This is a genomic window from Chryseobacterium gregarium DSM 19109 (assembly GCF_000430845.1).
Taxonomy (GTDB): Bacteria; Bacteroidota; Bacteroidia; order Flavobacteriales; family Weeksellaceae; genus Chryseobacterium; species Chryseobacterium gregarium.
Window position 1 is genome coordinate 1 of the sequence record NZ_AUMU01000010.1, and the last position, 115,343, is coordinate 115,343.

The window sequence follows — 115,343 nt, forward strand, 5'->3', positions numbered from 1 at the left end:
AGCCTTTTAAAAAATTTCAGGGCTCTTAGCTCAGTTGGTTCAGAGCATCTGGTTTACACCCAGAGGGTCGGGGGTTCGAATCCCTCAGGGCCCACAAAACCTCTCAATTTATTGGGAGGTTTTTTATATTTATACTTAAAATCCATTATAACTTTATTAAACGGCTATTTTTATTTTTTTAAATTTGATGGACGAAGTATAATGTTGAAAGAAAAAAACAATTTGATGGACATAGTCATGTCGAAAAAGGAGATCCTCAGAAGACTCAACAGTCTCAGGATACAACCGGCTGGTTTATCACCACGGAAATACGGGGTTTCTGTAAAATATTTTTCAGGGGACGAACAAGTTCCATCCAAGAGAATTGATTATGATATTACGGCAGAACTTAATATTGAAGATTATAAGGGGATATTAAAAATAAATAAAGAAAATATTTATTATAATCAACAACAGCCGGATAGCATCAATGAGGTATTAGGAGATGCTTTATCCAAAGCTATATATCCTATCAGAACATCCATCAATGAAAAAGGATTATGCCGGGATGAGATTCTCAATCATGATGAGATTCTCTCCCGATGGGAACATCAAAAACAGAAAATACGCACAAAACACAGGAGCGATTCCCTGAACGATTTTTTTCTTACAGCGGATAAAAAAATTTCTGAAAAGATTTCTTTAGAAAGATCTCTGAAAAATGATTGGTTCTGGAATTTATTCTTTCATCCCAGATTTATCAATTATGGTGATAGCAGAAAAACTGAAACTTCATTATATTTATCCGTTATCCCTTATACGCCTCCTTTAAAATTCTCAGGAATACAGTCAATCAATAAAATTCCCACAAAATACCATTCTTTCGTCATAGAGTTCTCCAGCAACGAATTAATTGCACCTTCTTATTTTATTCCTAAAAATGCTGTTGAAACTTGCTTTATGTCTTTAAAAGTAATTTTTGACATGGATCTTTATCATCATTTCCCAATGCATATTCAAGCGTATTTTGAAGTTTATTCAAAGGATTGGGCAGGGGAAAAAAATCTTATCAAAAAAATAGAGTATACCCTATTTCAAGAGAATGCTGAGGAATATAAAAATAAAACAATGGACAGAGACAGCCCCTTTATTACGGGCGGGTTAGTGGTTACCGAAACAAATAAATGGGGGTTCTACAAAAACAGGTTTGAAAATGACTGGTAATTTCGATATCAATAAAAAACACTAATTTTACATACCACACAAATAATATTAATATGTCTTTAAAAGAAAAGGTAGTACAGGGTGCTCTGTGCCAATGTCAATTCGGGACCACACCAGATAAGCTTAAAGTACTTACCCAACAGAAATACTTCATTAATGATTTTAACGGCAGTTCAAAACTGGCTGCTACCCATAAGGATATTGGCGCCACTTTTGAGAAAAACACTTTTGGATCTTGTAAAAAGATGAACAACAGCCCCTGTACAGCGACCGTTACAGAATGGAGCAATTATTATGAAAAAGAAAAATATTCCCCGCCTGACGGATTCATCTTACTGGAAGACAGTAAAGCAACCTGCCCTGTCGGCGGCAGAGACTGTATAAGCATAATGAAAACCGGCCAGATAGGCGAGCCGACTGAAAGCAGTATCAAGAAAGGAGATGAAGAATTACAATCTCATATCAATCCTATTTTAGATATAAAAAATTACACGCTCACTTATCCTTACGACCACTTAAATGCAAGATAAATGGAAGATATATTAAAAGGGATAAAAGCTTGCTACCATGAAATAGACGGCAGAAAAGAGTTTACTGTTGTGCCTGATGTGGTTGTGTATCTTCTAAGCGGAAAGACCCATAGATTTGTTTTAGAAAACAACACCAATATCTTAGGTGAAAAAACAACCAACCCTCAAACTACCGTTGAAGGGGCAAAATGGGCTTTTATTTTATCTTATCTTTATGGGGAAGCCTTAAAAACCCCTGATGGTGAAAAACTTCCGCTCTGGGCAGACTTAGGAGGTGGCAACATATCCGTAAAATATCTGGGAATTGATGATCAGTATAAGCAAGGCTCTGCCATAGAAATTACGCCGAATTCCAATGATGTGTGGCTGGGAAACTATCACCGCATGGAGGTATTTAGCCTACTCCCCGGAAAAGGATTAAATTTTCACTTCCTTACGATTGATAAGCCAAAAATTTACCTGGCTTATTTTGATAAGCAGAATATTAATCCTGAGATTAAAGAATTTAAAGTCAATGACGGCTATTATTCTTATGGTGAAGTCATTAAATTTCATGTGGCAACACATATGCTGCCATTAAAGATCAACGATCAGTATAAACAGAAATACGGTAATATAGAAAATGAACCATCTTTTGAAAATCTGGAAGTTGAGATTCATCTGACCGACGAAGAGCATAAGGTTTTACTTGAAGAACCCATTATAAAAGGCAAGCTGGTAGATTATTCTCCGCTTGTAAAGAGTGCAGACAGCATTCATATCAATCTCGGAACGGCAAATATCAGTTATGAATTCCCTGTTTTTATCAATCCGGAATGGAAAGACACCATTCATACTAAAGATAAAAAAATTAAAGCATACTCTGTTACAATAAAAATCACCAATACCAAAACCAAAAAAGAATATACTTATCAGCCGGATCAGGGGCAGATCAGAAAAATTTCCGATTCCAAAAGAGATTTCGATAACATAGACGTTTCACCGGCCTTTTTTGTAAAATATGAAGCCATGGAAACGGTTCTCGCCAGACTGGAACAGAAAAAAGCCAACATGATCCAGTACATTGGTGATATAGACTATAATTTTAAAGAAAAAAACCCTTGTGCCTATTCAAAAATCGTTATTAATGATGGGGAAACAGATTATGAAATTTTTAATGAATACAGTGGCCAAAGTGTAAAAGACAGTACAAAAAGATGGGCGGATATTGTAGCCGGCGATAAAGATCCGAAAGATGTTAAGATTACAGCAAAATATCTTCAGGACAAAGATGCAACACCGGAAAATGTCCGGACGGAGAAAAACGGCTATATGTGCCAAAGGATTCTTAATGATGATAAGCCTCATGACGGGATTAAAGACGTTTTTAAAATGGACTGGATTGTCGGGCAATACAGACCTTCGCAAGACCCGCAGCTATTTCTCCAAAGAATTTTAAACTTCGCTAAATCGCCGGCACCGGGAACCCCGTTGGTTTTTCATCCCTCCAACAGCAATAAGGCGCCAAAGCTTGACCATACGAAAATACCGTCTGATCAGGAAATGAAGGGAATTCCGCAGCCAAAAGAGATTCAGGAAGCCTTCAAGGGAATATCTGTTTCAGGGATTCAGGGACTGCAGGAAGGAACAGACTTTATCATTGATGAATCCAATGATTCCATTACATTAAAACTTAAATATAAATATAACAAATCCTACGACGATACAATCAACAATTATCTTTACGGAAAACAGGAATATCTTTCCAAAGGCCTTTTGGCTGACAATTTCAAGAATGCCTGGGTCGTAAGATATCTTTTAAAATATATTTATAAAGAACAGATTCACCAGACTTATTTTGTTCCGGTTACTACTTGCAGGTATCCAAATCAGATTGCCGGAATAAGAGTGTTCCCGGATATGAAATGGGTAATTAATTTTAATTATAATATTGACACGCCTCTTTACTATAACACGACTACAGAACTTGATAATTATTACAGCGGATTCAGCGAAGGCAAAATAAACAGCCAGAATAACATTACACGAAAAGACATACTTGATAAAAAAATCGCCAATCATTTACAGCATTACGTGGGCAGAAAAACCTCTTTCGGCTTATATGTAGAATGTGAGGTAAGCGGTGAAGATGATGTTATAAAATTAGGAAAAGATTTTGCAGAGAAATACAGAAATATGCTGCAGCCTCTTTTTTGGATGGTAAATAAGTTAGATGGAGACTTAGGGGTTTCCGAGGCTCAGAATGAAAACAGAAGACTTCAGACCTCTCCGGCTACACAAAAAGGATTAATGGCAAGGCTTAATGCTTTACCGATGAGCTTTGAACTTAACCCACCGAGCATTGGCTTAGGTTTAGGCATAGGATATGCTGTCTCTAAAACCGGACATATTACCGCAGAGTTAGAAGGAAGGCTTATTGCAAATCCGATTATCGGGGCTAAGGTAAAATTGGATATCTTAGCGCTGGGAAGTAAATTTAAGCCTTGGGGAGCCATTATTGATGCACTGGATTTAGTTTCGTGGCTGGCTAACCTTTTCAGTGGTGGCCGTGTAGAAATTAACTATGAATTATATTTTGAGCTTTCGGCTGCTATAAAATTAGCAGGTGCCGATTCCAAAGATGGAGAAGCAACACCGGCTGCTATTAAATATAATTTTGCAGACAGTGCTTTTAGTGGAAGTATCGCTTTACAGGGAGAATTAAAAGGGGTTTTACATGCCAGTTTCTCATTGAAAGTCTATGTAAAGACAGAAAAGAACAAATCTTTTGATGCTAAAGAAAATAAAAAGAAATCTTTAGGGGCAGGTATCGGTGCTGAAGCAAATACAAGTATCACTCTTACATTAGGAGAAAACTTTGGAAAAAAAGACAATTGGGATGCAGACTTTTATTTCGCAGGTGTTACTTTAAAAGTATGGGCAGAAGCAGGCTATTCTGATAAGAGTGACGCCAAAACCGTACAGCTTATTCCCGACTATGAAGATAAAATTAATATTTTTAAAAATAAAGGAGAAATAAAATAATGAAACGTTTTATAGTAGCACTTACCTCTTGCAGTCTTTTGTTTGTATGCTGCAGCAATGAACAGAAAAATACTGTTGACAATAAAAGAACTGAACAAAATATAATAAAAACCGAAGTAATGAAATCATATCTTCTTAACCATGAAATAAGGAATGTAGACTATGAAATATATGTAAATGATTTTTTAGTGGGACAGTCGCATAATAACAATGGTATTCCCGGGCCCTACAAGCTCAACCAGTATATTTTCTCTACAGGTAAGCAGGAAGTAAAAATAAAAATCTCTGCCAATAAAAATTACCAGAAAGAGATTACCTCTGAAATCCTTACCGATATAAGTAAAAATACAGGAATTTATCTTCTTCAGAACAAAGATTACGGTAACATTCAGGAAATTAAAAAACTGGATTTTCCCAAATTGGAAAAGCCTGTTCAGTCTTATGAATTTAAATGGAATTTTGAGGCAGAAGCAACTCCCGGAATCACAAATTTAAATAATTCTCAGGATATTTCTAAAATGGATTCCAACAAATTACAGGAAGAGGTTTTCGCTAAATATGAAGAACTGAGGAATCTTTTGCATTCAGGAAATGGTAATCAGTTTATGAAAGAAATTTCCAAAGCTAAAAATGATCTTTTTATTGCCGACGGGCTTTCTGAAGAAGGACAAAAAAAATACAATGAGAATTTAAAGAATTACTTTGCTTCCCATAAAGATTTATTACCTGATTTCAAAGAATTTAAAATCAAAATCTTGGGACACGGAAGAGCGGTTGCATTTGAAAATATTTCCGAGAACAAAGGAACCGGTATTTTATCTGCTGAAGACAGGAAACAGAATTTATTCAATTCAAATTATATCGTACTTCATAAGCCAAAAGGCTCTGATACTTTTGAAGTTTTCAGATACAGCAGTTCCTTTGCAGAGTTAAAATAGGATATAAACAAATAATCAGATCAGGTTCCCAAATCCGGGAAGCTATTTTTTATCAACCTTCTCAACAATCTTCTGAATTTTAAGCTCTTCCAGGCAGGCCCAATCTCCCCTGAAACATTCCCGGTCTCCAAAAACAGAACAGGGTCTGCAGGTAAGATCGTTAACCTGCACCACATCATTTTCACTCTGCCCAAATCCTAAAAACCCGGCATACGGATCTGTCTGGCCCCAAACCGATACACATCTTGTCCCCATAAGGCTCGCCAGGTGCATGTTCGCAGAATCCATGGAGATCATCAATTCTAATTCAGATATTTTATTTAATTCTTCAATAAGGCTCAGCTTTCCTGAAAGACTGAACGTATTCGGGATTTCTTTTTCCCATCTTTGCAGCACTTCAGTTTCTTTTTCTCCGCCTCCGAAGAAATAAATGGTGTGTTTTTGAGATAGAATCCTTGCCAGCTCATAAGATTTTTCCAATGGGAGCATTTTCCCGCGGTGCTGTGCGAAAGGCGCAAAACCAATCCCGGACTTCTCTATAGCTGCCGGCCTTAACTGATGTGACAGCTCAACCTTAAAACCCATGTCACGGAAAACATCAGCATAACGTTCCACCGTTTTTTTTAATTGCTTTTTGTTAAGGTTCCAGACGTCAGTCAGCTGTTCTTTCTCTTCCTTTCCTTTATTGATTTTAAAAACCTTCAGCCCCCGCCGACGGTAAATCTTATCCAAGATTTTTGTACGGATCACATCATGAAGGTTCGCGATCAGATCGGGATGAAATTCATTAATCAATTCATCAGCAAGTTTTCTTAAACCGAAAAACCCTTTATAATCATCAAGGTTGATCCCTTTAAATATAACATTCGGAATCCCTGTAAATAAACTTTCAAAATTCTTTCGGGACACCATAATAATTTCCACGTCAGGATTCTGTTCCAGAAATTCCCGGAATACAGGCGCAGTCATGGCAACATCGCCGAAGGCAGAAAAACGATATGCTAAAACCCTGGTCACAACTATGATTTCAACTGATAGGCTACTGCATAAAACTTGATCTGTTTAGTCATTGCCATCAATCCGTTGGCTCTGGAAGGGGAAAGAAATTCCTGTAATCCGATCTGAGAGATAAAATCAAAATCCGAATCTAAAATTTCCTGGGTAGAATGACCACTGTAAATGCTCACCAGAAGAGAAACGATCCCTTTCGGTAAAATCCCGTCGGAATCTGCATTAAAAAGCAGTTTCCCGTCTTTGAATTCGGCATCAATCCATACTTTACTCTGACAGCCTTTAATCAGATTTTCATCCGCTTTCTTATCATCGGGAAGCCCTTTAAGCTCTTTCCCGAGATCAATAATATATTCATATTTCTGCTCCCAGTCTTCGAGAAACGCAAATTCGTCGATGATTTCCTGCTGTTTTTCTTTAATGGTCATTTTAATTAACTTCTTTCTGCAAAGATACTAAATTATGCTTTAGGCTTGAAACAGCAAGCAACAGACAACAGAACAATATGAAGATTCTGCATATTGTCTATTATTTTAATGCTGATCCCAAACCTGATGCTTTTTCAAAAACCTCTAAAAGTTTAATTTCTTCATTTTCCCAGCACAGGGCCTGCGCCGCTTTATCAAGTTCAGGCTGATAGCTTTTTCTTCCTTTACCGATAACTGCTTTAATGGCTTTTGCAATATGTTCAGGCTGATGATCCTGAATGATTTCTCCCGTATCAAACCGTTGCCTGATTTTCAGCAGCTCAGGAAGGTTGGAAAGTATTAACGGTACACGGGCCTGGATACAGTCCAACACTTTATTGGGTAAAGAATAATAATAGCTTTCTCCGCCGTTCTCCTCAATACTCATTCCGCAATCAGCTGTTAAAGTGACTTTTCTCAGATCTTTCGGCATTAGTTTTCCTAAGAACTGAACCTTATCCTGAAGGTTTTCATGAATCACCAGGTCTTCGTATTCTTTTTTCCTGGGCCCGTCACCGGCAATTTTAAAAACCACATTATCTACATGGTGCATGGCTAAAATAGCCCTATCGATACCGCGAAACGGATTAATGGCTCCCTGGTACAAAAGAATTTTCGGATGGTTTTCCGGAATATTCGGGATGTTATTTATTTTTTTGGGAGCATTCTGTACAACAGCCGCATCAATTCCGTAGTGTCTTTTAAACCATTCTGCATAGCTTCTGCTTGCCGTTATCATCAGTTTGATATCAGGAATGACAGCTTTTTCAAGATATCTCCACAATTTTTGTGACATTTTGCCCTGAAGTGCAGGCATTTCCGAAAATATCTCGTGACTGTCAAAAACAAGCGGTATGCTCAACTTTTTGGAGATGAGATAATTCGGAAGCAGAGCATCAAGATCATTCGCATGGAGAATGGTATTTTGATCTGCTTTTTTCTTTAATTGATAATATAGTTTCCAGTTGAATTCAAAGTAAGCGGTTTTTAAGCTTTTAGAAATTAAGGGTATTCTTGAAAAAGGATAAGGCCGTGACATGTCCTCTGCCCCGCCCCAGTTATTCCCAATAAGTTCAATGTTATAACCGTTTTCGTATAAAGTACGGCAGACCTTTTCTATACGCTGGTCCGTATATAAATTACTAAAGGCAGAAGTAATGATCTTTTTTCTCTGTATCATTTATTCCTGCCTGCTAAAAGATGATAAATCTGTACGAAACAGATCAGCGCGTTCGGGATGATAACCGGCCAGAGCATTCCGCTGAAAATACCGTAAATAACGAAGCATATACAGCCGATCATGTTGACAATTCTGATCTTTCTTATATCCTTCAGTATGAAACTCAGTACAATAAAAAGCGATGCGGAATATCCTATATAGGCAGCAGTTTCGGAATTCATGAGAAAAGTTTACAAGGTCACAAACTTAATCATTTTCAGTAAGATAATAAAATTTTTTCTGCCATAAAGTCATTTATTGGTTTTTGGTAAAATATTTGTAATTTAGATAGTGGATAAATGGCAATGTTGCTTTTATTCTAATGAGATACATTATGGATTATAAGTTTTCACAAGGTTTGAGCCAGGTGTTCAAACAAAGCAAAAGCGAAGCGAAGAGGCTGAATAGTGAATTTCTTAATACAGAACATCTACTTTTAGGTATTATAAAAACAGAAAACTCTGCAAAAGAAATCCTTCAAAACCTTAATGCGGATTTAACACAGATCAGAAGAAAAATTGAAACTCTAAATACATCAAGTCTTAATCCTATTTCTGAAGAAGTTACCAATATCTCTTTCACTAAAATGGCAGACCATGCCATTAAACGTGCAGAGCTGGAATGCAGACAATACAAAAGCAATGAGATCAATACCGTTCATTTGCTGTTAGGCATTCTATATAAATATGAAGATCCTACTTCAAATGTATTGGGAGCATACGACATTGATTATGAAGGCGTTTCAAAGGAGTATCAGACGATGCTGAAAAATTCCGGACAGGCACCTCAGATGAGTGCTTATGATGACGATGACGAGAGAGAGGAATTTGAGCAGATGAGGAAGCCTACAGGCAATTTAGGCGGTTCGAAAAGCAAAACCCCGACACTTGACAACTTCGGAAGGGACCTTACTTCTTTGGCAAGAGACGGAAAATTAGATCCGGTAATCGGCCGTGAAAAAGAAATTGAAAGGGTTTCCCAGATCCTTTCCCGAAGAAAGAAAAACAATCCGCTTCTTATTGGGGAGCCGGGAGTTGGTAAATCTGCAATAGCAGAGGGATTAGCTTTAAGAATTCAGCAGAAAAAAGTGTCCAGGGTCCTTTACGGGAAACGGGTTATCACTTTGGATCTAGCAAGTCTGGTAGCGGGAACCAAATACCGCGGACAGTTTGAGGAAAGAATGAAAGCTATTATGACGGAGCTGGAAAAAAACAGGGATGTCATTTTATTCATTGATGAGCTTCACACCATTGTCGGTGCTGGAAGTTCTACAGGAAGCTTAGATGCCTCGAATATGTTCAAACCGGCTTTGGCAAGAGGAGAAATTCAATGCATCGGAGCAACAACGCTGGATGAATACCGCCAGTATATCGAGAAAGACGGTGCTTTGGAAAGAAGATTCCAGAAAGTAATGGTGGAACCTACTTCTATTGATGAAACCATTCAGATCCTGAACCAGATTAAAGATAAGTATGAAGAGCATCATAATGTTATTTACACGCCTGAAGCAATCTTAGCGTGTGTGAATTTGACATCAAGATACATTACAGACCGTTTTTTACCCGATAAAGCGATTGATGCAATGGATGAAGCCGGTTCCCGTGTTTATATTAAAAATATGAAGGTTCCTACCGAAATCATCGATTTTGAAAAGAAAATTGAAGATATCAAGGAATTAAAGCAAAAGGCGGTAAAAGCACAGGATTACCTAGAGGCAAGAAAGCTGAAGGATGAAGAAGAAAGGCTTCAGATGGAACTGAATTCTGCTCAGGATAAGTGGGACAAGGATGTAAAAGATAAGAAAGAAACCGTATCTGAGGAAAGCGTTGCGGAAGTAGTTTCTATGATGAGCGGGGTGCCTGTAACAAAAGTAGGCAAAAATGAGCTTGATAAGCTGGCCGGAATGGATAATCATCTGAACGGAAAAGTAATCGGTCAGGAGGATGCTGTGAAAAAGGTAGTAAAAGCCATTCAAAGAAACAGAGCCGGGCTTAAAGATCCTAACCGCCCGATCGGTACATTCATTTTCCTTGGGACAACAGGGGTCGGTAAAACCGAGCTTGCCAAAGTGATGGCAAGGGAACTTTTCGAATCTGATGAATCGTTAATCAGGATCGACATGAGTGAATACATGGAGAAATTTGCCGTTTCGAGATTGGTCGGTGCGCCTCCGGGATATGTCGGATATGAAGAAGGCGGACAACTGACAGAAGCTGTAAGAAGAAAACCTTATGCGGTGGTCCTATTGGATGAGATTGAAAAGGCCCACCCTGATGTATTCAATATTCTATTGCAGATTCTGGATGAGGGTCACGTTACGGACAGCTTAGGAAGGAAAATAGACTTTAGAAATACCATTATTATCCTTACTTCAAACATCGGTACGAGAGACCTTAAAGATTTCGGAGACGGTGTAGGATTCGGGACTGCTGCCAAGAAAACAGGGACAGATTCCAGAGCCAGGAGTACCATTGAAAATGCGCTTAAAAAAGCATTCGCTCCTGAGTTCTTAAACAGAATAGATGATATTGTGATCTTTAATTCTCTTGAAAAAGAGGATATCAAGAAAATCATTGACTTGGAGCTGAACAAATTGTACAGCAGACTGGAGAAATTAAATTATAAAGTGGAACTGACTGACGAAGCAAGAGAATTTATTTCCGAAAAAGGATGGGACAAGGACTTCGGGGCAAGACCGCTGAAAAGAGCGATCCAGAAATATATCGAAGATCTGCTGGCTGAAATGCTGGTAAACAAACAGCTGAATGAAGGCGAGACCGTAATTCTCGATGTTAATGAAGCTAAAGATGCTTTGGCAGGAAAAGCTTCAAAACCGAAGAAATCTGCCGCTGAAAAGTCTTCTCAATCTTAATTAAATACTAAGTTAATTTAAATAGAAAGCACCGGAAATTTCCGGTGCTTTTGTATTTTTAGCAAAATAATATAATGGTTATATAGATCTTTTAAAATATTTGCATTCTTCAGATATATCTATTAAAGCCCCATCACAAATCCGATATTTGGGACCAAACCACTTGAAAATATACTCGAATTTTCTTTCCAGAGTACATTATACATCAAGCCGATCTGTATAAAGGAATTGTTACCGACTCTCTGCATATAGCCACCGCCGAGATATAAAGCATCTTCCTGGTTATTCATTTTATAGTCATAGAACTTATCTTTATAATTTATAAAATAATGCTGATAATTTGCACTCAGATAAAACATATCGGCGATATAATAATTGACAAAAGGACCGATTCCGAACATTGTGGAACGGTAAAAGTCTGAAGTCTGCCAGGAAACACTACCTGTCATTCCGCCTTCAAGATCATCCGCAAGCCTGTATCCTACCCTTGGCGAAGCTGATAAATAAAAAGTACTCTGGCTTCCGAAGCCCACGCCTATCCCACCGCCAAATGTCCAGCGGTTGCGGTTTCCAGATAATGAATCCGATGCCATCTGGGAAAATACAGACCCTGAAATAAGGAGAAATAAAGGAACAATTAATTTTTTCATAGCATTGTTTTTATCGATGCTTAAAATTATGTTTTTTTTACGAATATTTTTAGTCGTATTTTTGCAGCGTCAAACTAAGAACTCCCGTTAAGAGTTTCGTAAAATTGAAATACAATGAAAGTAGTAGTAGGATTATCCGGAGGTGTTGATTCCAGCGTAACAGCATATTTGCTGCAGCAGCAGGGTCATGAGGTTGTCGCGCTTTTTATGCGGAACTGGAACGATGCTTCGGTAACACTGGAAGATGAATGTCCGTGGATTGAGGACAGTAACGATGCATTAATGGTTGCGCAGAAATTAGGGATCCCTTTTCAGGTGATTGATATGAGCGAACTGTATAAGGAAAGGATCGTTGATTACATGTTCGATGAATACCAGAGAGGAAGAACTCCGAATCCTGATATTCTGTGTAACAGGGAAGTTAAATTCGATGTCTTTATGAAAACAGCGATGTCTTTGGGGGCGGATAAAGTTGCCACCGGCCATTATGCGAGAGTAGACTCAACAGTTGATGTAAACGGAAAGGAAATTTTCCATTTATTAGCCGGAAAAGACAACAATAAAGACCAGTCTTATTTTTTATGCCAGTTATCGCAGGATCAGTTATCCAAAGCGTTGTTTCCAATCGGGGAACTGACAAAACCTGAAGTAAGGCAAATTGCCAAAGAAATCGGCTTGGTAACCGCAGATAAAAAAGACTCACAGGGATTATGTTTTATCGGAAAAGTGAGCCTTCCGCAGTTTTTACAACAGCAATTGGTGCCGAAGGAAGGTGAGATTGTTGAAATTTTCAAAGATTCACCTTTATTTTCTCAGGCCATCCCAGAATTTTCTTCAAAACAGGAAGAACTGGAATTTTTAAGTCAGAAAATCAATTATAAAAAAACTGACGGAAAAGTGATCGGAAAGCATCAGGGTGCCCAGTTTTTCACGATCGGACAGAGCAAAGGGCTGGGAATCGGCGGACATAAGGAAAGCTGCTTCATCATTTCAAGAGACATGGAAAACAACATTCTTTTTGTTGGTGAAGGGCACCAGTTTCCCGGATTGCTGAAGAAAGCATTGAAAATAGATAATGCTGAACTCCATTGGGTCCGTGAGGATTTAAGATTAAAAAACGGCGAATCCCTGGAAGTAATGGCAAGATTCCGCTACAGGCAGTCGTTGCAGAAAGCGACGGTCTACCAGTTTGAAGATGCCGTTTATATTGAGTTTGAAGAAGTACAGTCTGCCATTGCAGAAGGGCAGTTTGCAGCATGGTATATTGATGAAGAACTTTTGGGAAGCGGTGTTATATCGTAAAAACAACTGAATTTTTTGTAACTTATTTTGAGTTGTTATACTTACTCTGTAAATAACAATAAAAATATCATTATGAAAAACATTTTAAAAAACCATTATTCATCATTCCATCAGGTTATCATCGCTGGTGTATCATCATTTTTAGGATATCACCTGTATCAGGAAATCGTACATCCGGAGAAGTCACAGCTTACCTTAAGCCTGATGCTGATTGTACTCACTTACGCCCTGATCAGCAAATACGGGATCAGACCCGAAAACAGAGATAAAATATAATTTGCCCTATACATAACCCGGAACATTCTGTTTCGGGTTTTTATTTGAATCACATTCATCATGCGGTTATCTTATTTAATCCTTTGACTGATGCATTTTAACATAGACCATAACAATGATTTCCACCATTAAAATCATCAGTAAATATCCCACAAGCTTTCCCAGGTATATTCCTCTGATCAATTTTACAATTCCCAAAATAAAAATGGCTGCTGCGAAATAAAGGGTGGTGTCGGAAACCGTTTCTTTAAATAATTTCAGAAGGAAAATTGAAACGTAAAATCCGGACAGCAGGATTAAATAAAACCTGAGAAAGTGAGGTCCCTTTAAAGAAACCGGGTTTAAAGGATAATTAACAAGGATGAGCCACAGAAAGCTTATCAGGACCGGAGCGGTATGGATGATTATTTTTTTCACAGTACCCGTTATATATTAATCCCCTCCACCACCACAGCCTCCGCAACCGCTGCCACAGCTGCTTCCGCATGAACTGCTGCAGCCTGATGAACCGGCATCTCCGCCATTTCCGCAGCTGCCTCCTCCACCGTTGTTGTTACGGTCTCTAGGATCATTATTTTTATTGAAAAAGTAAGCAATAATACCTATTAATGGGATTATGATAAATACCATTGACATATTGTACACCGAATCCGAACATGAACCTACCATAAAAATCACTGACAGTACCGAAAGGATTTTAAGGCTGTCTAACCATGATTTTTTATCATTTCCCGGCTTCCTGTTATGTGTCCATATATCTTCAGGAGCTATCTGATGAAAAACTTCCCCGTAGTTTTTTAATGTTTCCCGAAACCAGGCTTCATGTTTTGCTTTTTCATGACTGCCTCCGTTGGAAGGATGGTGATGCAGCTTCTGTCGCAGAATATCCGGGCAGAATTCTTCCCAGTAATTTTGGGTATAGATCAGGTGCATATGCCAGACCTTATCGATCACCCGGCTTGGAGAAGCACCTCCCGGCACAATACAGCAGAGATAAACGAACTTTTTATACTCTTCCACAGCCTTCTGCGTAAAGCTTTCTGTCCAGTTTTCCTCTGTCGCCAATTTTTTTGAAAAAGGGATTTCTGCACCGGGAGTATCTAATGAAAAACCCTGGATTCTGTTCCATAGGCTGCTGTCCTGTACAATGTTTGTTGTTTCCATCGTTTTAACTTTTAAGGTTTACTCAAATTTGGCCTGAAATAAAAATATAAGAGTCTTGCGACAGCCTTTTTTGGTTTTAAAAAAATCTTAAATTGGTCTTATAAAAATTAATAGAGTGATGATTAAAGAAGATATTCTGCATCTGGAAAAATTAATGAATTTTTTAAGCCGGCATTTTTTGAAGAAAAACCATTGGGAAAGCGTTTCAAAAACCGAATGGTCTTATATTGTTGCCGAACTTAACGAACTGATCATTCATGAAAATACGAAGAAAAACATCAAGAAAAAACCTGATCTGTTGGGGATGAACTATTTATATGAGCATCTGATCATCAATAAACTCAAGAAATACCATCAGAATAACCATGCAGTCCTAAGCAAACCGAACCTGGCCAAATTAAGTCTGATGGTTAAAGTATTGGGATATTCAAATTATATCGAATTTATCAATTCCAATACGGAAGCCTTTAATTTTAATGATCTGCGAATTGATATGGCTCATGTAAAGCAGAATACAGAATTGCTTGACAAACTTGTCGGCTGCTGGTATTCCTACAACCGGAACCTTCCGGAAAACCCCGTACAGGCCAAAGAAGACCGGATCTGGCGTTCGGCAACGGAAATCTACAAGTCTGAAACTTCCGGTGACTATTTTATTGAAAGAAGCGGCGGCGACCGCCATAAATATTTCGGGAAGGTAACTGCCTATTCAGATTATGTCTTCATTATCATGAACAGCAATACTTTCCTCCGTCAGCGCCATTTTATTTCAAGAATAAAAGACATCAAGGAAAAACTGAAAAATCCGGAATATAAGCTCCATGAACTGCATTTTATAAGTACGTGTATTAGTTTTAATCAGGAGCCGATTGCTCTTTTCGAGATCTTTCAGAAAGCCGACCGGAAAATATTTATCCCCGATTCCGTCAGCTACCCGATCGGCAGTGAAGAAATTCCGGAATCTATTGTACAGCAGCTTGAAGACACCGAATCTAACCGTATTGATTACAGATAGTTAATCTTTATACATTCAGATTAAAAGTCCGATGTTATCGTCTGCAATCAGCTGACCAGCCAATCTTTAAAAACCTTCACCCGGTCACGGCTTACCGTAATATCTTCCTGCGGCTGAAACTCCATCTCCACTTTATAATTGGGGGAAGTATGGATATTTTTAATGTATCCGGAATTGATGATAAACTGCCGGTTTACTCTGAAAAAATTCTTTGCATCCAGCACTTCTTCCAGCTCATCCAGAGTGAAATCCGACGGATAGGCCCTTTCCCGGGTCTGCAGGTAAACAATTTTATTTTCACTGAAAAAGCAGCTGATCTCATGGGTCTGGACTATTTTCAGATTATATCCTATTTTAACCAGAATCCTGGAAAGCGTGGTTTTTTCCGTTTTGATTAACTGCTTGATCTCCTGCGAACTGACAGAATGATCCGATGGGAGAAAGGATTTGAATTTTTCAATGGCTCCGGATAGGTCTTCATCCAGGATCGGTTTTAAAAGATAATCAATACTGTTTAATTTGAAGGCTTTCAGCGTATACTGGTCAAAGGCTGTAGTATAAATGATGAAGGCTTTTGTCGGGATCTTTTCAAAAATATCGAATGATAAACCGTCCCCTAAGACAATATCAGAAAAAATAAGCTGCGGATGTTCATGTTCAGCAAACCACTGAACGCCTTCCTCTACAGATTCTATTTTGGCAACCACTTCGATTTCAGGAAATTCATTAAACATTCTTTCCAATTTCCTTGAAGCCGGCTTTTCGTCTTCGATAATGACTGTTTTGATCATTGGGTTTTCTTTTTCCGATTTAAAATTCCGAATAAAAATACTCAAAATTGAGCAGACCTTAAAACTGAATCGGTTTCTTCGTTTTATTCATTTCTTTTTCCATTACTTCCCTTTCCCATTCACCATCCAGGACAAACAGCCTTACCGCTTTTGTTATCAGGATAATACCCCAGATCAGAAGGATGACAGAGCCGTTCCACACAGAGAAATTAAAAATCCCTTTTTCAATGATATCATCATACAGGATGATAAAAGAAATGATTCCGAACCATAAAAGGCTTTTATAGAATTTCTTCAATTCGCTGACTCTTTGTTGTGCCTGATTGTAGTTCATTTTTATTTTATTTTAAGATTAATAGTATGGTTAAATTGTTTTGATATTCTTTGTCTCCTCTTGCATAAGCTCTTTGATCTTTTTCTCTTCCCAGCTCTTCCCGATGCCGAACGTATTGATCGCATGGGCGGCAATACCTATTCCCCAGCCTAACATCGGCCAGAAAAACCAAAGATATTCCTTAGAGGTCATAAGATTCAGAACGATAAGAAATGGAATGACCATGCAGTAGGAAGTAAGATTCCCGTAAAACCCTTTTAATTCCTTTACTCTTCTTGCGGCTCTTTCATAAGCTGCATCCTCTTTGTTGAATTGTGTTTCCATATTTTTTATTTTAAGATGAATTGTTTGTTTTTGTTGAGACAAATATAGGTTAGTACAGTACTTCAAATCAATTTTATCTTACCGAACGGCAGGAAATGACACCCGAATGGTAAAAATCCCGACTCAACGAAGAATCGGGATTTTATCTGCTGTACCGTTTGCCGGTTTAGCTTAAGATATAAGGTTTAAATAACCTGAGCTCAGAATAAAGAATTTATTTTATCACAACCCCTGACAAAGAATATTTCCTGATCTCCTAATAAATAAACGGAATGAGTTTCTTGGTTTTCCGTCTGTATTCCAGATATTCTTCACCAAACTGCTCAATCAGGGCCTTTTCTTCAATCCTGATCCTGTAACTGAAAGCGATGAACGGAGGAACGATGGCAAAAATAAGTGACAGCCAGTTATTTAAATACAATCCGAGTCCCAGGGAAGTCAATAACGAAAATGCATAAGAGGGATGCCTTACGTACCGGTAAAATCCTTGCTTTTTAATTTTATGATCCTGCCGTATCGTCACATCTACGGTAAAATACTTACCGAGAGACCTGATGATGATAAACCGGACCATAATTCCGGCCAGAATAAAAACCATCCCCACATACAGGATCCAAACCTCATCTGAAATCGGGAATTCTGTATAGTCAGAAGATATAACCGCGCCTGCTATTGAAAAAGGAATGGCAATCCAGAGGAAATTCAGCGTTGAATGATCTTTGCCTTTCTTGTCTTTTTCACCGGACTTCAGCATATTTTTGTAAAGAAATTCACTTAAAAACCAGGCAAACATAGAACCGGCAAATATAATCTGTAATGTATTCATTATTTATTAAAAGCCTGAAGCTTTATTGTATTTGTCGTGATTCTCTTTTTCCATCAATTCTTTAATTTTCTTCTCTTCCCAATTGCTTCCGAAGATAAACGCGGGAACAAATACACGCAGCGCATAAACGGCGACACCAATTCCCCAGAATATCGGAAGGGTAAAATATTTCAGATGCCAGATGCTTTCATGGGGTTTTAATTCCCTGTAATTCATTAGTAAAATAAAAATATTTACGGCTACATAAATAAAGATAAAAACATAGAAGTTCTTAATTTTCTTTACTCTTCTTTCTGCTTCTTTGTACTTGATGTCGTCTTGGTCTATAGTGTTCATGAGATTATTTCTAGATTTTGTTTTGTTTTTCCATGATTTTTCTGATTTTCTTTTCTTCCCAGCTTTTACCGACGGCAAAGACATTCATCCCGTGTGCCGCAATTCCGATTCCCCACCCCAGCATAGGAAAATAAAACCAGATGTCATCAGGGCTGGTCATTAAATTGATGATAATTAAAACAGGAATCACGATGCAGTATGAAATAAGGTTTCCGTAAAAACTTTTGATCTCCTTCACCCGTTTCTGGGCTCTTTCGTAGGCTTTGCTTTTATCCTCAGATTTAATATTGACTTCATTGGGCTTAGAGACTAGTACCGGAAGTTTTACTTTAAAATAATCTCCGGACTTTTCAATAAAAACGTTGCGCTTCGTAAGCAGGGCATATCTTTGTACAATATTCGATAATCCGATTCCTGAACTCTCCTTGATCTGCTCCCTTACCTGCAGGTTGTTTTCAATACACAGCGTATCATTTTCTGAAAATATTTTAATAATCAGCGGTTTTGCGGAAGTGGCAAAATTATGTTTGATACAGTTTTCAAGAAGCAGCTGCAGAGACAGCGGAACCACAAACCTGCGGTAATCTTCTTTCCGGACGTTAAATTCAAAATCCACGCTGTCTTCAAACCTTGTTTTCAGTAAATTACAGTAGGTTTTTGCAAATTCCAGTTCATCTTCCACCGTTACCAGTTCTTTGTCTTTTTGCTCCAGGACATACCGGTAAATCTTTGACATAGAAGCGGTAAACTTCTGGGCCTGCCGTGGATTTTCATCTATTAATGAGCTTAATACATTTAAGGAATTAAACAGGAAATGAGGATCCAGCTGGTTTTTCAGGCTTTCAAACTGGGCGTTTGCCGATTTTGCAATCAGTTTCTGCTCCACCACTTCTTTTCTGGATGTTTTTTTCAGCTCTTCCATAAAGCCCCGGGCATGGAGAAAAGCGGAGATCAGGAGTGCCACATTGATGGTAAACCAATTGATGAAATTGTATTTTCCCGAGAAATATTCTTCGGTGGTTGCGGTTTTCTGAAAAATAACAAAGTTCACATAATTACAGAAATACACCAGGATGATATTGGCAATTAAGATCGAAACAATACTGATAACAGCTCTTTTGGTGGTTGCTTCGGACCAGGGGAACTTTTTATTCAGAAAATCATTGATCAGCCCGTTCCCCATCCCTAACACGAATGAGTACATCAGGCAGACGGCAACGGTGAGCACAAAGTTTTCCAGGTTCTTTTCATGGGTAAAGCCAAAGAAAAAAACCATGGAAGTGCCTAGTGATATCCAGCATAAAGTAATAAGGTTCTTACGTTTCATGATTGATTTTCTTGATTCAAAATTAACGGATATTACGGCTATGGCCAACTATTTTCTGCTGAAACGTTGTTTTCCGTCACTGAAGGGCATAAAAAAACCTTCCGCCGCCGGAAGGTTAGTATATATATTTCTACTGTTATTTTTTAGCTCCGTTAATGAAATATTCGGCTTCTGCCTTGCCCCAGTTCGGTTCTAATGCAGATTTCGGGGTATAGGAATTAAATTTTGCCAAAGCATCCTTAAACTGCTCCATTCCTTTGGTCTTGCTGCCTCCGTACTGTTCAGGCGTAAAGTAAGTATCCTCTGCCTTAATTAAAGCGATTCTCGGATTGGCAGGATCCAGTTTTTCAGCCTTTTTGAGTTCTTCGGTGGCTTTCATCCCGTCTGTCATATATCTTTCCTGAGGATTAACCATCATTTTTAAAGAATACATCATTTTGCTTAACAGATGGATTTCCGAATTATCAGTAGGTGCAACGTGAGAGGCAGCCTCAATGTATTTTCCGGCTACGCCTGCTATAAAATCAAGATCATCGGTTTTTCCCTGCTGCTGCTGCATTCGCCCTTTCTGGATGTTGGCTAAAGCAGCATAGTAAAACGGCAGCCAGTTGTTTTCATCCTTCCCTGCAATCCGGTGAAAATTATTGGATAGTGCCGTGAATTCTTCAGGGGTTTTTGACGTTTCAATTTTAGCAATGTTTTCTTTCATTGCTTTTTCATAATCAGATTGGGCGAAAGCTGTTAAACTTACAAAAGCTAAAGCAAAGCTTAATAGATATTTCTTCATTTTTCTTATTTTTTAAAGGTTGTATTTTATAAATTATTCAAAGATATGTATTAATTTAGATAGTTAAATGACCAAAATTGTCGTTTATCTGTATTTTTATAGGTTATTGTTAATGGCATCCTGTGTCTTATCCACTCCGAAGCTGATAAAAGCCCCTATAAAAACAAAGGTATTTACGGGCGGAACTACGGCTGATCTTCTTGCCCCGTCTCCTGAATTTGAAAAGTTATATCCGTATACATTTTTAGATCCTAATATATTGGAAACACTCAATACCAATATGGTAAAGGCCTTTGCATCTTTTTTACCCAGGTTCGGAAGGTAATTCAGGCTGAAGTTCAGGGCATTAAAACTCTTCAGGCGGCCTTCATGCCTGATATAATATTCAGGCTCTCCATTAAAATTTTTGGAAGCGATATCATAATAAGGACGCCCTTTTGCATAGGTATAAGAGAGATTAAAACCGGTTTTCCATTGGGTCACAAACTTTTTTGCCACTGCGGATATCGTATGTTCTGAAGCGAAATTAGGTTTCAGGCTAAAAGGATAATTCATAAAGTCTCTTTTGGAATCCAGAAAAGAATAGCTGATCCAGTAGTCGATATTGTTAAATGTTTTTTTATCCCTCCAGAAAAGTTCCAGCCCTTTGGCATAGCCATATCCATTATTATTATCGGCAGTCTGGACATATTGATTCTGACCGTCAACATACGGCAGGTTTTTAACTTTCAGCAAATCATCATATTTTTTGTAAAAAGCTTCAAACCTCAGGCTCCTTCTGTCTGTCGCCCTCTGGATCTGGAAAATATAATGCTGTGATTTCTGAAAGTCCAGGCTTATCGGCCTATTGATGTATTTACTTTCCGGGTTCTGGTAGAAAAGTCCGTATGCCAGAGAAGTAGTCCAGTCTTTGGCCAGACGGTAAGCTAAGGCTAAACGAGGTGCCATATTGCTTTTTCCAAGATAAGAGGAATGCTCTGCCCTCACTCCTATTTTTGCAGACAGGTGATTACTGAACCCCAGATCGGTCTCCACAAAGGTTGCTGAAATCAGATCTTTATAATTCTTCTCAGCAAAATCATTGAAGTTCATTTTTTCACTTGAGCTATTTAACTCAAATCCTCCCCGCAGTGCGCTGATTTTGTTGATCTTTCTTTCCAGGACTGCTTTAAAGTTAATGTAATTTCCATCTGTTAAGATATTTGTACTCCCTGTTTCTCTATTATTTTTTTCTGTTGAAAAATTAAGATCTGACCAGTTAAAGGAATAAGAAGTCCCTGCATTCAGCAGGTATTTCCCGAATTTTTGCCTGAATGAGAGATTATGATATGTATTTTTTCCTTTCAGATTAACCAACGAAAAATCATTTTCAGGTTCCAGGCTTGACGTTTTTACCCCCAGACTGTTGGCACTGTACATGCCATAGTATTTAAAAAACCCTCCTGATTTTGTTTTGATCCTGAAATTAAAGTCGCTATTGATACCATTCGGCGCATCCGTAAAGCTGGTGTTAAAATTAAAGATTTCCTGCATCAGTTTCAGGTTGGAATATCCTAAACTTGCCCCGTAAGAATAGTTCTTATTGTCACTCAATTTCTGAAAACTTCCGTTCAGAAAGATGGGTGAAACCCCGAAATCGTAAGAATTCTGGTCCGGAAGATCCACGCTTTCCAGCATCAGGGCACCGGATAAAGCCTGCCCGTACAAAGCAGAATACCCACCGCTTGAAAATATATTTCCTTTGAAAAGCGAAGTATTGAAACGGTCCCGGCCTGCGATTCCCGGCACTGAATTGGAGAAATAATTGTTGATCAGGCTTCCGTCCATAAAGATTTTTGACTCAGCCCCGGTTCCGCCTCTGATGAAAAGCCCTTCCGTTTCGCCTACTTTCTGTACCCCTGGAAGATAAGTCAGTGCTGAAGATATCTGCCCGTTTGCTCCTGCTGTAGTATAAATATCAATCGGGGTCAGAAGTGCCGTTGCCCTCTTTTTGTCGCTGGCTTCAATAGAGCCTGCGGACACCACCACCGCATCGATTTCATTAATCTGTTCTTTCAGCTCTGCATTGATGAAAAGCTCCTGGTTTTCAACAACAACAGATTTTTCTACGTCATCGTATTTCGGGTGGGTGAAGGTTAAAACCTGGGTTCCTTTTTCCGAAGTTTCAAAAGAGAAATTTCCGTCTGCATCAGTAGTTGCTCCGTCGTAGGTATTCTTTAAGGTAACATTCACCTCTCCTACTCCCTTGTTTTTATACGTTACTTTACCTGAAATCTTTACCTGGGCAAAGTTTAAGGTAAGGGATAAAAAAGAAATTAGAAATAGTATTTTTGTTTTCATAACTGATGATTTCGATTCAAAAGTATGACGAAATTCTGCTGCTGCTCAATTTTTGTTACCGAATGGTTGGTTTTGTATGCTGAGCCGTTGGTTTTGTTTTTTTGATGCAGGAATGGAAATATTTTTAAGAATATGCTGCCTGCTTCTATCGGCCAGACTTTATTTTTTAGTGCAGATAGATTGGCCACCCCGTCATCGGAGGGGAATTTTTATAACAGATGGGTATGTCAATAGCTATTAATTAATCGGAATACAGAAATCTACAATCATTTTTCCTTTGGGGTGTTCCCTGAAATTGGTGTGATACACTTCAAAAGGAAAGGCTTTCCGCATGGAATAGTGGTTTTCATTCATCCATAAAAACAGGGAAACCCAGCACTGCTCAAAATCTTCCAGCGTAAATTTACCGCTTCCGACGATAAATTTACCTGCTTCTACAGTTTCAGGAAAAACTTCAGCTTCCTGCCGCTTTAAGGGTTCATCCAGAAGCATACATGCATGAATCCTCACTTTATCCGGTGATGTTACCTTAAAGCTGTCATGATACACGGAAAGCATTTTTACATTTTCGCGTGGAAATAATTTCTTTGTTTCTGCCCAATCGATCAGGATATTAAAAGAAGCCTCTACGTGGGCAATCCCAAGACTCATTACTGCTGCCAGATTCATTTCCGGAAGATCCGTTACTTTAATGTTTAAATTCATTTTAGTCCAGTTTAAAAGATTTTCTATTTGGTAAATGTACTGACTGAAAACGGCATTGATTTGTCCGTTCCTGCTGTGTTCTGCAGAAATTCTGTGAAAACTTTCGGGTGCTGACTTTCTGAATGCGGAAGGAGATAACCCGTAATGCTTTTTAAAGGTTCTGTTAAAAGAAGAATGACTGGAAAATCCGAACTGAAGGTAAATATCCCTGACCTGTATATTCTTCCGTGAAGCCAGGTAGAACGCACATCTCTCAATTCTTCTCCGCATCATATAGCCCAGCACGGTTTCCCCTGTAATCAGCTTGAAAATCCTGTGAAAATGAAACGGTGAATAGGCAGCGGCTTCTGAAATGATTTCCAGCGTAAGCTCTGTATCTGAATGATCGTCAATATACCGGATGGCATTAACAATTCTTTTTTTATATTCTTCCACTTCAGTTTATTTGCTGCAAAAATACCAGGATCAAATGAAAACAACTTATCTTTTATTGCTAAACGGTTCCGGATAGATAATAAACACAATCCATTAAAAAGCCGTCAGCACTTTTACAGTAATGACGGCTAATTATTTAAATACACAATACGTATTTTATTCCCTGATTACATCTATTTTTACAGTGTCAGGGATCTGAGTTTTTTTATCTGCTGTTCCGCATTTTTGTTTTTAGGGCTAAGTTTAAAAGACTGTTCATAGTTTTTAACCGCTAATTCTTTTTCTTCTAGCTCTGCATAGATTTCCCCCAGGCTGTCGAATGCATTGGAGCTCGTGGGATACAGGTAAACATTCAGTTTAAAGAATTCCAGAGCATCTTTCATCCTTTTTTGGGAAATAAGTTTATAGCCCCAATTTAACTTCTTCTTCCGTCAGAATGAAATCCTTATTGCTTTTTTTGAGCCTTTTTACCGTTTCAGTTATATTTTTGTATCCGCTTTTGTCTAAATTGGCTTTTAACAATTTTGCCGATGAGGATAATCCGAAACCATTGGCTTCTTTCATATCAGGAATAAATAACCCGGCAAGTTCATCGATAAATACATCGGGTACTGCACCGGACAGGTTGGTCAGTATGATAACAGACAGATCATCCTTGGGATAGACAAATACGGCAGATCGTCCTCCGCCTACAGGAGCGAGAGCAGGATGATCTGCCCGGCTCACTACCGGCCATCCTGCAGCATAGCCGTTCAACAGACTGCTGAAACCTGCTGTTTTTCCATTATTCAGTAAAGCTGGCTTCCAAAGGGCTTCCAGACTGGAAGGTTTTTTAAGAAGTTTCATATTTTGCAGCGCGATGATCCAGTCAGCGATTTCCGTTGCAGTAGAACTCATCCCGGCTGCTGTCTGTAATCCTTCAGGAAATGAAAAGAACATATTATTCAGTCTGCCTTTTGAAAACTGGTAACTGTCGGCGGCATTCATCACCAGTTCTTTTGTGGCCCCGAAACCGGATCTGATGGTTTTTTCCATTCCTGCTTTTTGTAACTGCTCTTTGATAATAAATTCCTGAAAGGGCATTCCGCTCAACTTATCAATGATACGCCCAAGCAGAAAATAATTGGTCTGATTATAGCTGAATTTTTCGCCGGGCCTGAAATCATTAGGCATCGAAATGACCCTATTCCATGCTTTTTCAATAGTAGGAGCGATCATCACAGATTCTTCTTCGTCTACCATGTCCGGGATTCCGGATGTATGAGATAAAAGCTGCTGAACGGTAACGGATTTCCAGGTTTCAGGTAGGTCTGTAAGATACTCGGAAACCGGTGAATCCAACTTTAATTTTCCAGCTTCTGCCAGCTGGACTATCGCAACACCGGTAAATGCTTTTGTGATGGAATTAATCGTAAATACGGTCTTATCACTTACAGGTATAGAATTCTGTATATTGGACAGCCCATAATTTCCTGTTTTTATAATTTTCCCATGTCTTATTACTGCCAGCTCCAAACCGGGGATCCTTTTCTTCTGCATCTGATTCTGAATGAACAGATCAATACTGTCCTTCTGAGCAAATAGTGATGATACCCCCGAAAAAATGAGAACTACAGGGAATAGTTTTTTCGTAAAAAATTTCATGATAACTTAAGTTTTTTTAAGATTTTTTTAAATCTGGCGGGCCAAAGGTATGAAAATGTGTATAAATTCCACTGAATGAAAAAACCTGAGGAGTACTATCGAATTTCCGAAAATCTTTTCTACATTTAACATTATTCACTTAAATCATTCAAAATGAAAAGTAAAACATTAGTATTATTAGCCGGATCTGCCCTTCTTGCTGTTTCGTGCGGCACTACCAATACCTATCAGGTGATGTCTAAAAGCAGTACCCAGACAGGCGGAACCGCAAAGTTTACCCAAAAAGGGAATGAAGTCATTATGAAACTGGATGTCACCAACCTTACTCCCGGGATCCATGCGGTACATATTCATGAAAAAGGCGACTGTTCAGCGGCGGACGGAACGTCAACGGGCGGACACTGGAACCCTTCTAAAAATGACCATGGAAAATGGGGCGCCGAACATTTCCATATGGGGGATATCGGTAACCTCACGGCTGACCAGAGCGGGAATGCCATGCTCACATTCAAGACTGATAAATGGTGCCTTGGATGTACCGATGAATCTAAGAATATCATCGGTAAAGGCCTGATCATCCATGCGGCGGCAGATGATTTTCATACCCAGCCGACAGGTAATGCCGGAGAAAGAGTAGGCTGTATAGAAATTAAATAAGCCCTACTGCCTTTATAAAAAAGAACCGCTGATTTCCATCAGCAGTTCTTTTTTTATCTGTATTATTGATGAGGTTATGATTTTACGCTCATGTCTGCAATAATATTCATTGCTTCCTGAAGGTAGGTGTCTTTTCTCATATTTTTAATCCACATTTCAGATTTTTTCTTGAATGCTTCATCTTTTTTCTCTCTTTCCATTTCTGCAGGAAACATCATGAATTTCAGTCCGTTATCAAACTTCGTCAATACTTTGAACTTTTCTATCTGAGCTTTTCTCTGCTTCATCACTTCATTGAATTTGTTGATATTCAAAGTAATGGTCTCCTCTTTATCCAGTTGTTCTCTCCACTTCGCAGATTCCAGTAATAACTGATAATTGTTGTTTTTAGCCATTCTGCCTGAGCTTTTAGCTTCCAAAGCTTTGATATCGAAATAGTTCAGTTTCTGAAAACCCGTTGCCGGAATCTTGTCCCATGCCAATGCATAATCATCATATCTTTCCCCGATTTCGGCATACGTAAAGAAATCTTTCATCTGGATATCGGAAATAATCCCTTTTCTCTGAGTAGATTCTCCTGTTATCCTGTAGAACTTCTGGATCGTCAGTTTTAAAGATCCGAAATCATCTTCCGTATTCAGGAATCTGTTTAAATCAACAAATGTCTGAACAGTTCCTTTTCCGAAAGACTGGGGTGAACCGATAATCATAGCCCTGCCGTAATCCTGCATAACACCGGCTAAGATTTCAGAAGCTGAAGCTGAAAGTTCGTTCTGCATGATAACCAACGGACCTGTCCAGATCGGGGTCTCATTCTTATTCTTTAGAGTCTGGATTTTCCCGTTTCCGTCTTTCACCTGTACGTAAGGCCCGGCCTGCATGAAAAGACCCATAATATCCCCTACTTCTGTTAATGAACCTCCACCGTTATTTCTTAAGTCTAAAACAATGCCTTCAATGTTCTGGGCTTTCAGTTTAATAATCTCATTTTTAATGTCATCCGAAGCATTTCTTCCGTTCGGATTTTCAAAATCAGCATTGAAGCTCGGCAGATTGATAAAACCATATTTTTTTCCGTTTGGAGAATTGACTACGATACTTCTTGCGAAAGTATCTTCAATAGCCACTTCCTCACGGATCATGGTCACATCTTTAATGCTCCCGTCTTTTTTCTGAACCGTCAGCGTTACCGGCGTTCCTTTTTCACCTCTGATCAGACGTACCGCTTCATCAGAAAGCATTCCCACTACATTTACGGCATCTTCTTTCGGTTTAGATCTTACCTTTAAGATTTTATCCCCTTCAGAAAGCTGTTTCGATTTCCAGGCAGGTGCTCCGATAGTCAAAGCTCCCAAATATAGGTTTCCTTTTTTCTCCTGGATGATGGCACCGATCCCGATTACTTTTCCTGTAAAATTGGTATCAAAGTCTTCTTTATCCTTCGGAGAATAATAGTTGGTATGCGGATCGAATACTTCAGTATATGCATTCATATATACAGTAAACCAATCCATCTTTTTTCTTTTCTTGAATCTCGTAAATGTCTCTTTTACCAGGTCTTTTACCTCATCAGTAGCTTTTTTAAGCTTCTGGTCTGCCGCAAGCGGCTGGTATTTGATCGTATCTTTAAGATTATATTTCTGAACAGAATCCTTTTTCTCTTTCTGAGCTTCTTCCTTGCTGTTCATAGATTCAATTTCCTGAAGGATATTGTACTTGATAAACTTTTTCCACTCGGTATACTGTTCCTGCTTGTTGGCTGGCACTTTTTTAATCTTCGGTTCAAGCGTCAGGCTTTCATTTTCTTCCAGATTGATCGGTTTGCTGAAAATATCCTGGGTGATCTTATCGATTTCGTCTACCCTTTGGTATAATCTGTCGATTGTTAATTTATAAAATGTAAGATCTCCCTGATTAATATAGTCATCAAGCTTGGTTTCATGCTTTCCGAATTCATCCATATCCGACTGAAGGAAGTATCTTTTACCCGAATCCACCAATTCGAAATAATGCTTGTAAACATCTTTAGAATAAGCATCATTGATAGGTTTCGGGCTGTAATGTAAGTAAGAAAGAGTATTTTTTACGCTCACCATTATCGTCTGCATCTTTTCGTCATCATTCTTTGGCGAGTTGAAACAAAACATTAGACTTGTTAATGGAATCAGGAGCAAAAATTTATTCAGTTTAAAATTTTTCCACATAAATCTGTAATGTATTTTAATATTTTTTTTTAAAAGTATTTGTAATAAGTAGTAATTTTCAATTTATTGTTACGAACTATCAAATTTAATACCTTATTTATAAATATGAGATAGTTTTAAGGCTTTTTGTTAAAATAGATGCCTTCCGGTAAGTTCACAGAGCTTAACCGTTATTTAATTAACTGAAATAACGCTGCTTAGAAGTGACTTTATTAAGTGTAAAGATAAAATCCGTGAATATTAGAATCTCTCTTATTTTATTGGATCACGATGCTTTTTGTTCTGACTGTATGGGCAGAAAAATATCCCAAAGCTCCGTTGCTGATATTGCCCGGCGGGTTGGCCGGTGTGATTCCGCCTCCCGGGCCGCCTCCTGAAAGCTGCAGAAGAGCGGAATAAAAAGTATAGACATTGGTATCAATAGACTGCATCTCCACATGGATCACATCTCCTGCCACCACTTTAATATCATCTGCTTCTTCATCATCATTCGGCAGCAGCAGAGGCCTCTGGTTCGGGAGCCCGTTGTTCACATTGTCAGAAAATTCCGAGAAGAATTTTTTAGGATTGTTATTGACCGTATAAATGAAAAGATATCGGTTTCCTAAAGCGGGAGGATCTGTAAAGACCGGCAGAAGAGTGTAGCTTGTCTCTCCTCCTACCATAAAAGAATCCTGCTCAAGCCCTTCGAAATCTACCGGCTGGGGCATGGTACTCTGTGCGGTGTACTGCTGCCCTTCAGCATTGATTTTCAGCATATAAACTCTTCCGGGCTGCCCTGTAAACGAGGAAGCCTGATAAGTCCCGTTGCCTACATACTGCATGGTCTCCGTTTGTCCGGTATTGTCGCTTAAAACGACCTGAGCATTGGCAACAGCCGGATACTGATTGGCTTGGGTAAAGGCTACAGATTTTGTTATTTTTACAAAATAAGGCCCTGCCTGATCGGTTATATTTCCTTCGATAACGATTTTCCCGCTTTGATTTTCCAGGTCAAGATCGATTTCTTTTTCGCAGGCTGTGACCAGAAATAAGGTGACTAGAATTAAAAATATATTTTTCATCAGTTAAAATTTAAAATTATACGTGATATTCGGCACCCATTTGAACAGCGAAGTCTGCATGGCCCGCGTTGTTCCGGGTTTGTCCGGATTGTCTTCAAAAGTAATGGTGTAGGCATTTTCACGTCCGTAGATGTTGTAAATCCCAAACGACCAGGAACCTTTAAATCGCTTGTTGCCTCCCGGCTCGTAAGTAGCATTCAGGTCCATCCGGTGATAGGCGGGCATCCTATCGGCATTTCGGCTGCTGTACTGGAAGATCGTCTGTCCGTTCAGCTCGTACTTTCCGGTGGGGAATGTTACGGCATTTCCGGTACTGTAAAGGAATAATCCTGAAAAAGACCATTTCGGGTTCAGCTCATAGGTGGCTACCACCGAAAGGTCATGGGTCTTATCCACCCTTGCATTGTACCATTCATTATCATTGATCCCGTTTATTTTCCTTTCTGTTTTGGATAAGGTATAGGAAATCCAGCCGGTGAGTTTTCCGCTTTTCTTTTTGGCAATTATTTCAAGACCGTAAGCCCTCCCTTTCCCGAAAAGCAGTTCACTTTCTACATCGGCTGCAGTATCAAATGAGATCTGTGCTCCGTTTTTATAGTCGATCTGATTCTGCATCGATTTGTAATATACCTCGGCATTCAGCTCGTAATTATTATTGTTAAAATTCCGGCTGTAGCCGGCACTTACCTGATCTGCAATTTCCGGTTTTACCGTATAACTGCTTCCGATCCACTGATCGGTAGGGTTTCCGCTTCCGCTGTTGCTCAGCAGGTGCAGGTTCTGGGTATTCCGGGAATAGCCTCCTTTTACGCTGCTCACTTCATTGATCCTGTAATTCGCGGTAATCCTCGGTTCAAGATTAACGTACGTTTTTCCGAATTTCCCTTTTTCCAGAAATTTGGAACCGGTCAATATGCCGTTTTCATAGGTGTTAAAAGTATCACCGCCTAAAACACTGAACAGCGAAAGCCTCGCCCCGTAATTGATGGTCAGTTTTTCTGTTGCCTTGAAATCATCATTCATATACAATGCATTTTCCCAGGAATACCTTGAGTTTCTCGGAAAGCTGCTTACACTGGTCCCGGAAGCACTGCTTGGCGTGATGGTGTGATAAATAGACTGTAAACCGAAACGGACAGAATGCCTATTTCCGGCAAACCAGGTAAAATCCTGCTTAAGGTTCCAGTCATCAATCACAGAATCGAGCCCGAAAGTATTATTGTTGCTGCTTAGGCTTACATTATAATTGTAATTGCTGTAGATCAGGGATGTATTGGAGAATAATTTACTGCTGATGATGCTGTTCCAGCGTAAAGTAGCCGTTGTATTTCCCCAGTCTGTAGAAAAAGTATCTCCCAGCCCCAAAACATCCCTTCCGAAATAGCCTGATAAATAAAGACGGTTATTTTCATTGATCTGGTAATTCGCTTTCAAATTCAAATCATAAAAATATAGCTTGCTGTCTTTAAAATCATCCGTGGCTTTCAGAAATACATCAGCATACGTTCTTCTTCCTGAAACGATAAAAGAAGACTTTTCCCTCTGGATAGGCCCTTCTACACTGAGTCTGCTGCTGATCAGCCCGATTCCCCCATTGATATTGTAATCTTTATTGTTCCCGTCCTTCATCTTGACATCCAAAACCGAAGAAAGCCTTCCTCCGTACTGGGCCGGACTGTTTCCTTTGATGATACTGGCATCTTTGAGGGCATCACTGTTAAAGGTACTGAAAAATCCGAGAAGGTGGGAAGCATTGTATACCGCTGCTTCATCCAACAGAATAAGGTTCTGGTCGGTGGCCCCTCCTCTTACGCTGAACCCGCTGCTCCCTTCACCGTTGCTTTTGATTCCCGGTAAGAGCTGTATGGTTTTCATCACATCTTTTTCACCGAATAGCACAGGAAGTTTCTCAATATTTTTAATGCTTAACGTTTCCATTCCCATCTGCGCGGAAGACAGGTTCCTGTCTTTTTTTATTCCTGAAATCACCACCTCATCAATCTTTCCGGTTCTTTCTTCTTCTTCTTCTCCGGAATCCAGCTGTAAATCCTGCTTGATGTTGTCTTCAACGGTAATGCTCTGCTGAAAGTCTTTAAAGCCGGGATTGGAAACCATCAGCCGGTAGGTCCCTTTCGGAAGGGAAAGCGAGTAAAAGCCGTATTCATTGGCAACCACAGAAATGGAAGGGACTTCAGCAACCCTTACGGTAACACCGATCAGCAATTCGCCGTTTTTCTTGTCTTTTACCGTACCGCTTACCGAGTACTGCTGCGCAAAAACAACGGTACTGAAACAGATTGCTGCTGCGGAAGTGGCCGCCTTTAAAAGGAATGTCTGCATGGTTTACTTTTTATTATTGTAACGCTTATAATTATTTTAAGTCACTTGTAAAATATGAATACCATAGAATCAGCGGCAGATCATAAAAAGAGTGTTCTCACGGCAAATGACCCGCAATAATACGATTTAATAATGTATTACTGCGTTACAAAAACGCCGGAACGGATAAAATATTTTGCGGTTTCAGAATCATAATGAAGAAATAACTGGCTTTAAGATTATTATTCCGGTGATGGATGTATTAACACTCGATGACTTCAGGTAAAATTATCATGGAGTATTTATATTACATCGTATATTTGTTAAAATTAAAAATATAATATGGAAAGACCTCTTATTCTGGTTACGAATGATGATGGAATCACAGCACCTGGTATCAGAAATCTTGTCAGTTTTATGAACGAAATCGGAGACGTAATGGTGGTAGCGCCGAACTCTCCGCAAAGCGGTAAAGGCCACGCCATTACCATCAATTCCACCCTGAGTTATGAAGAAGTACAGCTTGAAGGCCCACAGACGGATTTTTCATGCAGCGGAACACCTGTAGACTGTGTAAAAATGGCACTTGATAAAATTTTACCGAGAAGGCCGGATATTGTGGTTTCAGGAATTAATCACGGAGCCAACTCTTCCATCAATGTCATTTATTCAGGAACTATGTCTGCAGCCGTTGAGGCCGGTGTGGAAAGTATTCCCGCCATTGGATTTTCATTACTTGATTTCAGTTGGGAAGCAGATTTTACACAGGCGAAAGAATATATTCAGAGCATTGTTAAAAGAACACTGGAAAATCCTATGCCTAAAGGAGTTGTTTTAAATGTTAACATCCCGAAACTTTTAAAAGAAGAAATTAAAGGCGTGAAGGTCTGCAAGCAGGCTCATGCCAAATGGGAAGAAAATTTTGACGAAAGGATAAATCCCCACGGTAAAAAATACTACTGGCTGACCGGATATTTCAATAATATGGATGAATCCGAAGATGCTGATGAAACGGCTTTGGCCAACGGATATATCTCAATTGTTCCTGTGAAGTTTGACTTAACAGCGTATGAGTATATGAATACACTGAGCGAGGTAATGAAGTTTGAATAATGTATCAGAAACTAGACAATCCTGTTTATAATTCACTTAATGAATACCACAAAAATTTTTGTTTAAACTTTGGAGATTCTAAGTTTTATAATCCTGAAGTTGCGGCTTTCGGTGGTTCAGTAAAGATAGCAAAAGATAAAGATATCGCAGAATATTTAAAAATCTGTGATGATTTTCTTATTTTCGGAGTTAGGCCTCAAGATAATTTTACAAAAGTATTATCTCAGCTTGTCTGTGACCAATATATTTTAGAAAAGACAATTAACCTGGATTTTACAGAAGAAATAGTCCTTTTACAAGAGGAAAATAACGAAGAACTTTTTTGTTTTATTAAAAAATTCTATCCTTATTACTTTAAAAACAGAACTCCGGAAATGGGCCGTTATTTTGGCATTTTTAAGAACAATAAACTGGTAGCAGTTACGGGTGAAAGAATGCAGATGGCCGATATGACTGAAGTAAGCGCTGTTATTACAGATACTGATTATCATGGAAAAGGCTATGCCAAACAACTTATTGCCTTTATTACCGATAAAATATTTGCAGATCATAAGACCCCTTTTCTCCATGTGGCGGAAAATAATACTGGCGCTAAAAAACTTTACGATAAATTAGGTTTCAATCACAGAGGAACCATCAATTTATGGAGTGTAAAGGGGTAGTTTTTACCCCTTTATTTTATTTCTTGTTACTTCTCCTTATTTGATAGAATTTTCATTCATTTATTTAGAAGAAATTCAAGTTTTGTTCATTCATTAAATACATTCATTTAAAAGAGGATTTTATCTTCTCTTCTCAATTCTTCCAGATATTTGATTTTATCATCCCGGTAAAAAAGGTTCATTGTTTCAAAAGGGATCAATTTTAAATCTTTATTAACGATATGAACGCACGATTTTTTCACGGCACGGACATCAAAATCATGGGCATCCATAAAATTCATTATGATAATCCTGAACAGATTGTCATAATCCAGGTTCGGAGCCGATACGTCCGGCAGGCAGCACAGTAACTGATTGACTTTAGGCTGTACCTTGTCTACAGAAATTCCCGTGCTGAAAATATCCAGGAGCTTCATCTGAAGACCGCTGTCCTGCTCATATACAATCGTATTCTTGGTTTCATTATTCAACAGGTCAGCTGGATTGATATATCGGGTTAAAGGAATGATTTCGCCTTCCAGTTTCAGGATATATCCCATTGCCAAAGCATCGGGATTGCAAGGAACCGGAATAATGTCATCTCCGTTGAGAAGCGGAAACTGGTTTAGGATTTCCTGCCTTACCTCCGTCAACGTTATTTTTTCATGTGCAGAATCATCGCGGTTCCTGCCTGCAATTTCCACAGGCTGAAAGGTAATGCCGCGGACACATTTCTGCTTTAAGGCAAATTCAATAATCTTTCCGATTTCATCGATATTTTTATCTTTCTGGAGAACAATTACCAGCGTAGTAGAAAGGTTCAAAGCATTAAGCTTTTCCAGCGCTTTCATCCGGATATTGGTAAGGTCTTTTCCTCTGAAATCCTGCAGTACTTCAGGTTTAAAGGAGTCAAACTGAAGATAAACTTCAAACTCCGGGGCATACGCAGCCAGCTTTTCTGCAAAACCCGGATCATTGGCAATTCGCACCCCATTAGTATTTAACATCAGATGCTTGATTGGTTTTGATTTGGCAATATCCATGATTTTAAAAAACTCAGGATGGATCGTCGGTTCTCCGCCGCTGATCTGTACCACATCAGGCTCCCCTTCATTTTTAACGATAATATCGAACATCGCTTCGATTTCTTCCAGGGTTCTGTGGCTTCCGTAGTGCGGCGAAGACATAGCATAACAGGTCGGGCAGGTAAGATTGCAGCGGTCTGTTACTTCTACGATAGAAAGGCAGCTGTGCTGCTCATGGTCAACACACAGGCCACAGTCATAAGGACAGCCATATTCAACATCGGTCCCGAAATGGACCGGCATTTCAGACGCTTTGTTATAGTTTCTGATGTTTTTATAATAATGGACATCGGAAGCAATTTTCGTCTTAAAAAAGCCATGATCCGGACATCTTTTGGTCATAAAAACAGCTTCGTCTTCAATGATGATCTTAGCGCCTACCCTTTTGAGGCATTCCGGGCAAAGACTGATGGTATAATCGTAATAGGTATAATTTCTTACAGGCATAATTTGGATTTTTACATTCCTCCGCAGACAAATCCGCTGATCAGACCGCAGATTAACAATGAGATCAGCATGGTCAGCAGGAACTGTTTGGTTGAAAATTTACGGCCGTCTTTGCTTTCATAAATAAGTTTGACAAAAACAGTAATAATCAGTGAGACAAATAATGAGACCCCGAGAATGATCAGAATGATCATCGCGACCAATCCTCCCAGGCCTCCGACTTCCAAAAGCGTTAGCGTTTTCATATTTTCTTGGTATTTTTTATGACCGGTAAACGGGTCTCTTCTTTAATCTTATAAATGTAATAAATAATTATGCAAATACACACGATCTGAATTGTTCCTAAATTTCCAACCAGCTCTATCCGTGGCTTGAGAAAGTCTAGTATCAACCTGAAGGTAAAATAACTGAGCATAAATAGCTTGAATATAAAGCCTGACGGAAACTCCATTTTCCCCTGAGCCGTTTTTAAGCAGATCCAGAGAATGACCAGAAAAGCAATTTCATAGAGCGCAACGGGATGCCTCAGGTACTGGTCTCCCAGATGCATTCCGAAAACCGAATCAGTAGGGATTCCATAGGTTTCTTCATGAATTCCTGTCAGGAAACACCCGATCCTACCGATTATCATGGCCAACATCAAGGGATAAACCATCAGATCTCCGGTGCTTGTTTTATGGCAGACTATTTTTTTCGCCAGCTCCACGCCTGCTAATCCGAAAGCCAGTCCGCCCACGATGGTATTGTTGGTCCAGAATGTCTTTATGCTAAAATGCGCAAAAAGTTGATACGGGTTTTCCAGGTTACCGATCAACTTGGAACCGATTAAAGCCCCTGCAGTGGCGCCAATTAAAACTGCCGCCGACGTGTTGAACGAAACTTTTTCTGCTGATTTTCTTTTTAAATAGAAATAATACCGCATCCCGATAAATATCCCTAAAGTTTCAAAAACAGGGTGTGCAAGAACCGTCTTACCGAAAATCTGAAAAGTGACAGGGAAATCCATGAATTCAAAAATAAGGTTATTTTTTTGTAATGCAGGAAAATAATATTTTTCAGAAGCCTAAAGCATTTTATTTGAGCAGCCGGAGTTCTCATCGTCACGTTTCTTAAATCACTTATAAAATCCTTTATCTTAAACATTCCGTCAAATCTTTTCCTTAACTTTAAGTAAAATAGTTTCAGATTATGAGAATAGAATATGATATAAAACTGGGTTTCAAAGATGTAATGTTCCGTCCGAAACGTTCCACGCTGAAATCCCGTTCAGAAGTTGATTTAGAGAGGGAATTCACATTCAGGCATACGAAGAAAAAATGGAAAGGGACCCCGATTATAGCGGCTAATATGGATACGGTAGGAACCTTTGAAATGGCTGCCGAGTTGGCAAAGGATAAGATCATTACGGCCATTCACAAACATTATACCCCGGAAGAATGGTCTGAATTTTTAAATTCCCAGCCGGAAGATATCCATCAGTATATCGCTCTAAGTACAGGGACCGGAACATCTGATGAGGAAAAGATAAGAACGATCCTTGAAAAGCACCCGAAAATTGAATTTCTCTGTATTGATGTGGCCAACGGTTATTCTGAACATTTTGTAGACTTTGTGAAGCGGGCAAGGGGCAATTTCCCGGATAAGATTATTATTGCGGGTAACGTAGTAACAGGCGAAATGGTGGAGGAGCTTCTTCTGGTAGGCGCAGACATTATTAAAGTGGGTATCGGGCCCGGTTCCGTATGTACCACGCGTGTAAAAACCGGTGTAGGTTATCCCCAGCTTTCTGCTGTTATCGAATGTGCAGATGCGGCACACGGTCTTGGCGGCCACATCATTGCTGACGGCGGATGTAAGGTGCCGGGTGATGTTTCAAAAGCGTTCGGCGGCGGTGCAGATTTTGTGATGCTGGGCGGAATGTTTGCAGGGCACGATGAAAGCGGCGGCGAAATCATTGAGGAAAATGGGAAAAAATTCCGCCTTTTTTACGGCATGAGTTCAAAAACTGCCATGGATAAACATTCAGGAGGAGTTGCGGAATACCGGGCTTCTGAAGGGAAAACGGTAAAAGTAGCTTACAAAGGTCAGGTTTCGGAAACGGTAAAGGACATTCTGGGCGGTGTCCGCTCAACCTGTACGTATGTCGGAGCTTCTACATTGAAGCAGCTGTCGAAAAGAACGACCTTCATCAGGGTACAGGAACAGGAAAATCAGATATTCAACGATTAGCTATTATTCAGTAGCCCGAATTCTGATACTGTAGAGAATATATAATGATCGGTCTGATATATCCTTAAAATAAATGTATACCAGACCGATATATGATAAACCCGACAAAACAATATGATGTGTTGTGCGGATATTAATTTTTTTACGTTAAAAGACCTCCGTCCACATTCAGGGTCTGCCCGTTGATGTAAGAAGCCATTTCACTTCCTAAAAATACACATGCATTGGCAATATCTGAGGTTTTACCCAATCTTTTCATCGGAATAGCCTCTGACCATTTCTGAGTAGCTTTTTCATCCAGAGCAGCCGTCATTTCAGTCTCAATAAACCCGGGAGCAATCGCGTTGCAGCGGATGTTTCTTGAACCCAGTTCCAGCGCAACCGATTTGGTAAAACCGATTACCCCTGCTTTAGAAGCTGCATAATTGGCCTGCCCTGCATTTCCGCTGATTCCAACTACGGAAGTCATATTGATGATAGCTCCTGATTTTGCTTTCATCATCGGCTTGATCACTGCTTTGGTAAGGTTGAATACAGAATCCAGGTTAATTCTTAATACTTTATCCCAATCATCTTTCGTCATCCTCAATAACAGATTATCTTTGGTAATCCCTGCATTATTGATCAGAATATCAATCTGACCGAATTCTGCCATTACTTCATCAACTAAGATTTGAGCCGCATCAAAATCCGATGCATCAGACTGGTACCCTTTAATTTGAGTTACAGAACTTAAAGTGGCTTCTAATTCCTTCGCTTTATCTACAGATCCGGCGTAAGTGAAAGCTATTTTTGCTCCCTGCTGTGCATACATTTCAGCAATGCCCTTACCGATTCCTCTTGTAGCTCCCGTTATTAATGCTACTTTTCCTTCTAATAGTTTCATATATAAGACAATTATTTCTTTATAACCTGACCAGCCGTTAGGAAACGGGCTAAATACAGTATTTAATGTTATCGTAACAAACAGCGACAAAGATATTATAAAATGTTATTCAATGCATTTGAAATCATTTTTTTAGCACAATTTTATAACTGTTTTTTGTCATAAGAGTTCCATGTATGTATTACCGCATATTCTGCAACTTTCCATAATTAAAAGCTTTCAGCAACAACTTTAACCTTTTTACTAAATTTTGATTTCTTTGATTAAAGAAATGCTTTTACTGTTTTGTATAAGAAAAACAGGTAAAATCATTTTTAATCAAATGGAATTATTGATGATAAGGACAATTTCTCCTTTTAACGTTTTGCTTTTTGAGAATTCAATGAGCTCTGTGATTGTTCCCCTTTGGGTTTCTTCAAACTTTTTGGAAATTTCACGGCTCAGGCTTATCTTGGTTTCTTCTCCGAAAAATTCTTTGATCTGCTCTAAAGTCGTATTGATCTTATGCGGACTTTCGTACAGAACAATGGTTTTCTTTTCTTCCGCAAGCTGCTTGAGCTTGGTCTGCCTTCCTTTTTTCTGGGGCAAAAACCCGGCAAACAGGAATTCATTATTCGGCAGCCCGGATACCACCAGCGCAGGAACAAAAGCGGTTGCGCCCGGTAAGCAGATCATTTCTATCTGATGGTCTGACCCCGCCTTTCCCAGAAGATAGCCCGGATCTGAAATACCCGGAGTGCCGGCATCGGTGATAATAGCAATATTCTGCCCGCTTTTAAGGTCTGTTATGACCTTTTCCGTTGTCTGATGCTCATTATGCAGATGATAGGATTTCAAAGGCTTGGAAATCTCGAAATGCTTCAGGAGCACTCCGGAAGTTCTTGTGTCTTCGCATAAAATATAATCTACTTCTTTCAGCACATGTACTGCCCTGAAGGTCATATCTTCCAGGTTCCCGATCGGTGTGGGAACAAAATATAGGATTCCGCTCAAAATGTAATTTATAAGAATTTATTTTCCACTAATATCCAGAGACGCTGGGCATATTCATCCACCTTATTCCATTTTTTGGAATAGTAAAGATCGCTCAGGTATTCTTTTGCCTCTTCCAGTGTTTTGAAACTGTTAAGCCGGCTTACCACTTCATTGAGTTCAGACTGGCTTCCCCCGAACAGTGTTTTTGAAAAGGCTATTTTATCGTTCAGATCCAGTTTAAATTCAGGTTTTTTCTTTTCTGCTTCCATAAAGCCGGTCGGAATATTGGCGTTTAAAATGCTTCCGGTATTTTCCTCTTTATTTGCAGGCGTTTGCTTTTCTTCAGGCCATTTTATTTCTAAATGATCATTTCCGAAAAGCGACTGAACCGCTTTTAAGCCTTTTATGTTGGCCAGTTTTATCTTTTTCTCCTGATAGGTTTCCTGATTTTCAAAATCTTCATCAGATGCAGGGGTATCTTTGAATGTTTCAGAAGCCTGTCTGTTAATCTCAACAATTCTTCTCCTGTCGTTAATCTCCGCTAAGATAGACTGTGCCTGTTTTTCTTCGGCCACTGACCCATTCTTAATTTCAGCAACTATATTTTCAGGATCAGAGGTTTCCGTCGGCATTTCACCCTGCTCTATCAAAGTATGTGAAAGACTGAATGGGTCTTGGTTTTCCTCGATCAGCAGATCTTCGTCTTCCAATGGTTCGTTATCAAAAATATCTGGCATCCGGTGAGTGATTTCAGGAACCTTTTGTTCATTTTTTATATGAGATTCAAAATGATCCTGAATTTTTTCCTCTTCATTAAAGGCGGTTACCTCACCATGATCTTCAGAGATTTCATTTTCAAACTCATCGATCTCACTCAGCTGATTATTAAAAACAGCCTCTTCCCGGGTTGTTTTTTCACCGAACATGTCCTCGTCAAAATCCTGATCATTTTCAGGCTCGGAATCTGCCAGAATTCTTTCTTCATCAATAAAATTCAAAGTGCCTCCGTTATACCCTGAAGGTTCATTTTCATCGATTTCATTCAGCTGATTATTGAAGACCGCTTCCTCTTCCGTTGTCTCATTCAGACTTTTTTCTTCAGGACTTTCTTTTCCGGTATTTTCTTCAGCGAGACTCACTAAAGTTTCATGAAGCTCACCCTCAACAATTTCATTTAGCTGATTATTGAAAATAGCTTCTTCCTCAGTAACGCCCATTGAAAAAGCTTCCTGCCTGCTTTCATGGATTTCATTTAATTCATTGTTAAAGATCGCCTCTTCCTCTGTGACTTCATAGCTTTGATTTTGTGATTCAGAAAAAGCATTTACCGCTGGGAAATCATTTTTCTTTTCAGAAACCGGGAAAAATTTTCCGTCTCCGGAATCGTGCCTATTTTTTTGAAGCAAGCGTAAAAATGTCATTTTTTCAGCAAGCTCATCCACAAGATCGTTCCTGGAAAGTAACTCATCAACGTGGTTTATTTGGTCCAAAATACCGATGATATTCTTGGATTCAAAAAAAATCTTTTCCTTTAAATCTTGGATGTTGTGCATATTAAGAATCTTATTAAAATTGCTTACTTTTGATCTTAAAAATATACGGCTAATTTAACAAATGTTTTTAGAAAATACAATTAATCATTCCAAACAAAGCGGCTGGATGGAAGTTATTTGTGGCTCCATGTTTTCCGGAAAAACCGAAGAGCTGATCCGGAGGCTGAGAAGAGCAGAAATGGCGGGCCAGAATGTGGAAATTTTTAAACCGAAACTGGATACACGATATTCTGAAGAGGATGTGATTTCCCACAACCAGAATAAGATCCGGAGTACCCCCGTGGAAAATCCTAACGAAATTCTCCTTTTGGCTTCCAATTGTGATGTGGTAGGAATTGATGAAGCCCAGTTTTTTGACGAAAGCATTGTGTATGTAGCTAACGAACTGGCCAATAGCGGCATAAGAGTAGTGGTTGCAGGCCTGGATATGGACTTTCTCGGCAGGCCTTTCGGTCCGATGCCGAATCTGATGGCCACCGCAGAATACGTGACGAAAGTACATGCCATCTGTAAAAGAACCGGAAATCTTGCAAATTACTCGATGAGGATTTCTCAGGGCAATAACCTGGTGGAACTGGGTGAAACGGAAAGCTACGAGGCGGTAAGCCGCCGTGTTTTTATTGATGAAGTACTTTTAAAGAGAAAAAATAATTAAATTGGCTAAGATTAAACCTTCATTTAATTGAACCGTTTAAATTAATATAAAGTCAGTTAATTTTAAGACAAATGTCTTGAAGTAGATTTATTTTAAATAAATTTATAGTCAATCTTATTAAAAACCTTGATTTTTCAAACTGTAAAACATGAATAAATTTTACGGATGTTTGAAATGATCCTACAATAAAAAGCAATACAGCAGAAAGGTACCAATGAACTACACAACACAACAGACTGCAGAAATCACCAATGCAAAGGTCATTGGAGACGATAAATTAGTAATCAGAAATATCGCTTTTGACAGCAGGATTATTTATTCTACCCGGGATACGGCGTTTATTGCTATCAATACCCAGAAAAATTCCGGAGAAAAGTTCATTGAATCTGCCATTGCCCGGGGAATTCATGTGATTATTTCAGAACACCGGTATCCTCAGTTCGAGAATATTACCTGGATTTTGGTTGAGAATTCCATTGCTTTTCTTCAGACTTTAGCCCGGTATCATTTCAAGAATGCCCGGCTTAAATCCATAGGCATTACGGGAAGTAACGGTAAAACCATTTTAAAGGAGTGGCTCTATCAATGTCTCTGGAATGAATTTTCTACAGTAAAAAGTCCGAAAAGTTTCAATTCACAGATTGGCCTTCCCCTCTCTTTGCTTCAGATCAATCCGTCACATGAAATAGGAATTTTTGAAGTCGGGATCTCAAAGCCTGATGAAATGGAAAAACTTGAACAGATATTCCATCCGCAGATCGGTTTGCTTACCCATATCGGTACGGCCCATCTTGCGAATTTTGAAAACGAAGAAGAATTGATTAACGAGAAAATCAGACTTTTTAAAGCATCCGAAGTCATTATTTACAACGGAGACAATCTATTGGTTGATAATAAGATAAAAGAACTGTATTCAGGTAAAAAATTAATCTCTTACGGCTTTCAGGAAAACAATCGGGTATACTTTAAAGCAGATGTTTCTAAAAATGAGAATTTAGTTGTTGTTTATTTTGATGAGGAAATCAGTTTCCCGGTACATCAGAGGGATGAAGCCACTTTAATGAATGCTTTGGCACTGGTGACCGTTTTAAAAGAACTGAGTATTGAAAATCACAAAATCATTGAAAAAATCAACACCCTGAAGGCTGTAGAAATGCGCCTTGAAGCTATTGAGGGCATTAAAAACAATATTATTATCAATGATTCTTTCAACCTGGATCTGGATTCCCTGAAAACCGCTTTACAGTTCTTAAATGAATACAACAAGCAGAAAAGGTCTCTTGTACTAACGGATATGATCGGGGTCAATGAAAACCATCATCAATTGTATGAAGAAGTTTCTGAACTCGTCAATGAACAGAAATTCGACCATGTTTTCCTGATCGGTGATGAAATATCAAAATTTAGTGAATTATTTAAATCTAAAACCTTTACTTTCACTAATACGCAGGAACTGATTGACAGCAAACATCTTAATGAAATAGAAAACCAGATTATCCTGCTTAAAGGAGCCAGGAAATTTGAAATTGAACGGCTTAAAGATATTCTTGAACTCAGAAAGCATGATACGGTATTAGAAGTAAATCTGAATGCGGTCCTCCATAATATTAATTTCCACAAATCACTGCTGAAGCCTGCTACCAAAATGATGGCTATGGTAAAAGCCAATGCCTATGGGTTGGGCAGTTATGAAATTTCAGAATTCCTGCAGCACCACCATATAGACTATCTTGGAGTAGCGTATGCAGATGAAGGCGTTGAACTGCGGAAAAAAGGCATTACCGTACCCATCGTGGTAATGAATCCCGAACAGCACAGCTATGAAGCGATAATCCAGTATAAGCTGGAACCGGAAATTTACAGTTTCAGGGTTCTCGGACTTTTTTATGAAGCAGTTCAGAAATCAGGCTATGATGAACACTACCCTATTCATATCAAACTTGAAACGGGAATGCACCGCCTTGGTTTTAAAGATGACGAATTGGACCATCTCAGTGAAATTTTACACCATACAACCCTTCAGGTTCAAAGTATTTTCAGCCATCTTTCGTCTTCAGATATACCGGATGAAAAGGAATTTACTTTGGATCAGCTGAAGACGTTTGATATCAACTCAACCCGTTTGATAAAAGCATTGGGATACACCCCTATACGCCATATATTAAACTCGTCAGGAATTACCAATTATACGGATCATCAGTATGACATGGTAAGGATCGGCATTGGTATGCTGGGAGAATCACCAAATAATAAAATACAGAGACAGCTGCATTCTGTAGTAAGTTTCAAAACGGTTATTTCACAGATTTCAACAGTAGAAAAGGGAGAGTCTGTAGGTTACAGCAGACGATTTAAAGCTGATCATACAACGAAAATTGCTACCCTTCCTGTAGGGTATGCAGACGGAATCCCGAGGCTGATCGGAAATCAGACCGGAAGCGTGGGAATCAATAAAACGCTGGCCCCTATCGTGGGAAGCATCTGCATGGATATGATGATGGTCAATGTCGATCATGTCCCGCATGTAAAAGAAGGCGACCCTGTTACCGTCTTTAATGCCAAACCCAGTCTGAAAGAATTTGCTGCGTACTGCAAAACCATCACATATGAAGTATTAACCTCTATTTCACCTAGGGTGAAAAGGATTTATATAAAAGATTAACTTATGAAAAAGCTCCTGGTCCTTTTATTTGCATTTCAAATGCTTTTGATTCATTCTCAGGTAAAGAAAGATCTGAAAATTCCCAAAAATCCAAGGATCGGACTTTCACTGGCCGGAGGCGGAGCTAAAGGGTTTTCCCACGTTGGAGTACTAAAAGTACTGGATTCTTTAGGAGTTAAGGTAGATTATATCGCCGGTACCAGTATGGGAGCGATTGTGGGCGGCCTGTATGCTTCGGGATATTCAGGAAAAGAAATTGAAAAAATCGTCATGGATACGGACTTCTATTCTTTAATCCTCGATCCTAAAGCGACCCGGCAGGAAACTACATTCTTTAACAAATCCGTAGATAAATACCTTTTATCGATTCCCCTTAAAAACGGAAAGATTACCCTGCCCTCTTCGATAAGTACCGGACAAAAAAATGTTTACTTGCTGAAAGAGCTTTTCAAAAACGTTTCCAATATCAATGACTTCTCAAAGCTGCCGATTCCCTTTATGTGTGTTGCCACCAATCTTGAAAGCGGGAATATGGAAATCTTTGAGAAAGGAGACCTGGTACAGTCTATCATGGCAAGTTCTGCTTTTCCGTCTTTAATGGATCCCGTAAAGATCGGAGACAGTATTTATATAGACGGCGCCATGACGGTAAATTATCCTTCAAAACCATTAAAGGATAAAGGCATTGATATTGTCATCGGTGTAGATCTTAACCAGGATCTTTCAAAGCGGGAAGATCTGAACAGTATTGTAGCCATATTAAATCAGGTAATTGATTTTGGAATTAAAAAGGATACCCGAAGACAATATAAATATACGGATATCAATATCAAGCCGGATCTGAAAGGCATGACGGCCACCAGCTATGACGAAAAGAAAAAAATCCTCGACAGCGGATATGCAGAAGGCCTCAAATATTCAAAGATACTGAACGAGCTCCCGAAAAGGCCCTTTGACCGCCTCAGACAGCATATAAATCCTATATATTCCAACGTATATAAGATAGACAGTATTTCTATAGAAGGCGGCCGGATTTACGGGGAAAACTATATCCTCGGGAAAATGGGATTGCGCCTACCCTCTCTTCAGACCTATGGAAGCATCAATAAAAAAATAGATAAACTGGTTGCCACCAATAATTATAAATTCATCAATTATGATATCGTTACAGAAAATAATGTCAATTTTCTTAAGTTGTATGTGACTGAAGATGAGTCCAGGCATTTTGTAAAATTCGGTTTACATTATGACGAGATCTTTAAAACCGGCCTGCTGGTAAATTATTCAGCAAAAAGGCTTCTGTTCAGAAACTCCAATCTTTCCCTTGATGTTATTGTCGGAGATAAGCCCAGATACTATTTAAATTATTTTATAGACAATGGCTACATTCCCGGCTTTGGAATATATTCTTCCGGCATGAGCTTTAATCTCAGGGATGCAGATAATAACGATACTGAAAAATGGATGTGGTTAAGGAATGAAACCTATATCCAATCGATCTGGAAAGATAAATTTGCTGTCGGAGGCGGAATCAGTCATGACTATTTTGAATCGGAAGTCAATGGCATCCACAAGAAGTACAGCCGGTTCTTAAATCCTTACCTGTTTCTGAAAAGCGATACGCAGGATGATAAAGACTTTCCTACCCGCGGAATTTATATTAACGCTGAAGGAAAAGTAATCGACCTCCTGAAATCTGAAGTTGAAAAAAGGCTGGTACAGGTAAAAGCGGATATCAGAATTAATTTCCCTCTTACCAAACAGTTTTCCTACCGTCTTAATCTCTATGGCGGAATTACCATAGGAGAAAATCTTCCTCAGTTTTATCAGTACCGGCTGGGAGGAATCTTTGAACAGAACCTGGTTAACTTCAGGAGCTTTGCCGGATTCTATTTTGGCCAGCTTACCACCAATAATGTAATCCTGATTTCAAATGATCTTCAGTTTAAATTCAATAAAAATTACTTTATCAGCGGAAACTTTTCTTTAGCCAATCTGTCGGATGATATAAGCTTCGAAGACGCGGTAAAATTAAATTACAGTTCGGTTGGACTTACGGCAGGATACAAATCTCCTTTCGGACAGATCAAGATCAACTTCAGTCACTCACTTAAAAATAACCAAAAAGGCATATTCAGTGTCATCCTAGGACATTGGTTTTAATTACATCATGATACAATTTTTTTACGAAAACATACCCGAATCCGTAAACACGGATTACACAATATGGCTGGAAGATATTATTATTTCAGAAGGAAAAAAACTTGGAGAAATCAATTATATATTCTGCGATGACGAATATTTATTAAAAGTAAACCAAGATTATTTACAGCATGATTATTATACAGACATCATTACTTTCGACTATGTAAAAGGCAGAACAATAAGCGGAGAGATTTTTGTATCTTTGCAGCGCATTTCAGATAACGCTTCTACCCTATCCGGAGAATACGAAGAAGAACTCAGAAGAGTTTTGGCTCACGGGATCCTTCATCTTTCCGGATATAAAGATAAAACAGAGGAGGAAGAAACAGTAATGCGAAGCAAAGAAGATTTTTATTTAGCAAAGTATAAGCATGAGATCATGTAAGCAGAAGCTTACATGATTCAGAAGCTTAATCCCGCTTTCCGCACTCGCTATTTTCTTTTCTTGCAAAAAAGAAAATGAGCTCAGACAAATGCTGCAATCGGGGCTAAAAGAACCGTAATACAGTTGATTCAATCATCTGTTCCGGCAGAATGTTTCACGTGAAACATTATAGAAAAAATTTAAAATATAAGGCTTAAAACAAGCGTAAAAATGATTTCAGAAATTTATGATGTAATAGTGGTGGGAGCCGGACACGCAGGATGTGAAGCAGCAGCTGCAGCCGCCAACCTGGGTTCTAAAACACTTCTGGTTACAATGAATATGCAGACCATCGGACAGATGAGCTGCAACCCGGCGATGGGAGGAATCGCGAAAGGACAGATTGTACGGGAAATTGATGCCATGGGAGGATACTCAGGAATCATTGCCGATAAATCTGCTATCCAGTTCAAAATGCTGAATCTGTCCAAAGGCCCTGCTATGTGGTCACCGAGAACACAGAATGACAGGATGCTCTTTGCTGAAGAATGGCGTATGGCATTAGAGAATACGCCAAATCTTGATTTCTTTCAGGATATGGTTAAGCAGCTTATTATAGAGAATAATAAAGTCACAGGAGTAGTTACTTCTTTGGGAATTGAAATAAAAGCACATTCTGTTGTCTTGACCAATGGTACTTTCCTGAATGGATTAATCCATGTCGGGGATAAACAATTAGGAGGCGGAAGAATGGGCGAACCCAGAGCCTTCGGAATTACGGAGCAACTCGTTTCTTTAGGTTTTGAAGCAGGCAGAATGAAAACCGGTACCCCACCCAGAGTAGATGGAAGAAGCCTGGATTATTCTAAAATGGAAGAACAGAAAGGCGATGAAAATCCCCAAAAATTCAGCTATTTGAATACCCCTAAGTTAACCAGACAATTAAGCTGCCATATCGTATATACCAATGAAACCGTCCACGATATTTTACGTGAAGGGTTTGACAGGAGTCCTATGTTCAACGGAACGATCCAGAGTTTAGGGCCTAGGTATTGCCCAAGCATTGAAGATAAGATCAATCGTTTTGCAGAAAGAAACAGACACCAGTTATTCGTAGAACCAGAAGGCTGGAGAACAGTCGAAATCTATGTCAATGGATTCAGTTCTTCTTTACCGGAAGATGTACAGGTAAAAGCCATGAAACACATTCCGGGATTTGAAAACGTAAAAGTATTCCGTCCGGGCTATGCCATTGAATATGACTACTTCCCCCCTACTCAGCTAAAACATACTTTAGAGACAAAACTGATCAACAATTTATATTTTGCAGGCCAGATCAACGGGACAACCGGCTATGAAGAAGCAGCGGGACAAGGATTGATGGCCGGGATTAACGCCCATAATAAAGTACATCAGAAAGATGACTTTATCTTAAACAGGGATGAAGCCTATATCGGTGTTCTTATTGATGACCTCATCACAAAAGGAACGGAAGAACCGTACAGGATGTTTACTTCAAGAGCAGAATACAGACTGCTTTTGCGACAGGATAATGCAGATATCAGATTAACCCGTAAAGCTTTTGACTTAGGTCTTGCAAAACAAGAGAGGCTTGAAAAAGTAGAAGAAAAGATAGCAAACAGTCAGGAACTTGAGACCTTTCTTCGCGAAACTTCTTTAAAGCCGGGAATGATTAATCCGATCCTGGAAAGCATAAAAAGCAACCCCGTAGATCAGGCATACCGGGCATCGCAGATTCTTACAAGACCAAATATGACGCTTGAAAAGCTCGAAAGTATTGAAGCCATTAAAGAAAAAGCATCCCATTACAGTAATGAAGTGAGAGAACAGGCCGAGATCAATATTAAATATAAAGGATATATTGAAAAAGAAAAGGAAAATGTAGCCAAGCTGAACCGCCTTGAAAATATTAAGATTCCTGAGGATTTTGAATACGCTAAAATTTCCAGCCTTTCTGCAGAAGCCAGGCAGAAAATGGCTAAGGTAAAGCCGAAAACTATTGCCCAGGCCGGAAGAATCAGCGGAGTTTCTCCTTCAGACATTAATGTATTATTGGTGTATTTAGGAAGATAATTAATATCATGTTTCACGTGAAACATTAAAAATATTTTTGAAAATTAATTAAAATTTGGAGTTTACAACAGCTTCAAATTTTATTTTAAATAATACTATATAATGAAAATTAAAGATCATTTTCTTTCTCAGGAAATATTTGAAATTACAGAAACCGAAACAAAAGGAGTTTTTAAAACTTCCCCTATTCCATCTGAGATTTCAAGATATTATGAAAGTGAAAATTATATATCCCATCATCAGGATTCCGGCAGTTTAAAAGAAAAGCTGTATAAATTTCTGCAGTCTTTTAATCTGCAGTATAAAAAAACCATTCTTTTAGACAGAATAAAAAAAGGTTCAAAAGTTTTAGATTACGGTTGCGGCGCAGGAGAATTTGTCAGGTATATCGAAAATGATTTTGAGACTTTTGGATTTGAACCGGATGCTGATGCACGAAAAGCAGCACAGGGCAAAATTTTAAAGGCAACTATTTTAAATGATATTAATTTTATTGAAAATAAAAGCCTGGATGCCATTACCTTATGGCACGTCTTTGAACATATTGAAAACCAGGATGAAATGCTTGAACTGTTTAACAGCAAACTGAAAGACAAAGGACTGCTGATTATTGCAGTACCCAACCCTACTTCGTATGATGCCCAGCATTATAAAGAATACTGGGCAGCGTATGATGTACCCCGGCACATTTATCATTTTTCAAAAAAAGGAATGGAAAATTTAATTTCAAAAAAACCGAACTGGAAAATGAGAAAGATCAAACCTCTGGTACTGGATTCTTATTACATATCCATGCTGAGCGAAAAATATAAAAAATCATCACTTTTCTGGCTAAAAGCAGTTATTCTTGGAACAATTTCTAATGTAAAAGCCCTTTTTTCAGCTGAATTTTCAAGTTTGATATACATTATCGAAAAAAAGTAGAAAATCGATTTTTGACAGGTTTATGAAGGCCAATTTTCTTTAATTTGATGATAAAAAATAAAAACCTCAGGAAAATTCCTGAGGTTTAATGTTAATTGTGGAGCTTCACACTCTTCCCATATAAAATTCATTTCAGCTGAATTATCTTGCCCTCCCCTACCCTTTTCTTATTCTAGATATAATGATGATATGAATTTAGTAGTAAACGCTTGAATCTTTAAAGTATTGATGAAGCATATTAATTATAATTTCTTAGATTTCATAGTACATTACATTTCACCTGGATTTCCTGATCAGTTAAAATCTGAACGAACAGATGTTAAAATAAAAGTCCATCATTAATTTGATAGACTTTGAAATTTTATATTAGAAATGTATTACTTATTAATTGCAGCAACTCCGGGAAGCTCAAGGCCTTCCAGACTCTCAAGCATTGCTCCTCCACCAGTAGAAACATAACTTACTTTGTCATCATATCCGAACTGCTTTACAAAAGCCACACTGTCCCCTCCTCCTACTAAAGAGAATGCGCCCAGTTTTGTAGCTTCAGCAATACTGTCACCCAATGCAACAGTCCCTGTCGCAAAATTCGACATTTCAAAAACTCCGATCGGCCCGTTCCACAGAATGGTCCGTGAATTTAAAAGAACATCATTGAACTGATCTCTGGACTTCGGACCTGCATCCATTCCCATCCATCCTTCCGGGATGGTATAAATATCCGATTCTTTCCTTTCAGCGTCATTGCTGAAACTCTCAGCAATAATTACATCAGAAGGGAGATATACTTTCACTTTATGTTCTTTTGCCTTCCCCAATATTTCAAGAGCCAGAGACAGTTTATCTTCTTCCACCAGTGAGTCCCCGATTTTACCGCCCAGTGCCTTGATGAATGTAAAAGCCATCCCGCCGCCAATGATCAGATTGTCTACTGCAGGTAAAATATTTTCTATAATGGTGATTTTAGTTGAAACTTTAGATCCACCTAAAATAGCCGTTACAGGCTTTTCACCACTTTTCAAAACCTTATCAATAGCCTTAAGTTCATCAGCCATCAATAAACCGAAAAACTTAGTTGAAGGAAAAAATTCAGCAATTACAGCAGTAGAGGCATGAGCTCTGTGCGCTGTACCGAAAGCGTCATTAACATAAGTATCAGCCAGTTGCGAAAGCTTTTCAGCAAAGCTACGGTCACCTTTTTCTTCTTCATTATGAAAACGCAGATTCTCAAGCAGTAAAATTTCGCCCGGCTTAATATCAGAAGCAGCCTGTTGCGCTTTCTCACCGATACAGTCGTCTACGAATTTTACTTCTTTTTCCAAAACCCTGGAAACTTCATCTGTAATATGTCTGAGTGAAAACTCATCCTTCACCTCTCCTTTAGGTCTTCCCAAGTGAGCCATCAAGATGACAGATCCCCCGTCTTTAAGAATTTTATCTACAGTAGGCTTCACCGCTGCAATCCTTGTGTTGTCTGCAACTTTCAGCTGGTCATCCTGTGGAACATTGAAATCCACCCTTACCAGAGCCTTCTTATCATTAAAATTGAAATCATTGATTGTTTTCATAAATAACCTAGAATTTTCTTTCCACAAATGTAAGATTTTAAAATTTTGGAAATGCGAGAGGTCCGTAAAAGTTTTCAGAAAAGTTTTACAGAATTTTCTCCGCAAGACCAACATCCACTAACCAACACTTTTTTCTTTATATAAAAAAAGAATACGCTATTGTTGTTGTGTGTTGTGAGTTTAGGGGATAACTTTTGTATAAAATCTTTATAACATTAAATTTCTGACCAATTCACAATTTATTTACATTATAAATCGCTGTAAATCTGTTTTTTCAGGTACTTACTAACAAATATTAGTAACTTTTCCCCAATTCCGTTTATGGATAACTGATTTCCGGAAAAACCGGTGACTTCGTGCAAAAAAGTTTTGCGAAGTTTGTATCGGAATTTTTGGACGTTCTTTCCATTACACATTTTTATAATGTTACGAAACATTTATTTTGCCGGAGTTATCCACAGTTATTCACAATGCTTTACACAATTTACTCCCGAATAACTAACACACTTTGTTATTATTCTTACCTTTGTCAGGAAATACATCTAAAAAAGTTTAATACAGGTATTATGAAAAGAAAAATTGCCATTGCCGCAGACCATGCAGGATTCGAATATAAAGAGATTGTTAAGAACTATTTATCAGAAAACTTTGAGGTTCAGGATTTTGGAACGTTTTCCACAGACAGTGTGGATTATCCTGACTTTGTTCACCCGGCGGCAACGTCTGTTGAGAATGGAGACAATGAGCTGGGTATATTGCTATGCGGAAGCGGAAACGGAGTTCAGATCACTGCAAACAAACACCAGAAAATCCGTTGTGCACTTTGCTGGATGCCGGAGATTGCCGTATTGGCAAGACAGCATAACGATGCCAATATGATTTCCATTCCTGCAAGATTCATATCCAAGGAACTGGCTATTGAAATTGCAGATAAATTCCTTTCAACAGACTTTGAAGGAGGCAGGCACCAGAACAGGGTAGATAAAATTGCATTTTGTTAAATATAAAGGCTTATCAGTCAACTGGTAAGCCTTATTTATTTTTTATTCTGTATATTTGCATCATTAAAGGGATATGATACGCTAAGTATTCCTGTACAACCTATATCATTTAAAAGATATTAAAAGAAGTTTTTTCTCCCCTCTTTTCCATATTTGTATTAAATTTATAGAAACTAAAAGCTTCCTGCTGTCGATGACTGGTAGGAAAATTGATGCTGTTGGTTATAAAAGTAAAACTTAAAGGGTTTTAATTGATATTAAAACTGTATAATTCATTAATAATAATAAAATGCCAAAAAAAAATAAATACATAAGTCAGAAAAATGACTCAAAACTTTTGGAAATCGGGAGATTGATCCTCCGTTTCATGAATCAGAACCAAACCAAAATATACAATTACAAGCAAATCTCAGATGGAATTGATCATAAAAACCCGAGACAGCGTGAAATGGTGATTCAGTCCCTGCATAAGCTTTTATCAAGTCAGAGAATCAAAGAAACTGAGAAAGGGAAATTCAGCATTAATCTTAATATTGAAGGAACTTTAACGGGAATTATCGATTTTAATCAAAGCGGAAATGCTTATGTAACGGTCGAAAATTTAAAAGATGATGTTTTCGTTCATTCTAAAAATGTAAAGGATGCTTTACAGGGTGACAAAGTACTTATTGTTACCTATAATTTTAAAGGTAAAAAGATGGAAGGCTCCGTGCTTGAAGTCCTGGAAAGAAACCGTACCGAATTTGTCGGAACTTTCCAGCTGGTTCCACATAAAGAATTCGGATTTGTGGTCTGTGATAAAAAAACAATCAATACCGATATCTTTATACCGAAAGGTAAGATAAATGGTGCAGAAAACGGTGATAAAGTAGTTGTAAAAATGCTGGAATGGAGGCCGGGCGACAAAAATCCTGATGGAGAAATTGTAAAGGTTTTAGGTGCTCCGGGAGAGCATGAAACCGAAATCCACTCTATCCTTGCAGAATACGGGCTTCCGTATGTATTCCCTGAAGATGTGGAAAGGGATGCCGATAAAATTGACAGGAGCATCAATGATGACGAAGTGGCCAAACGCCGGGATATGCGTGCCATTACTACATTCACCATTGACCCTAAAGATGCCAAAGATTTCGATGATGCATTATCAATTAGAAAACTGGAAAACGGGAACTGGGAAATTGGTGTTCACATTGCTGATGTTTCGCATTATGTAGTTCCAGGGACCATTCTTGATGATGAGGCCTATCAGAGAGCTACCTCAGTATATCTGGTAGACCGTGTAGTGCCGATGCTTCCTGAAGTTCTGAGTAATGATGTCTGTTCACTGCGACCGAATGAAGATAAATTTACGTTTTCCGCAGTTTTTGAACTGGATGATGAAGCTAAGATTCATAATCAGTGGTTTGGAAGAACCATTATCCATTCGGACAGAAGATTTACCTATGAAGAAGCCCAGGAAAGAATTGAAGGAAAGGATGGCGATTTCAAAGAAGAAATCCTTGTTATGGACAAGTTGGCAAAAATCATGCGTCAGCAAAGGATTAAGGATGGTGCAATCACCTTTGACAGAAGTGAGGTTAGGTTTAATCTCGATGAAAATAACAATCCTGTCGGAGTATATTTTAAAATCAGTAAAGATTCAAACCACCTGATCGAGGAATTCATGTTGCTGGCCAATAAAAAAGTATCAGAATTTGTTTCTCTGAATAAAAAAGGAGAGGTAAGCCAGAATACCTTTATTTACAGGGTTCACGATGATCCGGATCCCGCAAAATTAGAATCATTAAGGGATTTTGTTTCTACATTCGGATATAAAATGGACTTGGCCAATACTAAAAAAGTGGCCGAGTCTTTAAACAGGCTGTTGCATGATGTAAAAGGTAAAGGCGAGGAAAATATGATCGAAACACTGGCCATGCGAAGCATGAGCAAAGCCGTATATTCCACAGAGCCGATCGGTCATTATGGGCTTGGGTTTGAGTATTACAGCCACTTCACCTCTCCTATCCGCCGATATCCGGATTTGCTTGCCCACCGATTGCTGCAGCATTATCTGGACGGAGGAAAATCCCCCAACAAAGCAGAGCTAGATGAAAAAGCGAAACACTGCAGCTCTATGGAAAGGCTGGCTGCCGATGCAGAAAGAGATTCCATTAAATATATGCAGGTGAAATTTATGGAAAAACACCTGGGAGAAACTTTCACAGGGGTGATTTCCGGTGTAGCGGAATTCGGATTTTGGGTTGAAATTCCTGAAAACGGAGCTGAGGGCCTCATTAAACTGAGAGATTTGATGGATGATTCTTATACTTATGATAAATCTACCCATGCCGTTTACGGTTCAAGGACCGGGAATCGGTATCAGTTGGGAGATCAGGTAAAGATAAAAGTAGTTAAGGCAAATCTAATTCAGAAGCAGTTAGACTTCAAGATTGTTGAATAATTAAATCATAAAGTTTAAATTTGTAACGATCAGATGAAAATTTTTATTTTCATTTAAAAAATTACTGCATGTTTGAACTTATATTATCTGCTGTCGCATTAGGATTTATGCTGAGCCTGGTTTTTATAGGACCTATTTTTTTCCTTCTTATAGAAACCAGTTTTTCCAGAGGACCCAAACATGCTCTGGCATTGGATATCGGGGTAATTTCCGCAGATTTACTGTGTATCTTGGCAGCCTATTATGCAAGTGCAGATATTGTAACTTTAATTGACAAGCATCCTGGCTTTTACAGAATTACGGCGATACTTATCTTTGCTTACGGTATTGTAATGATGTTTACCAAAACCAAGATGCATATGTCCGGTGAAGAAAAAATCATTAGCCAGAACTATTTTAAGACGTTCATTAATGGTTTTTTCTTTAATCTTTTAAATGTGGGAGTCATCCTTTTCTGGCTGGTAACGGTGATTTCCGTAAGGAATCAGTATCCGGATACCGGCAATTTTATTTTATACATCGGAATTGTGATAGGCACTTACCTTTTCATTGACCTTATTAAAATCTTCCTGGCCAAACAGTTTCACGACAGGCTTACCCAAAGCCTTGCCAACAGAATCAGAAAAATCGTCGGCGGCATTCTTATCGGCTTCAGTTTCTTTATCTTTTTACAGAGCTTTAAAAAATTCAATCAGTTCGATAAGCGTCTGGAAGAAGCCGAGAAGACCGAAGTAAAATACCAAAAGCAGAAATGAAAAAAATAATCTTTCCGGAATCCCTTAAAAAGGGAGCGAAAATAGCGGTTATTTCTCCTGCAGGAGCTGTAGAAGCTTCCCAGTTAGAGCAAGGGATCGCTATGATTAAAAATAAAGGCTACGAACCTGTTTTGGGGGAACACCTGTACGCCAGGTTCTCTAACGGATACAATTACGCAGGAACCGAACAGGAAAGAATAAAAGACTTCAATTGGGCTTTAAATGACAGTGAAATTTCTGCAGTTTGGGCTTCCAGGGGCGGTTATGGTTGCCAGCATCTGATTGAGCATATAGAACTCAATGGTTTTAAGAACCATCCGAAATGGTACATCGGATATTCCGATAATACAGTTGTCCAGAGTTATTTATTAAAAAAAGGGTTTGCTTCCATCCACGGACAGACCGTTAAAACTTCGAGTTTTGGGGTGACTGATGAAAGCTATGATCTGATTTTCGATATTCTAGAAGGGAAAAGACCGGAATATAATTTTGCATCACATCCGTTAAATAGAACAGGCACTGTGGAAGGACCGCTTACCGGGGGGAATTTGGCCCTGATTTATGCGCTTCTGGGAACAAAATATTCATTTAAATTTAAGAATAGAATTCTGTTTATTGAAGATATCGGCGAGAGCTTTTATGCCCTTGACCGGATGATCATGAGTCTGGAACTGGCAGGAGTTTTCAATAAAATTTCAGGTTTGATTGTCGGTGGAATGACCAACATGGGCGATGAGAAAGAAAACGGTCAATATGGAGAAAGCTTCGATGAATTCGCTTACCGGCTGATTTCAGAAAGAATTTTAAAATATGATTTCCCTGTGATTTTCGGTTTCCCGAACGGACACATCATAGATAACAGGCCTTTGATTATTGGTGGAAATATCAGTATAAAGGTTGAAGATGATGTAAAGATTTTTTTTTAAGCTGCTGGCATTACTTTCAGAACTTTAATATTATACCCTTAACTCCAATGGCAGATCACAACGATTTCGGCAAAAAAGCAGAAGATTTGGCGGTAGAATTTTTACAGAAAAACGGCTATCAGATACTGGTCAGAAATTTCCGGTTTCAGAAAGCTGAGATAGATATCATTGCTGAAACAGATAACCAGATTATTATCGTAGAAGTAAAAGCCAGGTCCACGGATGCATTCATGCTGCCACAGGAAGCGGTGACCAAAACCAAGATCAAATCCATTGTATCGGCAGCCAACTATTATATGGAAGAATTTAATAAGCATCAGGAAGTAAGGTTTGATATAATTACTGTTCTTCCGGATGAGAAAAAAAAATTAGTCATTGAACATATTATTAATGCTTTCGAAGCATTCGATGCCAACTAAAATATGATAGCAATATATCATTTGCCAATGATTGTTGCATTATCAGATGAAGGGGTACATTTAAAAAATTAAAATTTGTATGAAAACAATAGTGATTACCGGTGCCACATCCGGGATAGGAAAGTCTACCGCAGAACTTCTGGCAAAACAGGGAAACAGGATCATCATTTGCGGACGAAGAACTGAAGTTTTGGAATCATTGAAAGAAGAACTTTCCATATTTGCCGAAATATTTAGTTTAAAGTTTGATGTAAGAAATCTTAGTGAAGTGGAAACAGCTTTCAGCTCTCTTCCGCAGGAATGGAAGAATATCGATGTCCTGATTAACAATGCAGGGAATGCCCACGGCCTGGATCCTCTTTCTGCCGGTAAAACAGATGACTGGGATTCGATGATTGACGGCAATGTAAAAGGCCTGCTGTATGTTTCTAAAATGGTTATTCCGGGAATGAAGGAAAAAAATTCCGGACATATTATAAACATCAGTTCCGTAGCAGCAAGGCAGACCTATGCAAACGGCGTGGTGTACTGTGCAACTAAAAAAGCAGTTGATGTTATATCCGAAGGGATGAGACTTGAGCTGACTGAATTCGGGATTAAGGTAACCAATATCCAGCCCGGAGCCGTGGAAACAGAATTTTCTATGGTAAGGTTCAAAGGAGATAGTGAAAGGGCAGCTACAGTGTATGCAGGATATGAACCTTTAAAAGCTGAAGATATCGCAGATTCAATAGCCTACTGCATTAATGCACCGAAACATGTATGCATTTCTGATATGACCATCTACCCTGCTGCTCAGGCAGAACCCAGAACTATTTACAGAAAATAGTCTCGAAATAATGGCTTAAATTTGCAGAGCGTTTCGCCATTTATGAATTGATAAATCGTGTAATGCTATTAAATTAAAAAAATGAAAATCTTATATCTTGAAACCTCTTCAAAAAACTGTTCGGTAGCTATTTCAGATGATGAAAAGTTATTGTGCTTAACCGAAGAAGTTTCTGAAAATTATAAACAGTCTGAAAGCCTTCACACATTTGTAGAATGGGCTTTAGAAGGGGCCGGAATTTCAATACAGGATATTGAAGCGGTTTCTTTAGGACAGGGCCCGGGCTCTTACACAGGGTTAAGAATTGGTTCTTCATCAGCGAAGGGCTTCTGTTATGGTTTAAAAGTCCCTTTGATTGCTATCAATTCTATGGAAAGCATGATAGCGCCTTTTTTGGGCCAGAATTTTGATCTGATTATCCCATTGATCGATGCCAGGAGAATGGAAGTTTATACAGCAGTTTACGACGGGAAAACAGGTGATGAAATCTCCGGAACGGAAGCAAAGATTTTGGATGAAACCTCATTTAAGGAATATAAAGATAAAAAAGTACTGTTTATAGGAGACGGAGCCTTGAAAGCAAAAGAAATTTTTCAGTTTCCTGATGCTGAATTTAATGAAAATGTTTACCCTTCCGCACAGTATCTGATCAAAAAGACTATTGACAAAATTCATCATGAGGAGTTTGAAGATATTGCGTATTTTGAGCCGTTTTATCTCAAGGATTTTCATGGCGTGAAGAAAAAGAGACCATCAGATCCGATGTAATTACAAAATAAATAAGCAATTGCATATCATAAAAAAAGCGGAGAATAATTCTCCGCTTTTTTGTTTATTGTAGTTTTGCAGGAACCGAGTTTATGTCTGATGGCTGCATTTGCTGGTTGCTATTATTCTGTTTTCTTCTTGGCCTGTTGCCATTAATGCCGTTGCCGGATGGCTGCGTAGGCTGGGGATTGCTCATCTGTCCGTTCCCCGGATTTTGTGGTATACCTATAGCGTTAGTCTGACCGGGCTGCTGAGGAATGTTATTGCCCATAGCCGCGGGATTTTTAGATAATGCATTTCCTTTGTTATCCGTTGGCTGGAATGAAAGATCGGTCTTGAGATAATTCAGCATTTCCTTCGCTTTTTCTCCTTCAGGGGTTTTGGAATAATTTAAAACAATCTGTTCCAGCTGAAGGATCATTACCTCTTTCCCACTTGATTTTCCTGAGTTGAATGCATTTAATAAATACAGTTTCGGAACCAGCGCATCCTTAGGATATTTCTGGATGGTCTGATCAATGATGTCTTTACTGTCCCCGAATTTTTCGGATTCATACAATGCGAATGCCTGTTTATACTGGCTTTCAACATCCTCGGAAGATTTTACAAACGTACTGTTTTTCGGATTTCTTGCAAACTCGGCATAAGAAGTATACGGGTAATCTTTTAAGAGGATCTGTTTGGCTCTTTCTGCCACCTGCGGGTTTTTCAGGTGATTCATCGCAAAGATTTCATACAGTGCCTGCAGCATTACTTTTTCTTCAGGCTTTACATCAACCAAGTCATAGAGGGTTTTGGTAGCCAGAGGAGTATTCGTAAAATAATTCTGATACATTACCCCTAATCCTAATGAAGCAGTGTCCCTGTCCTTTTTCAGCTGATCCAGCTTTGCCATATCCGTCGGAATCTGTTCAATATAAAAAGTAGGCTCAAAACGCCTTGGATTCGGTGCTTTGGTGGTTCCCAGAGCATCGTTTTTCATATCCTCAATCGTAGCCATTTTTTTTGATGAACGCCAGTTATCTACCAAAGCCCTGTCTCCCCAGGTCTGTTTAAAGGTCTGGGTTCCTTTTGAAACCGTTCCTGTATTGGAAAAATAAAATCCTCTGTTGGTCACTCCGAAATCTTCAAAAGAATTTGAGCTGTTGGCAAAAATTGAAGCTGCACTGTAATCTCCCGTATCAAATCCCTTGCTTCTCTCCGCACGTCTTCTTTCCAGTTCATCTTTTTCCTCCTTAACTTTTATTTTGGCAATATATTTTGAGAAGAAGTCGGTTTTCTGCTCCGGAGACATCTTGGCCAGGTTCAGAATACTGTCATTCTTCTTGATCATATAATAATTTTTAGAGATCTTCTTGATGTAGACGGACTGATCCGCCAAAAGAACCTTTGATGGTTCATAGGTCATCACTGCTAAAGCAGAATCATAATAGGCCCCTGCCCCGATATAATCGTTTTTATCTAAATACCCTTTTCCGATTTCATAATACGCCAATCCACGGATCTGTCCGTCTGAAACTTTTTCTGCCAGTGATTTCCTGAAATATTCCTGAGCTTCGTCCTTTTTTCCGGCCTTGTTGGCCATAAGTCCCAAAGCATAATAAAACTCGTTCTTTCTGGAACCGTAGGTGCCTTTTGTGCTGATGTCCTCAAGGTATTTTCTGGCTCCGCTGTAATCTCCATTGCCGTTGAAAGTTTTGGCAATTTCAATCTGGGATTTTACTTCAAATTCAAAATCATTGGCATACTTGTAAGCAGCCATGAAGCTTTCCCGTGCTTTTTCATTTTGATTGAGATTCTCTAAGACCTGCCCTCTCAGGTAAGCAATCCGGCTTTTCAGTTTTCTGTTGCTGTTGAGTTCGAAAGCATTATTCAGCTCTTTTACGGCTTCTTCTTTTTTACCTGCATCCAGAAGCGATTCAGAATAGTAGATGCTTAACAGCTTTTCATATTGCTTGCTGATTTTTTCGCTTTTTAATTTTGCGAAAACTTCATGGGCCTTGTGGTAATTTTTTATCTGATCATAAGCCAAGCCCTGATAAATTCTTGCCAGAGGAATTCTTTTGTCGTCCTTCATATGGGTAAAAACATAGTTCAGGGCATCCAAGGCCTCCAATGACTTTCCTCTGTAAATCCTGGCCTGTGCAAGGATCATATAAGCATCAAAAATCTGTTTGTTCTGCTCCTCCCCGTGTCTGACCACAGAATATTTATTAATGGCTTTCAAAGCTTTGGCTTCAGCAATTTCCAGTGTGCTGGCTCCTTTCTGTTCTGGCTGGTTAGGGCTCCCTGCTCCCGTTGCATTTCCCGTTCCGCCTGGCATGGTTGGACCTCCGGACAATCCTGGCTGCATGGATGGAGAGCTTTCTCTTCCGTTGCTGCTTTGGGAGGGCCTGTTGACTTCAGCCATTTTCATTGAGTTTTCAGCAAAAGCTGAAGACTGTCCAAGGTCACTCCCCAATGGCTGGTCCTCATAAGTAAGGATGGGGATAAACGGCGCATAAAAATTGTCTTTATGGGCTTTATCTCTTGTCTCAAATTCATTATTTAATGCGTCCTTGGCATTGAATAAGGTATTGTAATATGTGGTAAATCCTTTCATGAACTTCGATCGCTGTTCCGGCTTCTTGGTTTTTGTAGCACAGGAAGCAGCAAGACAGAGTATCAAAAGGAATAAGATATTCTTTTTCATTATTTAATATAACTCGCTAATATACTTTTTATTATAAGTAGTTTGATGATTTTGTAAAAATAATAAAATTTTACAGGGAAATCTATTATATTTCTTTCAAAATTTTATAAACCAGATGGGTGGGAAGGCCCATAATCGTATAAAAACTGCCGTTTATCTTATTGATTTTTGCCATTCCGAACCATTCCTGGATCCCGTAGCTTCCTGCCTTGTCAAAAGGTTTGTAATGCTGAATGTAATATTCGATCTCATCATCTGTAATGGTATTGAATTCCACATCGGCAACATCAGTCTGCGTAATGGTTTGATCTGAAGTTTTAATGGTAATCCCGGTATATACCTGATGGGTTCTTCCGGAAAGAAGGCTAAGCATTTTCCTGGCATCGTCCTCATCTTCCGGCTTCCCCAAAAACTGGTTATCAATGGCTACGACGGTATCTGCCGTTAACAGGACTTCACCCTCTTCCAGTTTACGGAAAGCATTCGATTTTAATTCAGATAAATAAGCTGCAGACTCGCCTGCTGTAATATGCCCGGGAACAATCTCTTCACAATCGATCTTCACCACTTCAAATTCAAAACCTAAGCTGGACAAAAGTTCTTTCCTCCTGGGAGACTGTGAGGCTAATAATAGTTTCATTTTCAATAATTAAACAGATTGGGTATTGTCATCATGCCAGTTTCCCTGAACTTTCATGACCTGTTCGATAACATCGCGCACAGCCCCGCTTCCCCCCTTTTTCGGTGAAATATAGGTGGCAATTGCTTTGATTTCCGGAACCGCATTCTCCGGACAGGCTGCAACAGCAGAGTTTTTCATAATATGCAGATCAGGAATATCATCTCCCATCGTTAAAATTTCAGCATTCGTAAGATTATGTTTTGCTTTAAAATCTTCAAAATCAATCATCTTATCGGGGGATTTCGGATAATAGTCCTCAATGCCGAGATAATTGATCCTGTGCTTTACCATTTCATCATTTCCTCCGGTAATAACTCCGATTAAATAATTGTTTTTCAAAGCTTTTACCACAGCATATCCGTCCAGGACATTCATTACCCGGCACATATTCCCGCCGGGAAGAAGATAAACGCTCCCGTCAGTAAAAACGCCGTCAACATCAAATACAAATGCTTTTATATCTTTTAATTTCTCTTTATAACTCATACATTTTCTGAATAGAATGATTCATTGTTTTATAAATATCCAGACTTTCATCCTTCAGCAGTTGCTCATGCAATTCCAGGATTCTTTTGTCGTTTCTTACGGCAGGACCGGTTTGTGCGGATTTCGGTTCAATCTCATGAATTTTCTGAACGGTTTCGTCGATCAGCGGTAAAAAATAATCAAACGGGATTTCCTGGGCATCTGAAATTTCTTTTGCTCTTGAAAAAAGATGGTTGACAAAATTGCAGGCAAACACTGCGGTAAGATGAATGTATTTCCTTTTTTCATAAGTGCTTTCCATTACATTTCTGGAAATGGCGGAAGCAATATCAGATAATGTTTTCATATCCTCTCTGTTTTCAGCCTCAATAAAGAACGGAATTTGGTGATAATCCAGGGTCTTTAATTTTGAAAAGGTCTGTAAAGGATAAAGGCTTGATTTCCTGTATTTCCCCGCTAAAATATCGATCGGAAGTGACCCTGACGTATGGGCTACGAGACAGTTTTTTTCAGTAATGAGCCGGGAAACCTCTCCTACAGACTCATCACTCACACAAATGATATAAATATCCGATTCATTTAGTTTTTTAGTTGAAAATGGAATGTGTAATTCCTCAGAAATGCTTTTTAATTGCTCTTCATTCCTGCCAAAAATCTGAGCCACAGGGATAGCATTGAGAACAAAAGCTTTAGCGAAATGATACGCTACGTTTCCGGAACCGATGATTACAGTTTGCATTAAGCAAAGATAGGGTTTTCATGCCAGTTTTAAAAGGAAGTTAAATAAGCCGGTATGAAAATTATTTATGTTTGCTAATAGGCATCAGGCCACAGATAATTTACAGGTTTGATGTATGGAATAGTATTTTGAACGGTATATACAATATTTAATACCCACTGTAATTGATCAACCTTTCACGGATAAACTGGACAGGAGAATTTATTTTTAATCATTTGGGCATAGTCATAGGACGAAGAACAGGATATTTCTTATATTTAACTCAGATATTGGACTAAAAGTTGAATGTATAATTTAACTTTCAATTATTTTTGTAATCCAAAACAATGAAAGCATCTTATGAAGATTAAGGACGCGGAAATTATTTCGTTGATGCAAAACCCACGGACTCAGGAAAAAGGAGTCCGCGCCCTGATGGATGCTTATCAAAGCAGATTGTATTGGCACATAAGACGAATTATTGTGGATGGAGATCTTGCTCAGGATACTTTGCAGGAAACCTTCATTAAAGCTTATCAGAATTTTCATCAGTTTAAAAATGATAGCCAGCTTTATACTTGGCTGTACAGAATTGCAACCAATGAGGCATTACAGCAGATCAACAAGCTGAAAAGAATGCAGAAAACGGATGAAGATCCGGAATATTACATGCAGAACCTGATCGCCGATAATACGGAAGGGGATGCTGAAGAAATACAGATCCTGTTACAGAATGCCATACAAAGCCTGCCGGAAAAGCAGAAACTGGTATTTATGATGCGGTATTATGATGATCTGCCTTATGAAGAAATATCTAAAATTGTAGATATGTCAGTAGGCACGCTGAAAACGAATTATCATTATGCCAAACAAAAAATAGAAGAACATGTTAAAGAAAATTTCGAAAGATAATTTTTGAAAATAAGAAAATGAAAGATTTTGATATAGAAAACCTGGAGCGTAAAAACATTTACCGGACACCTGATTATTTGTTTGAAAATATTCAGGAGAAAGTGATGAGTGATCTGAAGGCCCGTAAAAAAGCCCCTGTATTCAGACTGAACTGGGTGTATGCAGCGGCGGCGTCACTGGCATTGATTTTTGGAGCGACTTTTGTTTTTAATTCATCCAATGAAACATCAGAAGGTTCCGAAAACTCTCAGAAAGGTTATGTTGCGAATAATAACCCGGAAAAAAAATCGGAAAGCCAGATCGCTTACGAAACATTGAAATCTGATTTAACTTCTGTGGAAAGTAATAATCAAACAATTGAAAGCGGACAGAGTAAAAAGTCTTTAGCAAGAGAAAATAAAACGGAAAAGGCCTCAACAGGTATAGAAGCCCAAACGGCAAAACCTGTTTCAAAAGAAAGTGAAGCTCAGATGAATGCATTCCTGGATTCCTTTTCGAATTCTGAAATTTCAGAATTGGCAAGTAATGCAACACAGGATGTTTATTTGGATTTATATAATTAAAGGATGATGAAAAAGATATTATTTACGCTTTTTATGTTGTATGCTTTTGGTCTGAATGCCCAGAAAACGGATTACGACTGGAAAAAGATGAATCCTAAGCAGAGAAAAGAAGTCATTAACAATCTTTCTCCTGAAGAGCGAAAGGTGCTTCTCAATACGTTCCGGAATAATATGGTGATGGATAACCTGGCTATAGATCCCGGTGATAAAGATGAATTTACGGATATTTATAATGAATATCTGGAAAGCCAGAAGCAGATCAAAAGCCAGTTTAATGCCAATTTCAATGCTGAAACACTGTCTGATGATGAAGCGAAAGCCAAACTGCAGCAGAGTTTTGAAGTGGGGCAGAAGCTGCTGGATAATAGAAAAAAATATGCTGATAGGATGCAGCAGATTATTCCTTGCCAGAAAGTTTTAAAGCTTTTTCAGTCTGAGGGGATGATGAGAGATAAAATGAATGAAAGAAAACCCCGGGGGAATGAGAATGCTGCGAAACCAAGGCAAAACCCATAATAGTTTATTTTTTTAATGTTGGACGACTCTTGCAATTTATTGTGAGAGTCGTTTAATTTAAATCTAATGCTTAGTTTTACGGGAAATTCTGATTATGAAAAAAATTATTTTCTTTTTACTGCTTTCAGCATCAATGACGGCACAGAAGGTGGAATTCATTAAACTAAGCCAGAGTATCAAAGACAGGTTTTCCCGGACGAAATCTCTTATGGTAATTGATAACAGGGCCGATAAAAATCCGGGAACGGTAACCTATAAAGGAGAGGCCGTCCAGATAAAGTTTACTGATGAGAATGTGAAAAATTATATAGAATCCTGGTTTGCAGGGGATAATAAAATCAGGGGAAATAATGATGTCACCTTATTGCTGGAAGAAATTACCATCAGTAATTTTAAAGAAACAGGTCTGGCAAAAGCGAAAGTTAAGGTGAGCAGTTTCATCAACAGGAACGGAAAGTATTATTTTATCAACCACTACAACAATACGCTGGATTTTAATTCCAAGGTTACGCCTAATATTCCAAAAGCTGTTTCTTCTGCAATTTCAACCATTTTTTCTACTTTAATTAATGATTCCTATGCTCATATTGCTTTGAGTACTCCGGTGCCTGAAGCTGAACTTAACAATTATGAATCCATTGTAAGTAACAATATTAAATATCTGAATGTGCCTGCGCTTACCGCCGGAGTTTACACGGATTTCAGATCGTTTTCCTTACAGAAGCCTCAGGAAGGATATTATGTCGATAAAAATAAGAAAGGCAGGGTGACAGGTATTAAAAACCGGGAAAACCTTATGGTTTCCGGAGAAGAAATATTCGGATATGTGGAAGACGGAAAAGCCTATCGTCTGACCCCTGTAGGTTTTCTGGAGATGGGAAAAGATGACAAAGGATATTATGTAGTGTCTTCAAGATTAGAATTATTCCCGCCGCAAAATAACAACGGCGCAATGGTAGGAGCGATGATGGGAGGAATGGTCGGTGCCCTGATCGGCGCAGCAGTCGATTCTTCAGGATCCAACAGAAGAAATTCTAATGCTGAGCTTTCCAATATTTATATCGATCCTCTTACGGGAGAATATACTTTTCAATAGTAAAGCTCACAATTATTTCTATCATCAGGATTTATATATTCCTAATTTTCACACGGACAATTAAGAATCAGATATTATCTCTCTTTTTCTTATCTTTGCCAATTACAAGGTTCTTAAATGAAAAACATACGAAATTTTTGCATAATCGCCCATATTGACCACGGTAAAAGTACGCTGGCAGACCGCCTGCTGGAATATACCAATACGGTAACCCAGAGAGAGCTGCAGTCTCAGACGCTGGATGATATGGATCTGGAAAAAGAACGCGGGATCACGATAAAATCCCACGCGATCCAGATGGATTATGAGCTTAATGGCGAAAAATATATTCTAAACCTGATCGATACACCGGGACATGTAGATTTTTCTTACGAAGTTTCCCGTTCGATTGCGGCCTGTGAAGGTGCACTTCTTATTGTAGATGCGGCACAAAGTATTCAGGCACAAACGATCAGTAATTTGTATCTGGCTTTAGAAAATGACCTGGAAATTATTCCTATTCTAAATAAAATTGACCTTCCGTCTGCGAATCCTGAAGAAGTTACCGACGAAATTATGGGACTTATTGGATGTAAATATGAAGATGTTCTTAGGGTTTCAGGAAAAACCGGTGAAGGTGTTCATGATTTGTTGGAACAGATCGTTGCAAGAATTCCTGCTCCTGTTGGAGATCCGAAAGCGCCGCTTCAGGCTTTAATCTTTGATTCCGTCTACAATCCGTTCAGAGGAATTGAAGCATATTTTAAAGTCGTTAACGGAAGTATTTCTAAAAATGAGAAGATTAAGTTTTTCGCTACAGGAAAAGAATATGGTGCTGATGAAGTAGGAACTTTGAAACTAAAACAAGTTCCGAAGAAAACCATTGAATGTGGTGATGTAGGTTATATCATTTCCGGAATTAAGGATGCCCGCGAAGTAAAAGTGGGAGATACGATTACTTCTTTTGTGAATCCTGCTGAGGCTCCGATAGATGGTTTTGAAGAAGTGAAACCTATGGTTTTTGCCGGAATTTATCCGATAGAATCTGAGGATTTTGAAGAATTAAGATTCTCTTTAGAAAAATTAAGACTGAATGATGCTTCTCTGGTTTTCGAACCTGAAAGTTCTGCGGCTCTTGGTTTTGGTTTCCGATGCGGATTCTTAGGAATGCTTCACATGGAAATTGTTCAGGAACGACTTGAGAGAGAATTTGATATGAACGTGATTACAACAGTTCCCAACGTGTCATACCATGGATATTCCAAAAAAGATCCTGAAACTGCTATTCTAATTAATAACCCGTCTGAAATGATTGACCCCAATCTTTTAGACAGAGTGGAAGAACCATATATTAAAGCTTCTATTATTACAAAATCTGATTTCGTAGGAGCTGTAATGACGCTGTGTATTGAGAAAAGAGGTGAAATCGTCAACCAAAGTTATCTGACGGCAGACAGAGTTGAATTGACCTTCAATATGCCTTTGGCTGAGGTGGTTTTCGACTTTTATGACCGTTTAAAGTCTATTTCCAAAGGATATGCCTCATTTGATTATTCGCCAATCGGAATGCGTTCTTCTAAGTTGGTAAAAATGGATATCCTGATCAACGGAGATATGGTAGATGCTTTATCTTCATTGATCCACGACAGCAATGCCTACTATATCGGTAAGAAAATGTGTGAAAAACTCCGTGAGCTGATCCCGAGACAGCAGTTTGATATTGCGGTTCAGGCTGCGTTGGGAGCAAAAGTTATTGCGAGAGAAACCATCAAGGCATTAAGAAAAGACGTTACTGCAAAATGTTACGGAGGGGATATTTCCAGAAAGCGTAAACTTTTGGAAAAGCAGAAGGAAGGGAAGAAGAAAATGAAGCAGATCGGAAGGGTGGAAGTCCCTCAGTCGGCATTCATGGCTGTATTAAAGCTTAATGATTAAATATAAACCGCTTCACTGAAGCGGTTTTTTTATGTTTATGATCTGAATAATTTTTTAAATAAAATCTAAGTCGTAATTTTGTGTATTCACAACACAAATTAAGACAATGAAGCCTTCAAAGAAGTTACAGGATATAAAAGTAGCGGTAGACGCCGTAATTTTCGGATATTTTGATAAAAAGGATTTACAGATCCTGCTGATTAAGAGGAAAATTGATCCTTTCAAAGGAGGCTGGGCCCTTCCGGGAGGCCTGGTCCTGGATGATGAGAACCTGGATGATGCGGTTAGAAGAGAACTGCATGAAGAAGCAGGCATAGAACCTGATTTTTTGGAACAGCTGTATACCTTTGGCAATGTAGGCCGGGATCCCCGAAACCGGGTGGTTTCCGTAGCGTATCTGGGCCTTGTGAATCCTTCCTATCACGAACTGTTTGCCGATTCAGATGCCGCTGATGCCCAGTGGTTCAGTGTCAATCAGCTTCCCAAGCTGGCTTTTGATCACCAGTCTATTATTGATATTGCCTTAAAGAGGCTCCGCACGAAAATCCAGTACCAGCCGATCGGCTTTAATCTCCTTAATGAGGAATTCCCGTTTTCAGATCTTGAGAATCTCTACAAAACTATCATCGGACAGGAAATCGACCGGCGGAACTTCCGTAAGAAAATCATGAGTTACGGGCTTCTGAACGAAACGGCAAATCTTAAAAAAGAAGGCAGCGGAAGGCCCGGAAAACTGTTTACCTTCAATCAGGGAAAATATAAAGCGCTTGAAGAAGCAGGTTTCTATTTCGAGATCAAATAAATTTTTATTGCTGTAAATCAATACTTTAATTTTATTAGCGTAAAATAAACACAAATATATTTGGAGTGTAAAATTATATTCTTTTAAATTTGTGTAAAAATAACGCAATAATGAAATATACAGTAAAAGATATCATTGAACGGTTCCAGCATAAAGAAAAATTACCGTTTCTTTTCTTTTGGGGGCATACCGTAAAAGATGAAGTAACAAAAGCCTGCTTCAGCCAGTGGTTTCCCGCTGCGTTTAAAGAAAAAGGAATCATATACAAAACGGCAGAACACTACATGATGGCGGGAAAAGCAGAATTATTTGATGACCATGAAACTCTAAAGGAAATATTAAATTCGGAAACTCCTAATCAGGTAAAAAGCCTGGGAAGAAAAGTCAGGAATTTCGATCCTCAGATTTGGGACAGGCACAAATATGAAATCGTAAGACAGGGAAACTTTCTGAAGTTCTCACAGCATCAGCCTTTAAAAGCTTTTCTTCTGTCAACGGATAATAAGATTTTGGTAGAGGCCAGTCCTTGTGATACCGTTTGGGGAATCGGAATGACTGAAACGGATCCAAGGGCAGAAAATCCATTGCAGTGGAATGGTGAGAATCTTTTAGGCTTTGCATTAATGGAAGCCAGGGATGAATTGAAGGGATAAAAACGATCATCAAACACAAAATTATTCATTATGGAAAAGACAGAACTGCATCCGCAAATCTTTCCGATCGAAGATTTATCTGTTAAGGCACGAAGGAAAACACTGATCAGTGGATTGAAGTATGTTTTGAGAACAGATGTCATGTACCGTAAAGTATAATTTATTAAACCAGGTGCAGAATTATGTCCTTTTCAATTAGCGTAAATATAACACAAATATTAATTTTAAAAACCTAAAGCTATGTTCGGTTTCAGACACATCAAATTCGATTCAATGACCTACGTGATTCATTTCAGCAATGGTAAAATCGTTAAAGAAGGAAGAGGATTATCTTTCTTTTATTTCGCACCGGATTCATCTATTGTTGCGATTCCGATGGGGAGCAATGACCTGCCGTTTATTTTTAATGAAAATACGCTGGATTACCAGACGGTAAGAATTCAGGGACAGATCAGTTATAAAATCACCGATCCGAAAGCACTTTCCAATACGCTGGACTTTACCGTAAATGAATCCGGGGTATATAAGAAAAATGATATGGAAAAGCTGAACCAGAGAATCATCAACCTGGCGCAGACCTCTACCTCTTCCTTTATCCATGAGCTGAGTTTAAAAGATGCGATCCGTTCTGCAAAGCAGATTGAAGCCAATATCATGGAAGGACTGATGAATTCAGAAGCTGTGAAAACCATGGGCATCGAAATTATGGGAGCCAGTATCCTGGCGGTTCAGACCACGCCTGAGATGGCAAGGGCGCTGGAAACCGAAACGAGGGAAAAGCTACAGCAGCAGGCTGATGAAGCGATTTATGAAAGAAGGAATTTTGCGGTGGAGCAGGAAAGAAAAATAAAAGAATCCGAACTGAATACCGAAATTGCCGTAGAGGAAAAACAAAAGCAGATCGAGGAGAAAAGGATGGAAACCGAAGTGCAGCAGGAAGAAAACAACAGGATCCTGAGAGAAATGAAGCTGGCAGCTGACATTTCTGTTGAAAGCCAGAGAAAGCAGCTGATCCAACAGAAAACTGAAAACGACAGGAAAGAAGCGGAAACCCAAGGATACGTTCTGGAAACTTCTCTGAAACCGTACAAGGAAATGGACTGGAAGATACTGAATGCTTTGAGCGGAAAGCAGGATGCAAAAAACAACATAGCTTTAGCCTTCAGGGAACTTGCGGAAAATGCAGGAAAAATAGGTCACCTTAATATCAGTCCTGACCTACTGGAAACTATTCTGAAACACTAAAGCAGAAAAAAGAAAAGGAAACGATCAGTATATTTGAATTCAAAAAAGTATGAGTCATGAAAATAGAGTATGCCATCATCATTAAAAATAAAACCAGGCTTGAATCTCTGACAGAAAGGTTTAACACCAAAGCACAGGCTCAGTTTTATATTGAAAGCTCGGGAGGGAATTTTCAGGAATATGTAGAAGAGCATGAACAGTTTTACCGTTCATTCCTGGAGATTCAGACCAGACTTTCCAAAGTCATTAAAAATAAATTAATCGAAAGAGAGTTTGTGCCGTCTTATATTTTTTCTGATAACCATCTGATTGTTGTCATCGGGCAGGACGGATTGGTGGCCAACGTCGCCAAATATTCCAAAAATATCCCGATGATCGCCATTAATCCTGATGAAGAAAGATATGATGGCGTATTGCTTCCCTTCACAGTAAAAAATTTTATGAACGGAGTAAATTCCGTTATTAACGAAGATTTTAGTTCAAAGAAGATGAGGTTTGCCGAAGCAGTACTGAATGACAGACAAAAACTATTAGCCGTGAATGACCTGTTCATCGGGATTTCCTCCCATGCTTCGGCAAGATATAAGATTATGCTGAACGGAAAAGAGGAAACTCACTCTTCCAGCGGGATTATTGTCTCTACAAAAACCGGAAGCACAGGATGGCTGAGTTCTATTTTTAATATGGCCTACGGGATTTCAGGCATAGCTGATCCCGGATATCCGGATCTGAATGAAGAAGACCTGTATTTTGCAGTGAGGGAGCCTTTTAAAAGTATCCGGACACAAACCGGCATCTGTGGCGGCATGCTGAAAAAAGGCAGTACGCTGGTTATAGAATCGTTAATGCCGAATAATGGTTTTATATTCAGTGACGGAATTGAACAGGATTTCCTGCAGTTTAACAGCGGCGCTACGGCAGAAATAAGGCTTTCAGAAGAAGAAGCGGTTTTGGTAATATAAAAAATAAAAAAAATGAAGACGATAACATATTTAAAAAGTGATGCAACAAACCCCCAAATCGTGGGGAATAAAATCGTTGCCCATCTCTGCAATGATATCGGAGGCTGGGGAAAAGGTTTCGTTTTAGCCATTTCGAAAAGATGGAAAGAACCGGAAGATGATTATAGACAATGGTTCAGCAGTAAAGAAAACTTTGAGCTTGGACAGATTCGAATGGTTAGGGTAGAGAATGACCTATGGGTCTGCAATATGATTGGCCAGCATAAAACGATTACGGATTCTAAAGGAATTCCTCCTATCCGGTATGAGGCTGTCGAAAAGTGCCTGGAGAAACTTTCAGATGAAGCTTTAAAAATGGGTGCAGGTATTCATATGCCAAGGATCGGCTGCGGTCTGGCAGGAGGGAAGTGGGAAGAGATTGAGCCCATCATCGAAAGGACCTTACTCAGCAATGATGTAGAAGTATACGTTTATGATTTTAACTAAAAATTAAATTGAACCATGAAAACGATAAAACTATACAGACCTGTAGGTGAAAAGGAAATGATGCTGATTATCGCAAGCCACTACAGAAAATTTCCTCCGAGACTTGAATGGCAGCCCATTTTCTATCCTGTCCTGGATGAAGGCTACGCTTCCGAAATTGCCGAAAAATGGAACACCCGTGATGAAGCGGGAAATTATCTCGGCTTCGTAACCAGATTTGAAGTATCGGAAGATGAAACAGATAAATATCAGGTGCAGAATGTCGGAGCAAGAAATCATAATGAACTGTGGGTTCCTTCAGAAGAACTGGAGGCTTTCAATCAGGCCATTGTGGGAAATATTGAAGTGATCAAAGTATTCATAGGGAAAGAATTTAAAGAACCTGCCAGTACGGAGATAGAACATTTTATTATTAAACAATAAAAATTAACGATGACCAATAAAGGAATGGCAAAAGATACTTTGGAAATTTTAGCCAAAAAATATTACATAAACGATCATAAAGAGAGAATCAGCATAAAAAGTGAAATGGAAATCTGTACTAAAGAAACCGATTTATTTTCATCCGAAGAATTATCGGAAATGATAGAAAATCCGCTTCCGGAAATCAATTTCGAAACAAAATTTGAAGTCTGGAGATGCAGTTCGGTAAAAGCAATTTTACAATTATCTGAAGAAGAGAACCAGGAAAAAAAAATGTGCCTGAATTTTGCATCGGCAAAAAATCCGGGCGGTGGTTTTATGAACGGCGCGGAAGCACAGGAAGAAAGCCTGGCAAGGACTTCGGGACTGTACGAATCATTGCTTAAAGGCTGGACGTATTATGAAACCCACCGGGCAATGAAGTCCTGCTTCTACACCGATACGATGATTTACAGCCCGAAAGTTCCGGTTTTCAGGAAAGACAAAGGAGAACTGCTGCGAAAACCTGTTTTATGTAACTTCATCACTTCTCCCGCAGTGAATGCAGGGGTCGTAAAACGTCAGGAACTGGAGAGAATTCATGAAATTTTTGGAGCGATGGATGTAAGAGCTGATAAAATGCTGGCATTGGCTTTACATCAGGGAAATGAAACCTTGATATTGGGAGCCTGGGATGCGGCGTTTTTAAAAATGACCCGAATGAAATTGCTGAACTGTTTAAAAAGCATCTTCATGGAAAGTATAAAAATAAATTTAAAAGAGTGGTTTTTGCAATTTTGACAAAAAAGGAGGAAATGATAAAGCCGTTTGAAGAAATAAAATGCAACTCAAATTAAAAAAATATAAAGAACAACTACAGGATTGGCCACAGCAAGGGCGTCATATCATGGCTCAATATGATGATGAGAAAATCGTTGTCTATCAGTCTTACCGGAAAGAAATTAGCGAATTTGCCGTTAAAAATCAATATTTTGGCGGCGCTTTCAGTCTGGAAAGAATGACATGGATCAAACCGAACTTTCTTTGGATGATGTACCGAAACAGATGGGGGACAAAAGAAGGTCAGGAATATGTTTTGGCAATTCATTTAAAAATGGAAGCCTTTAAAACATATCTGGGAAATGCCGTTTATTCTTCATACGATGACAAATTGGGAATTTCGAGGGAGGAATGGAAGGATCAGGTAAAGGAATCTTCTGTGAGGCTGCAATGGGATCCGGATCATGATCCTTTTGGAGGAAAATCAGAGAGAAGGGCAATTCAGGTAGGTTTGAGAAATGATTTCATTACATCTTTTGCTCAAAATGATATTATTTCAATTGATGATATTTCAGATTTTGTGAAAGAGCAACATCAGTTTGTATTGAATAGTGATCTGGACCATCTGATGCTGCCTGAAGAAAAACCGTTGCTGTTTGACGATGAAGGTTTAAATAAAAAGTTAATGCTAAATAAATAATGGAAGACAAACTCTTACTTGCTTCAAAATCGCTTACAGGAATTTCCATTGGTGATGCTTTCGGAGAAAGCTTTTTCGGTGAAGAAAAGCTGATCAAAAATTATATTCATCAGCAGCTGATTCCGGACGGTTCTTTAGATTTTACAGATGATACTATTATGGCGATTGCCGTTTTTAAATCTTTGGAAAGATTTGGGGAAATCGACCAGATATTTTTGGCAGAAGAGTTTACAAAGAACTATTATTTAGATATCAACAGAGGATACGGACCTTCAATGCATTCATATTTTAGGGCTATAAAAGATGGGGAAAACTGGAAAGAAGTTTCTTATTCAAAATTTGAAGGGCAAGGCTCAATGGGCAATGGCGGAGCAATGAGGGCTTCAGTAATCGGAGCCTATTTTTATGATGATTGGGATAAGCTTAAACTTAATGCAGAACTTTCCTGTGAAGTGACCCATGCCAATAAAGAAGCGATCGAAGGCACGAAAGCCATTGCACTGGCTGCAGCATTAGCCGTTCAGGAGAATTTAGGAACTGCAAAATTTCATCAGGAAGATTTTATTAAGAAGATCCAACATGAGTTAAAGGATTCTGATATGAAAAGCAAATTGAACAAAGCCTTATATTTAGATGGAAATCCAAGTATTGAATTATTAGTCAAAACTCTGGGAAACGGAATTGAAATGACTGCTCAGGATACGGTTCCAATAGTGATCTGGATGCTTTCAAGATATAGAGACAATTTTGAAGAATGTATTTGGAATACCGTTTCAGCTCTAGGCGACAGGGATACTACCTGTGCAATGGCAGGAGGAATAAGTATTTTATGCAGTGATAAAAATTCAATTTTAGATTGGACAAGAAATGTAGAAAACTGGAAAAAAAGTAAATTTTATGAACATTGAATTGATCAAAGGTGACATCACCAAAATAAAAGCAGATGCAATCGTGAATGCAGCCAATTCAGCATTACTTGGCGGAGGCGGCGTTGATGGTGCCATCCATCACGCAGGAGGCCCGCGGATTCTGGAAGAATGCAGGGAAATCAGGAATAAACAGGGGAAATGCAGCACCGGAGAAGCAGTCGTAACAACAGCCGGAAATCTTCCGTTAAAATATGTAATTCACACCGTGGGTCCGGTTTGGAATAATGATAAAGAAAAGTGCTCAGCATTATTAGCAAACTGCTATAAAAATTCTTTAGCGTTGGCTGAAAGCCTTGGGGTCAATACAATTGCTTTTCCCAATATCAGTACAGGAGTTTATGGGTTTCCGAAAGAACTTGCCGGGAAAATTGCGGTCGATGAGGTAAAAAACTTCAGATCAGACGTCATACAAAAAGTTATTTTTGTCTGTTTTGATGATGAAAATGAAAATATTTATAAAAGGCTATTAGAATAACACAATGAAAAAGCTAACCATACTAAGCGGTGCCGGAATCAGCGCCGAAAGCGGAATACAAACCTTCAGGGACGGAAACGGGCTCTGGGAAAACCATAATGTAACGGATGTAGCCAGTCCGGAAGGCTGGAGAAGAGACCGGGAACTGGTTCTTGAATTTTACAACCAAAGACGCCGCCAGCTTCATGACGTGGAACCGAACGATGCTCACCAACTCATTGCAGGGTTAGAAAAACATTTCGAAGTTCAAATTATCACTCAAAACATCGATGATTTACATGAAAGGGCGGGATCTTCAAATATCCTCCACCTTCACGGGGAACTGTTCAAATCATGTTCCTGCAATAATAAAAGCCTGATTTACGAACAGAAAGAGGATATTAAGATCGGGGATAAAGCAGAAGACGGCGCCCAGCTGCGGCCTTTTATTGTATGGTTCGGGGAAGAGGTTCCGCTGATGAAAGAAGCGGCGAAACAGGCTAAGGAAGCCGATATTTTTCTGGTGATCGGAACTTCTCTGCAGGTGTACCCGGCAGCAGGATTGATCCATGATATCAAAGATGACTGTCTTCTCATTGTCATCAACCCGAATGAAACCGGCTTCGGCTATGGCCAGAGAGCCGTCGTCATGAAAGAGACCGCCACACAGGGAATGAAATTGCTGTTTGATAAACTGGTCAATCTCGCATAATGGAAAATGCAGTAAAAGCCGGAATATTCGGCGTTTGTATCGGTGATGCCTTGGGTGTGCCGGTAGAATTCAAAAAAAGGGAAGACCTGAAAAAAGCTCCGGTCACAAAAATGCTGGAATACCTGTCTTGGAATCAACCAAAAGGAACGTGGAGCGATGACAGCTCATTAACACTTTGTCTTGCCGACGAATTAACGAAAGGCTATGATCTGGAAAAAATCGGGCAAAGTTTTGTAAAATGGAATAAATATGGACACTGGACAGCTCACGGAAGGCTTTTTGATATTGGCGGAACAACAAGACATTCTATTGCAAGACTGATTAAAGGTGAAAGTGCAAAATTTTCAGGAAATATTTTTGAGGAAGATAATGGGAATGGTTCTTTGATGAGGATCCTTCCCCTGGCTTTTTATCTTAAAGATGAAGAAGATATTGAGAAAATTTATCAGACCGTAAAAGAAGTTTCGGCCATTACACACGGGCATTTCCGTTCTGTTTTTGCCTGTTTCATCTACGTAATTTTTGCTGTTGAACTGATTAAAGGAAAAGATAAAACAGAAGCATACAATTATGTACAGGAAATATCTTTGGAATTTGCAGAAAATCAAGGCTTTAATCCAAATGAAATTATACTTTTTAAAAGAATCTTAAAAAATGATATTTCAATTTATCATGAAGATGAAATTAAAAGCAGTGGCTACGTTCTCCACAGTTTAGAAGCCTCGTTATGGTGTTTTCTAAATTCTGAAAGTTATGCCGAAGCGGTTTTAAAAGCCGTCAATTTAGGAGAAGATACCGATACCACCGGAGCCATTGCAGGCGGGCTTTCCGGAATATATTATGGTTTTGAAAATATTCCTGAAGAATGGATTTCTGAACTGGTGAGGAAAGAAGATATTGAAAATTTATGCGATAAATTAGAGAAGAAATTAATGAAATAAAACACCAACCCATGAATGAACAACAAAAGAAAAAGACGAGCAAATTCCTGAGTTATGTTCTCAGGCACCATCCCGAACTCATTGATTTGAATCTGGATGAGAACGGCTGGGCAAATGTTGAAGAGCTGATCACAAAATCCAAAAATGACTCTCAGGTTTTTACTTTTGAAGAGCTGGATGAAATAGTACAGACCAACAGTAAAAAAAGATTTGCTTTTAATGAAGATAAAACAAAGATCAGAGCCAGCCAGGGACATTCGATTGATATAAACCTGGCCTTAATTGCACAACAGCCACCGGAATTTCTTTATCACGGAACCGCTCAAAATAATGCAGCATCCATTTTAGAAAAAGGGATTGAAAAAAGAAGCCGGCAGCATGTTCATTTAAGCATCGATAAGGAAACTGCAACAAACGTTGGAATGCGTCATGGAAAGCCGATAATTCTCACCATAAGCACAGGAAAAATGTTTGAGGATGGAATAGAATTTTATTTATCAGAAAATGAAGTCTGGCTGACGGATTTTGTGCACCCTAAATATATTGTGGAGTAGATGATATGGGCAGAACATTGGCAATAGGGGATATCCATGGTGGATTTAAAGCATTGATACAGGTTTTGGAAAAAGCCGGAGTTACTGAAAAAGATACCCTGATTTTCCTCGGGGATTATGTGGATGGCTGGAGCGGGTCTTCCCGGGTTATTCAGTTTTTAATAGAACTTTCCGGCAGGCAGGAATGTATTTTCATCAAAGGAAACCACGATGCCTGGTGTGAAGACTGGCTGTGTTTCGGAAGAAGCGAAAACGTATGGCTTTCCAACGGCGGCAAAAGTACCGTTAACAGTTATTCGGATTATGATCCGGAAGATCTGGACCGGCATCTTGAATTTTTTCAGAATCTGAAAAATTATTATGTGGATGAGTACAACCGCCTGTTTATTCACGCGGGATATTCCTCTATGCATGGTCCGGAAAAAGAAGTCTATACCAGTAATTACCGCTGGGACAGAACCCTTTGGGAAACAGCCGTTGCCATGGATCGAAAATTATCTAAAAACTCAGCACTTTATCCGAAACGCCTGCTTCTGTACAGCGAAATATTCGTCGGTCACACACCAACCTTATATCTGGGAAGCACAAAACCGGTTCATAAAGCCAATGTCTGGAACCTGGATACCGGTGCCGCTTTTACCGGAGTGCTGTCCATAATGGATATTAATACCAAAGAATACTGGCAAAGTGATCCGCTGCCTTTTTTATACCCTAATGAAAACGGTAGAAACCGGATTGAATAGAAAAACAGCAGCATTTTATCATTCTGACAAAAGAAGAATCTCAAAAATGAGTAATCGGTTCTTTGCTCAACACCTGAACTATATTTGCAGACCTTCAGTCTGTGTTTCCAGTAAAGATAGGAAGCAATGATTAAATAAATTCACCATTTCGCAGTTTTATAAAAACGGAGTAATTTTAAAGTCTGAAATATCATGTCCATGAAACTGAACGCTCTCTTATGTACTTTTATATCCTGTTGGTGTTTTGCCCAGGCTCAATTTAAGACGCCTTTCGAAAAAGGGAATCGCAATCAGACGGTTACCTATGAAGAAATGAATGCCTATTATCAGGATTTAGCCAGAAACTTCAGCACCATTCAATACCTGAAAAAAGGGGAGGATGACAACGGAAAACCGATCTTTGTGGTGATATACAATCCCTTTCCGGAAAAAGATCCGGACCGGTTAAGAAAAGAAAAAGCGGTTCTGTTGATCAATAACGGGATTCATCCCGGCGAACCTGACGGGATTGATGCTACCATGATGCTGATGAGAGATCTGGCAACGAAGAAAATCAAAACGCCGCAGAATTTTATCGTTGCAGCTATTTCAGCCTATAACGTAAGCGGAATACTGAACAGAGGATCGTTTTCCAGAGCCAATCAGAACGGACCTGAGCAGTACGGTTTCAGAGGAAATGCCCGGAACTATGATCTGAACAGGGATTTTATTAAAGCGGACACTAAAAATGCAAGAAGTTTTCAGGAGATCTATCAATGGCTGAAGCCGGATGTTTTTATTGATAATCATGTAAGCAACGGCGCAGACTATCAGTACACTTTTACCTACATTTCTACATTCAAGGAACGGCTGGGAAATGTACTGGGAACTTATTTCTATAAGGATTTCCAGTCTGAAAATCTTGAAGGTTTAAAAACGGCCGGGTACGAAAGTACACCATATGTGAATATCCACGGTGATGTTCCGGAGATCGGGTTTGCCGCTTTTGAAGATTCCCCGAGATATTCTACAGGGTACGCTTCCCTGTTTAATACTTTGGCTACCATGCCGGAGACCCATATGCTGAAATCTTATGATAAAAGAGTAGATGCAACCTATCAGTACATGCGGGTCAATCTTGAGAATTTAGATAAGGAATATAAAAAAATAAAACGGCTCAGGATTGAAAACCTCAGACAATACCTGCCCGGAAAACAGTACGGAATCCGCTGGAAAATAGATTCAACGAAATATACAACGATGGATTTTAAAGGCTATGAAGGAAAATATAAGCCGAGCGAAATTTCCGGAAAGCCGAGATTGTATTATGACCGGAATAAGCCTTTTACCAAAAAAATAAAACTGTTTACTACGGCAGTTGCTACAGGATATGTCACCATTCCTGAATATTATATAATTCCCTGGTCACAGTACCGCATTATTGAAGAGTTAAAAAGAAATGGGATCCGGATGAAACCGCTTCTACGTGACAGCACGGTAACAGTAGAGTCCTATGTCATTAATGACTTTAAAACGGTTAAAAATCCTTATGAAGGCCATTATCTTCATTATGAAACTACGGTTGATGCGTCCAGTCAAAGCAAGACTTTCTCAGCTGGGGATTATCTTGTCCATGTTAATCAGGAGGGTGCAAAATACATTATTGAAACACTGGAACCGGCAGCCCTGGATTCTTTTTTCAACTGGAATTTCTTTGACGGTATTTTATCGCAGAAAGAATATTATTCAGCTTATATTTTTGAAGATACGGCTGCGGAATTATTGAGAAAAGATAAAGATTTAAAACAGAGATTTGAAGCTAAAAAAGCTGATGATCTGCAGTTTAATGATGACGGGGAAGCCCAACTGGACTGGATTTACAGAAACTCTCCCTATTTTGAAAAAGATACATTCAGGCAGTATCCGGTATACAGGATTTTATAAGTTTTTTATTTTATTCTTTGTTTAATAACAATACCAATCATTGAGTAATAAGAAAGACGTCTCTTTAGAAACGTCTTTTTTGTTATTTGGGAAAGCCTCTTTTAAGAGCAATTTCCGCTCTTTTCACGGCGATTTTCTCTTTCCAGTCCATATATTTCTTTTTGAAATTCTTCTTCATGATATCATCGAATTTACGCTGAACCGTAAGATTCCAAAGCGAGTGCGCTTTTACACCCCAGGATTTATCCCACGCCCGTAGGGAAAGTGAGAAACTTCCGTCCAGATATTTCATCCAGTGCCACCATCCGGTGGGCATAAACAGGGTATCGCCGTGTTCAAGGAAACATTCAATACCTTCCACGCCGTCCAGGGCAGGAAATTTGGTGAAATCAGGATTTTCGATGTCATAATCTTCCAGGGCATAGGTGGCGTAAGGAAGCTGGTACAGCCTTTCTTTCCATTTATATTCAAATAAAAGAACGTGTTTTCTCCCGTTAAAGTGCGTATGGAAAATATGCGCCATATCGATATCATAATGAAGGAATGTGACGGAACCCTTGCCCCCGAAGAACATAGACGGATACTTATCTAAAAACCCACCCATGAGGGCTTTTGGGGAAATATAATCTTCCAGTAATTTTCTCGCATGTTTTATAGGGTCAAAAAAGAAAATTCTCAGATCCGTAGGCTTTTCCTGAATCAGATCTATATAATCTTTGAACATCATTCTTGTCGTAGGAGTATTAATCGGAGCCGCAGGATCAGCCTTGGCACTGTCGTACAAAGGAACTTCCACATCGCCCACTACCTCCTTTATATATTCCATGGTCCATTTTTGGTATGCCGGCCAGTTTTTCGCCATGTTCTTGATAACCACGGGCCTTCTGGGCTTCAGATACTTTTTGGTAAACTCTTCCTGGGTAATATCATCTACAATATCGATCGGCTTTAAATTAATTCCCATTTTTTAAAAATTTAATGTTACAAAATTATTAAATAATAATATATGTTAACAGGTTTAAGTTTTTTTTAATCTATGATTCAAATCATTTTTAACGATTAGTCTAAATAAAAATATACCAGATAATTACATAGAATATTTTAGTCAGCATTAGCTTACATTCAAAAGGACCTGATTCTTTAAATTTGGCCCTTATTGATTAAAGATAAAGAGTTTAAAGTTAATAAAATATGAGTCAAATAAGATATTCTTTCATTTTTTTATTCTGAAAGAATAATTATGGTTGAAATAAAAGATCAGGATTATGGAAAATGTTATTATAATCTGGAAAAATATCTGGATTCATAATCCGGCTCTTTTTAAATGAAGCAAAATATAGCATCAATACTATTATTAAGCACACTCTTATTCACGATAAAAATAGTATTAAAATAAAAGCATAATGTGTAAAAACATCACTATGTTTGTAGTGATAAAAAACAGCCTTTAACTTTTCCTTTTAAATAGCATCTTTAAAGATGTAACAAAAAGCAGTAACCGTTAACTAATTAATCAAATAATACATTATGAAAATGAAAATCTCCTTGTTCCTGATGGTTTTTCTCTCTGTTCTCTCGTTTGCCCAGAAAACGGTCTCGGGGAAAATCACCGATGAAGATGGTGTAGCGATCCCGAGCGCGAGTGTAACAATAGAGGAGCCGGGTAAGGACGCAATCCTTGCCTATGGGATTACTAACTCGAAAGGGGAATATAAAGTAACCTTTACTTCCGCAGAACCGAATGTCGACCTTAAAGTAAAGGCATTCAACCAAAGACCTTTGACCAAGCAGATCAATAACAGCGACCAGACGCTGAGTTTTAAGATGGAAGGGGAAGCCACGGAAATCAAGGAAGTACAGCTGAAAACAAAAATGATTACCGCAAGAGGCGATACCATTGCCTATGACCTTAAAGCTTTCGACAGCAAAAGCGACAGGACGCTGGCGGATGTTATGAAAAAAATCCCGGGAATCGAAGTCAATACCGACGGGACCATTCTTTACCAGGGAAATGCGATCAATAAATTCTACGTCAACGGAAAAGACTTAATGGAAGGCGGTTATGGAACTATCAGCAACTCGCTTCCGAAAGATGCCGTACAAAAAGTTGAGGTACTGGAAAATCACCAGCCCGTAAAAATACTTCAGAATAAAGTGCCTTCCGATCAGGCGGCCATCAATATCAAACTGAAAAATTCCGTCACCATGACCGGAAGGGGAGAAGTGGGAACCGGTTTCGGAGATCCGTGGCTGTGGAATGTCAAGCTGACGCCGATGTTCTTCGGCCAGAAAAGCCAGTGGGTGGTTAACTATAAAACCAACAACATGGGTGAACAGGTAGAAAATGAAGGGAATATCCTGGCTTTCGGAAACCGTTTCGAAGGAAGAAGAATCAACGCTTCCCAAAACGACTGGCTGAATGTAGAAAATGCAAGCACGCCCAACCTTCCGGTGAAAAGATACCTAATGAACAATGTACATTACCTGTCTGCCAACTACCTGACCAATATTGACAAGAAAAAAGAATGGGAACTTAAAGCTAATGCCAATTATACTAATAATGCAGTGGAAAGGGAGTCTTACAGCCGGACCGATTATTTTGCAACGACAGATGAGCCTGCCTCTACTGTTACCCAGAATATTTTAAATAACTTTTACACCGATAAGGCAAAAGGCGAATTAATCTTTACCAAAAATGCTAAAAAGGGATTTTTTAAAAATACAACAAGTTTCTCACAGTATTGGAATGCAGACCGAGGAATTGTTGACAGAACGGTTAACAGTGTCGTAAACTCTACAACACATGGAGAAGAGGCGATTGAATCTCCTACAACATCATTCCAGAACTCATTAAGTACAATTGTTCCATGGAAAGAGAAAATGGTGAATGTATTGTCTTATATAAGTTATCAGACCGACCGGCAGACTTTGGACGTTACTCCGGCATCCTATCTTAATATTCCGGGATTTAATCCGAATACTTATGCAGAAATGGTAAGACAGAATTTAAGGCTTAAAACATTCGAAGCCAATCATTCGGCGAATATCGGTTTTTCAACTAAAGGATGGACATTTACTCCTGAGATCGGATTTAATTTCAAATCCACGGACTTAAATTCAGCACTGACAAATCTTCAGGATGGTACCTACTTCGGATATGGAAAGAATTATTACAATGACCTGAAATATACAACGGCAACACCTTATGGAAGTGTGGGCGTAAATTATAAGAATGATTCGTGGATGCTCTATGCCAGCTTCCCGGTAAATTCCAATAATATCAAAGCAGAGGATCCGTTAAGAAATGTATCAAAAGAAGTCAATAAAGTAACCTTTGAACCCAGTATTTTTGCACAGTATACCTTTGCTTCTTTCTGGAAAGCTTCGGTAAATACCAATATCAATAATAATTTCGGAGAAATCAATACGGCCTATTCAGGATTTTTAATGACTTCGCCTAACGGGCTTAATGCGATGGACGCAAGCAATCCTATCCCTCAGAATAATAATAAATCTGCCGGAACAAGAATAGAATACAGAAACCCGTTGAATAATTTATTTTTTAATGTCAATTATCGATATACAGACGCAAAAAGAAATTTGATTTCATCTCCGATAAGAAATAATTCCGGCCAGACTGTGATGAAGTATTTAGAACAGGAAAATCACGTTCTGAATAATGGTTATTCTGCTGAAATAGGGAAATATTTCCCAAAATTTAAAACCAATGCTTCTGTAAATTACAGCAACAATACCTCAAGATCTGATGCCTACCAGAATAATGTTGCCTATAACAGCAGAAACAATTCCCAGTCATACGGATTTAAAGTTAACAATACGTATTTCAGCTGGATGAGTATTGACTATAATTTTAATATCTCAAGGACAAAACAAATCAGCAAAAGTATTGTTCCGCAATTGAACAATGAAAATTCCAGAAGCGGATTTACTCATAATTTAGGATTGTTTTTCTACCCGATAGAGAACCATACGATAGGATTTAACTGGGATCAGGTCAATACAAGTTCAGCTGACCAAAAATACAATAACGGCTTTTACGATTTGTCATACCAGTTCACATGGTCTAAAAAGAAAATTGATTTTGAACTTAAATGGATGAATATCGCCAATAAGAAAGTGTTTGAAACATATGATATCAACCCGCAAAGTATCTCTTTCACCAGAGTTCAGCTCCGCCCGAGCCAGGTAATGTTTACGGTAAAATTCAATTTCAAATAATATAAACAAAACCAATCTCACTGAGATTGGTTTTTTGTTTGTTTTCGGATAGTAATGTAATGCATCAGCTTTCTTTGCTTTCCTGCTGTATCGTATGATAATAATTCGGAAACCGGAGCTGGACGGTTGTGCCCTGATTTTCGTTTGAGCTTACAATAAGTTCCCCTTGATGCATTCTGACGATATTTCTTGCCAAAGGCAGCCCGATTCCGTAACCTTCATAATTATTGGTATTCGAAGCCCTGAAAAAAGGGTCGTAGATCTTATTCATTTCCTCTCCGGGAATTCCGATGCCGTTGTCTTTTACAATGATGTAGACATCCGTATCCGTAGCGCCTAATGATACTTTTACCTGCTCAAAATCGGAGTATTTGCAGCCGTTCTGGATGATATTAGTTACAGCCAGATGCAGCAGCTGCTCATTTCCTAGAACTTTCAGCTTCTTCGGGTTATCGGGAAGCATGCTGATGTCCAGGAAAATATTATTCTTTACATCAATTTTCCGTAAGGTTTCGATAACATCCCACAACAGCTGGTCGATCCTTACCTTATCCATTTTCTGGATCTTCCCGTCAAAACCGGTCTGGGCGATCATCAGCAACGCCTTGATTTTCCTGTCCAGCTTTTCAGCTTCATCAAGGATAATCCCGAGGGTTTCCTTGTACTCATCATTGGTCCTGGAAATTGAGAGGGCGACATCGGCTTCGCCCATAATGGATGTCAGGGGTGTTCTCAGTTCATGGGATACATTGCCGATCAGGTGATTCTGGGTTTCAAAAGATGTTTCAATGCGGTTAAGCATATCGTTGAAGGTGCCGATCAGTTCATTCAGTTCCTTATTGTCCGGCTGGGGTTCAAGCCTGAGGTGGAGGTTTTCGGAACTAATATCTTTTACTTTCCCTGTAATTTTCAGGATAGGCTTAAATAATGTTTTGGATAAATAAAAAGAAAAAATCATGCTGAAGAACAGCGAAAGGACAATACACGTGATCAGCGTACGCTTCAGGAAGCCCAGGTAATAGACGACATAATGGTTTTTGGCAGACGCAATGGCAATATAATTCTTGTCGTCATGCCGGAAGGTCTGGCCGATATAATAAAATTCTTTGTCGTTATAATTGGATTCTCCTTTCCTTACGATGCTTTTGAAAAAAGAATCCGGAATATGAATTTCCTGTGAAATCTTTCTGAAGTTGGTATCTGTAGGAACTGCAAAAACATAATCGCGCTCCATCGGAAGTTCTTCGTCGTTCAGGCCGTTTAAAATATAATTTTCCGGAATATCGAGGTTGTCTTTGCTTTTTTCGATCTGAATGATCGTGGTGGTCCGTATTTTAAGCAGCTCATAAAACCGCTGATGTGAAAAATTGACAATTGAAAAATATACCAGCCCGCTGAACAGCAGGATGATGGCGGTGAAGACCAGCATCAGAAGCACCATCGTCTTGGTCTGGTTGGTTATGACTCTGTTGAACATCCGTTACGGTTTTTTCATGACGTATCCCATCCCGATCACGGTATGGATCAGTTTTTCATCTTCCTGATGATCCAGTTTCTTCCTTAGATAGTTGACATAGACATCCACTACATTGGTTCCCAGGTCATAATTCACGCCCCAGACCGCATCCAGGATTTCCGCTCTGGAAATCACTTTTTCCGGGTTATTCAGAAAATACAGCAGCAGCTTATATTCCGTTGAGGTCAGCGATATTTCTTCCCCTGCCCGGGTTACTTTTTTGGTGTAATCATTAAGAATCAGGTCTGAAAACTGGTGTAAATATTCCTGATCGGTTTCAGGCTCCGCAATTTCAGGTGTACTTCCGTTGTTGCTCCTTCGAAGCAGGGATTTTACCCGGGCAACCAACTCAATAAATTTAAAAGGTTTCACCAGGTAATCATCACCGCCGCTTTCCAGTCCCAGTACAATATTTTCAGAAGTTCCCAATGCTGTCAGGAAGAGGATTGGGACATGTTGATTAGTCTTCCTGATTTCCTTACAGGCATCCAGTCCGTTCATTTCAGGCATCATGATATCCAGGATCACCAGATCAAAATCATTCGACTGTACGAGCTGCACACCGGTTTTTCCGTCAAACGCCACGGAAACTTCATAGCCGTTTTCCTGCAGCCCTTTCTTGATAAAAGAGACTACGCTGGTTTCATCTTCGATGAGGATAATTTTTTTCATTGGAATAGGGAATTGTACAAAAATAGAGATTTAAATTTTATATCTTCAAACGGTTACATTTAGTAAATATGAGATATAAATTATTTCATTTGAGCTATTTAGGACGAATAGGTTATCTTTGCTCCCGAAAAAATAAGTTGAAGAACAAATTAATTATATTTAAATTTATGAAAAATCTCTATAAACTATTCCTTATATCTATACTATCTGTTTCATTTGTAAATACGGTACAGGCAACAGTAAGATACGTTAATATTACCAATACATCAGGTATTGCACCCTACACTTCGTGGTCAACTGCAGGAAATAATATACAGGCAGTAATCAATGAAAGTATCGCCGGAGACGAAATCTGGATTGCGGCAGGAACTTACAAACCCAATTCTATTCCTCCAGGAGCAACGCCTTCCAATATTGGAAGCTTAACAATTTTAACCGAAAGAGATTATACTTTCTTTGTAAAAGACGGGGTAAAAATCTATGGTGGGTTTACAGGAACAGAAACTTTATTCAGCCAACGGAATATTAATGCCAATGAAACGATTTTAAGCGGAGATCTCGGTATTCAAGGAGATATGTCAGATAATTCTTATCATATCGTTGTCTCTGCAGATGGAAATATTGGTACTGTAATAGATGGATTTACATTTATCAAAGGAAATGCAAATAGCTATTCAGGAGGGATGATGATTAACAGCCATTTTATCTACAGAGCTTGTGGCGGTGGCGTTTACTCAGGTTATGGTAAAAGCACGATTACAAATAGCAAATTTTATGATATCTATGGCGGCAGTGGCGGGGCTGTATACCTTCAATACGGATACAATACTGTTTCTAACAATCTGATGTATAATAATACGGCAAATTATGGTTCCGGAATTCATACAGATCATGATACATCGGTATTTTCCGGAAATGTAATCTACAACAGTGGTGCTTTAGTTGACGGTGGTGCTATTATAACTTATTATAGTAACAATACAATCGATAACAATAAAATATATAATAATACAGCTTCCCGGGCAGGGGCCGTTATGATCACCAGTGGAAGCTGTACATTTACCAGTAATATTATCTATAAAAACAAATCAACCAACGGCATTGCAGGAGCCGTTTACCTTAATTATGGAACAAATATTTTCTTAAACAATGTCTTATACGAAAATATTGCATATTCTGCAGGAGGAGCGGTATATTCTGTAGGTAATAATACATTTACAAATACAATTGTCTATAAAAATTCATCATCCACTGGCGGCGGGGGATTTTTTTTAGGTGCAGGAACGCATATTCTTAATAACAATACATTATACAGCAATTCTGCAAGCGTCAGCGGTGGCGGAATATATACCAATAACGGGAGCAGCACTTTAAAAAACAATATCTTTTGGGATAATAAAAAAGGAGTTTCAGCCAGTATGACAGGGTCCGATTATTTTAATTATAATAACACAACCGTAATCAGCTTCTCAAATAATCTTCTACAGCTTCCGAATGCTTCTTATATAACGACCAATTATAACTTTTTAGGATCAAATCCACAAGGAAATATTTTTGCTCAAAATCCAAATTTTGGAAATCCGGACAACCCGTTAGGTGCAGATGGCATACCGCTTACAACAGACGATGGTTTGGCATTACAGAATAATAGTGTTTGCCGTAGTGCGGGAATTGCTTCGACATCTCCGGATTTTGACTGTACTGGAGCTCCCCGTGCCGGTAGCCCAAATATAGGGGCTTATGAAGTTGTCTTTCCTTTGCTTGCAATATCAGAGACAAACAATAGGAATGGTTTAAAAATTTATCCTAATCCTGCAAAAAATATTCTTTATTTTTCAGAGGAATTGAGCAATGTACGGATAATTTCGATTGATGGCAGAAATATAAGTGTTCCAACCACTAAAAAAGATGCAGACCTTTTTCAATTAGAAAAAGGCTTATATATCATTACCGGTGAAGATAAAAATGGAAATAAAGTTTCTCAGAAGTTTATTAAAGAATAAATATATTTTAATATACTTATATGAAGTAGGCTGAATTATTTTCAACATACTTTTTTATTTATCTCAACATAAGAAAAATATAAACAAAAAACCTCCGTAATTAAATTACAGAGGTTTTTAAGTATCCCCAGAAGGGAATATTAATTTGTTTTACAGATACAGGTTTTGAGTCCTGCTTATCTGCCGCTTCCATTGCCGAGAATGGCGCGGAGCAAAACATACTTCTGACGGCGCCTCAATTTTGACAAAATCGGCCTGACTGAACTGTTTCTGTAACTTGTGCGGATGAAGGGACTCGAACCCCCATGCCTTGCGGCACCAGATCCTGATTCTGGCGTGGCTACCAATTACACCACATCCGCATTATTTTGTAACCTGTATTGCTTTGTGCGTACAAATATAAAATATTTCCGGATAATTTTATACAGGATCCTGTAATTTTTTGAAGCAGATTGAGAAAAAAAGAAGTTAAGATTCATCTTCAGGCTTCTGATCATATTGATTAAGAAATATTTAATCCTTAAAAATAAATGCGTTTTCCAAATTTGTCGATCCGTTCAAATTGAAACAGGAGAACATTTTATACCAAATACTGATCAGATCAAAAACAAAAAACCTCCGTAATCAAATTACGGAGGTTTTTAAGTACCCCAGACGGGACTTGAACCCGTACGTCCTTACGGACACAGGATTTTAAGTCCTGCGTGTCTACCAGTTCCACCACCAGGGCATGGCGTGGAGCGAAAAACGGGACTCGAACCCGCGACCCCAACCTTGGCAAGGTTGTGCTCTACCAGCTGAGCTATTTTCGCATACAGTGCGGATGAAGGGACTCGAACCCCCACGCCTCTCGGCACCAGATCCTAAGTCTGGCGTGGCTACCAATTACACCACATCCGCGTTGTTTTTTTTGAAGTCGTATTTTAAAGAGCTTGCTTCGTTTTTGTGAGTGCAAATATAGGACATTTTCCTTTACTTCCAAACTTTTCAGTAAAAAAAATTAAAAAAGTTACATTTTTTATTTCCGACCCTTTATTTTACATTTCATTTTCTTACTTTTACACCGTTAATTAATATGATATGGAATTACAAGGAACGGTAAAGAAACTTTTTGATGCTCAGACATTTGCGAGCGGTTTCCAAAAAAGAGAAATGGTTATCCTTACGCAGGAGCAGTATCCGCAGCCGATAAACATAGAATTTTTATCTGATAAGATCAGTTTATTGGATAATCTGAAAGAAGGCGAGAATGTAAAAATAGGAATCAACATCAGAGGGAGAGAATGGGTTTCTCCTCAGGGCGAAACAAAATACTTCAACTCGATTACCGGGTGGAGGGTAGAGAAAGTTTCCGACAATGCTTCTGAGCCTACTCAGGCAGCACCTTCCCAGTCTGCATCTTCTGCATCCAATGAAAACCCTTTCGCGGGTGACGATGATGATGATTTGCCTTTTTAATTTAAAACAACACTTACATATAAATCCTGCTTTCTTAAGTGGGATTTTTTTTCCTGAAAATGGTTCGGCTGGATAACAAAGAGATTTCATTTCCGGATCCTGAGCTTTATGACGGTCATGAAGGCATTATTGCCTTCGGCGGCGACCTGTCGGTAGAGCGGGTCTGGTTTGCTTATCAATTGGGCATTTTCCCCTGGTACAATCCCGGGGAAGAAATTCTCTGGTGGTGTCCAGATCCGAGATTCGTCCTGGTTCCTTCGGAAATAAAGATTTCCAAATCGATGCGGAAAATACTTAACCGCGACGATTTTACGTTTTCGGAAAACCGGAATTTCAGGGAAGTGATTAAAAACTGTCAGGAAATCAGCAGAAAAGGGCAGGAGGGAACCTGGCTTTCAGAAGAGCTGATGGAATCTTTCGTTCTACTTCACCAATACGGATTGGCAAAAAGTATTGAGGTGTGGCAGCATGATGAGCTGGTCGGCGGATTTTACGGTCTGCAGATCGGGAATATATTCTGCGGCGAAAGCATGTTTGCCAAAGTAAGCAATGCCTCAAAAGCAGGGTTTATCCATTTTGTGGAAACGCATAAAAACGACCTGGAACTTATCGACTGTCAGTCGCACACCGACCACCTGGAAAGCTTGGGGGCCAAAATGATTCCCAAAGGGGAGTTTCTTAAAATTTTATACCGGAATAATGAACGCTGATAAAGAAAAATGGATCCTCTTGATTGTTCTGAGCCTGATTTGGGGCTCATCATTTATTTTGATTAAAAAATCACTGGAACATTTCAATCCGTATCAGGTCGGTGCTTTAAGGGTGCTGATTGCCGGGATTATATTGATGCCGGTTGCTGTTTCAAAATATAAACTGTTTCCGAAAAAACATTTGAAATGGCTTCTGCTGGCAGCCGTTACGGGAAATTTTATTCCGATGTTCCTGTTTCCGATTGCAGAAACGGAAGTAAGCAGCAGCATTGCCGGAATCATCAATTCCATGATGCCGATCTTCGTGATTGTCGTGGGCGCCTTAATCTGGAAGTTTGAAACCACAAAGCAGCAGATAATCGGTATCCTGATCAGCTTTGGCGGAGTTTGCCTGCTGGTCTTCGGAGGTGACGGTGAAGGCGGGGAATTTAAACTGATCCCGATTCTTTTGCTGTTGCTGGCTACCTTGTGTTATGCCATCAGCACGACTACGGTAAAATCTAAATTAATGGATGTTTCTTCCACGGTGCTGTCAGCATTTGTATTTGCGTTTGTGCTGTTTCTGCCTTCAGCCTTTGCTTTGACGTGTACGGGATTCTTTTCTACCTTCAGCTTTAATCAGGATACAATACTTGGACTGATGTTCGTAAGCTTACTATCCGTTTTCGGAACCGGACTGGCCATGATGATGAATTACAGGCTTTTAAAAGTATCTTCGCCGCTTTTTGCTTCAACAGTTACTTTACTGATGCCGGTTGTGGCCATTGCATGGGGCATCCTGGATGGTGAAAAGCTGTCTGTTCTGCAGTTTGCGGGAGCAGTAGTCATTATTGCCGGACTGATTTTTTTAAGAACGAAACCTGCCGTAAAAAACATATAGAAATTAATTGAGGAACGAATCAATTCACATATAACGGTCAGTTTTTCTATAAAACAGAGTGTTTATAATGGAAAGTTCATCCCTATAACAGCATCTAAACATGCCAGATATAAAAACTAAAAAATCCTGCACAATGCAGGATTTTATGTATACAAAAGGTCTGAAGCAAAAACTTACTTCTACGCTTTGATTCTAACTTTCTGAATTCTTCTTTTTTACCTTTGCTTTTACTTTTTTGACCTCATCCTTAATAAACGGGTACTTCTTCTGCATATCCGAAACCAAAGAAGGATCCAGTTCCAAGGCTTTAAGCAATGCTTCTTTACCTTTTTCCTGTTCTTTGAGGTTGAGATAACAATTGCTCAGCTGATAAAACAATTCTGCCCTGTTGTGTGATTTTACCGCATTGTTTAACAACGTAATCGCTTCTTCATACTCGCCTAAGAGCATTAGTACTTCAGAATAGGCATACCAGTTATAAAATCTTGTCGGTTCAGCCTCCACCAGTTTTTTCAGGCAGGAAAGGCTTTCCTCAAACTTTCCGGAATCAATGAATAAAAAGGCCAGCCTTTTCTGATAATCCAGATTGCTTTCGTTCAGGTGGGTTGCTTCTTTTGCAAAATGCAATGCTTCGGTCATCCCGCCCATTTCTTCATACAGGTAAGACTGTTCCATCATGGCCAGATAAAACTGAGGGTCTTCCCTCAACGATTTCTGGAAGGCATTCAAAGCTATGATCGGCTGCTTCAAGGCTTTATAGCAAAGTCCTATTTTATAGAATGTGAAAGCTTTGGTATATTCCAGCTCCAGCATTTCCTCATAGACCTCAACGGCCTTTTTGTATTGCCCCAATGCTTCATAACAGGCTGCTTTATTCGCGTATACCCCAACAGAGCTGGAGTTGATCGCCAATAAATAATCATACCCTTTTATTGCCTCCTCGTAATTTTTTCTGTTGAAATAAAACTGTCCGTATTCAAACCAAGCGATTTCAGAATAGGCATATTCATCCAGGTATTCATTAAGAAAGGCAACAGCCTCATCGTTCTTATTCAGATCCGAAAAGCAGACCATGCAGTTTTCCAGCGCATAATCATCGGTAGGGTCCTCCGCAAGGGCTTTCCGGTAATGTTTAAGAGCGTTAAAAGGATCTCCGAGATTTACATATTCATCCGCAATGAAATTATGAAGGAAGTTTTCTTCTTCTCTCAGTTCCAGTGCTTTTTCACAGATGTCAATGGCTTTTCTGGGGTTTCCTAAATTCGAATAATACTTTGCGTAGCAAACCAGAAAGTCTGTGTTTTCCATAGAAGAACCTTTCAGCTCATTGATAAGCTCCTTCGCCGTATTATAGTCTTCCCATTCCAGAAGGATTTCAAGTTTTTTGATCTTGATATCTAAAGAATTGGGATGAAGCCTCAGACCGTAATTCACTGCCGTATCGGCATAATTAAAGTCTCCCAGCTCCAGATAGTAAACAATAATGTCTTCCAACTCTTCTGTATCAAAGTAGAATTCATCATTGTTTTCCATCATTTCCTCGAACTTTTTTACAAGTTCATTTCCAAAATATTCTTCCAATATAAAACAGTTTTAAGATTTAAGACTTGAGATATGAGATGTACAAATACTCGGCTCTGAAAATCTTAGTACTAAATTTAATAATAAATACGATTAAAACGATGAAAAGGATGTTACTATTTATTAAATCAGACTATTGATTTTAGCTATCATTTCATCACCCAATCGATTGGCCTCTTCCTGGGACTTGGCCTCTGTATAAATTCGGATAATCGGCTCTGTATTAGACTTTCTAAGATGAACCCAATTGTTTTCAAAATCTATTTTTACCCCGTCTACCGTAGAGACCTCTTCATTTTGATATGCTTTTTCCATTTTGGTTAAAAGGTCATCCACATTAATTTCCGGAGTCAGTTCAATTTTCTTTTTGCCCATGAAGTAGCTCGGGTAACCTGCTCTTAATTCGGAGACCGTTTTGTTTTCCTTTGCCAGGTGCGTTAAAAATAAAGCGATTCCTACCAGGGAATCTCTTCCGTAGTGCAGGTCAGGATAGATAATTCCTCCGTTTCCTTCTCCGCCGATCACTGCATTCTTCTCTTTCATTAAAGTAACCACATTCACCTCTCCCACGGCACTTGCAAAATACTCAGACTGATGCTCTTTAGCAACATCTCTCAGCGCGCGGCTTGAAGACAGGTTGGAAACGGCCACGCCGTTTTTATTTTTCAGCAGATAATCGGCAACGGCAACCAGGGTATATTCTTCCCCGAACATTTCGCCGTTTTCATCAATCAGTGCAAGCCGGTCAACATCCGGATCCACGACCACTCCCAGATCGGCATTCTCTTTCTTTACCAGTTCACAGATATCTCCCAGATGTTCCTTTAACGGTTCGGGATTATGCGGGAACTGCCCGTTGGGCTCGCAATATAATTTTACAGTTTCACAGCCTAAGGTATCCAGCAATATCGGAATGGCAATGCCTCCTGTAGAATTTACAGCATCCAGAACCACTTTGAATTTTTTAGCTTTAATAGCTTCCGCATCTACCATCGGCAGGGCAAGGATCTGATGAATATGAATATCAAAAGCATCATCCCTGGTTTCGTATGTTCCCAGATCATCAACTTCAGCATAGTTGAAGTCTTCATTTTCGGCTAAAGCAAGAACTTCTGCCCCGTTTTCTCCGGTAATGAATTCCCCTTTATCGTTTAACAGTTTCAGGGCATTCCATTGTTTTGGGTTATGCGAAGCGGTCAGAATAATTCCGCCGTCTGCATGTAATTCCGGCACCATGATCTCAACCGTCGGCGTTGTGGAAAGACCCAGGTCGACCACATTGATCCCGAGGCCCTGCAGGGTTGCCGTAACCAGGGAAGAAACCATCTGTCCTGAAATTCGGGCATCTCTTCCTATAACGAGGATAAGGTCTTTTTTATTTTTATTGTTCTGAAGCCAGGTCCCGAATGCCGAAGCAAACTTCACCACGTCCAGCGGCGTAAGGTTGTCATTTACTTTTCCGCCAATGGTGCCTCTGATCCCTGAAATAGACTTGATTAACGACATTGTATTTGTATGTTTTTTTAATTGTTCTTAAATAAATTCTGCTGCAAAGATACTTATAAAATAGGAACCTTTTTTTGTAGTTTGTCATAGTTTTCTTTTACCGCTTCCGGTGGTGAAAAACGATAGCCTATATACAGCAGCCCGTAAACATTATTATTTTGAACCTGTGAGGCGGGATCCTGTTTATAACGGTATGAAGTGTAATTTAACTTCCCGCCGAACATGAAGCGTTCGGAGTTATACCCGATATGAATTCCGCTGCCGAACTTTTTAGTAAAATACTTGCTGTTTTCTTCGGGCGATTCTGTACCGTCTGCATTATCTTCCCGATAATGCGACCATTTTCCACCAACCCCGGCAAACACAAAAGGGGCGATATTCACTTTGTCTATTACTACCCAATTATAATAATATCCGATATTGATTCCCAGATTATACTGTATTTCTCTGCTTTTCAGATAATCAATTTTATTTTTGAAATAAGTCAGGTCATACTCTAACGACGGCACCAGGCTTCCGTTGCTTTCTTTTTGCCATTCTCTTTGGTAATAAATGCTTTTCAGGGAAAAATCTTTATTAAAAGAATAGGCTGTACTTCCTCCGAAGCTTTGAACCTTCAGGTCCGGAAATGTAATATAACCGTTGCCTCCCTGCCAGCCCGGCACCAGATCCTGCGTGTTCTTTATGTAAAAACCGGTCATATTTTTGTAATACATCGTCTGAATAAACCTTTTTGGGAAAAATCGGATCTTAAAATCTGTGTAAGTACTTTTGCCTTTCAAATCATTGTCATTGTTTCCGGGGATAAAACCGGGGGCGAAGGAAATACTTGCGCTGATAAACCGATAATCAAGGGACAGGGAGGTGCTAATTTTGTTATTGATCGAGAGGTTTGTCTTTGCAAACATGCTTTCTTCTGTATCATGCAATACGAAATCTTCAATATTGGTATCAAAGTTCGCCCGGACCATTACCTGATTTTCATAGGAAATGATTTTAATACTATCCGGTTTGGTCTGTGCACCGACAGCAGAGCAGGATATATAAAATAAGAAATATATTATTTTCTGTTTCAAACCATTGTGCTTAATTTCAATATGAAATTATATCATTTTTTGAATTAAAAGAGCAGGCATGCTTAAGATGCCTATGAACATCCGCAGTCTTTGTCGCAGTTTGTTCTTTTTGAACTGAATTTCTTCGGCGCAAAATTTTTCCTGAGTACTTTAAACAAAGCATAACAGGCAAATGCAACAATAAGGAGAACAAGTATGTACTGTAAAATCAGGGAAGAATCCATTATTTTAATATCTGGTATGCTAACATCGACACAAAGTAGGCCAAACCGGTCATCATCGCTACCTGAAAAGCGGTCCATTTCCAGCTTTTGGTTTCTCTGTAGACTACTGCAAGTGTAGAGATACACTGCATTGCAAATGCGTAAAATAAAAGTACGGAAACACCGGTTGCAAAACTGAAGACTTTTTCGCCGTTCGGTTTTACATCGCGTCTCATTTTATCAATCACTTTCACTTCCGGAGCATCATCTTCCAGACTGTATAGGGTAGACATGGTGCCTACAAAGACTTCTCTCGCTACAAAGCTGGTCAGGATCCCGACTCCCATTTTCCAGTCGTAACCTAAGGGAGCAATTACCGGCTCTATTCCCCTGCCCATTTTTGCCAGATACGAATGGTCAAGCTCCACGTTGGTGGCCACCCAATGATCAGTGCTTTGTTTGGGTCCGAAATAACTCAAGAACCAGATAATGATGCTGACAATGAAAATAATTTTCCCTGCTCCGGTAATAAAGTCCCAGACTTTCCCCAGGACCATCTTTAAATCGTAGGCGAAAAGCGGTTTTTTATAGGTAGGAAGGTCCATCACCAGATAGGTTTTGCCTTTGTTTTTGATGAATTTATTAAGAACGGCCGCAGAAAGCAGTGCTACGACAAATCCTAACAGATACATTCCCATCAGAACCAAAGCCTTATATTTTATTCCCAGGACAGTATCGTCTGAAATGATAAGCCCGATGATGATACTGTACACCGGGAGCCTTGCAGAACAGGTCATGAAAGGCGTCACCAGTATGGTCAATAATCTTTCTTTCAGGTTTTCGATATTCCGGGTTGAAATCACGGCCGGAATGGCGCAGGCTGTTCCCGAAACTAATGGTACGATGCTTTTGCCGTTTAATCCGAAAGGACGGAGAATCCGGTCCATCAGAAATACCACCCTTGCCATATATCCCGAATCCTCCAGCAGATACAGGAAGTATAATAAAATCCCGATCTGCGGGGCAAAGATCACAATTCCCCCGATTCCCGGAACAATTCCTTTGGAAATCAAAGAGTTAATGGGCCCTTCAGGCAGGTACTCTCCTGTAAAAGCCGACAGCCATGCAAAAAGAGCGTCGATCCAGTTCATCGGGTATTCTGCCAGAAAAAAAACGCTCTGGAAAATAATTAATAAAATCATCAGGAAAACCACGTATCCCCAGAATTTATGAACCAAAACTTTGTCCAGTTTTTCGGTCAGCAGTTCCTTGAACTGAGGCTTTTTAGAAATAACATCGGATAAAATGGTGTCAGCATGCTGATATCTTCTTACCGTTTCCTGGACCTGCAGCCTTTTCGGGACCAGACTTTTTGAATCAGGCTCGTTGAGCTGTTCCACCACAGAGCTTATTCTTTTCAGGTCTGTTCCCAAAGACAAGCTCAGCCATGCTTTGTATTCATTGTCAATACCTTTGTGGGCGGCTATTTTATGAATGAAATCTTTATGTTCGTTTGGGGTTTCGAAAGTCTGTTTTTCGGCCTTCACAAAAGTATTGTGTAAGACCGCTTCTTTAATGTCATTGATCCCAATCTGCTCTTTGGCATTGGTCCGTATGATGTTTATGCCTAAAGCTTCCGAGAACTTCTGAATATCAATGGTAATCCCTCTTTTTTCTGCCTGGTCAATCTGGTTCACCACCAGAATCATCGGAACTCCAAGATCCTGGATCTGCTGGAATAACAAGAGCCCTCTCTTTAAGCTCAGAGCCTCAAGAATATAAATAACCCCTGCATAATCCTGCTGATGGTCGATAACGAATTTAGAAAAGATCGCCTCATCTTCAGAACTCGGATATATGCTGTATGATCCCGGTAAATCCACCACTTCAACCTCTTCATTTCCATAGGTGTAATACCCTGAATGGCTGGCTACGGTAACGCCCGCGTAGTTTCCGGTTTTCTGTTTCTTATTGCAAAGTGCATTGAAAACCGTTGACTTTCCTACATTGGGATTTCCGACTAAAAGGACCTGCTTTCTCTGAATTTCCTGCATTAATTCAATTCTTCAACAATAATAAAATCACCTTCTTCTTCACGGAGGGCAATACGGCTTTTTTCATTTCCGAATTCCACGTACATCGGTCCGCTGAAAGGGGCCTGGTACAAAATCCTGAATGACGTTTCCGGAAGAAGCCCCATTTCAATAATCTTATTCGGCATGGTTAGGTTGTCATTATCATACCCCAGAATTTTGCCCATTCTGTTTTTGGGAAACCCGCTCAACTTATGTAAACCGTTCTCTTTCAAAGCCAAAATTTTGTATCTGCAAATATACGCTATTTAAATTTAATCTAAATAACAGGATCATATGAAAGAAATCAACCCAAATGAAATATTGCATTTGGGTTGATTTAAAATATAGTTAAATATGAATGTGTCTGCTTTAATCTTTTTCTTTTCCGACCTTTTCTACTTTTCCGACTTTCAGTTTTTCGTAAGGCGGTTCGATCGGATTATCATTTAGGTTAAAGAAATCTTTGTACATTTTTTCCTGTTTCTTCATCATGTCACCGATGGTTCCATCCATTCCCGGGATTGTTTTTGACATCATTTCCTGGTTCATCATCGGTCTTACGGTGGCAAAAGGATCCTTTTTGAATTCGTTGAATGTTTTTTCAAACTTCTCTCTCGGCATTTCAGTAACCTTTAAGCCTACATTGGAAATTTTCTCAGTATAGGTCAGTTCGTCCCAGTTTGGCACTTTTCTGTTTCCCTGAAGAACCCATGAATAATTTTTCCCTTCATCTTCAATTTTTACGATAAGTCCCGGAAGCCCTGAGAATTTGTACGGTCCATCCTGGAATGGCAGGTCTGTACTGAACCAAGCCGTCCATTGTCTTCCTCCGAATTCAGTGGTGGCTTTCTGTGCATTATAAGTTCCTATCTTGGCTTTTTCATTTGAAATTTTCCAGTCGAATTTAATTGTTTCATTGTATCCGATATTCATCGGGGTAAATCCGCTTGCAATTCTGTCAATGTATTGCATTTTCATGTCCGGATAATACTTCACGATCTTTTCCGAGAACTTAGGCATTTTAATGGATTTCGAAAGATCTTTAAAGACTCCTGCTTTCTGCATGGCCTCAACCTGCACCTTGATAATCGAATCCTGTCCTACAGACGTAAAGTCACGGTATACAGACCGGTCTTTAACAATATCAAGCACGGCCATTACTTTGTCGAGTTTGGCGGAATCTTTTTTAGGCTTAAAGGTCAGCTCATAGAAAAAACGGTTGGCTGTTTCTTTGGAATCTTTGTCCTGGGCACCTGCAAAAGCGAAAAGGGCGATAAAAAATATTGAAAATAGGTTTTTCATTGTTTCTGATGTTTGAATAATTAGTTAGCGGTTTAGGATTTTTGTTACATAATTTTCCTGAATTTTTTTGATTCCGTGATCAGGTTTCTCTCCTTCAGACCTTGATTTTAATCAATTCTAATCTCATTTTAATCTCTTTAATCACATTTTAATCCCGTTCCAAAGAGGTTTTAATCTGTCCGTTCTAATTTTGTATCATCGAAAAAGATAATGTAGAACCCAAATCCTAATCCTATGACCAGAACGATTTTAATAGCCACAGATTATTCTCTTGAGTCTTTAAATATTTTAAAGAAAGTCATGAAAGAGAAGCACGCTTCGGAAGATGAAAATCAGTACCATATTCTTTTGGTTTCAGGATATGATACCGGAGATTCAATAAGGGATCTTCTGTTCAATACGAAAAGTACGATTTTTAATAAGCTGATGTCAAAGGAATTTTGTGATGCCTATAGTATCATTAAAAATAAATATCCTCATCTCATCAGTAAGATTGTCTGTGATGTTTTCACGGGAAGTTTCCAGCGGACATTCAACAACTATGTAAAAGCAGAAGGCATCAGTGAAGCGTACTATTCTTCCTCTGTTAAAAGTAAAGGAAAAGGGAAATTTGACCTGATTCCTTATATTAAGAAATGCAAAGATCTTGAGTCTTATGAAATTGCCGTAGCGGCTCAGAAAAGTCTTCCGGAAAAAGGAAGGCTGGCAGAGATTTTTGCAGAAGCCTAACGTAAAATATATAAAAATTTAAAAAGATGTTAAGAAATTATAGTAACAGCAGGACGTTGGGAGACAACATTAAACTGGGGACGCTGACTGCCTTTACGGCAGGTACTATAAATATTGCTTCTCTGTTAATATTTCTTTCATTTACGTCGAACGTAACGGGGCATTATGCCATTTTTGCGGCAGAAATCAGTAAAGGGAACTGGTCGCAGGTGGCTGTGGTGGGATTTTGGATCTTCCTGTTCTTTTTCGGAGGGTTTGTATCCAATTTCATCGTGATCAATTTCAATAAGAGGAGCAAATATTTTGCCCATGCGATGCCTTTGGCTCTGGAGATTATGTGTCTCTTGTTTGTAGGGGTTTACGGTCAGTTTTATTACCGGAAAACGCTGGAAGAAACGGAATATCTGGTTGCTTTGATGTTATTTGCAACAGGCCTGCAGAATGGTTTAACGGCAAGTATCTCCAATTTTTCAGTAAAAACAACCCACCTTACGGGTACCACGACCGATCTGGGCATCCTGTTTTCTATGTTTACGCAAAAGAAGTTTAGGAAAAACGGTGAACTGGTGGCCAGAGCAAAACTTCTGATGAGCATTATGCTGGCGTATGTTACAGGGGCTGTGTTTTCGGGATTGACCTATTTTTATCTTGAGTTCAGGGTTTTCTATATCATCAGTCTGTGTTTATTAGTGGTTATCGGATATGATGCGTATAAGATTCATATCAGGCATTTCAAAACCCAGTACAGGTACAGTAAGATTTATAAAAAGCCGAATGCAATAGCCTATTTGTACGACAAAATCCATGGGATTCCGGAGGTTAAACCGGAGATGAATGAAAGACGGGAGAAAAAGAGGACGCTTGTGTTTGAAGATTAAATGTGGATATCTGGGTTTTACAGGTTCCTACTTCTGAAAAATAAAATAAATAAAAATATACATATCAGTATTAATTTGTGTAAACTAGCTGTGAATCAATCCTCTAATTGTGTAGTGCAATCAGGGGATTGTGTTTTTATAAAGACTGACCCGTGACAATGCTCTCTATGAAGCTGTTTACAGCTAGGTTGTTGATATGTTGATAATTAAATTTTAATTCAGGGGTTTATTATTTCAATTCTTATTCTGAATGCCTATTTTTGTAAGTTGATTTACGTTTTTATGTCAGATATTATTCAGCTTTTACCGGATCATGTAGCCAACCAGATTGCAGCAGGGGAAGTGGTGCAGAGGCCGGCATCCATTGTAAAGGAACTTTTGGAAAATGCAATTGATGCAGACTCTACAAAAATTGAGCTGATCATAAGGGATGCGGGGAAAAACCTGATTCAGGTAGTGGATGACGGCACAGGCATGTCTGAAACCGATGCCAGGATGGCCTTTGAAAGGCACGCCACTTCTAAAATCAGGGGAACGGAAGACATCTTTAAAATTTCTACCAAAGGATTCCGTGGTGAGGCCCTGGCCTCTATTGCTGCGGTTTCTCAGGTGGAGCTAAGGACAAAACGGAAAGAGGCTGCGATCGGAACCGACATCTATATAGAAGGCGGCGTATTCCAGTTCCAAGATCCGGTTCAGACCGCTGACGGATCTAATTTCTTAGTTAAAAACCTATTTTACAACGTTCCAGCCAGAAGGAAATTCCTTAAAAACAACAATATCGAATTCAGGCATGTCATCGACGAGTTCCAGCGTGTGGCACTGGCTCACGAAAACCTGGAATTTTCCCTGTTTCATGATGACGAAGCTGTATTCAGATTAAGAAAAGGCAGCCAGATGCAGCGGATTGTCGATATTTTCGGAAGAAAACTGCAGCCGCAATTGATTCCCATTAAAGAAGATATTATGTGGTGCAGGCTTCACGGGTTTGTTGCCAAGCCGGAAGGGGCCAAAAAAACAAGGGGTGAGCAGTTTCTTTTTGTCAACGGCAGGTATTTTAAAAGTCCTTATTTCAATAAAGCAGTACAGGATGCCTTTGAAGGACTTTTGCTCCCGGGATATATCCCTACGTTTTTCCTGTTCCTGGAACTCGACCCTGAAAAGATCGATGTGAATATCCATCCGCAGAAAACGGAAGTCAAGTTTGAAGATGAGCACCTGATCTTCGCTTTGCTGCGTTCAACGATTAAAAGGTCGCTGGGAATTTACAATGTGGCACCGAGCCTTGATTTTGAAAAAGATCCACACCTGGAAGAAATCCTACAGAAAACTTTTCCAAGCAAAAGCAACGCAGGAGGAGGTTTTGTAAAAATGCCTGAAATTATTGTAGACAAAGATTATAATCCGTTTCTGGAAGAACGGGGCGTAAAACAGGCGGAAATTCAGAATCTGGCAGAAATGTATCATCAGAATATCGCTGCAGAACCTTCAAAGATCAATCTGTTTGAAGATGAAGATTTTGATGAAGATCTGATGAGGCTTCCGAATGGATACTGGCTCTTCAACAAAGGGGACAGAACGCTGATGCTGGATCTGGGCAGGATGCACAGGCTGGTGGTTTCTGAACACACCAAGCCCGTAAGAAGGGGAACTACCAACAGCCATTCCCTGTTGTTCTCTCTTGAATACCATATGAATGAGATTGAAAAAAATAAATTCAAATCCATCAAGAAATATCTTCCCGAATTAGGGTTTGAGACGAGCATTGCTCATGAAAATGTCCTGAGGATTGATGCCGTTCCGGAAGGCCTGAAAGAAACACAGGTGATGAAATTCCTTGAAGATCTTTTTGAAATCCTGGAATATAAGACAGAAGAGGAATTCCTGCATTTCTATCAGAACCAATGGAATAAAATGCAGTCTAAATCCAGGTTTGATTTTATCTACAAGAAAGATGCGGAACAGCTGATTAAAGATTTCACGGCACTGGGCTTCCCGGAATTTTTGCCGAACGGCAAAAGATGTTTCTTCGAAGTGCCTTTTAATGATTTTAAGAATAAATTTTAGAGAATATGTTCAACAGTATACCACCGATTACAAGAAATATCATTATTATCAATGTTATCATATTTATTGTAGCCAATTTAATATTTCAGGATAAATTTACGGCTTACCTGGCTGCGTTTTATCCTTTTTCACCGTTCTTTAAATCCTGGCAGATCATTACCCATATGTTTATGCACGGAAGTATTATGCATATTCTATTTAATATGTTTACCCTGTTCAGCTTCGGTCCTGTTTTGGAACAGAACTTAGGTGAAAGGCGGTATCTGATTCTTTATTTTTTAAGCGGGCTGGGAGCGTTTTTCTTATTTAATTTGTGGAATTTTGTTGAGGTACAGCAAATTTCCGGAGAACTTCAGCAGTTAGGATTTGATATAAATTCCTATCTGTCCGGCGCAAGTGTTCATTTTTCCGGGTCATCAGATTCGGTCATCCAGCAGAAAGGTCTGGTAGAGAACCTTAATAGTATAATGGGAACACCAATGGTCGGTGCTTCAGGAGCTATTTTCGGTGTCGTCGCTGCCTTTGCCACGCTTTATCCTGATGCAAAAATAGGGATCATGTTTATTCCGATCCCCATGAAAGTAAAATATGTTTTACCTGTTATCATACTCGTTTCAATCTGGCTGGGTGTTTCAGGGAATTCAGGAGGCATTGCCCACCTCGCCCATGTTGGCGGAGCTTTAGTAGGATTTATCCTGGCCATACTGTGGAAAAAACGTTTATATAGATTTAATTAGTTCCTGTGAAAATTATTCGTCTCATACTTCTGATTCTACATATAGGGATTTTCTTTCTCTTGGCAGGCATGTTGCTGAATGCTTATATTCCGCCAAAGGTTTCCCCCTGGTTCAATCTGCTTTCTTTAGGATTTCCTGTTTTGATGATCGGCTATGTCGCCCTGACTCTTTTCTGGATTTTCTGCTGGAAAAAAAGGGCTTTTGTATTTATTTTCTCAGGACTACTGTTTTTTAATGCGACCATGCGGTGGATTAATTATTCACCTGAAAGAAAAGATATTGCGGATCTCAAAATTGTTTCTTTCAACACCAAGGGCGGACAGGCTTCAGGCAAAGAAAGCATTCAGGATTATCTGAATGCTCAGAATGCCGATGTGGTGCTTTTACAGGAAGAGTCAGGATATCAGATCAATCTTAACGGGTATACCGAAGGAATGGCAATGCCCTTAACCGCAGTGTTTACAAAGCATGAGATTGTAGATGAAGAGATGATCAGGACGGATTCAGAGAATGTGGAACCATATGCTACTCAAACGGATATTAAAATCCGCGGGAAGATATACCGTTTTATCAATGTATACCTTCATCCTTTTAAGTTTGAAAAAAGCATGGTAAAGCTGGACGGCAATAATGAACAGGACGAGAAAAAAATAAAAAATATAATCAAAAGATTAATTCCTACCTTTAAAATCCATCAGGAAGAAGTAGCGGCCATCAGGAAATCGGCGGAAAATTCACCTTATCCCGTCATCATGGCCGGGGATTTCAATTCGGTGCCTAATTCTTACGAGTATTATCATTTATCAAAAGACCTGAAGGATGCATTTATGGAAGTGGGAAAGGGAAGTGCTACCAGTTTTCATGACTACAAATTCCCAATAAGAATCGATTACGTTTTTTCATCAAAATCAATACAGCCCGTCAGCTACCAGGTAGACCGGTCTGTCAGAATTTCAGATCATTTTCCGGTCATTGCAACCCTCAAGCTCCGGCATTAATCATAAAAACCGTTAAACTTTTTAAGTTGGTTGATTTTTTGTTGAAAAATTATGGTAGCTTACTGCAATTATGAAGTTTTATCAGATATTATTGTTCGACCTTTTAATTTCCGGGAACGGAAGCTCTTGCGCATTCGATAATGGTAATGTTCCCTTATACATGGATTGTATTATCAGCTTAGAATCAATTATTCCTTTAAGTGATCACGCTGATCATTCTGGTCAGTTATCATATCATTATCCTTAATTGCAGAATTTCCGCTAAATTAGTTCCATGAAAAATCTATTTTTTACAGCATTTGTTTTCTCGGCTTCAGCGGTTTCATGCTCCAAAAAAGAGCCGGTGGATCTTTATCCTGCCGACAGCCCGAAACCGAGCTATGATACTGTAGCGGTAGATTCTTTCTCAAATGGAGCCACCTCGGTGGATATCGTACGTCAGATCAAAATGTCTTCACAACAGTATCAGGACTCAGTAAAAAAAGCGGTACAGCTTCAGGAACAGGAAAACAAGATGAAAGAGGAGCTGGAAAAAGAAAGTAAAAAACAGGCAGGAGAAAAGAAAAAAGCAGATGATGAAAAAAATCAAAAAACAGCTGAAGAACCAGCGGCGGGCGAGCCCAAGGCCAATTAGCCATCTTAATATTACATTTTAAATTATAAATACATATGAAAAAAAGCATTTTATCAGCATTGATGATCGCAACAGTAGTTGTATCATGTACAAAATCAAGCACACAGACAGAGAAGGTAGAAAATCCGGACGGATCAGTATCCACCACCACTACAGTTTCTGAGGATGCATTAGGCGTTGATACGGCAAAGATCAACCAGACTAAAGAAAAAGCGCAGGCTAAAATTGACGCAGCAGACAGGAAAATAGACCATGTTGCAGAGAACGCCAAAAATAAAATTGATGCTACTGCAGATAAAACAAAACAGGACCTGCATAAGGCTGGGCAGGACATCAAACGGGGAGCAAAAGAAGTGGGAAAGGATGTGAAGGATGCAGCGGCAAAAGGAGCTTCCAAAGTAGAGGAGGGCGCTAAGAAGCTGAAAGAAGACTTAAGCAAATAAATAAAGAAAGGCCGCAGTATGATCTGCGGTCTTTTCCTATACCTTTTATACTGTCTTTTTACATTTTATAGATTGCTTGCCCTGTTTCATCAGTATACCCGTTACTTTTCCTTTTTTGTCGAGCAAAAACTGAAGTTCAGCATCGTTTTTTCTTGCATAGAAAGTATTTTCTGATTTTCGTTCTAACAGCATTTTTTCACCGTTATCTCCGTCTTCGTACATGCTCAGAAACAAATAGTTTTTTCCGGCATGTGTTATTTTAAATTTTCCGAGCGTGATGAGTCCTGCCAATTGCGCTTTATAAACACCGTGATAAATTTCTGTAGAGGATGCGCCCTCTTTCTTGTAGGTTGTAAAATCAGGATATTTATAGCTTTTCTGATAATACTTTGAAACGATTCCTAAAATTATTTCATTGAGTTTAATATTTGTGCCGTTTGAAAGGACCGAAATGCTAAAGCCTTCATCCGGGAAATACCCTGTGAATGAGTGGAATTCATCTATTTTTCCGGAGTGCCCGTAGCCGGACCTTTCATAAAAAGGCGTTTTAAAAAGTCCGTAGCCATACGCTTTGGCATTTGTTTTTTGCATTTGTGCCAATGAATTTTTAGAGACTAATTTTCCATTAAACAATTCGTTCATTAATTTTGATAAATCTTCGGTTGTAGATACTATCGCGCCTGCGGCAAAAGTGAAACCTGGGTGGGTGTCAAGTTCTTCAGACCAGTTTTCTCCATCAAATAGATAGGAAATATTTCTCTTAAAGTATTCGGTTTCAGAGGTTTCACAATAGGTGTTTTTCAGCCCGATTTTATCAGCGATTCTTATTTTCACCTGATCTGCATAGGATTTTTTCGTAATGTCTTCTAGAATATAACCGAGAAGCATATAATTTGAATTGCTGTAACCACAATCTTCACCCGGCCTGAAATCGGGTTTCCCCTGCTGAATCAGTTTCAGCATTTCTTCTTTTGAGTAATTTTTTCTTTTGGAAACGTAATAATCCTCCCATTCCAGATAATTGTAAATACCGCTTGTGTGGTTGAGCAGATTACCGATTGTTATTTTATCGGCATATTTAATAGCCGGATAGAACGTGTTAAGTTTTGTGTCGAGCGTCAGCCTGCCTTCTTCTATCAGTTGAAAAATAATAATTGATGTAAATGTTTTGGTAATGGAGCCAATCCTGTACCGATCTGTGCCGTTTGGAAATTTATTGAATTCGCCTTTATAAACGGTTTCACCATTTTTTTGAAGCAAGATACTGCCGGAAAATGCATTGTTTTCCTGAAAGTAATTCAACATACTGTCAATTGATTTTTTGTAATCCGGGGTTTGTGAATAAACCAGACCAAAAATATTGAAGATAATTATGAAATATATTTTTTTCATGATTGATTTTATTTGATGCAAATAAAGAAATACCTTATGCTGTATTTTTGTTTTTTCTGACCAACATCATCAAAACCGGTACATACAGTTTTGTAGGTCACCTGATCAGTATTCATCCCTGAATAATTCCTGTTGATGTAAAAAAGCAGTACACAGCTATTGAAAATAGTTAACTTTACGATTTATTCAGACCAACCATGAAAACACCAACAGGACATCGTTTAACCAGGCTGCTGTTAAACATTATATTCACCGGAGTTATAATGGTTGCTGCGGTAAATAATAATGACAGAAGCCTGCCTGTAGGGTTTATTTTATTGTATAACCTATTGATTTTTGTTCCTGGGTGGATTAATAATTTCTGGCTTTTTCCAAACCTTCTGCGCAACAGGAAGGTAAAGCATTATTTAATTTCGGCAGCTGTACTTTTTATGGTTTTGGTAATTATATTGGGCCAATATCTACAATGGCTGTATTATCAGTTTAACACTACGGAACTGCATAATTTTACGCCATTGGCAGCCACATCTTCTGCGCCTGATATATTAGAAAAGTATCAGTATTATTTTGATGTTTATCCGGGGATTATTATTGTCATGGTTGCTATGGCAATCGGCTATTCTGTACAGGAATTTTTATTAAAAATTAAAAAAGAAGAACATATACGTGCTCAACAGGCTGTTGCAGAGCTTAGTTTATTAAAATCACAGATAAGTCCTCATTTTCTTTTCAACGTATTGAACAGCCTGTATGCCTTATCGCTTAAAAGGTCTAAAGAAACGCCTGATGTTATTCTAAAACTGTCCGATATTTTACGATATTCCTTATATGAATCACAGGAAAAAGAAATTTCTGTTGTCAATGAAGTACATATTCTCAATACCTACATTGAGATTGAACGATTAAGGCTTCCTCAAAATGCGAGTATTTCTTTTCTTCATCATCAGGTAAAAGATCCGGTTAAAATTGCGCCGATGCTGTTGTTGCCTTTATTAGAAAATGCGTTTAAGCACGGTACCGATTCTACCATTGGTATTTCTTATATTAAAGCCTCATTAAGTTGCGATAATACCGGTCTCGTTTTCTCCTGTGAAAATAGTTTCAAAGAATCAGCAAAGAAAGATTTCGGAGGGATCGGCATTGAAAATATCCGGAAACGTTTAGAGTTGCTGTACCCTTCAAAGTACCTGTTTCAGATAAAAAAAAGTAAAGACATGTTTAGTGTTACCTTAAAAATAAAATTACAGAAATGATGAAAATAAGATGTTTAGTGGTAGATGATGAAAAACTGGCCCAGGATGTTCTCATTCACCATATTTCAAAATTTGATATTTTGCAGTTAGAAGGGGTTTGCAATAACGTTTTTGAATTAATAGCGTTTTTAAACCGCGATAAAAATATCGATTTAATTTTTTTGGATATTAAAATGCCAGAAATAAACGGGACTGATTTTGTTGATATGTTTAATAATCCCCCTGCCATTGTTTATACCACCGCTTACAACCAATATGCTTTAAATGCTTTTGACCAAAGTGCAGCAGATTATCTGTTAAAACCCATTTCTTTAGACCGGTTTTCTAAAAGCGTACAAAAGGTAACTCAAATTTTAAGGGCAGCACAGCATCATGTTCCGGTGATGACTGAAAAAAACAACGACTGTTTTTATGTAAAAAGCGATAAACGTCTGGTGAAAATCAATCCTGCCGGATTGGTTTACATAGAAGGAATGCGAAATTATATCTGTTTATACACCGAAACCGATAAAATAATGGTTCTCGAAACATTAGCATCCATTGAAGAAAACTTAAAACACCTGGATTACATCTGCAGGGTACATAAATCTTTTTTTATTAACCTCAATAAAATTAATTATGTAGAACAGCATATCATTTTACTGTCCAATAAAAAAAGCATCCCTATCGGTATGAGTTACCGGCATCAGGTTTATGAAAAATTAAAAATCATATAAGCAGGATACAAAAAAGGATCATGCGATAAAATTGAAGAAATGTAACTTTATATTTTATTCAGTTCCAGTAAAGGATCTATATATTCCCTGTCATTGCTTAGCCGGGGCACTTTATTCTGTCCGCCGAGTTTGCCTTTGGCTTCCAGCCACCGGTAAAATAATTTTTCTTTCGCGATATGAACGACGGGTCTTTTTAAAGTGATATTATTATACCGTTTTGCTTCATAATCCGAATTGACGAACTTAAGATGATTATCAAAAACATCAATAAAAAGTTCCAGGTTATCCGGTTCTTTACAGAATTCAAAAATCCACTCATGGGCACCGCCTTCATTGTCTTTCATAAAAACAGGCGCGCCTGTAAAGTCAGAAATCGATGCCTTAGCTTCTTCACAGGCTTTGGCCAGGGCATATTCTACATTGGTAATCATTAATTCTTCCCCGAAAGCATTAATATAATGTTTCGTTCTTCCGGTTATTTTGATCCTGAAAGGATTTATGGAGGTAAATATAACGGTATCTCCGATCAGGTATCTCCATAAGCCGCCATTGGTTGTGATGACCATGGCATAATTTTTTCCGGTTTCCACATCTTCCAGGCTTACCACTTTCGGATTTGAGAGATGGAACTGTTCCATCGGGATAAACTCATAGAAGATACCGTAATCGAGCATCAGCAACATTTCATCACTGTCTGACCTGTCCTGAATCCCGAAAAAGCCTTCGGAGGCATTATAGATCTCATAGTAATTGATCGATTTCCCGATAATCTGTTTGTATTGTTCCTTATAAGGCTTAAAACTGATGCCTCCGTGAAAGAATACTTCAAGATTCGGCCACAGTTCCGAGATATTATTGATGTCGGTTTCCTTGATCACTCTCTGCAGAAGAACCATCATCCAGCTCGGGACTCCTAAGATACTTCCTACGTCCTCATTTTTCACTTCAGAGATAATGGCTTTAAGCTTGCTTTCCCATTCTCCCATCAGGGAAACTTTTTTACTGGGGGTGGTGGTTACTTCTACCCAAAACGGAAGGTTGTCAATTAAAATAGCCGATAAGTCTCCAAATTTGGTATTAAAGTCCGCATACAGTTCTGAACTCCCTCCCAGACGCAGATTCTTATAGTTAAACAGCTGGTTTTCCGGATGGTTATTGGCATAAATGGAAACCATATCCTTTCCTGCCTTCATGTGGCAATACTCCAGGCTTTCTGCTGAAATCGGGATAAATTTACTTTTGGCGTTAGTGGTTCCGGAGGATTTGGCAAAATGTTTTATATAGCCCGGCCAGCTGACATCTTTTTGTCCCTGCCTTGCTTTTTCAATAAAAGGTTCCATCTCTTCATAGGTGACTACGGGCACTTTATTTTTAAAGTCCTGGTAGCTGGAAATAGAATTAAAGCCGTATTTCCTGCCGTATTCCGTGTCTTCTGCATGAAAAAGCTGGGAAAACAGTATCCCTTTCTGGGTCTCAATGGGATGATCCATAAAATTCTGGATCTGATCTATCCTCTGGCGGATAAACCAGTTAACCACAGTATTGAAGAGTGCTTTTGTTGCCATTTCAACAAATATAATACTATTTGAATTTTTATAGAATTTTTTTAGCACAATAAAACAAAAAACCGTTACATTTTTTGTAACGGTTCAGTATTTCGGTCTGCTTTTCTTAGCAATATTCGTCATAGGCAGCCTGAAGGTTAGCGGCAATGGCTCCTGCAGGATTCCCTTCGATATGATGTCTTTCCAGCATATGAACGAGTTCGCCGTCTTTAAAAAGCGCTACACAAGGGGAGCTTGGAGGGAACGGTGCCAGATGTTTTCTGGCTTCTGAGACAGCTTCTGTATCAAAACCGGCAAAAACCGTAGTTAAATGATCCGGTTTTTTATCTCCGGTTAAAGAGTATACGACTCCCGGTCTTGCCGCTCCTGCAGCACATCCGCATACGGAATTGATCACCAAAAGGGTAGTTCCCGACTGCTTGATGGCTTCTTCTACTTGAGCAGGATTGGTAAGGTCTTCAAAGCCTTTATCTGTAAGTTCAGCCTTCATAGGCATTACTAAATCTGTTGGATACATAATTTTGTTTTTAATCAGCTACAAATTTACACAATTCTTTACTTTTCATCAATATATAAAAACTATCATTGTTTTTGTTAAATAAAATAGACTTAATGTGAATGTGTCAGGTATATTCAGTTTCTCTGAATCAGGTACATTATGATTTAAAATTAATTATTAGATTTTAAACAATGCTGAAAATGTTATCATGGATAATCAGTCATTTAAAAAATAAGCCCGCAACTGAAAGTTGCGGGCTTATTTAATCAAATCGTTATAAAGGTCGGATATCCTTTTAGTTATAGAGGGACCTGTTATCACATAACAGGTTAAGATATAAAATATAAATTATGAAAGCAGCTTCTTTGCCATTTCGGAAATGCTTTTCCCGTCGGATTTTCCGGCTAAAGATTTCGAAGCTACTCCCATTACCTTGCCTAAATCCTTTATAGATTCGGCGCCGGCTTCGGTAATAATATTTTTCATTTCTGCTTCCAGCTCTTCTGAAGAAAGCTGTTTCGGCAAAAATTGTTCAATGACTTTCATCTGGGCATCTTCCACTTCTGCAAGGTCATTCCTTCCCTGCGCCGTAAACTGGTCGTAAGAGTCTTTACGCTGCTTCACCATTCTCTGCAGAATGGCAATTTCCTGTTCCGCGGTTACTTCCACTTCCCTGGCTTCAGTTTTCAGCAGCAATATCTGGGATTTTACGGCACGGAGAGAATCTAAAGCAACTTTATCTTTAGCCCGCATAGCCGTTTTTATAGCCTCATTAATGGTATTTTCTAAACTCATTATAATTAATTTAACAATGTAAAAGTGTACTCATGCACCCATAATTTAAATGCACAAAACTGTTACATTATCAGATGGATGCATTGTTACCTTATTTTAGTCTACATCTTTGTTCAGGAACCTGTTTTCCCTGATTTGTATTGACCCGTTGCTGTCAGACAGATAGGTATTAATATTCTGGTCTGAAGCATTATTCCCGTCAATAGAGATGTTTTTTCTTTTAAAAGCAGGAACAGATTCAAATTCGCTTGAACTGTCAAAGCTCTGATACCTTGAGTTGAATTCTTTTAATTTGTTTCTTCTTTCTATTATTCTTTCCTGATCTACGGTCTTATTCACAAAAGTAAATGCCGTTTCATCAGTTTGCGGGGCGTCTGCCTGTTGGTTATGGGCTGCCGTTTCCGTATCTTCTGCAGGCTCTTCTTTCAGGTTTTGAAAGAAATGTTCTACTTTCTGAAGAGGTTCTTCCGTAAGATGATTTACCTGATGATGAGCGGCAAATTCAGCTTTTGGCTGTCCTGAATCAGTCTTTGGCTCTTTATTTACAGGCTCATTGACGAAAAAGCTGAACTCAACGGGCTTTTCCTGTGAATAGGAATTGCTGAATGGGCTATTGGACTGTGGCTCTTCTTTTTTATCTTCAAAATCAAATCTGAAAGACTGGGTTTCAAGATCATTAGGATCATCGCTTTCTTCATCGGAAGAAGTAAACAGGCTGTAAGACTCTTCTTGACTTTCATCCTCATTTCTCCAGCTCTGGGTAAAATTGTCTGCTGTATCTTCATCAAAGAAGTTGTTTTCTGCTTTTGCAGGCTCCTCTTCAATCATCATTTTTTTTTCAGCAGCAGAAGAGTTGAACAGCGGAGTGTCATTGTCTTCATCATCCAGTCTGAAAATATTTTTTCCGCCGAAACCACGATTACGTACGGTATTAGGATCCCTTTGTTCCCTTGTCTTAAATGGGGATTCTTTCTGATTCTCAAATGTATCATTCAAGCTGATCTTGATTTTTTCAGTAGGCCCGGAAAATTTTTTATTATCGTTTGAAAAGCCTGTAGCAATAACCAGCACGCTTACGGAATCTCCGAGTTCTTCATCAGCACCCACCCCGAAGATGATATCTGCCGTGTTCCCGGCTTCCTTCTGGATGTGATCCATGATTACTCCGATTTCATCCATGGTTACCTCTTCCGCACCGCTTCTGATCAGCAACAGGACGTTCTTGGCACCGATAATCTTATTGTCATTCAATAATGGGGAGTCAAGGGCTTTTCTTACTGCTTCTGCCGCTTTATTTTCGCCTGAAGCCACCCCGGTGGACATCAATGCCGTTCCTGAATTCTGAAGCACGGATTTGGCATCTCTAAAGTCAATGTTGACATCAAAGTATCCGGTAATCACTTCAGCCATCCCTTTGGCGGCGTTGGTCAGTACTTCATCGGCTTTTGAGAATCCCTGCTTGAAGCCAAGGTTTCCGAATTGCTGTCTGAGTTTATCGTTGTTGATCACAATCAGTGAATCCACATTATTTCTTAGTTTATCAAGCCCGTTCTCCGCCTGCTCCAGTCTTCTTTTTCCTTCAAAGCTGAAAGGTACCGTTACAATCCCTACGGTAAGAATGCCCATGTCTTTTGCCACTTTGGCAATAACAGGCGCTGCACCGGTTCCCGTACCACCGCCCATTCCGGCCGTGATGAAAACCATTTTGGTATTCTGTCCCATGGCGGCTTTGATCTCTTCGATGCTTTCTATCGCCGATTTTTCACCTACTTCCGGATCTGCACCGGCTCCGAGACCTTCTGTAATGGTGGTTCCCAGCTGCACCTTATTGGATACCGGATTATTATCCAGCGTCTGGGCATCCGTATTGCAGATCACGAAATCTACCCCGTGAATCCCTTTTTCGTACATGTGCTTCAGCGCGTTGTTACCACCGCCTCCGACACCGATTACTTTTATAATTGATGAATTTCCTTTTGGCAAATCAAATGAAAACCCCTGTGTCTCTAAATTTTCCATAACTATACTTTTTTATAATTATAATGATAATTGACTGATGATATCCGGTAAGGAAAGATCATGCACTGCTTATCATTCATCATTTACTCTACTTCTTCAAAGAATTTTTTTACTTTTTCCATCAGCGACTGTCCGAAAGTCAGTTTTGCCGCTCTTTTTTCCCTCTGTTCGCTTATTATATCCTGCTGCAGAACGGTTTCAGCCTGCTGCATAGCTGCCGGTGTTTCACTCGGAACCGCTACGGTTTCAGCATCGGATGATGCCTCAGCCTGTTCCTCAATGAGTTCCTGCACCTCAGCATTCTGCTTTTTATCCCTGATCTTCAAACTTTCCATTAAGAGTCCGATTGAAGTGGCATATTCGGGGCCTTTAAGATACTGATTTTTATCGTTAGCAATGTATTCATTTGCAAAACCTATTCTGCTGTCAAAACCGGTTGTATAATTGGCGAGCTGTCTGAGGTGTTTCAGGTTAGAACCGCCACCTGTAAGGACAATGCCGGCAATCAGTTTTTTCTTCTGTTCGAATGCGCCGTAGGCTTTAAGCTCCGTATTGACCATTTCCAGAATTTCTTCTACCCTCGCATTGATAATCTGTGCCAAAGTTTTCAGGGAAATTTCCTTATCCGGTCTTCCGTGAAGCCCGGGGATGGTTACATAGGTACTGTCTTTTTCCAGCTCAGGAACTGCAGAACCAAATTTTACCTTCAGTTGCTCCGCGTGCTTCTCAATGATTGAGCAGCCTTCTTTGATGTCGTCCGTAATAATTCCGCCGCCGTAAGGAATAACACAGGTATGGCGGATGATATTATCTTTAAAGATCGCAATATCCGTAGTTCCTCCACCGATGTCTACGATTGCTACACCAGCTTCTTTTTCTTCTTTGGTAAGTACGGCTTCTGAAGAAGCCAGGGGTTCCAGGGTAAGGGCTTCCATTTCCAGGCCTGCCTCACGGACGCATCTTGCGATGTTCCGGATGCTTCCCATCTGTCCCACGACCACATGGAAATTTGCTTCCAAACGTTTTCCGTGCATCCCGACAGGCTCCTGAATTTCACCTTCGGAATCCACTTTATACTCCTGGGGGAGAACATGTATAATTTCTTCGCCGGGAAGCATGACCAGTTTTTTTACCTGATCTTTTAATGCTTCAATATCATCATCTGTGATGAACTTGTCGGGATGTTCACGCATAATATAATCGGAGTGCTGCAGAGAACGGATGTG

At 39.1% G+C, this 115,343-nt stretch carries 107 protein-coding genes and 5 tRNA genes (1 of these 112 running past the window's edge); 61 read left to right on the plus strand and 51 right to left on the minus strand.

Annotation, left to right across the window (positions count from 1 at the left end):
* Positions 1-19 precede the first annotated feature (19 nt).
* The 5 genes from H561_RS0112045 to H561_RS23315 all read left to right on the plus strand — a co-directional run bounded on the left by H561_RS0112045 (position 20) and on the right by H561_RS23315 (position 5,695).
* Positions 20-94: transfer RNA gene (locus tag H561_RS0112045), tRNA-Val, on the plus strand.
* 131 nt (positions 95-225) lie between these two features.
* The gene (locus tag H561_RS0112050) at positions 226-1,203 is read left to right on the plus strand and encodes a hypothetical protein (RefSeq protein WP_027387244.1); all 978 of its coding nucleotides are present in this window, start codon (positions 226-228) and stop codon (positions 1,201-1,203) included.
* A 53-nt stretch (positions 1,204-1,256) separates the two neighbouring features.
* A complete protein-coding gene (locus H561_RS0112055) occupies positions 1,257-1,733 on the plus strand; it encodes a DUF4280 domain-containing protein (protein ID WP_027387245.1) in 477 nt (158 codons plus the stop codon).
* A complete protein-coding gene (locus H561_RS0112060; protein ID WP_027387246.1) occupies positions 1,734-4,757 on the plus strand; it encodes a hypothetical protein in 3,024 nt (1,007 codons plus the stop codon).
* 119 nt (positions 4,758-4,876) lie between these two features.
* Positions 4,877-5,695, plus strand: a complete 819-nt coding sequence (locus H561_RS23315; RefSeq protein ID WP_155845788.1) for a hypothetical protein — start codon at positions 4,877-4,879, stop codon at positions 5,693-5,695.
* Positions 5,696-5,737: 42 nt separating this feature from the next.
* On the opposite strand, the gene H561_RS0112070 is transcribed toward H561_RS23315, so the two are convergent.
* From H561_RS0112070 to H561_RS0112085, 4 genes are all read right to left on the minus strand, one after another.
* The gene (locus H561_RS0112070) at positions 5,738-6,712 is read right to left on the minus strand and encodes a glycosyltransferase family 9 protein (RefSeq protein ID WP_027387247.1); all 975 of its coding nucleotides are present in this window, start codon (positions 6,710-6,712) and stop codon (positions 5,738-5,740) included.
* A gap of 2 nt (positions 6,713-6,714) precedes the next feature.
* Positions 6,715-7,134: a SufE family protein gene (locus H561_RS0112075; protein ID WP_027387248.1), complete on the minus strand. Its 420-nt coding sequence runs from the start codon at positions 7,132-7,134 to the stop codon at positions 6,715-6,717.
* 100 nt (positions 7,135-7,234) lie between these two features.
* A complete protein-coding gene (locus tag H561_RS0112080; protein ID WP_027387249.1) occupies positions 7,235-8,353 on the minus strand; it encodes a glycosyltransferase family 4 protein in 1,119 nt (372 codons plus the stop codon).
* Entirely contained in the window at positions 8,350-8,574 is a 225-nt protein-coding gene (locus H561_RS0112085) for a hypothetical protein (RefSeq protein WP_027387250.1), read from the minus strand. The genes H561_RS0112080 and H561_RS0112085 overlap by 4 nt, the downstream gene beginning before the upstream one ends.
* A 152-nt stretch (positions 8,575-8,726) precedes the next feature.
* Here H561_RS0112085 and H561_RS0112090 point away from each other — a divergent pair, with 152 nt between their 5' ends.
* Positions 8,727-11,264, plus strand: a complete 2,538-nt coding sequence (locus H561_RS0112090; RefSeq protein ID WP_027387251.1) for an ATP-dependent Clp protease ATP-binding subunit — start codon at positions 8,727-8,729, stop codon at positions 11,262-11,264.
* Between the two features lie 122 nt (positions 11,265-11,386).
* Here the strand turns inward: H561_RS0112090 and H561_RS0112095 are convergent, their stop codons facing one another.
* The gene (locus tag H561_RS0112095) at positions 11,387-11,914 is read right to left on the minus strand and encodes a hypothetical protein (RefSeq protein ID WP_027387252.1); all 528 of its coding nucleotides are present in this window, start codon (positions 11,912-11,914) and stop codon (positions 11,387-11,389) included.
* 114 nt (positions 11,915-12,028) lie between these two features.
* On the opposite strand from H561_RS0112095, the gene mnmA reads away from it, so the two are divergent.
* Both mnmA and H561_RS0112105 read left to right on the plus strand, forming a co-directional pair.
* The gene (gene mnmA, locus H561_RS0112100) at positions 12,029-13,216 is read left to right on the plus strand and encodes a tRNA 2-thiouridine(34) synthase MnmA (RefSeq protein ID WP_027387253.1); all 1,188 of its coding nucleotides are present in this window, start codon (positions 12,029-12,031) and stop codon (positions 13,214-13,216) included.
* Positions 13,217-13,288: 72 nt separating this feature from the next.
* Positions 13,289-13,492 carry a hypothetical protein gene (locus tag H561_RS0112105; protein ID WP_027387254.1) on the plus strand — a complete coding sequence of 68 codons (204 nt, stop codon included), beginning with the start codon at positions 13,289-13,291 and terminating at the stop codon, positions 13,490-13,492.
* Between the two features lie 75 nt (positions 13,493-13,567).
* On the opposite strand, the gene H561_RS0112110 is transcribed toward H561_RS0112105, so the two are convergent.
* Together H561_RS0112110 and H561_RS0112115 are read right to left on the minus strand one after the other, a co-directional pair.
* On the minus strand, positions 13,568-13,909 hold the full coding sequence (locus H561_RS0112110) for a hypothetical protein (protein WP_027387255.1): 342 nt from the start codon (positions 13,907-13,909) through the stop codon (positions 13,568-13,570).
* Between the two features lie 15 nt (positions 13,910-13,924).
* Positions 13,925-14,656 carry a glycine-rich domain-containing protein gene (locus H561_RS0112115; RefSeq protein WP_027387256.1) on the minus strand — a complete coding sequence of 244 codons (732 nt, stop codon included), beginning with the start codon at positions 14,654-14,656 and terminating at the stop codon, positions 13,925-13,927.
* Positions 14,657-14,774: 118 nt separating this feature from the next.
* On the opposite strand from H561_RS0112115, the gene H561_RS0112120 reads away from it, so the two are divergent.
* Positions 14,775-15,671, plus strand: a complete 897-nt coding sequence (locus H561_RS0112120) for a hypothetical protein (RefSeq protein ID WP_027387257.1) — start codon at positions 14,775-14,777, stop codon at positions 15,669-15,671.
* Positions 15,672-15,718: 47 nt separating this feature from the next.
* Here the strand turns inward: H561_RS0112120 and H561_RS0112125 are convergent, their stop codons facing one another.
* From H561_RS0112125 to H561_RS22420, 11 genes are all read right to left on the minus strand, one after another.
* Complete coding sequence (locus tag H561_RS0112125; RefSeq protein WP_081411660.1) at positions 15,719-16,462, minus strand: LytR/AlgR family response regulator transcription factor; 744 nt, start codon at positions 16,460-16,462, stop codon at positions 15,719-15,721.
* 58 nt (positions 16,463-16,520) lie between these two features.
* On the minus strand, positions 16,521-16,796 hold the full coding sequence (locus tag H561_RS0112130) for a 2TM domain-containing protein (RefSeq protein WP_027387259.1): 276 nt from the start codon (positions 16,794-16,796) through the stop codon (positions 16,521-16,523).
* A 30-nt stretch (positions 16,797-16,826) separates the two neighbouring features.
* Positions 16,827-17,120: a 2TM domain-containing protein gene (locus H561_RS0112135; RefSeq protein WP_027387260.1), complete on the minus strand. Its 294-nt coding sequence runs from the start codon at positions 17,118-17,120 to the stop codon at positions 16,827-16,829.
* Positions 17,121-17,376: 256 nt separating this feature from the next.
* Entirely contained in the window at positions 17,377-17,946 is a 570-nt protein-coding gene (locus H561_RS0112140) for a methyltransferase family protein (protein ID WP_027387261.1), read from the minus strand.
* A gap of 6 nt (positions 17,947-17,952) precedes the next feature.
* Positions 17,953-18,282, minus strand: a complete 330-nt coding sequence (locus H561_RS0112145) for a 2TM domain-containing protein (RefSeq protein WP_027387262.1) — start codon at positions 18,280-18,282, stop codon at positions 17,953-17,955.
* Positions 18,283-18,292: 10 nt separating this feature from the next.
* On the minus strand, positions 18,293-19,609 hold the full coding sequence (locus H561_RS0112150) for a 2TM domain-containing protein (RefSeq protein WP_027387263.1): 1,317 nt from the start codon (positions 19,607-19,609) through the stop codon (positions 18,293-18,295).
* A 136-nt stretch (positions 19,610-19,745) separates the two neighbouring features.
* Positions 19,746-20,396: a hypothetical protein gene (locus H561_RS0112155; protein WP_027387264.1), complete on the minus strand. Its 651-nt coding sequence runs from the start codon at positions 20,394-20,396 to the stop codon at positions 19,746-19,748.
* 96 nt (positions 20,397-20,492) lie between these two features.
* Positions 20,493-22,736 carry a TonB-dependent receptor gene (locus H561_RS0112160; RefSeq protein ID WP_027387265.1) on the minus strand — a complete coding sequence of 748 codons (2,244 nt, stop codon included), beginning with the start codon at positions 22,734-22,736 and terminating at the stop codon, positions 20,493-20,495.
* 237 nt (positions 22,737-22,973) lie between these two features.
* The gene (locus tag H561_RS0112170; RefSeq protein ID WP_027387267.1) at positions 22,974-23,876 is read right to left on the minus strand and encodes an AraC family transcriptional regulator; all 903 of its coding nucleotides are present in this window, start codon (positions 23,874-23,876) and stop codon (positions 22,974-22,976) included.
* A gap of 179 nt (positions 23,877-24,055) precedes the next feature.
* Positions 24,056-24,259, minus strand: coding sequence for a hypothetical protein (locus H561_RS24295; protein WP_228372264.1), 204 nt, complete (start codon positions 24,257-24,259; stop codon positions 24,056-24,058).
* Positions 24,260-24,278: 19 nt separating this feature from the next.
* Positions 24,279-25,520, minus strand: coding sequence for a serine hydrolase domain-containing protein (locus H561_RS22420; RefSeq protein WP_228372265.1), 1,242 nt, complete (start codon positions 25,518-25,520; stop codon positions 24,279-24,281).
* 153 nt (positions 25,521-25,673) lie between these two features.
* Here H561_RS22420 and H561_RS0112180 point away from each other — a divergent pair, with 153 nt between their 5' ends.
* Positions 25,674-26,177: a superoxide dismutase family protein gene (locus H561_RS0112180; protein ID WP_027387268.1), complete on the plus strand. Its 504-nt coding sequence runs from the start codon at positions 25,674-25,676 to the stop codon at positions 26,175-26,177.
* 74 nt (positions 26,178-26,251) lie between these two features.
* Here the strand turns inward: H561_RS0112180 and H561_RS0112185 are convergent, their stop codons facing one another.
* The 3 genes from H561_RS0112185 to H561_RS0112195 form a co-directional block, all read right to left on the minus strand.
* Entirely contained in the window at positions 26,252-28,381 is a 2,130-nt protein-coding gene (locus H561_RS0112185) for a carboxy terminal-processing peptidase (RefSeq protein ID WP_027387269.1), read from the minus strand.
* A 257-nt stretch (positions 28,382-28,638) separates the two neighbouring features.
* The gene (locus tag H561_RS0112190) at positions 28,639-29,445 is read right to left on the minus strand and encodes a DUF4249 domain-containing protein (protein ID WP_027387270.1); all 807 of its coding nucleotides are present in this window, start codon (positions 29,443-29,445) and stop codon (positions 28,639-28,641) included.
* A gap of 3 nt (positions 29,446-29,448) precedes the next feature.
* Positions 29,449-31,785, minus strand: a complete 2,337-nt coding sequence (locus H561_RS0112195; RefSeq protein WP_027387271.1) for a TonB-dependent receptor — start codon at positions 31,783-31,785, stop codon at positions 29,449-29,451.
* Positions 31,786-32,106: 321 nt separating this feature from the next.
* Here H561_RS0112195 and surE point away from each other — a divergent pair, with 321 nt between their 5' ends.
* Both surE and H561_RS0112205 read left to right on the plus strand, forming a co-directional pair.
* Entirely contained in the window at positions 32,107-32,877 is a 771-nt protein-coding gene (gene surE / locus H561_RS0112200; protein ID WP_027387272.1) for a 5'/3'-nucleotidase SurE, read from the plus strand.
* A complete protein-coding gene (locus H561_RS0112205) occupies positions 32,877-33,539 on the plus strand; it encodes a GNAT family N-acetyltransferase (protein WP_027387273.1) in 663 nt (220 codons plus the stop codon). Before surE ends, H561_RS0112205 begins: the two co-directional genes overlap by 1 nt.
* Positions 33,540-33,646: 107 nt before the next feature.
* Here the strand turns inward: H561_RS0112205 and H561_RS0112210 are convergent, their stop codons facing one another.
* The 3 genes from H561_RS0112210 to H561_RS0112220 are packed head-to-tail and all read right to left on the minus strand — an operon-like array spanning position 33,647 to position 36,056.
* Complete coding sequence (locus H561_RS0112210; RefSeq protein ID WP_027387274.1) at positions 33,647-35,050, minus strand: radical SAM protein; 1,404 nt, start codon at positions 35,048-35,050, stop codon at positions 33,647-33,649.
* An 11-nt stretch (positions 35,051-35,061) separates the two neighbouring features.
* Complete coding sequence (locus H561_RS0112215) at positions 35,062-35,295, minus strand: hypothetical protein (RefSeq protein WP_027387275.1); 234 nt, start codon at positions 35,293-35,295, stop codon at positions 35,062-35,064.
* Positions 35,292-36,056 carry a prolipoprotein diacylglyceryl transferase gene (locus H561_RS0112220; RefSeq protein WP_027387276.1) on the minus strand — a complete coding sequence of 255 codons (765 nt, stop codon included), beginning with the start codon at positions 36,054-36,056 and terminating at the stop codon, positions 35,292-35,294. Before H561_RS0112220 ends, H561_RS0112215 begins: the two co-directional genes overlap by 4 nt.
* Before the next feature lie 182 nt (positions 36,057-36,238).
* On the opposite strand from H561_RS0112220, the gene H561_RS0112225 reads away from it, so the two are divergent.
* Positions 36,239-37,279, plus strand: coding sequence for a GMP reductase (locus H561_RS0112225; RefSeq protein ID WP_027387277.1), 1,041 nt, complete (start codon positions 36,239-36,241; stop codon positions 37,277-37,279).
* Positions 37,280-37,421: 142 nt separating this feature from the next.
* Here the strand turns inward: H561_RS0112225 and fabG are convergent, their stop codons facing one another.
* The 3 genes from fabG to H561_RS0112240 form a co-directional block, all read right to left on the minus strand.
* Positions 37,422-38,165 carry a 3-oxoacyl-[acyl-carrier-protein] reductase gene (gene fabG, locus H561_RS0112230; protein WP_027387278.1) on the minus strand — a complete coding sequence of 248 codons (744 nt, stop codon included), beginning with the start codon at positions 38,163-38,165 and terminating at the stop codon, positions 37,422-37,424.
* Positions 38,166-38,483: 318 nt separating this feature from the next.
* A complete protein-coding gene (rsmI, locus tag H561_RS0112235; RefSeq protein ID WP_027387279.1) occupies positions 38,484-39,158 on the minus strand; it encodes a 16S rRNA (cytidine(1402)-2'-O)-methyltransferase in 675 nt (224 codons plus the stop codon).
* Between the two features lie 8 nt (positions 39,159-39,166).
* Positions 39,167-40,693, minus strand: coding sequence for a hypothetical protein (locus H561_RS0112240; RefSeq protein WP_027387280.1), 1,527 nt, complete (start codon positions 40,691-40,693; stop codon positions 39,167-39,169).
* 61 nt (positions 40,694-40,754) lie between these two features.
* Here H561_RS0112240 and H561_RS0112245 point away from each other — a divergent pair, with 61 nt between their 5' ends.
* The 6 genes from H561_RS0112245 to H561_RS0112270 all read left to right on the plus strand — a co-directional run bounded on the left by H561_RS0112245 (position 40,755) and on the right by H561_RS0112270 (position 49,597).
* Positions 40,755-41,348 (plus strand): thymidine kinase, encoded by a 594-nt coding sequence (locus H561_RS0112245; protein WP_027387281.1) that lies wholly within the window; start codon positions 40,755-40,757, stop codon positions 41,346-41,348.
* Positions 41,349-41,562: 214 nt separating this feature from the next.
* Entirely contained in the window at positions 41,563-44,010 is a 2,448-nt protein-coding gene (locus tag H561_RS0112250) for a bifunctional UDP-N-acetylmuramoyl-tripeptide:D-alanyl-D-alanine ligase/alanine racemase (protein ID WP_027387282.1), read from the plus strand.
* Positions 44,011-44,013: 3 nt separating this feature from the next.
* Positions 44,014-46,173: a patatin-like phospholipase family protein gene (locus tag H561_RS0112255; RefSeq protein WP_027387283.1), complete on the plus strand. Its 2,160-nt coding sequence runs from the start codon at positions 44,014-44,016 to the stop codon at positions 46,171-46,173.
* A gap of 7 nt (positions 46,174-46,180) precedes the next feature.
* Positions 46,181-46,600 (plus strand): rRNA maturation RNase YbeY, encoded by a 420-nt coding sequence (gene ybeY / locus H561_RS0112260; protein WP_027387284.1) that lies wholly within the window; start codon positions 46,181-46,183, stop codon positions 46,598-46,600.
* Positions 46,601-46,810: 210 nt separating this feature from the next.
* A complete protein-coding gene (mnmG, locus tag H561_RS0112265) occupies positions 46,811-48,673 on the plus strand; it encodes a tRNA uridine-5-carboxymethylaminomethyl(34) synthesis enzyme MnmG (protein ID WP_027387285.1) in 1,863 nt (620 codons plus the stop codon).
* A gap of 102 nt (positions 48,674-48,775) precedes the next feature.
* The gene (locus H561_RS0112270; RefSeq protein ID WP_027387286.1) at positions 48,776-49,597 is read left to right on the plus strand and encodes a class I SAM-dependent methyltransferase; all 822 of its coding nucleotides are present in this window, start codon (positions 48,776-48,778) and stop codon (positions 49,595-49,597) included.
* A gap of 377 nt (positions 49,598-49,974) precedes the next feature.
* On the opposite strand, the gene H561_RS0112275 is transcribed toward H561_RS0112270, so the two are convergent.
* Positions 49,975-51,165 (minus strand): phosphoglycerate kinase, encoded by a 1,191-nt coding sequence (locus H561_RS0112275; RefSeq protein ID WP_027387287.1) that lies wholly within the window; start codon positions 51,163-51,165, stop codon positions 49,975-49,977.
* 566 nt (positions 51,166-51,731) lie between these two features.
* Between H561_RS0112275 and rpiB the strand changes: the two genes are divergently transcribed.
* From rpiB to tsaB, 7 genes are all read left to right on the plus strand, one after another.
* Positions 51,732-52,166, plus strand: coding sequence for a ribose 5-phosphate isomerase B (gene rpiB / locus H561_RS0112280; protein WP_027387288.1), 435 nt, complete (start codon positions 51,732-51,734; stop codon positions 52,164-52,166).
* Positions 52,167-52,455: 289 nt separating this feature from the next.
* Positions 52,456-54,609: a ribonuclease R gene (gene rnr, locus H561_RS0112285; RefSeq protein ID WP_027387289.1), complete on the plus strand. Its 2,154-nt coding sequence runs from the start codon at positions 52,456-52,458 to the stop codon at positions 54,607-54,609.
* Positions 54,610-54,677: 68 nt separating this feature from the next.
* Entirely contained in the window at positions 54,678-55,364 is a 687-nt protein-coding gene (locus tag H561_RS0112290; protein WP_027387290.1) for a LysE family translocator, read from the plus strand.
* Complete coding sequence (locus H561_RS0112295; RefSeq protein WP_027387291.1) at positions 55,361-56,290, plus strand: S66 peptidase family protein; 930 nt, start codon at positions 55,361-55,363, stop codon at positions 56,288-56,290. The genes H561_RS0112290 and H561_RS0112295 overlap by 4 nt, the downstream gene beginning before the upstream one ends.
* 47 nt (positions 56,291-56,337) lie before the next feature.
* Positions 56,338-56,709, plus strand: a complete 372-nt coding sequence (locus H561_RS0112300; RefSeq protein WP_027387292.1) for a YraN family protein — start codon at positions 56,338-56,340, stop codon at positions 56,707-56,709.
* A 79-nt stretch (positions 56,710-56,788) separates the two neighbouring features.
* Complete coding sequence (locus H561_RS0112305; RefSeq protein ID WP_027387293.1) at positions 56,789-57,538, plus strand: SDR family NAD(P)-dependent oxidoreductase; 750 nt, start codon at positions 56,789-56,791, stop codon at positions 57,536-57,538.
* An 81-nt stretch (positions 57,539-57,619) separates the two neighbouring features.
* Complete coding sequence (tsaB, locus tag H561_RS0112310; RefSeq protein WP_027387294.1) at positions 57,620-58,306, plus strand: tRNA (adenosine(37)-N6)-threonylcarbamoyltransferase complex dimerization subunit type 1 TsaB; 687 nt, start codon at positions 57,620-57,622, stop codon at positions 58,304-58,306.
* A gap of 64 nt (positions 58,307-58,370) precedes the next feature.
* On the opposite strand, the gene porW is transcribed toward tsaB, so the two are convergent.
* The 4 genes from porW to H561_RS0112330 form a co-directional block, all read right to left on the minus strand.
* Positions 58,371-60,998 (minus strand): type IX secretion system periplasmic lipoprotein PorW/SprE, encoded by a 2,628-nt coding sequence (gene porW, locus H561_RS0112315; RefSeq protein WP_027387295.1) that lies wholly within the window; start codon positions 60,996-60,998, stop codon positions 58,371-58,373.
* 85 nt (positions 60,999-61,083) lie between these two features.
* Positions 61,084-61,638 (minus strand): Maf family protein, encoded by a 555-nt coding sequence (locus H561_RS0112320; RefSeq protein ID WP_027387296.1) that lies wholly within the window; start codon positions 61,636-61,638, stop codon positions 61,084-61,086.
* 9 nt (positions 61,639-61,647) lie between these two features.
* A complete protein-coding gene (locus H561_RS0112325) occupies positions 61,648-62,166 on the minus strand; it encodes a KdsC family phosphatase (RefSeq protein WP_027387297.1) in 519 nt (172 codons plus the stop codon).
* Entirely contained in the window at positions 62,156-62,905 is a 750-nt protein-coding gene (locus tag H561_RS0112330; protein ID WP_027387298.1) for a Rossmann-like and DUF2520 domain-containing protein, read from the minus strand. Before H561_RS0112330 ends, H561_RS0112325 begins: the two co-directional genes overlap by 11 nt.
* Positions 62,906-63,244: 339 nt before the next feature.
* Between H561_RS0112330 and H561_RS0112335 the strand changes: the two genes are divergently transcribed.
* The 21 genes from H561_RS0112335 (at position 63,245) to H561_RS0112430 (ending at position 80,171) form a co-directional block, all read left to right on the plus strand.
* Positions 63,245-63,796 (plus strand): RNA polymerase sigma factor, encoded by a 552-nt coding sequence (locus H561_RS0112335; RefSeq protein WP_027387299.1) that lies wholly within the window; start codon positions 63,245-63,247, stop codon positions 63,794-63,796.
* A 17-nt stretch (positions 63,797-63,813) separates the two neighbouring features.
* Positions 63,814-64,359 carry a hypothetical protein gene (locus tag H561_RS0112340; protein WP_027387300.1) on the plus strand — a complete coding sequence of 182 codons (546 nt, stop codon included), beginning with the start codon at positions 63,814-63,816 and terminating at the stop codon, positions 64,357-64,359.
* Positions 64,360-64,365: 6 nt separating this feature from the next.
* A complete protein-coding gene (locus tag H561_RS0112345) occupies positions 64,366-64,875 on the plus strand; it encodes a hypothetical protein (protein ID WP_027387301.1) in 510 nt (169 codons plus the stop codon).
* 94 nt (positions 64,876-64,969) lie between these two features.
* Positions 64,970-65,971, plus strand: a complete 1,002-nt coding sequence (locus H561_RS0112350) for a glycine zipper family protein (protein ID WP_027387302.1) — start codon at positions 64,970-64,972, stop codon at positions 65,969-65,971.
* 117 nt (positions 65,972-66,088) lie between these two features.
* Complete coding sequence (gene lepA / locus H561_RS0112355; protein ID WP_027387303.1) at positions 66,089-67,885, plus strand: translation elongation factor 4; 1,797 nt, start codon at positions 66,089-66,091, stop codon at positions 67,883-67,885.
* Positions 67,886-67,991: 106 nt separating this feature from the next.
* A complete protein-coding gene (locus H561_RS0112360) occupies positions 67,992-68,687 on the plus strand; it encodes an NUDIX hydrolase (RefSeq protein ID WP_027387304.1) in 696 nt (231 codons plus the stop codon).
* A gap of 110 nt (positions 68,688-68,797) precedes the next feature.
* A complete protein-coding gene (locus tag H561_RS0112365) occupies positions 68,798-69,340 on the plus strand; it encodes an NADAR family protein (RefSeq protein WP_034762130.1) in 543 nt (180 codons plus the stop codon).
* Between the two features lie 30 nt (positions 69,341-69,370).
* Positions 69,371-69,499 (plus strand): hypothetical protein, encoded by a 129-nt coding sequence (locus tag H561_RS24385; RefSeq protein ID WP_262486241.1) that lies wholly within the window; start codon positions 69,371-69,373, stop codon positions 69,497-69,499.
* Positions 69,500-69,580: 81 nt separating this feature from the next.
* Entirely contained in the window at positions 69,581-70,585 is a 1,005-nt protein-coding gene (locus H561_RS0112370) for an SPFH domain-containing protein (RefSeq protein WP_027387306.1), read from the plus strand.
* A gap of 56 nt (positions 70,586-70,641) precedes the next feature.
* On the plus strand, positions 70,642-71,547 hold the full coding sequence (locus H561_RS0112375; RefSeq protein WP_027387307.1) for an NAD(+)/NADH kinase: 906 nt from the start codon (positions 70,642-70,644) through the stop codon (positions 71,545-71,547).
* A gap of 12 nt (positions 71,548-71,559) precedes the next feature.
* The gene (locus tag H561_RS0112380; protein ID WP_027387308.1) at positions 71,560-72,033 is read left to right on the plus strand and encodes a macro domain-containing protein; all 474 of its coding nucleotides are present in this window, start codon (positions 71,560-71,562) and stop codon (positions 72,031-72,033) included.
* Positions 72,034-72,048: 15 nt separating this feature from the next.
* Positions 72,049-72,456 carry a hypothetical protein gene (locus tag H561_RS0112385; protein WP_027387309.1) on the plus strand — a complete coding sequence of 136 codons (408 nt, stop codon included), beginning with the start codon at positions 72,049-72,051 and terminating at the stop codon, positions 72,454-72,456.
* A gap of 9 nt (positions 72,457-72,465) precedes the next feature.
* Positions 72,466-73,236, plus strand: a complete 771-nt coding sequence (locus H561_RS22425; RefSeq protein WP_228372266.1) for a TIGR02452 family protein — start codon at positions 72,466-72,468, stop codon at positions 73,234-73,236.
* 40 nt (positions 73,237-73,276) lie between these two features.
* On the plus strand, positions 73,277-73,915 hold the full coding sequence (locus H561_RS0112395; RefSeq protein ID WP_027387310.1) for a DUF4291 domain-containing protein: 639 nt from the start codon (positions 73,277-73,279) through the stop codon (positions 73,913-73,915).
* On the plus strand, positions 73,915-74,823 hold the full coding sequence (locus H561_RS22430) for an ADP-ribosylglycohydrolase family protein (RefSeq protein WP_051349368.1): 909 nt from the start codon (positions 73,915-73,917) through the stop codon (positions 74,821-74,823). Before H561_RS0112395 ends, H561_RS22430 begins: the two co-directional genes overlap by 1 nt.
* A complete protein-coding gene (locus H561_RS0112405) occupies positions 74,813-75,319 on the plus strand; it encodes an O-acetyl-ADP-ribose deacetylase (RefSeq protein WP_027387311.1) in 507 nt (168 codons plus the stop codon). Before H561_RS22430 ends, H561_RS0112405 begins: the two co-directional genes overlap by 11 nt.
* A gap of 4 nt (positions 75,320-75,323) precedes the next feature.
* Positions 75,324-76,010, plus strand: a complete 687-nt coding sequence (locus H561_RS0112410; RefSeq protein ID WP_027387312.1) for an SIR2 family NAD-dependent protein deacylase — start codon at positions 75,324-75,326, stop codon at positions 76,008-76,010.
* The gene (locus H561_RS0112415; RefSeq protein WP_027387313.1) at positions 76,010-76,951 is read left to right on the plus strand and encodes an ADP-ribosylglycohydrolase family protein; all 942 of its coding nucleotides are present in this window, start codon (positions 76,010-76,012) and stop codon (positions 76,949-76,951) included. The genes H561_RS0112410 and H561_RS0112415 overlap by 1 nt, the downstream gene beginning before the upstream one ends.
* A gap of 11 nt (positions 76,952-76,962) precedes the next feature.
* Positions 76,963-77,505: an RNA 2'-phosphotransferase gene (locus tag H561_RS0112420; RefSeq protein ID WP_027387314.1), complete on the plus strand. Its 543-nt coding sequence runs from the start codon at positions 76,963-76,965 to the stop codon at positions 77,503-77,505.
* A gap of 5 nt (positions 77,506-77,510) precedes the next feature.
* The gene (locus H561_RS0112425) at positions 77,511-78,248 is read left to right on the plus strand and encodes a metallophosphoesterase family protein (RefSeq protein ID WP_027387315.1); all 738 of its coding nucleotides are present in this window, start codon (positions 77,511-77,513) and stop codon (positions 78,246-78,248) included.
* Positions 78,249-78,446: 198 nt separating this feature from the next.
* Positions 78,447-80,171: a M14 family metallopeptidase gene (locus H561_RS0112430; protein ID WP_027387316.1), complete on the plus strand. Its 1,725-nt coding sequence runs from the start codon at positions 78,447-78,449 to the stop codon at positions 80,169-80,171.
* Between the two features lie 82 nt (positions 80,172-80,253).
* Here the strand turns inward: H561_RS0112430 and H561_RS0112435 are convergent, their stop codons facing one another.
* Entirely contained in the window at positions 80,254-81,135 is an 882-nt protein-coding gene (locus H561_RS0112435; RefSeq protein WP_027387317.1) for a cupin-like domain-containing protein, read from the minus strand.
* 563 nt (positions 81,136-81,698) lie between these two features.
* Between H561_RS0112435 and H561_RS0112440 the strand changes: the two genes are divergently transcribed.
* Positions 81,699-84,410, plus strand: a complete 2,712-nt coding sequence (locus tag H561_RS0112440) for a carboxypeptidase-like regulatory domain-containing protein (protein WP_027387318.1) — start codon at positions 81,699-81,701, stop codon at positions 84,408-84,410.
* A 64-nt stretch (positions 84,411-84,474) separates the two neighbouring features.
* On the opposite strand, the gene H561_RS0112445 is transcribed toward H561_RS0112440, so the two are convergent.
* Both H561_RS0112445 and H561_RS0112450 read right to left on the minus strand, forming a co-directional pair.
* Complete coding sequence (locus H561_RS0112445; protein ID WP_027387319.1) at positions 84,475-85,887, minus strand: sensor histidine kinase; 1,413 nt, start codon at positions 85,885-85,887, stop codon at positions 84,475-84,477.
* A 3-nt stretch (positions 85,888-85,890) separates the two neighbouring features.
* Positions 85,891-86,598 carry a response regulator transcription factor gene (locus H561_RS0112450; protein WP_027387320.1) on the minus strand — a complete coding sequence of 236 codons (708 nt, stop codon included), beginning with the start codon at positions 86,596-86,598 and terminating at the stop codon, positions 85,891-85,893.
* A 167-nt stretch (positions 86,599-86,765) separates the two neighbouring features.
* Between H561_RS0112450 and H561_RS0112455 the strand changes: the two genes are divergently transcribed.
* On the plus strand, positions 86,766-88,601 hold the full coding sequence (locus H561_RS0112455) for a T9SS type A sorting domain-containing protein (protein ID WP_027387321.1): 1,836 nt from the start codon (positions 86,766-86,768) through the stop codon (positions 88,599-88,601).
* 280 nt (positions 88,602-88,881) lie between these two features.
* Here H561_RS0112455 and H561_RS0112465 read toward each other — a convergent pair.
* The 4 genes from H561_RS0112465 to H561_RS0112485 all read right to left on the minus strand — a co-directional run bounded on the left by H561_RS0112465 (position 88,882) and on the right by H561_RS0112485 (position 89,501).
* Positions 88,882-88,963, minus strand: a tRNA-Leu gene (locus H561_RS0112465).
* A 284-nt stretch (positions 88,964-89,247) separates the two neighbouring features.
* A tRNA-Leu gene (locus H561_RS0112475) sits at positions 89,248-89,331 on the minus strand.
* Between the two features lie 6 nt (positions 89,332-89,337).
* Positions 89,338-89,413 (minus strand) — tRNA-Gly (locus tag H561_RS0112480).
* 6 nt (positions 89,414-89,419) lie between these two features.
* Positions 89,420-89,501: transfer RNA gene (locus tag H561_RS0112485), tRNA-Leu, on the minus strand.
* 180 nt (positions 89,502-89,681) lie between these two features.
* On the opposite strand from H561_RS0112485, the gene H561_RS0112490 reads away from it, so the two are divergent.
* Genes H561_RS0112490 through H561_RS0112500 form a run of 3 tightly spaced genes read left to right on the plus strand, consistent with a single transcriptional unit; the run spans position 89,682 to position 91,649 of the window.
* Positions 89,682-90,059, plus strand: a complete 378-nt coding sequence (locus H561_RS0112490) for a DUF3127 domain-containing protein (RefSeq protein ID WP_027387322.1) — start codon at positions 89,682-89,684, stop codon at positions 90,057-90,059.
* Between the two features lie 59 nt (positions 90,060-90,118).
* Positions 90,119-90,769, plus strand: coding sequence for a leucyl/phenylalanyl-tRNA--protein transferase (gene aat, locus H561_RS0112495; RefSeq protein ID WP_027387323.1), 651 nt, complete (start codon positions 90,119-90,121; stop codon positions 90,767-90,769).
* The gene (locus tag H561_RS0112500; RefSeq protein ID WP_027387324.1) at positions 90,759-91,649 is read left to right on the plus strand and encodes a DMT family transporter; all 891 of its coding nucleotides are present in this window, start codon (positions 90,759-90,761) and stop codon (positions 91,647-91,649) included. The genes aat and H561_RS0112500 overlap by 11 nt, the downstream gene beginning before the upstream one ends.
* A gap of 192 nt (positions 91,650-91,841) precedes the next feature.
* On the opposite strand, the gene H561_RS0112505 is transcribed toward H561_RS0112500, so the two are convergent.
* The 6 genes from H561_RS0112505 to H561_RS0112535 form a co-directional block, all read right to left on the minus strand.
* Complete coding sequence (locus H561_RS0112505; RefSeq protein ID WP_027387325.1) at positions 91,842-93,230, minus strand: tetratricopeptide repeat protein; 1,389 nt, start codon at positions 93,228-93,230, stop codon at positions 91,842-91,844.
* Between the two features lie 123 nt (positions 93,231-93,353).
* On the minus strand, positions 93,354-94,736 hold the full coding sequence (gene glmM / locus H561_RS0112510; RefSeq protein WP_027387326.1) for a phosphoglucosamine mutase: 1,383 nt from the start codon (positions 94,734-94,736) through the stop codon (positions 93,354-93,356).
* 53 nt (positions 94,737-94,789) lie between these two features.
* A complete protein-coding gene (locus H561_RS0112515; RefSeq protein WP_027387327.1) occupies positions 94,790-95,812 on the minus strand; it encodes a DUF4421 family protein in 1,023 nt (340 codons plus the stop codon).
* Positions 95,813-96,035: 223 nt separating this feature from the next.
* Positions 96,036-98,069 carry a ferrous iron transport protein B gene (gene feoB, locus H561_RS0112525; protein WP_027387328.1) on the minus strand — a complete coding sequence of 678 codons (2,034 nt, stop codon included), beginning with the start codon at positions 98,067-98,069 and terminating at the stop codon, positions 96,036-96,038.
* A complete protein-coding gene (locus H561_RS0112530; RefSeq protein ID WP_034762166.1) occupies positions 98,069-98,323 on the minus strand; it encodes a FeoA family protein in 255 nt (84 codons plus the stop codon). The genes feoB and H561_RS0112530 overlap by 1 nt, the downstream gene beginning before the upstream one ends.
* A 136-nt stretch (positions 98,324-98,459) precedes the next feature.
* Complete coding sequence (locus tag H561_RS0112535) at positions 98,460-99,392, minus strand: GLPGLI family protein (protein ID WP_027387330.1); 933 nt, start codon at positions 99,390-99,392, stop codon at positions 98,460-98,462.
* Between the two features lie 234 nt (positions 99,393-99,626).
* Here H561_RS0112535 and H561_RS0112540 point away from each other — a divergent pair, with 234 nt between their 5' ends.
* The 7 genes from H561_RS0112540 to H561_RS0112570 all read left to right on the plus strand — a co-directional run bounded on the left by H561_RS0112540 (position 99,627) and on the right by H561_RS0112570 (position 105,878).
* Positions 99,627-100,121, plus strand: a complete 495-nt coding sequence (locus tag H561_RS0112540) for a hypothetical protein (protein ID WP_027387331.1) — start codon at positions 99,627-99,629, stop codon at positions 100,119-100,121.
* 26 nt (positions 100,122-100,147) lie between these two features.
* Positions 100,148-100,999 (plus strand): YoaK family protein, encoded by an 852-nt coding sequence (locus tag H561_RS0112545; protein WP_027387332.1) that lies wholly within the window; start codon positions 100,148-100,150, stop codon positions 100,997-100,999.
* A 282-nt stretch (positions 101,000-101,281) separates the two neighbouring features.
* On the plus strand, positions 101,282-103,066 hold the full coding sequence (mutL, locus tag H561_RS0112550; protein WP_027387333.1) for a DNA mismatch repair endonuclease MutL: 1,785 nt from the start codon (positions 101,282-101,284) through the stop codon (positions 103,064-103,066).
* Between the two features lie 5 nt (positions 103,067-103,071).
* Entirely contained in the window at positions 103,072-103,803 is a 732-nt protein-coding gene (locus H561_RS0112555; RefSeq protein ID WP_027387334.1) for a rhomboid family intramembrane serine protease, read from the plus strand.
* Between the two features lie 5 nt (positions 103,804-103,808).
* Positions 103,809-104,801, plus strand: coding sequence for an endonuclease/exonuclease/phosphatase family protein (locus H561_RS0112560; RefSeq protein ID WP_027387335.1), 993 nt, complete (start codon positions 103,809-103,811; stop codon positions 104,799-104,801).
* A gap of 274 nt (positions 104,802-105,075) precedes the next feature.
* Entirely contained in the window at positions 105,076-105,435 is a 360-nt protein-coding gene (locus H561_RS0112565) for a hypothetical protein (protein WP_027387336.1), read from the plus strand.
* Positions 105,436-105,470: 35 nt separating this feature from the next.
* A complete protein-coding gene (locus tag H561_RS0112570; protein WP_027387337.1) occupies positions 105,471-105,878 on the plus strand; it encodes a hypothetical protein in 408 nt (135 codons plus the stop codon).
* Between the two features lie 45 nt (positions 105,879-105,923).
* On the opposite strand, the gene H561_RS22435 is transcribed toward H561_RS0112570, so the two are convergent.
* Positions 105,924-107,270 (minus strand): serine hydrolase domain-containing protein, encoded by a 1,347-nt coding sequence (locus H561_RS22435; RefSeq protein WP_051349369.1) that lies wholly within the window; start codon positions 107,268-107,270, stop codon positions 105,924-105,926.
* 197 nt (positions 107,271-107,467) lie between these two features.
* On the opposite strand from H561_RS22435, the gene H561_RS23320 reads away from it, so the two are divergent.
* Both H561_RS23320 and H561_RS0112590 read left to right on the plus strand, forming a co-directional pair.
* Positions 107,468-108,523: a sensor histidine kinase gene (locus tag H561_RS23320; protein WP_027387338.1), complete on the plus strand. Its 1,056-nt coding sequence runs from the start codon at positions 107,468-107,470 to the stop codon at positions 108,521-108,523.
* Positions 108,520-109,239 carry a LytR/AlgR family response regulator transcription factor gene (locus H561_RS0112590; protein WP_027387339.1) on the plus strand — a complete coding sequence of 240 codons (720 nt, stop codon included), beginning with the start codon at positions 108,520-108,522 and terminating at the stop codon, positions 109,237-109,239. Before H561_RS23320 ends, H561_RS0112590 begins: the two co-directional genes overlap by 4 nt.
* Before the next feature lie 47 nt (positions 109,240-109,286).
* Here H561_RS0112590 and H561_RS0112595 read toward each other — a convergent pair whose 3' ends face one another.
* The 5 genes from H561_RS0112595 to ftsA all read right to left on the minus strand — a co-directional run.
* Positions 109,287-110,804 carry a GH3 auxin-responsive promoter family protein gene (locus tag H561_RS0112595; protein ID WP_027387340.1) on the minus strand — a complete coding sequence of 506 codons (1,518 nt, stop codon included), beginning with the start codon at positions 110,802-110,804 and terminating at the stop codon, positions 109,287-109,289.
* 106 nt (positions 110,805-110,910) lie between these two features.
* On the minus strand, positions 110,911-111,321 hold the full coding sequence (locus H561_RS0112600) for a BrxA/BrxB family bacilliredoxin (RefSeq protein ID WP_027387341.1): 411 nt from the start codon (positions 111,319-111,321) through the stop codon (positions 110,911-110,913).
* A gap of 330 nt (positions 111,322-111,651) precedes the next feature.
* A complete protein-coding gene (locus H561_RS0112605) occupies positions 111,652-112,098 on the minus strand; it encodes a GatB/YqeY domain-containing protein (RefSeq protein ID WP_027387342.1) in 447 nt (148 codons plus the stop codon).
* 96 nt (positions 112,099-112,194) lie between these two features.
* Complete coding sequence (gene ftsZ / locus H561_RS0112610; protein WP_027387343.1) at positions 112,195-114,117, minus strand: cell division protein FtsZ; 1,923 nt, start codon at positions 114,115-114,117, stop codon at positions 112,195-112,197.
* 83 nt (positions 114,118-114,200) lie between these two features.
* Positions 114,201-115,343, minus strand: the 3' portion of a protein-coding gene (gene ftsA, locus H561_RS0112615; RefSeq protein WP_027387344.1) for a cell division protein FtsA. The gene runs 249 nt beyond the window's last position; the window shows 1,143 of its 1,392 coding nt (coding positions 250-1,392); the start codon falls outside the window, past its right edge; its stop codon occupies positions 114,201-114,203.

Excerpts from the sequence above, each read along its gene's own strand:
- H561_RS0112050 (WP_027387244.1), top strand. The coding sequence starts at position 226 with ATGGACATAGTCATGTCGAAAAAGGAGATCCTCAGAAGACTCAACAGT.
- H561_RS0112055 (WP_027387245.1), top strand. The coding sequence starts at position 1,257 with ATGTCTTTAAAAGAAAAGGTAGTACAGGGTGCTCTGTGCCAATGTCAA.
- H561_RS0112060 (WP_027387246.1), top strand. The coding sequence starts at position 1,734 with ATGGAAGATATATTAAAAGGGATAAAAGCTTGCTACCATGAAATAGAC.
- H561_RS23315 (WP_155845788.1), top strand. The coding sequence starts at position 4,877 with ATGAAATCATATCTTCTTAACCATGAAATAAGGAATGTAGACTATGAA.
- H561_RS0112075 (WP_027387248.1), bottom strand. The coding sequence starts at position 7,134 with ATGACCATTAAAGAAAAACAGCAGGAAATCATCGACGAATTTGCGTTT.
- H561_RS0112080 (WP_027387249.1), bottom strand. The coding sequence starts at position 8,353 with ATGATACAGAGAAAAAAGATCATTACTTCTGCCTTTAGTAATTTATAT.
- H561_RS0112085 (WP_027387250.1), bottom strand. The coding sequence starts at position 8,574 with ATGAATTCCGAAACTGCTGCCTATATAGGATATTCCGCATCGCTTTTT.
- H561_RS0112090 (WP_027387251.1), top strand. The coding sequence starts at position 8,727 with ATGGATTATAAGTTTTCACAAGGTTTGAGCCAGGTGTTCAAACAAAGC.
- H561_RS0112095 (WP_027387252.1), bottom strand. The coding sequence starts at position 11,914 with ATGAAAAAATTAATTGTTCCTTTATTTCTCCTTATTTCAGGGTCTGTA.
- mnmA (WP_027387253.1), top strand. The coding sequence starts at position 12,029 with ATGAAAGTAGTAGTAGGATTATCCGGAGGTGTTGATTCCAGCGTAACA.
- H561_RS0112105 (WP_027387254.1), top strand. The coding sequence starts at position 13,289 with ATGAAAAACATTTTAAAAAACCATTATTCATCATTCCATCAGGTTATC.
- H561_RS0112115 (WP_027387256.1), bottom strand. The coding sequence starts at position 14,656 with ATGGAAACAACAAACATTGTACAGGACAGCAGCCTATGGAACAGAATC.
- H561_RS0112120 (WP_027387257.1), top strand. The coding sequence starts at position 14,775 with ATGATTAAAGAAGATATTCTGCATCTGGAAAAATTAATGAATTTTTTA.
- H561_RS0112125 (WP_081411660.1), bottom strand. The coding sequence starts at position 16,462 with ATGATCAAAACAGTCATTATCGAAGACGAAAAGCCGGCTTCAAGGAAA.
- H561_RS0112130 (WP_027387259.1), bottom strand. The coding sequence starts at position 16,796 with ATGAACTACAATCAGGCACAACAAAGAGTCAGCGAATTGAAGAAATTC.
- H561_RS0112135 (WP_027387260.1), bottom strand. The coding sequence starts at position 17,120 with ATGGAAACACAATTCAACAAAGAGGATGCAGCTTATGAAAGAGCCGCA.
- H561_RS0112140 (WP_027387261.1), bottom strand. The coding sequence starts at position 17,946 with ATGAATACATTACAGATTATATTTGCCGGTTCTATGTTTGCCTGGTTT.
- H561_RS0112145 (WP_027387262.1), bottom strand. The coding sequence starts at position 18,282 with ATGAACACTATAGACCAAGACGACATCAAGTACAAAGAAGCAGAAAGA.
- H561_RS0112150 (WP_027387263.1), bottom strand. The coding sequence starts at position 19,609 with ATGAAACGTAAGAACCTTATTACTTTATGCTGGATATCACTAGGCACT.
- H561_RS0112155 (WP_027387264.1), bottom strand. The coding sequence starts at position 20,396 with ATGAAGAAATATCTATTAAGCTTTGCTTTAGCTTTTGTAAGTTTAACA.
- H561_RS0112160 (WP_027387265.1), bottom strand. The coding sequence starts at position 22,736 with ATGAAAACAAAAATACTATTTCTAATTTCTTTTTTATCCCTTACCTTA.
- H561_RS24295 (WP_228372264.1), bottom strand. The coding sequence starts at position 24,259 with ATGAAAGATGCTCTGGAATTCTTTAAACTGAATGTTTACCTGTATCCC.
- H561_RS22420 (WP_228372265.1), bottom strand. The coding sequence starts at position 25,520 with ATGAAATTTTTTACGAAAAAACTATTCCCTGTAGTTCTCATTTTTTCG.
- H561_RS0112180 (WP_027387268.1), top strand. The coding sequence starts at position 25,674 with ATGAAAAGTAAAACATTAGTATTATTAGCCGGATCTGCCCTTCTTGCT.
- H561_RS0112185 (WP_027387269.1), bottom strand. The coding sequence starts at position 28,381 with ATGTGGAAAAATTTTAAACTGAATAAATTTTTGCTCCTGATTCCATTA.
- H561_RS0112190 (WP_027387270.1), bottom strand. The coding sequence starts at position 29,445 with ATGAAAAATATATTTTTAATTCTAGTCACCTTATTTCTGGTCACAGCC.
- H561_RS0112195 (WP_027387271.1), bottom strand. The coding sequence starts at position 31,785 with ATGCAGACATTCCTTTTAAAGGCGGCCACTTCCGCAGCAGCAATCTGT.
- surE (WP_027387272.1), top strand. The coding sequence starts at position 32,107 with ATGGAAAGACCTCTTATTCTGGTTACGAATGATGATGGAATCACAGCA.
- H561_RS0112205 (WP_027387273.1), top strand. The coding sequence starts at position 32,877 with ATGTATCAGAAACTAGACAATCCTGTTTATAATTCACTTAATGAATAC.
- H561_RS0112210 (WP_027387274.1), bottom strand. The coding sequence starts at position 35,050 with ATGCCTGTAAGAAATTATACCTATTACGATTATACCATCAGTCTTTGC.
- H561_RS0112215 (WP_027387275.1), bottom strand. The coding sequence starts at position 35,295 with ATGAAAACGCTAACGCTTTTGGAAGTCGGAGGCCTGGGAGGATTGGTC.
- H561_RS0112220 (WP_027387276.1), bottom strand. The coding sequence starts at position 36,056 with ATGGATTTCCCTGTCACTTTTCAGATTTTCGGTAAGACGGTTCTTGCA.
- H561_RS0112225 (WP_027387277.1), top strand. The coding sequence starts at position 36,239 with ATGAGAATAGAATATGATATAAAACTGGGTTTCAAAGATGTAATGTTC.
- fabG (WP_027387278.1), bottom strand. The coding sequence starts at position 38,165 with ATGAAACTATTAGAAGGAAAAGTAGCATTAATAACGGGAGCTACAAGA.
- H561_RS0112240 (WP_027387280.1), bottom strand. The coding sequence starts at position 40,693 with ATGCACAACATCCAAGATTTAAAGGAAAAGATTTTTTTTGAATCCAAG.
- H561_RS0112245 (WP_027387281.1), top strand. The coding sequence starts at position 40,755 with ATGTTTTTAGAAAATACAATTAATCATTCCAAACAAAGCGGCTGGATG.
- H561_RS0112250 (WP_027387282.1), top strand. The coding sequence starts at position 41,563 with ATGAACTACACAACACAACAGACTGCAGAAATCACCAATGCAAAGGTC.
- H561_RS0112255 (WP_027387283.1), top strand. The coding sequence starts at position 44,014 with ATGAAAAAGCTCCTGGTCCTTTTATTTGCATTTCAAATGCTTTTGATT.
- ybeY (WP_027387284.1), top strand. The coding sequence starts at position 46,181 with ATGATACAATTTTTTTACGAAAACATACCCGAATCCGTAAACACGGAT.
- mnmG (WP_027387285.1), top strand. The coding sequence starts at position 46,811 with ATGATTTCAGAAATTTATGATGTAATAGTGGTGGGAGCCGGACACGCA.
- H561_RS0112270 (WP_027387286.1), top strand. The coding sequence starts at position 48,776 with ATGAAAATTAAAGATCATTTTCTTTCTCAGGAAATATTTGAAATTACA.
- H561_RS0112275 (WP_027387287.1), bottom strand. The coding sequence starts at position 51,165 with ATGAAAACAATCAATGATTTCAATTTTAATGATAAGAAGGCTCTGGTA.
- rpiB (WP_027387288.1), top strand. The coding sequence starts at position 51,732 with ATGAAAAGAAAAATTGCCATTGCCGCAGACCATGCAGGATTCGAATAT.
- rnr (WP_027387289.1), top strand. The coding sequence starts at position 52,456 with ATGCCAAAAAAAAATAAATACATAAGTCAGAAAAATGACTCAAAACTT.
- H561_RS0112290 (WP_027387290.1), top strand. The coding sequence starts at position 54,678 with ATGTTTGAACTTATATTATCTGCTGTCGCATTAGGATTTATGCTGAGC.
- H561_RS0112295 (WP_027387291.1), top strand. The coding sequence starts at position 55,361 with ATGAAAAAAATAATCTTTCCGGAATCCCTTAAAAAGGGAGCGAAAATA.
- H561_RS0112300 (WP_027387292.1), top strand. The coding sequence starts at position 56,338 with ATGGCAGATCACAACGATTTCGGCAAAAAAGCAGAAGATTTGGCGGTA.
- H561_RS0112305 (WP_027387293.1), top strand. The coding sequence starts at position 56,789 with ATGAAAACAATAGTGATTACCGGTGCCACATCCGGGATAGGAAAGTCT.
- tsaB (WP_027387294.1), top strand. The coding sequence starts at position 57,620 with ATGAAAATCTTATATCTTGAAACCTCTTCAAAAAACTGTTCGGTAGCT.
- porW (WP_027387295.1), bottom strand. The coding sequence starts at position 60,998 with ATGAAAAAGAATATCTTATTCCTTTTGATACTCTGTCTTGCTGCTTCC.
- H561_RS0112320 (WP_027387296.1), bottom strand. The coding sequence starts at position 61,638 with ATGAAACTATTATTAGCCTCACAGTCTCCCAGGAGGAAAGAACTTTTG.
- H561_RS0112325 (WP_027387297.1), bottom strand. The coding sequence starts at position 62,166 with ATGAGTTATAAAGAGAAATTAAAAGATATAAAAGCATTTGTATTTGAT.
- H561_RS0112330 (WP_027387298.1), bottom strand. The coding sequence starts at position 62,905 with ATGCAAACTGTAATCATCGGTTCCGGAAACGTAGCGTATCATTTCGCT.
- H561_RS0112335 (WP_027387299.1), top strand. The coding sequence starts at position 63,245 with ATGAAGATTAAGGACGCGGAAATTATTTCGTTGATGCAAAACCCACGG.
- H561_RS0112340 (WP_027387300.1), top strand. The coding sequence starts at position 63,814 with ATGAAAGATTTTGATATAGAAAACCTGGAGCGTAAAAACATTTACCGG.
- H561_RS0112345 (WP_027387301.1), top strand. The coding sequence starts at position 64,366 with ATGAAAAAGATATTATTTACGCTTTTTATGTTGTATGCTTTTGGTCTG.
- H561_RS0112350 (WP_027387302.1), top strand. The coding sequence starts at position 64,970 with ATGAAAAAAATTATTTTCTTTTTACTGCTTTCAGCATCAATGACGGCA.
- lepA (WP_027387303.1), top strand. The coding sequence starts at position 66,089 with ATGAAAAACATACGAAATTTTTGCATAATCGCCCATATTGACCACGGT.
- H561_RS0112360 (WP_027387304.1), top strand. The coding sequence starts at position 67,992 with ATGAAGCCTTCAAAGAAGTTACAGGATATAAAAGTAGCGGTAGACGCC.
- H561_RS0112365 (WP_034762130.1), top strand. The coding sequence starts at position 68,798 with ATGAAATATACAGTAAAAGATATCATTGAACGGTTCCAGCATAAAGAA.
- H561_RS24385 (WP_262486241.1), top strand. The coding sequence starts at position 69,371 with ATGGAAAAGACAGAACTGCATCCGCAAATCTTTCCGATCGAAGATTTA.
- H561_RS0112370 (WP_027387306.1), top strand. The coding sequence starts at position 69,581 with ATGTTCGGTTTCAGACACATCAAATTCGATTCAATGACCTACGTGATT.
- H561_RS0112375 (WP_027387307.1), top strand. The coding sequence starts at position 70,642 with ATGAAAATAGAGTATGCCATCATCATTAAAAATAAAACCAGGCTTGAA.
- H561_RS0112380 (WP_027387308.1), top strand. The coding sequence starts at position 71,560 with ATGAAGACGATAACATATTTAAAAAGTGATGCAACAAACCCCCAAATC.
- H561_RS0112385 (WP_027387309.1), top strand. The coding sequence starts at position 72,049 with ATGAAAACGATAAAACTATACAGACCTGTAGGTGAAAAGGAAATGATG.
- H561_RS22425 (WP_228372266.1), top strand. The coding sequence starts at position 72,466 with ATGACCAATAAAGGAATGGCAAAAGATACTTTGGAAATTTTAGCCAAA.
- H561_RS0112395 (WP_027387310.1), top strand. The coding sequence starts at position 73,277 with ATGCAACTCAAATTAAAAAAATATAAAGAACAACTACAGGATTGGCCA.
- H561_RS22430 (WP_051349368.1), top strand. The coding sequence starts at position 73,915 with ATGGAAGACAAACTCTTACTTGCTTCAAAATCGCTTACAGGAATTTCC.
- H561_RS0112405 (WP_027387311.1), top strand. The coding sequence starts at position 74,813 with ATGAACATTGAATTGATCAAAGGTGACATCACCAAAATAAAAGCAGAT.
- H561_RS0112410 (WP_027387312.1), top strand. The coding sequence starts at position 75,324 with ATGAAAAAGCTAACCATACTAAGCGGTGCCGGAATCAGCGCCGAAAGC.
- H561_RS0112415 (WP_027387313.1), top strand. The coding sequence starts at position 76,010 with ATGGAAAATGCAGTAAAAGCCGGAATATTCGGCGTTTGTATCGGTGAT.
- H561_RS0112420 (WP_027387314.1), top strand. The coding sequence starts at position 76,963 with ATGAATGAACAACAAAAGAAAAAGACGAGCAAATTCCTGAGTTATGTT.
- H561_RS0112425 (WP_027387315.1), top strand. The coding sequence starts at position 77,511 with ATGGGCAGAACATTGGCAATAGGGGATATCCATGGTGGATTTAAAGCA.
- H561_RS0112430 (WP_027387316.1), top strand. The coding sequence starts at position 78,447 with ATGAAACTGAACGCTCTCTTATGTACTTTTATATCCTGTTGGTGTTTT.
- H561_RS0112435 (WP_027387317.1), bottom strand. The coding sequence starts at position 81,135 with ATGGGAATTAATTTAAAGCCGATCGATATTGTAGATGATATTACCCAG.
- H561_RS0112440 (WP_027387318.1), top strand. The coding sequence starts at position 81,699 with ATGAAAATGAAAATCTCCTTGTTCCTGATGGTTTTTCTCTCTGTTCTC.
- H561_RS0112445 (WP_027387319.1), bottom strand. The coding sequence starts at position 85,887 with ATGTTCAACAGAGTCATAACCAACCAGACCAAGACGATGGTGCTTCTG.
- H561_RS0112450 (WP_027387320.1), bottom strand. The coding sequence starts at position 86,598 with ATGAAAAAAATTATCCTCATCGAAGATGAAACCAGCGTAGTCTCTTTT.
- H561_RS0112455 (WP_027387321.1), top strand. The coding sequence starts at position 86,766 with ATGAAAAATCTCTATAAACTATTCCTTATATCTATACTATCTGTTTCA.
- H561_RS0112490 (WP_027387322.1), top strand. The coding sequence starts at position 89,682 with ATGGAATTACAAGGAACGGTAAAGAAACTTTTTGATGCTCAGACATTT.
- aat (WP_027387323.1), top strand. The coding sequence starts at position 90,119 with ATGGTTCGGCTGGATAACAAAGAGATTTCATTTCCGGATCCTGAGCTT.
- H561_RS0112500 (WP_027387324.1), top strand. The coding sequence starts at position 90,759 with ATGAACGCTGATAAAGAAAAATGGATCCTCTTGATTGTTCTGAGCCTG.
- glmM (WP_027387326.1), bottom strand. The coding sequence starts at position 94,736 with ATGTCGTTAATCAAGTCTATTTCAGGGATCAGAGGCACCATTGGCGGA.
- feoB (WP_027387328.1), bottom strand. The coding sequence starts at position 98,069 with ATGCAGGAAATTCAGAGAAAGCAGGTCCTTTTAGTCGGAAATCCCAAT.
- H561_RS0112535 (WP_027387330.1), bottom strand. The coding sequence starts at position 99,392 with ATGAAAAACCTATTTTCAATATTTTTTATCGCCCTTTTCGCTTTTGCA.
- H561_RS0112540 (WP_027387331.1), top strand. The coding sequence starts at position 99,627 with ATGACCAGAACGATTTTAATAGCCACAGATTATTCTCTTGAGTCTTTA.
- H561_RS0112545 (WP_027387332.1), top strand. The coding sequence starts at position 100,148 with ATGTTAAGAAATTATAGTAACAGCAGGACGTTGGGAGACAACATTAAA.
- mutL (WP_027387333.1), top strand. The coding sequence starts at position 101,282 with ATGTCAGATATTATTCAGCTTTTACCGGATCATGTAGCCAACCAGATT.
- H561_RS0112555 (WP_027387334.1), top strand. The coding sequence starts at position 103,072 with ATGTTCAACAGTATACCACCGATTACAAGAAATATCATTATTATCAAT.
- H561_RS0112565 (WP_027387336.1), top strand. The coding sequence starts at position 105,076 with ATGAAAAATCTATTTTTTACAGCATTTGTTTTCTCGGCTTCAGCGGTT.
- H561_RS0112570 (WP_027387337.1), top strand. The coding sequence starts at position 105,471 with ATGAAAAAAAGCATTTTATCAGCATTGATGATCGCAACAGTAGTTGTA.
- H561_RS22435 (WP_051349369.1), bottom strand. The coding sequence starts at position 107,270 with ATGAAAAAAATATATTTCATAATTATCTTCAATATTTTTGGTCTGGTT.
- H561_RS23320 (WP_027387338.1), top strand. The coding sequence starts at position 107,468 with ATGAAAACACCAACAGGACATCGTTTAACCAGGCTGCTGTTAAACATT.
- H561_RS0112590 (WP_027387339.1), top strand. The coding sequence starts at position 108,520 with ATGATGAAAATAAGATGTTTAGTGGTAGATGATGAAAAACTGGCCCAG.
- H561_RS0112595 (WP_027387340.1), bottom strand. The coding sequence starts at position 110,804 with ATGGCAACAAAAGCACTCTTCAATACTGTGGTTAACTGGTTTATCCGC.
- H561_RS0112600 (WP_027387341.1), bottom strand. The coding sequence starts at position 111,321 with ATGTATCCAACAGATTTAGTAATGCCTATGAAGGCTGAACTTACAGAT.
- H561_RS0112605 (WP_027387342.1), bottom strand. The coding sequence starts at position 112,098 with ATGAGTTTAGAAAATACCATTAATGAGGCTATAAAAACGGCTATGCGG.
- ftsZ (WP_027387343.1), bottom strand. The coding sequence starts at position 114,117 with ATGGAAAATTTAGAGACACAGGGGTTTTCATTTGATTTGCCAAAAGGA.